Source organism: Polynucleobacter difficilis, from assembly GCF_003065365.1.
Taxonomy (GTDB): Bacteria; Pseudomonadota; Gammaproteobacteria; order Burkholderiales; family Burkholderiaceae; genus Polynucleobacter; species Polynucleobacter difficilis.
On the sequence record NZ_CP023276.1, the window covers coordinates 1,376,604 to 1,490,328 of the forward strand.

Sequence of the window (113,725 nt, forward strand, 5' to 3'; positions counted from 1 at the left end):
AAGTTAGCTGCAGACAAAAACAATACAAAATGAATCTCGAACAGCGCAGCGCTTTTTTTGCCCAACTGAAAGCAAACAATCCCAATCCAGAGACGGAGCTTGAGTACAGCTCACCCTTTGAATTGCTGGTTGCGGTCTTGCTTTCGGCGCAGGCGACCGACATATCGGTCAATAAAGGAACGCGTCAGTTATTCAAGATAGCCAACACACCTGCCGCCTTACTGGCTTTAGGCGAAGAGGGTGTTCGGCCCTTCATCGAGCACATCGGCCTCTTTCGTACAAAAGGTAAGCATTTACAAGAAACCTGCCGCCTTTTACTGGAGCGGCATGGCGGTGAAGTTCCTCGCACCCGCGAAGCACTCGAAGCCCTGCCCGGAGTAGGTCGTAAAACAGCCAATGTTATTTTGAATACCGCGTTTGGAGAGCCTACCATGGCGGTAGACACCCATATTTTCAGGGTATCAAATCGTACCGGCCTCGCCCCTGGAAAAGATGTGCTGAAAGTCGAGCAGCAGCTACTTAAACGCGTTCCAAAAGAATACTTACTGGATGCGCATCACTGGCTTATCTTGCATGGACGTTATGTGTGTAAGGCACGATCACCTGAATGCGCCCAATGCATTGTCGAGCCGCTGTGCGGCTACCGTCAAAAAACAGGAAAAGGACAAATTCGTGGCGCTATTTAATCCAAGCCGAGAGGAAGTCCGGCGTTTCTTTTGCGATACGTGGCAAAAGAAGCAAGCCAACACCATTTTGACGCCGCTTGAAACGCTGGCCGGCCAGTGGATGGAACAGCACCCGGAGTACCATGCCTTGCTCGGCGATAGCGAAGCCGCATTAAGCCAAGATTACACGCCTGAGCGCGGTGAAACGAATCCCTTCCTACACCTGTCGATGCACCTATCGATTAGCGAACAGATCTCGATCGATCAGCCGCCCGGTATTCGGCACGTCGCCAGTGTTCTTGCGCAGCGACTCGATTCTGAGCACGAAGCACAGCACCGCATCATGGAGTGCCTGGGTCAGGTCTTATGGGAATCCCAACGGGATGGTGGGCAACTGAGCCCTGAAAAATACCTGCTGGCTTTAAAGCAACTAATTTAGGACAGCGTTGCAATCGCGGCGCGAATAGCCTGGGGTAACTCTAATGCCTGCTGACGGCGAATTTTCAAAATAGCATCTGGTGTATCTCGCAGGCGATTAGACCAAGCCGATCCTGGAAAAAACGCATCATCCTCAAATCGTGGAATCACATGCCAGTGGATGTGGGGCACTTGATTGCCGAGCGCTGCTAGATTAATTTTGTTTGGGCGCATGACTGCGCGCACTGCACCTTCAACCGCAAACACCAAGTGCATTAATAGGTCACGCTCGCCGTAGCTGAGTTGGGTCATCTCGGCGACATGCCGATTCCAGATCACACGGCAAAAACCGGGCAAATCTGGGTCATCCACCAAGACGACGCGGCAATCATCGCCACGCCAAATTAGCGTGCCACCTTCTTCCGAACATAAAACACAATTGACCATGGCGCCAATGTAAACGAAAACAGCGCCAAAGTCACCCTTCTGAGGCAATCTTGGCGCTGCGATACTGCTGCTACTGGTGTGTTACGAATGCTTAGTGGAACTGCTCTTCTTCGGTTGAGCCGGTCAATGCGGTTACAGATGACTTACCACCTTGAATCACGGTAGTGATGTCATCAAAGTAACCCGTACCCACTTCTTGCTGATGCGATACAAAGGTGTAACCGCGATCGCGTGCTGCAAACTCAGGCTCTTGAACCTTCTCGACATAAGCCGTCATGCCGCGCTTGGAGTAGTCTTGCGCCAAATCGAACATGTTGTACCACATCGAGTGAATACCAGCTAATGTAATAAATTGATACTTGTAACCCATGGCACCCAACTCACGTTGGAATTTAGCAATGGTTGCATCGTCGAGGTTTTTCTTCCAATTGAACGATGGCGAGCAGTTGTATGCCAACATCTTGCCGGGGAACTTGGCACGAATCGCTTCCGCAAACTTACGCGCAAAATCCAAGTCTGGCGTGCCCGTCTCACACCACACCATGTCAGCGTAAGCAGCGTACGCTAGGCCGCGTGAGATCGCTTGATCGAGGCCCTTGCGCGTTTTATAGAATCCTTCTGGTGTACGTTCACCCGTCAAGAATGGCTTGTCGTTTTCATCGTAGTCGGACGTCAACAAGTCCGCCGCCTCAGCATCGGTACGCGCCAAAATAATCGTCGGTACGCCCATGACGTCGGCTGCTAAGCGTGCAGATATGAGCTTTTGTACTGACTCGGTTGTAGGTAAGAGAACCTTACCACCCAAGTGACCGCATTTTTTTACGGACGACAATTGATCCTCAAAGTGAACGCCAGCAGCGCCCTGCTTAATTAATGCTTTACTGAGTTCGTAGGCATTCAACACACCGCCAAAGCCGGCTTCCGCATCAGCAACAATGGGTGCGTAGTAGTCAATGTAATCCTTATCGCCAGGGTTAACACCTTTTGCCCACTGGATTTGGTCCGCGCGCTCAAACGAATTATTGATGCGCTCCACCATCTTTGGAACCGAGTCAACTGGATACAAGGATTGATCGGGATACATCGCCGCATAGGAATTACCATCGGCGGCCACTTGCCAGCCCGATAAGTAAATCGCCTTGATGCCTGCTTTGACCTGTTGCATTGCTTGCCCACCAGTCAGAGCGCCCAAGCAATTGACGTAGGCTTCATTATTCACTTGATTCCACAACTTCTCTGCGCCAGCCTTCGCTAAGGAATACTCAATGCGCAGCGAACCACGTAAACGCACTACGTCCTCTGCGGTATAGCCACGCTTGATGCCTTGCCAGCGTGGATTGGTATCCCAGTCTTTCTGAATCTTTGCTGCTTCTTCTTTGCGCTTGTCCATATTGCTCTCCTTAGATATAAAACAATTGACCAAAAAAATCGTTGAACTGGACTAGGTCACTTGAACTAAAAGCCGTGACTAAGTCTTATGTCTTATATAAGAGTATAGGGAGATTTACAGCCCAGACAATACCAATTAAATGACAGAATAAATAAATAATATTGATTAAATTCAATTACTTAAATTATATTTATTGCAATGTGAAATGATCTGCCACCGCTTGAAAGCCTAGGGAACGTGATCAATAGGGACTGATTTTGCCTATGAAAACAGCTTTTCGTATTGTGAAAAGCGAGTAACTACTGGATTTTTGGCATCGCCGCATTGGCATTGGAGGCTACCACTTTGACTGCGGTCAGAATTAATAGCAACTGCAAAAAGGCAACGCCAAGGAAGAGTGAATTGGGTTTTCCAGCATCGAGCAATATGCCGAACAACAAAGGCCCCACTGCCGCACCAAGATCAATACCGGAGTAAACAATGCCATACACACTGCCCGATACACCTTGCGGGGTTGCTGAACGAATCATCATGTCGCGCGATGGCGCTGCAATGCCAAGGCCGCAGCCGATCATAAAAAAGAGTCCGGGCACCAATGCAGCGGTCACAAACTCCGCTCCAATCAAGAGGCCAATGACAGCACAAGCAAATAAGCAAGTACCGACAATGCGCTCGGGCATTTTGAGTTTGGCTGCCATGATGCCACCAACAATCATGCCTGCCGCACTTCCTAAGGCCATCAAGGTAATTGAAAAATTACCGGTAGTAACAGGTATAGCGTAGAGCTGATTAAGTGCACTCGGCGCAAAAGATTGGATACCTGCCATGGCAATCATGCTGAAGAAAAAGAAGAGCCAACACAACCAAACCGAAGTTAACTTTAAAAAGGCAAATGCACTTTGTGGTGCGCGCCCAGGGTTCGCCTCTTCTGCAGCCTTGATGGCACTGGCGCGGCGATGCTGCGCATCGTCGATTAAGTCGTTGCGATTAAACCAAAGTATTAATAGGATAAGGGCCTCTAAGACCGCTGCGCACAGCAGTGCAATGCGCCAATCCGCAAGCGCGGCTATTCCAGCCATAAAGACCGGGGCTACTGCCCAGCCTAGATAACCTGTAACGCCGTGCGCTGAATAGGCATAGGGCAAACGCGGAACCGATACCTTGTGATTAATGAGGGTGTAATCCACCGGATGAAAGACGCCATTGCCGCAGCCCGCAATCACCGCACCTAGCATTAACAGGGCGTAACCATTACTTTGCGAGAGCACGATTGCGGATAGGGCTAATAGACCAACGCCAACGAAGAGGACTGGCCGAGCCCCAATGCGGTCAACTAAAAATCCGGAAGCTGCCTGCACAATGCAAGAGACTACAAAGAAAACCGACATGAGGAGACCGAGCTCTGCGTAGCTGAGCGCGAACTCTGCCTTTAGCCACGGAAAGAGTGGCGGCAAAATCAGGTGAAAGAAATGCGAACTGCCGTGTGCCAAGCTTAATAAACTAATCACTCGGACATCACTGGCGCGCGCACTGGCATGCGTCACAGTCATGACCCGAGTTTACTCGCTCCAGAGCCCTGCCGGCATGGCTTTAATGCACTAAGCGGGTAAAGCTGAAATCGCCTTCCTTATTAATGTCTACCGGCACAACATCATTGGGGCCAAATTTCCCTTCCAAAATCATCTTAGAAACGGGATTTTCGATGTAGTGCTGTATCGCCCGCTTGAGCGGTCTTGCCCCAAATACCGGATCAAAGCCCACTTCGGCAATTTTGTTCAGTGCAGCATCGCTTACTTCCAGCTGCATATCCACCTTCGCTAAACGCGTGGCAAGGTTTTTCAGCAGGATCGAGGCAATCGATGCAATATTCGCTTTATCGAGGCCATGGAACACCACAATCTCATCAACGCGGTTTAAAAACTCCGGACGGAAGTGGGTCTTGAGTTCACCAAACACCGCCTCCTTAATCTCGGCTTGATTTTTATCCGTCATCGACTGAATCAGGTGTGAACCAATATTACTGGTCATCACAATCACCGTATTTTTAAAATCGACTGTACGTCCTTGGCCATCGGTTAAGCGGCCATCATCCAGTACTTGCAGCAGAACGTTAAATACGTCTGGATGGGCTTTTTCGATCTCGTCAAACAGAATCACACTATACGGTTTGCGGCGCACCTGCTCGGTAAGGTAGCCACCCTCTTCGTAACCTACATAGCCTGGGGGCGCGCCGATCAAACGGGCAACGCTGTGCTTTTCCATAAACTCACTCATATCGATGCGAATTAATCGATCATCGCTATCAAACAAGAATGCGGCTAGGGCTTTGCATAATTCCGTCTTACCAACGCCCGTAGGGCCTAGGAACATAAATGAGCCATAGGGCTTGTTTTCTTCGGAAAGCCCGGCACGTGAGCGGCGGATTGCATCGGATACCGCCCGAATGGCTTCCTCTTGGCCGACCACACGCTGATGCAAGTGGTCTTCCATCTTGAGGAGCTTATCGCGTTCACCCTGCATCATTTTGGATACCGGAATACCCGTTGCGCGTGAAACGACCTCGGCAATTTCTTCTGCGCCCACTTGGGTACGGAGTAATTTGTTTTTAGTTACGCCGGCTTTACTATCCTTTGCTTCAGCAGCAGCTGCCGATTTGAGTTTTTGTTCCAACTCAGGCAATTTACCGTACTGCAACTCAGCAACCTGCTCGAGTTTGCCGTCGCGTTGCAACTTCACGATTTCGGCCTTCACTTTTTCGATCTCTTCTTTGAGCTGAGCGGCACCCAAGGCAGCGCCCTTCTCCGTCTTCCAAATTTCTTCGAGATCAGCGTACTCCGCGCCCAGGCGCTTGATTTCATCTTCGATTAATTGCAAGCGCTTTTTAGAAGCATCGTCTTTCTCCTTTTTGACAGCCTCCCGCTCGATCTTGAGCTGAATCAATCGGCGATCGAGCTTATCCATGACCTCTGGTTTGGAGTCAAGCTCCATCTTGATGCGAGCACCCGCCTCATCAATTAGGTCAATCGCCTTGTCTGGCAAGAATCGATCCGTAATGTAGCGATGCGATAACTCAGCAGCTGCCACAATCGCTGGGTCGGTAATCTCAATGCCATGGTGGAGCTCATAACGCTCCTGTAGACCACGCAAGATCGCGATGGTGGCCTCAACACTGGGCTCATCCACCATGACCTTCTGAAAGCGGCGCTCCAAAGCGGCATCTTTTTCAATGTACTTGCGATATTCCTCTAAGGTGGTCGCGCCAATGCAATGCAATTCACCGCGCGCTAAGGCGGGCTTGAGCATATTGCCGGCATCCATGGCACCTTCGCCCTTACCAGCACCAACCATGGTGTGGATTTCATCGATAAAGACAATCGTTTGGCCTTCGTCTTTAGCAACGTCACTCAAAACCGATTTCAGGCGCTCCTCAAATTCACCGCGGTACTTTGCCCCAGCCAACAATAAGGCCATATCCAATACCAGTACGCGCTTGTTCTTGAGGGTCTCTGGTACCTCACCATTAACAATGCGCTGCGCTAAACCTTCGACAATCGCCGTCTTACCGACACCAGGCTCGCCAATCAATACCGGGTTGTTTTTGCCACGCCGCTGCAAAATCTGAATGGTGCGGCGAATTTCATCATCGCGACCAATCACCGGATCCAGCTTGCCCATACGGGCACGCTCGGTCAAATCAAGGGTGTATTTTTTCAGAGCCTCTCGCTGTCCTTCTGCATCGGCACTATTGACGGACTCCCCGCCCCGCACCAAATCAATCGCCGCCTCGAGTGCTTTGCGGGTGAGACCACATTCTCTCGCCAGCTTACCGAGCTCCCCTTTATCGTCTGCCACGACGAGTAAAAACAGTTCGCCCGCGATAAATTGATCGCCCCGTTTATTGGCCTCTTTTTCAGTTAAATTCAGCCAATTGGCCAGATCGCGGCCAACTTGAACTTCGCCGCTACCCTGCACTTCTGGCAGAGCAGAAATCATCTTCTCCGCACCTTTTTCGAGGCTCGCTACATTGACTCCCGCACGCGTCAATAGACTGCGTACGCCGCTGTCTTGCTGCTTGAGCATCGCCAGCAATAAATGGGCTGGCTCAATGTACTGGTTGTCTTTACCAACGGCCAAGCTTTGGGCATCGCTCAAGGCCTCTTGAAATTTAGTCGTTAATTTATCGATTCTCATTTTGCGTCCTATTGAATGGGATTGCGCCAAGCCGAACTGCATTAGGTGTTCGTTATGGCTTTCTTCATTAGAATATTAGGGCAATATCCCCAATTTCAAGCGTTTCTGAATGGAAAAATCCAATTTGACCTGGCTTGTTTATCTCTTAGAGTGCGCTGATGGCAGTTTGTATGCCGGCATTACCAATCGGCTTGAGCATCGCCTGAACGCACACAATGCGGGTACGGGGGCACGCTATACCCGCTCTAGGCTCCCTGTCACCCTGCTGGCCACCCAGGAACACCCTGACCGATCGGAAGCATCCAAAGCAGAAATGAAACTAAAAAGCTTGCCCCGAGCTAAGAAGCGGGCTTTTTTTGATTCCAGCGCATAGCAGCTGCATCATCGGTAACGCGGGCATCGACCCAGCGCCCGCCTTCAGGGGTATCTTCTTTCTTCCAGAATGGCGCTGCGGTTTTGAGGTAGTCCATGATGAACTCGCAGGCCAAAAAAGACTCGCCGCGGTGCGCACTGGTCACCGCTACTAAGACAATTTGGTCTGCTGGCATCAAGGGTCCAATGCGGTGAATCACGAGCGCATCCCGAATATCCCAACGCGCTTTTGCTTGATTGACAATGTCTTCTAGCGCTTTTTCCGTCATGCCCGGATAGTGCTCGAGGGTCATGGCCTTCACTGTACTGCCCTCGTTCATATCCCGCACTGTCCCTACAAACGAGGTAATCGCACCCACCTGTAAATCGCCCTGGCGCAGGTTGGCAATCTCGGTAGTGAGATCAAAGTCCGCCTGCTGAATGCGAATGGCCATCTAACCTCCCGTCACCGGCGGAAAGAAAGCCACTTCAGCACCGTCCACCAATTCGGTCGACGCATTAACCATCTGGTGATTGAGAGCGCAGCGCAATACTTTGCCCTCACCCAAGACCTCAGACCAAATACCGCCGCGTAATCGCAGATGGACACGCAAATCATCCATCGTACGCACAGACACAGGCAATTCGATTGACTCCTGCTCTAAGCCGAGGCTTTCCCGTATCGAAGCAAAGTAGCGCAGTTGTAATTTCATAGCTAAATCGTAATCCGATTAGTTGAGAAGTGCATCAAATGGGATGTACTTTACTAAATCACCGGCTTTGATTGGCTGGTTTGGCGGGCAATCTACTAGGCCATCACCCCAAGAGGCGCTGGTGAGTACACCGGAGCTTTGATTGGGGAATAAATCCAGGCCGCCATTGTTATTGAGTTTGACGCGCAAAAACTCATTGCGGCGATCAGCTTTTAGCCAATCAAAGTCTGCACGCATCAAATACGATTGCGTTTGTTTTGCCGCGCGGCCCTGCAACTTCAAAATAAATGGTCTTACGAATAAGAGGAATGTTACAAAGCTCGAAACGGGGTTGCCAGGCAAGCCGATGAACCAAGCCTCGCCATCGTTTGCTTGCTCCGATTTACGAACCGCACCAAATGCTAAAGGCTTACCGGGCTTAATCGCAATCTGCCAAAGATCCAATCTTCCTTCAGCAGTTACAGCCGGCTTGATGTGGTCTTCTTCGCCAACCGATACCCCGCCAGAGGTAATGATCAAATCGTGATCTTGACTTGCTTGACGCAGAGCAGCGCGCGTCGCATCAAGCCGATCTGGCACGATACCTAAATCCGTGGCATCACAGCCCAAGGCTTTAATACAGGCCAGTAAGGTATCGCGATTCGAGTTGTAGATACCGCCCGGCTTTAATGGCTCGCCCGGAAGCGATAACTCATCCCCGGTGAAGAACGCTGCAACCTTGACTCTGCGTTTCACGTTGAGGTGGGTTAAGCCGGCAGAGGCAGCAACACCCAGCTCCTGTGGACGCAAGAAAGTGCCCGCAGTGAGCGCTGTTTTACCGGCTGTTAAATCTTCGCCCCGACGACGAATCCACTGGCCAAAGCTAGGCGCAATATTGACTTGTACTTGATCAGCCGAACCCTCAGGAGTAGCGCAATCCTCTTGCATGACTACCGCATCTGCACCCAGAGGAACGGGTGCGCCCGTAAAAATACGAGCAGCAGTTCCTGCTTGGAGTTCTGTACCAACGGAACCCGCCGGAATACGCTGCGCAATTTTTAAGACGCTTCCAGGATTTTGGGTATCCGCAGTGCGGACTGCATAACCATCCATTGAGGTGTTATCCAGCGGCGGCACATCAACTAGGCTATTCACATTTTCAGCAAGTACACGACCTAATGTAGCCTGCATTGGAACGCGTTCAATTTCAGCAACAGGCTGTGCATGCGAAAGCAAATGGTCCAAGGCCTGCTGTGCAGTCAACATCGGTGGCTTTGTCATGGCAGACTTAAGAAACGTGCTGAGTAATAAATTGCTTCACCACGCCAACGTCTGCTGGAATGGATTCCACCCGCTGTGGCAATGTTTTGATGTCTTTAAATGCTGGCGGGCAATCGGCGGGGCGGCCAAGCGCCTCTTGAATTGTTTCTTCGAACTTAATCGGTAAGGCGGTCTCCAGCACCAGCATTGGAATATCCTTCTGCAAATACTCACGCGCTACTTTCACGCCGTCTGCCGTGTGGGTATCAATCATCACACCATACTTGCCATCGATATCCCGAATGGTCTTCAAGCGATCAGTATGGGTGCTTCGGCCCGAGGTAAAACCAAACTGCCGCATCGTCGCATATGCAGGATCCTTCGATAAATCAAAACCGCCCGTCTCTTCAACTTGCTTAAAGAGGGCAGCTGTACGCTTGCCGTCTTGCGCGAGCAAATCAAAAACAAAGCGCTCAAAGTTACTAGCCTTCGAAATGTCCATCGACGGACTCGAGGTATGCAAGGTTTCAGCAGACTTGCGCGCGCGGTATATTCCTGTTCGAAAGAATTCATCGAGCACATCGTTTTCATTGGTGGCAACCACCAAGCGCTCGATCGGCAAACCCATCATGCGGGCAATGTGCCCCGCACAAACATTGCCGAAGTTGCCCGAGGGAACAGTGAAGGATACTTTTTCAGAACTGGATTGGGTTGCCAGCAAATAACCTTGAAAGTAATACACCACCTGCGCAAGGACGCGCCCCCAATTAATCGAGTTAACTGTACCAATCTGGTGTTTGGCTTTGTATGCCAAATCATTACTGACTGCTTTGACGATGTCTTGGCAATCATCAAAGACGCCATCTACGGCGAGATTAAAAATATTCGGATCTTGTAGGGAATACATTTGCGCCGACTGAAAGGCGCTCATCTTCCCTTTGGGGGAAAGCATAAATACACGAACCCCTGCTTTACCGCGCATGGCATATTCAGCGGCGCTACCCGTATCACCCGAGGTAGCACCCAAGATATTGAGATGCTGACCCGCACGTTGCAACGCATATTCAAATAAATTACCCAGCAACTGCATGGCCATGTCTTTGAATGCCAAGGTAGGGCCATTCGATAAACTCAACAGCCCAATGCGCGTACCGCTCTCTTCGCCCAGCCAGTGAAGCGGCGTAATGTCGCTCGCTTTGTCTTCGGGGCGGCCATTGCTATAAACAGCGGCAGTATAGGTTTTACGCACCAATGCGCGCAAATCACCCTCTGGAATATCAGGGCAATACAAGCTCAATACTTCAAACGCCAAATCAGCGTAAGAAAGGCCTCGCCACGAATCCAATTGCGCTGGCGTCACTTTCGGGTATTGCACCGGCAAATAAAGCCCACCATCAGGAGCAAGTCCTCCCAACAGAATTTCGAGAAAGGATTGCTCTGGGCTATTGCCGCGGGTCGACTGATAACGCATGGTGATTTAGGATAAATTTTCGAGGCGAATTTTAACGATCTCGCCAACGACGGTTTTTAGGCCTTGCATATCGGCAATCGCAGCCAACATGTTCTTTTCCTTGGTTTCGTGCGTCAGCATGACAAGGTCAGTTTGACTCTCGCCCTCATTCGCCTCTTTTTGCAAGAGTGCGTCGATCGAAACGCCATGGGATGCCAGTATTTTCGTAATGTCCGCCAATACCCCGGCTTGATCCGCAACGCGCAAGCGTAAGTAGTAACTGGTGGTAATTTCGCCGATGGGCAAAACGACGGTGTCGCGCACGGCATCGGGCTGGAATGCCAAATGAGGTACTCGATTTTCGGGATCGGCCGTCATTAAACGGGTGACATCCACCAAGTCAGCGATCACAGCAGACGCAGTTGGCTCCGAGCCAGCACCTTTGCCGTAGTAAAGCGTAGTACCAACCGCATCACCGAACACTTGAACCGCATTCATGGCACCTTCCACATTGGCAATCAAGCGCTTGCTTGGTATCAAGGTTGGATGAACTCGCAGCTCAATTCCTGTACTTGTTTTCTTGGTGATGCCGAGCAACTTAATGCGATAACCGAGTTGTTCCGCGTACTTAATGTCGGTTGCTGCTAAGTTTGTGATGCCTTCTACATATGCCTTATCAAATTGCATCGGAATACCAAATGCAATCGCGCTCATGATGCTGACTTTATGCGCAGCATCAATGCCTTCAATATCAAACGTCGGATCGGCTTCGGCATAACCCAAGCGCTGGGCTTCCTTTAGCACCGTTGCAAAATCAGAGCCCTTGTCGCGCATCTCCGACAAAATGAAATTAGTCGTGCCATTAATGATGCCGGCAATCCATTCGATTCGATTGGCAGTTAAGCCCTCACGCAAGGCCTTAATAATCGGAATGCCGCCTGCAACCGCAGCCTCAAACGCCACCATCACGCCCTTCACATGCGCTGCTTTGAAGATTTCATTGCCGTGCACGGCAATCAAGGCCTTATTGGCTGTAACAACATGCTTACCTGCAGCGATCGCCTCAAGTACCAAATCCTTGGCAATGCCATAACCGCCAATCAGCTCAACCACGATATCGATCTCGGGGTTTGCAATGACTGCACGGGCATCGCTAACGACTTGTGCGCGATCACCCACTAGTTCCTTGGCACGCTCCACATTGAGATCGGCGACGGTGTGAATGCGAATGCCGCGGCCAGCACGGCGCAGAATCTCATCTTGATTGCGTTCGAGGACCGTGAAAACGCCTCCACCAACAGTTCCAATACCTAATAGACCAACTTGAATCGGCTTCATGATGCCTTTGTAGCGAGTGATGCAGTGGCTGTCTTGCCATGCTTTTGACGATAACGCTCCAGAAAACGCGCAAAGCGACCAATGGCATCTTTAAGCACATCTTCGTGGGGTAAGAAAACAACGCGGAAGTGATCTGGCTTAACCCAGTTAAACCCCGATCCCTGAACCATTAATACCTTCTCTTCGCGCAGCAAGTCAGCAATGAATTCTTGATCGTTCTCAATCGGGTACATCTCTGGGTCTAATTTAGGAAAGAGGTACAGCGCCGATTTTGGCTTCACGCAACTCACACCAGGAATAGCGGTAATCAATTCCCAAGCAAGGTCACGTTGCCGAGCCAGACGCCCTCCTTTGGCAACCAGATCATCAATGCTTTGATAGCCGCCGAGCGCCGTTTGAATGGCGTATTGTCCAGGAACGTTGGCGCACAGGCGCATCGAGGACAACATATTTAATCCCTCGATGTAATCCTTAATACGCGACTTATCCCCCGAAACCACCATCCAGCCCGAGCGGTAGCCGCAGGAACGGTAATTCTTAGACAGGCCATTAAAGGTAATGATGACGACATCGCTGGAAAGCGAGGCGAGCGATACGTGCTTTTCCTCGTCGTACAGCATCTTGTCGTAGATCTCGTCAGCAAACAAAATAAGTCCATGCTCGCGCGCGATTTGTGTGAGCTCGGTCAGTACTGCTTTGGAATAAATTGCCCCCGTTGGATTGTTTGGATTAATCATCACAATCGCTTTGGTGCGCGGGGTAATTTTGGAGCGCAAGTCGGCTAAGTCTGGGGCCCATTCTTTCGATTCGTCGCACAAATAATGGATGGGGGTGCCGCCGGATAAACTAACAGCAGCTGTCCACAAGGGATAGTCTGGTGCGGGAACTAAGACTTCATCGCCATTGTTCAGCAATGCATTCATTGCCAGTACGATTAATTCCGAGACGCCGTTGCCGGTGTAAATGTCATCTAGGGTGACGCCTTGAATCCCTTTTTCTTGGCAGTACTGCATGATTGCTTTGCGGGCCGCGAAAATGCCTTTGGAATCGGAATAAGCAGAGGCATTACTTAAATTTCGAATCATGTCGAGCTGAATTTCTTCAGGGGGATCAAATCCAAACACACCCACATTACCGATGTTTAATTTGATGATTTTGTGACCCTCTTCCTCCATGCGCTGAGCAAGCTCAAGGACGGGTCCACGAATGTCATAACAAACGTGATTTAGCTTTTCAGACTTCAGGATCGGTTTCACGGTGGTTTTTGTAAATGCTGATAAATTGGTAAGGGTTAAGTACTTGAAAACTAGGCAAAAAAGCGACTAGTTATAATTTACTCAATTATGACAGAGCGCACACGTGAAACTCCATTCTGATACCCCCCTTGGCATCAATACGATAACCGGCTACGGCAAGGACTACATAGAGGTCAACCGGGTGCCCTACCGCCATGCGGTCTTAGTTGGGCCGAGCGGCGAAATTAGCCAATGGGGAGCATCTTCCTTTGCCGCCCTTGACCCCAGTCACTTTGCCCAAATAGCCGATCTCAAGCCAGAACTGGTGATTTTTGGTAGCGGGGCCCTCCAGCGCTTTCCGCGCCCTGATTTGTTGAGAGCCCTCATAAATGCCAAAATTGGCTTTGAAATTATGGACACCCAGGCCGCCTGCCGAACGTACAACATTTTAGTGGGTGAGGGTCGCCAGGCGATGGCCGCCTTATTACTGGACCCACAATAACCATGTTCGGACCAATCAATAAAACACCCGCTTTATTAACTCCGGTTGGGATTTTGATCATGGGGGCGCTCTATGCCCTCTTGTGGTTTGGCAGCCTCGATTACCGCCACCTCATCCCATCCGACGAGGGCCGGTATGCCGAGATTGCCCGTGAAATGCTGGTAAGCGGCGACTGGGTCACTCCGCGCTATCACGACTACAAGTATTTTTTTAAACCGCCACTACAGCTCTGGGCCACCGTCATTGCATTTGATTGGTTTGGGGTAGGTGAATGGCAGGCGCGCCTGTGGGGAGCCCTAACTGGCTTTTTTACCATTCTTTTTGTTGGCTACACCAGCACTCGGCTTGATGGCCCACGCGCTGGCTGGATTGCAGCAGTAGCCTTGGCCGCTAGCCCTATGTGGATTATCAGTGGTCACATCAACTCTCTGGACATGGCATTATCCGCATTTTTAGCCTCCGCCTTGTGTGCACTGCTCCTGGCTCAGCACAGCAAAACAACCGCCAGTACCCGTGGCTGGATGTTGCTCTGCTGGACATTCATGGCACTTGCAACGCTATCCAAAGGCTTAATTGGAGCCGCACTGCCCACCCTAGTATTGATTGCGTATTCATTGAGCGCTTGGGATTGGCGGATTTGGAAGCGACTTCACATCGTCAGTGGCTTATTACTTTTTTTCGCTATTACTGCGCCCTGGTTCATCCTGATGTCGATACGACATCCCGAATTTTTTGAGTTCTTCTTTATCCATGAGCATTTCGAGCGATTTACCCAAAACACGCACCGTCGCCCCGGACCCATTTACTTTTTTGTCCCGCTATTGGTAGCTGGATTTTTACCTTTTTTATTTCAATTGCCGGGTGCGGTCGCGCAAGCATGGAAATCACGGCAAGGGCATTTTTCTGCAGGCTGGATGCTCGTTTGCTGGTTCGTCATCATCTTTGCTTTTTTTAGTGTGTCGCGCTCTAAATTACCGGGCTACATCATTCCGATTTTTCCAGCCCTAGCCATGTTGGTAGGTCGCTATTTGGATCGCCAGTTAGGCCAGACCAATACCTTGCCAATAACGTGGATCCTGCAAACCATATGCTTTGCCCTTGTAGGTTTTGTTGGCTTCTTCTTTTTGTCTTTTGTTGGGGTGCAAGCGCAGCCCGACGAGATTACGGCCTATGCGGAATACACCCAATGGATTGCTGTTGCTTTAGTCGTCTTGATTTTCTTTAGCAGCGTGGCAGCGTGGCAAGCAAGGCGTAATGGCATCACCAGCATTGCTAGCTTAGCGATTGGCTTTTATCTCACCAGCATGGTTGCGGGCACCGGCCACGAAACACTGGGCCGTGCCGTATCGGGGGTTGATTTAGCCAGCCGGGTGCGTAATGTGATCCCAGCAGATGCGCCAATCTATTCGGTCCGGATTTTGGATCACACCCTGCCCTTTTACTTAGGCCGTACCATGATCATGGTGGAGTTCCCGGATGAACTGCAGTTCGGTGTAGATCAAGAACCTGAGCGCTGGGCGCCCACCCTAAATGATTTTATTGAGCGCTGGAAAGCCCAGCCCAATGCCTATGCACTCATGGTGCCATCCCAATACGCTGAACTTGAACGCCTAGGTCTACCCATGGAAATTGTGGACCGGGATTCACGGCGCATGATCGTCAAACACCCAAGCGATCCGGCAAATCCCACCCCATCACGCGCGACCAATCGATAGGCAAAGACCCCTCATGTCAGACTCCACTCCATTGCCGTTTATTCCATTTACACGCCCCAGCTTTGATGAGGCGACCATTGCGGCCGTTGCTGAGGTATTACGATCTGGTTGGGTCACTTCAGGTCCTAAGTTAGCGGAATTTGAAGCGGCGCTCAGTGCCTACTTTGGCAATCGGCCAGTGCGCTGTTTTGCCAACGGTACCGCCACCATGAAAATTGCCCTGCAAGTGGCAGGCATCGGTCCGGGTGAAGAAGTGATTACTACGCCAATCTCCTGGGTTGCGACAGCCAACGTGATTCTCTCGGTTGGCGCTACGCCTGTCTTTGTTGACATTGATCCCCGCACTCGCAATATCGACCTTGATAAAGTGCCCGCAGCAATTACTGCCAAAACCCGCGCCATCATGCCCGTCTATTTGGCTGGACTCCCCGTCAATATGGACGAGCTGTATGCTCTCGCGAAAGAGAATGGATTGCGGGTGATTGAAGATGCAGCCCAAGCTTTTGGCTCCGAGTGGAAAGGGCAACGCATTGGCAGCATTGGTGATCTGGTGAGCTTTAGTTTTCAGGCGAATAAAAATCTGTCGACTGTTGAAGGCGGTTGTTTAGTTTTAAATAATGCGGATGAAGCGCGTCTTGCAGAAAAGTTACGGCTACAAGGAGTCACTCGCACCGGCATGGACGGCATGGATGTCGACACGCTAGGCGGAAAAGATAACTTAACGGATGTGAACGCGGTCATTGGTTTGCATCAACTCAAACACATCGGCCAGTTTCAGGGAAAACGGACCGCATTAGCAGCGCACTACTTTACGGCCCTTCACTCCGGCCTGAAAGCGGCCAATTTGCAGGGCCTGGACCTGGGGCTTCCGGTTCAATCGGATGGCGATTGCAAAACCAACTGGCATATGTTTCAGGTTGTATTGCCCCTTGAGCAACTCACCGTCGACCGCGCCCACATCATGGGCGATTTAAAAGAACAGGGCATTGGTACCGGCGTTCACTACCCAGCCATTCCTGGCTTTAGTCTTTACCAGCAAAAGGGCTACCGGCCCAGCGATACACCGATTGCAGCACGCATCGGCAAATCCATTCTGACCTTGCCACTCTTTCCAGGGATGAGTAACGCGGATGTGGAGCGCATTGTGAATGCATTGCTGGGTCTTTTGACACAGTACCGCAAAAGCTAGCTTGGGCGAGCCGATCTAGGCTGGCTCAATTGCTGCTATTGACTTAAATTCGACCCCTGGGTCGACATCAGGCAAAATTGCGGTATGACTGCAAACCCCACACAGCCAGCACCCCAACTGAGTATCGTTATTCCGGTTTACAACGAGGAAGAGGGACTCCAAGCCCTGTTTGATCGTCTGTATCCCGCAATGGATCAATTGCAAGCGAAATTGAATCTGCGCTACGAAATTATTTTTGTGAACGATGGCAGCAAGGATCGCTCTGCAGGGATGTTGGCAGCCCAATTTGATTTGCGGCCAGACACCACTCGGGTTGTTTTATTTCAGAATAATTTTGGCCAGCACATGGCCATCATGGCTGGTTTTGAATACGCCCGCGGCGAATCCATTATTACGCTCGATGCGGACTTGCAAAATCCACCCGAGGAAATCGCTTTACTTGCAGCGGAATTAATCAAGGGCCACGATTACGTGGGCACAATTCGCGCCAACCGACAAGACAGCTGGTTTCGTAAAACAGCATCGCGTGCCATGAATCATTTACGGCAGCGCATTACGCGCATCACCATGACCGATCAAGGCTGCATGCTGCGTGGTTACAGTCGCCGCATTGTGAATCTAGTGCGCCAATGCAATGAAAGCAATACCTTCATTCCAGCACTCGCCTATACCTTTGCAGCAAACCCAACGGAAATTGAGGTGAAACACGAGGAGCGCTTTGCTGGTGAATCCAAGTACAGCCTGTACCAACTGATCCGCCTGAACTTTGACTTGGTCACTGGGTTTTCGGTAATGCCCCTACAACTCTTTTCTATTTTTGGCATGCTGCTCGCACTCGGATCGGGCACTCTCTTCGCCCTTCTCTTGGTGCGTCGCTTTGTTCTGGGTTCGGAGGTTGAAGGTGTGTTTACCCTGTTTGCCTTGACCTTCTTCTTGATTGGCGTGATGCTCTTTGGTCTCGGTCTGTTAGGCGAATACATTGGCCGCATCTATCAGCAAGTGCGTGAACGTCCGCGCTATGTGATTCAAACTGTTTTAGAACGGCCGTAGTCGTTGAATACAGCCAAGGCACCAATTCGGGCGCTTGTATTTGCGTACCATGATGTGGGTGTTGGTTGCATCACGGCTCTTTTAGATGCCGGCGTTCAGATTGAGTTAGTAGTAACCCATGCCGATGACCCGCATGAAAATATTTGGTTTGGCAGTGTTGCTGCCCTATGCCAAGAGCGCGGTATACCGTATATCCAACCCGAAGCAAGCGATCTCTTCAAGTTACTGCCGCAGTTTCAAAAGATCGCGCCGGATTATATTTTTTCGTTTTACTACCGCCATCTAATTTCCTCAGACATTCTTGCGACCGCCCGTATCGCCGCACTCAATATGCACGGCTCCTTACTGCCCAAATACCGTGGTCGCGCGCCCGTAAACTGGGCGATTCTGCATGGAGAAACGGAAACGGGTGCAAGCTTGCACATCATGGAAGCCAAACCCGATGCCGGCGATATTGTTGGTCAAGTGGCAGTGCCCATCGGCCCCGATGAAGATGCTACTGCTGTGTTTGCCAAGGTGAGCAATGCTGCAATTGAGGTGATGCAGGCCGCCCTGCCAGAGCTTTTGCAAGGCCGCGTTCCAAGAACCCCGAACCTACTCGCCAACGGGAGCTATTTTGGCGGGCGCAAACCCGAGGATGGCCGCATTCAATGGTCTCAGGACGCACTACAGGTGCATAACCTAATCCGCGCGGTAGCCCCACCCTATCCCGGCGCGTTTACCGATTGGCAAGGTGCCCGGATGGTTATCGCCAAGTCCAAGCTCAATCCGGCGCTTCCAAGCTCCCTAGATCTTGGCCGACCCGGCATCCAGGTAGTTGATAATCGAGTATTCGGCATTTGCGGGAATCACCAGGCCATTGAAATCATGGCATGGCAACCGGCAAGTGCAAATTAGTTGGCATGTATTTAAAACACGGGTAACTGGGTCGCATTATGAAAAAAGTTCTGATTTTGGGTGTGAATGGATTTATTGGTCACCACCTCTCGAAACGCATTTTAGAAACCACCGACTGGCATGTCTATGGCATGGACATGCAAAACGATCGCCTGGGTGATTTAGTCTCGCATCCCCGCATGCATTTCTTTGAGGGCGACATTACGATTAATCGCGAGTGGGTTGAGTACCATATTCGTAAATGCGATGTGATCCTGCCGCTCGTAGCGATCGCGACACCAGCCACCTACGTACAGCAGCCTTTGCGTGTGTTTGAGCTCGACTTCGAAGCCAATTTACCGATCGTTCGCTCGGCGGTTAAATATAAAAAGCATTTAGTCTTTCCGTCGACCTCAGAAGTCTATGGCATGTGCGAAGACGCTGAGTTTGATCCAGCCCAGTCCAATATGGTCTACGGCCCAATCAATAAACCACGCTGGATTTATGCCTGCTCCAAGCAATTAATGGATCGGGTGATTTGGGGTTACGGCATGGAAGGCTTGCGCTTTACCTTGTTTAGACCGTTTAACTGGATCGGCCCTGGACTGGATAGCATCTACACACCCAAAGAAGGCTCTTCCCGCGTAGTAACCCAGTTCTTGGGGCACATTGTGCGCGGCGAACCGATTAACTTAGTTGATGGCGGCGAGCAAAAACGCGCCTTTACTTACATCGATGATGGGATTGATGCACTCATGCGCATCATTGCCAATGAAGGCGACATCGCCAATGGCAAAATCTATAACATCGGCAACCCAGCCAACAACCATTCTGTACGCGATCTTGCCAATCAAATGCTGGCAATTGCCCGTAGCATTCCGGAATACGCCAAGACTGCAGATCAGGTCAAAATTGTCGAAACGACCTCGGGTGCTTACTACGGCGTGGGCTACCAAGACGTGCAAAACCGCGTGCCCGCGATTGATAACACCATGAGTGAGCTGGGCTGGAAGCCCTCCACCACCATGGGTGATGCCTTAAAGAATATTTTTGAGGCATATCGCCACGACGTTGAAAAAGCGCGCCACTTAATGGACCAAGAGTAAAAGGGCATGGCCAAAATTGCCCTGAAGGTCGATGTCGATACCTTAAGAGGAACGCGCGAAGGGACGCCCAATTTAGGCCGTACCTTTGATCGCCTTGGTATCAAAGCTACCTTTTTGTTTAGCATGGGGCCAGACCATACTGGCTGGGCTTTAAAGCGGGTCTTTCGGCCTGGCTTTCTGAAAAAAGTGAGTAGGACGTCCGTGGTGGAGCATTACGGCATCAAGACCCTTCTCTATGGCGTATTGTTACCTGGGCCGGATATAGGACGCGAAGCTGCAAGCGAAATGCAAGCGATTGATCGTGCCGGACATGAGACGGGTATTCATACATGGGATCACGTTGACTGGCAAGACGGCGTTCGCCAACGCGATAGTGCTTGGACAAAGGCGCAGATGCAAAAGAGCATGGACCGCTTTATGGACGTATTTGGTCATGCACCAATTACCTATGGCGCTGCTGGCTGGCAAATGAATGAGGCCGCTTTAGAGCAGCTCGATGCCTGGGGTATTCAGTACTCTTCCGATGGTAGAGCTCTGCCAAATCTAGTTCCCTACCGTATTGCGTTTGACCATGGGAAAAGCAAGCACGTTCAATACCCTACCACTTTGCCCACCTTCGATGAGTTAATCGGCGTGGACGGCATGGATGCGCTGGGTGCAGTCCGCAAGATCCTGTCTCTAACCCAAAGCAATCCCAATGACCAAGTTTTTACCCTACATGCCGAGTTAGAGGGGCAAAAACTCCTGCCTGCCTTTGAATGCCTACTGGCTGGCTGGCTAGATCAAGGTCATGACCTCGTTACGATGGGTGAACTACACCGATCTTGGGCGGCCACCAAACAACTCGATAAAATAGCGGTATTGCCGTTGACTTGGGGTGAAATACCCAATCGCAGCGGCGAGCTGATGATTCAGCCTGCAAACTGATTTAATAAAAGGAAAATCCATGTCAATTGTTATCGGCCAACCCATTCCACCGTGCGAAGTGCCGGCAACGTCCCAGCTGACTTTTTCACCATTGGCTGCCAAAGGCAAGAAGTTGGTGCTGTACTTTTATCCTAAGGACATGACGCCAGGCTGTACTGCGGAGTCCGGCGAGTTTCGTGATCGCATTGAGGCATTTACTAAGGCCAATACTTTGGTGATTGGCGTCTCGCGCGACACCCTCAAATCCCATGATAATTTCCGGCAAAAGTTAGAGCTTCCATTTGAGCTCGTTGCCGATACGGAAGAAGTACTCTGCCAATTGTTCGGCGTCATGAAAATGAAGAACATGTATGGCAAACAGGTTCGCGGCGTTGAGCGCAGCACTTTCTTATTTGATGCCAACGGCAAACTGGCCAAAGAATGGCGCGGTATTAAGGTAACGGGCCACGTGGATGAGGTCTTGAAGGCAGCCCAAGCTTTGTAATAAATATGCCTTAATTCCATCTAGGGAATTGCCCTGATAAAAAGCCCCAATCTGGGGCTTTTTTTTTCGTCAAAGGCACTTGCTTTGATCCAAATTTACGGTAAAGTGAAGTATATGCAGCGTTGGCGACGAGACAGATTCTCGATCCGTGTCACTCCCCTGCTTGACCTGATTATGGCAAGCACGATGAACGCCCTTCACCGCTTTTACACCCGTTGTGCCGATCTAAACCGCCGAATCCCGCATGGCGGTTTTTTAATTAGGAGAGTCTGAATGCCTTTGCCCCCAAGCCCAACCCAAATTGCTGATCAGGTTAAATTGGACCGCAAGGATACGCCGGACTTAAAGAAACGGCCCGCACCCATGAAGGTAGTTGAGGTCGACAGTCTAATCAATGAAATTACCGCCGTTCCGAGCGAGTCCGCCGAGTGGACCGAAGAAGCGCCGGCAGATTTATCTGCGGCAGAAGTAGCGCTCGAGCGCATCAAAGCCGATCACCGTACTCGGCAAGGCGATAAAAAAGCATTACTTGAGCCCAAGGCAAAACGCATTACCCGCACCGGCCCACCCTCACTCTTTGTCCTAGATACCAATGTATTAATGCACGATCCAGCATCCCTCTTCCGCTTTGCGGAGCATGATCTGTATTTGCCGATGACGACCTTAGAAGAGCTCGACAACCACAAAAAGGGTATGAGTGAAGTTGCGCGCAATGCGCGTACTGTGAGCCGCTCATTGGATCAATTGATTGCTGGAACCAGTGGCACCTTAGATGACGGCATCCCTTTGGATAAGCTGGGCCACCAGGATGTTTCTGGAAAGTTGTATTTTCAAACCCACCTCACTACTGCCACCCTTCCCGAAGGACTGCCTGAGGGCAAAGGGGACAACCTCATCTTGGCGGTGGTCAGCGAGCTACAACAAAAGCATGCGGACAAGGAAGTGGTGTTGGTATCAAAAGACATCAATATGCGCATCAAGGCCAGAGCGTTAGGTCTGCCTGCCGAAGATTACTTTAATGACCAGGTCTTAGAAGACCGCGATTTAATGTACTCCGGGGTTATGACATTGCCTGCTGATTTTTGGCCCAAGCATGGTAAATCGATGGAGAGCTGGGCTGACACCAAAAGTGGCACGATGTTCTACCGGGTATCCGGTCCGCTTGTGCCCAGCATGCTGGTGAACCAATTTGTTTATCAAGAAAATCCCGATGGCTCTACTCCTTTTTATGCGCAAGTACGCGAAGTGAATGGAAAGTCTGCACTATTGCAAACCCTTCGCGATTTTTCACATCAAAAAAATAATGTCTGGAGCGTTACCGCCCGCAATCGTGAGCAGAACTTTGCTATGAATCTACTGATGAACCCAGAGGTTGATTTTGTGACCTTATTGGGCCAAGCAGGTACCGGCAAAACCCTCTTGGCATTGGCGGCAGGTCTTGAGCAGGTGCTCGATAGCAAGCGCTACAACGAAATTATTATTACGCGTGCGACCGTACCGGTGGGAGAAGATATTGGCTTTTTACCCGGCACCGAAGAAGAGAAAATGCAGCCGTGGATGGGCGCATTTGATGACAACCTAGAGGTGCTCCAGCGCAATGAAGACGGCGCTGGTGAATGGGGTCGTGCCGCTACGCAGGAATTAATTCGCTCCCGCATTAAAGTCAAGAGCATGAACTTCATGCGCGGTAGAACCTTTGTTAGTAAGTTTGTCATCATCGATGAGGCGCAGAACTTAACCCCCAAGCAAATGAAAACCTTGGTGACGCGTGCGGGTCCTGGAACCAAAATTATTTGCCTGGGCAATATTGCGCAGATTGACACTCCCTATCTGACAGAAGGCTCCTCTGGTCTTACCTACGTAGTCGACCGCTTCAAAGGCTGGCGTCATGGCGGGCATATCACCTTAGCCCGTGGTGAGCGCTCGCGTTTAGCAGACCATGCGGCAGAAGCCCTCTAGCATTGGCCAACATAGGGGCGTTGATACTGCATCAAGACGCGCCTATCTTGGCAGCCTTGCGCTACTTCTGTCTAGCCTTATCCTCGCAGGGTGCAGCACTCCTGCCCGCAAACCAACGCCTCCAAGCAAGATTACCAAATTCAAAGAAGATACCAGCGTAGGCACAGAAGGAATTTCGATTGCTGCTGTTGGCCTAGTCGGAGTGCCCTACCGCTTTGGCGGCAACACTCCTGCAGGCGGTTTTGATTGCAGCGGCCTGATTGTCTATGTCTACAACAACGCTGCGGGTCTTAAGCTACCACGCACAGTTCAAGAAATGAGCCGTGCTGGCCAAAGCATTCAGAATGATGCTCCCGCCCCCGGTGATTTGGTGTTTTTCAATACAACTGGAGAGCGCTATTCCCATGCTGGAATCTATGTAGGGCAGGGTCGTTTCGTGCATGCCCCAAGCAAAGGAGGCACGGTACGCTTAGATCAAATGACGAGCCCCTATTGGGCAGCCCGCTATACCGAAGCGCGCAGAATTGCCAACACAAAACCGTAATGAATTAGCTCAAGCCAAGTTCGAAACGAGCACGTTATTCAGAACAGCATTGGTATCAAAATACACTTGCCAGTAGTGTTCATTGCTGCAGTATGGACGAACCGCTAAGACGGGTCCGGCTGGAGTCACCTCCAAGATGCTCACTTCGACCGCAGGAGTAGCTAGGACATTTGGCAAAGCACCAATGCGTTGCTTCAATAAAGCAATAGCAGCATCATGATTTGCCGTATTGGGCAGTAGGCACTTCAAGTCCACCCTACGATAGGAAGTGTTACTAAAGTTTTGGATCGTATCGCCTAATATTTTGCTATTACCAACCATGGTTGATACGTTATCCGGCGTACTAATGGTCGATGAAAAAAGGCCGATTTCTTTTACAGTGCCATTCACACCGCCAGCAACAACAAAGTCGCCCACTTTAAACGGTCTAAGCACAATCAAAAAAACGCCCGCCGCAAAATTGGACAAAAGTCCTGCCCAAGCAGCGCCAATCGCAATACCTGCGGTAGCAAATAAAGCCGCAAAGGTCGTGGTCTGGATTCCGAAGTAACCCAAAATACCAACTACCAATAAGATGTTTAAGGTCACACTGACAATCGAGCCAACGTAGCGCACTACCGTTGGATCAATATGCTGGCGCTCGAGACCGCCTCGAACCATACGCTGGACAATGCCGATTAACCAGCGCCCAATAACCCACAGCGCAATGGCGCCCAGCACTTTGATACCTACATCCGTCGCTGTATGAATAATGAGATCTTGGATTTTGACTAAATCAATGGTGGACATAATCTTTTAAGTAATAAAAGGCTAAATTAAAACGGCTCGTAACCACCAGAAGAAAAGCCCGGGGAACCCATCGCTAAGTTATCAAACTTCGTATATGGACCTTGCCAGCTCAGCCGAATCGTTCCAATTGGGCCATTACGCTGCTTACCGATAATGATCTCGGCAATGCCTTTGTCGGTAGTGGTATCAGCGTGATAGACCTCATCACGGTAGATGAACATAATTAAATCGGCATCTTGCTCGATCGCGCCGGATTCACGCAGGTCGGACATGATCGGGCGCTTATTGGGGCGCTGCTCCAGGCCGCGGTTTAACTGTGACAATGCAACTACCGGGCACTGCAACTCTTTCGCAAGCGACTTCAATGAGCGCGAGATCTCGGAGATTTCGGTAGCGCGGTTTTCAGAGCTGGATCCGCCGCTACCACTCATGAGCTGCAAGTAATCAATCACCACCAAACCCAGTGTGCCGCCAAAATTACGGGCAATGCGCCGTGCTCGTGCACGTAACTCTAAACTGGATAGTGATCCCGTCTCGTCAATCAAAATTTGGGTATTACTGAGGCGTGCAATCGCATCCGTTACGCGTGGCCACTCATCGTCATTGAGTTTGCCGGTACGCATTCTGGATTGATCAACGCGTCCGACCGAACCCAATAAACGCGATGCCAATTGGGAGCCCGACATCTCCATCGAGAACACGACGACTGGTAGCCCTTCAGCAAGCGCCACGTTCTCAGCGATGTTTAATGCAAAGGCCGTATTGTGTGTCACAACGTACTCATTGGTGACATAGGTTCGAGAGGGGTGACTCACCGATATGCATTGCGCTTGTGCAACTCGGGATGGCTTAATCGATTGAAACGTAAGCCTGCGTTGCCGATCCCAACTGCTTCTCAGTCGCACTTTTTTCTCAGGCAATGTAAAAGCTTCAAAGCCTGCTGCAAAGCTCATATTTAAAACGTATGCCAAGCGACCCTGCTTTTGTTCACCTTTGTAGGTGTACTTACTTTGTTTAGTTGCAATCGAACAAAACCCACCCAAGGATCGAGCCAATGCGGTGACATCATCAGCCAATTGCTTGCTTACAGTACAGAAACGAATGGAGCCCCACTTCTCGATCCAGCCATCGGTATCCATTAGGCCCTGAAATAAAGCAAGGCGCGCTGATTTATTAGCCTCCAAATACACGGCAGGAATACTCTTATCAAAACTTCGAGAGCCTAAAACACCAAGGTCATTGAGGGCCGATCTGAAGTAATTGGTCTTGACGGCAACTCGCTCGCCATTCACTGCAATCCGCTCTTTTGAAACGAGGCGCCAGTCGTACGCATTCGCATGAACGAGTTCCATCTCGTAACCTGCAAGCGCATTGATACGCTCAACTAGCTCAGGGGATTTCGTCGAGAACATAACGCTGCTATGAGACAAGGCTAAAGTACCGTCACCCAAAAAGGCGCCTAGCACCCAAGGATGAATCGGTAACTCTTCCGAGTGGCCAAAGTCACCCGACACTGGCTCAATCCATAGGCGATTGCGATAACGTACGCAAGCAAGCATTTCAATTAAACGTGCCGTGCTAATGACGCGAGGTTCTGCCCAATCGCGGTACATCACGCGCCACAGATGTTCGTCACAGCATTCCGCTTGACGACCATCTGAAAACGTCACTTGGTAAATTTGTTTTTGACCTTGCGGATATACGCCAGTCACAAATGAACTCAAACCATCAATCGATGCAAGTTTGTCACCAAAGCGCAGCTCGCCCATGGACTTCCAGCCATCTGGGGTCTTAATTTTTGCATCCAGGGGCTGAGCCTTACCCATCGAGGGTCTTCCAGCCACAATGACTAAATCACCCTTTTGCAAGCCACTCGTTTGCTTATCAAGATCAATAAAGCCGGTTGCGATACCGGTGATATCACTACCGCCTTGGCGGTTGTAGAGCTCATCAATGCGCGCAACGACTTCGCGCAGCAAGGGTTCGATTTCCAAATAATCGGCTTTGCGATTGCCCTCTTCACCGATTTGCAAAATACGGGACTCCGCCTCATCGAGCAGCGTTCGCACAGAACGACCCTCAGGGACAAAAGCAGAGTTAACAATGTTGTCTGAAACTTCAATTAAGCGGCGCAGAATGCTGCGGTCGCGCACAATCTCGGCATAGCCTTTGATATTGGCGGCGCTAGGGGTGCTTTGTGCCAATGAGTTCAGGTAATCAATGCCAACTAGATCGCCACCCTGCTCGGATTTAATGGCTTCATGAACGGTAATGACATCGGCTGGGTGGTTATCACCAACCAGGCGCTGAATAACTTTGTAAATTAAGGCGTGCTCAGGACGGTAAAAGTCTTTGTCCGATAGCGCTGCGCCTAGGCGATCCCAGGCGGTGTTATCCAGTAGTAATCCGCCAAGTAGGGATTGCTCGGCCTCTACTGAATGGGGAGGAACTTTGAGGGCCTGCACGGCTGCATCCCCAGATCCCGCCATGCCAGGATTTAGCGTAACGGAACGGGGACGTTGATCAGCCATGAGGCGACTCGATTAAAACTTAGGCCTGCTCACCAACAACACGAATGTTGATATCGACGACGACATCGGTGTGCACTGCGACTGCAACGGGATGATCGCCAACCATTTTCAGTGGGCCGGTTGGCATGCGTACAGACGCTTTCTCAATCACAAAGCCTTTGGCTTTCATGGCATCCGCGATGTCGTGGTTGGTTACAGAACCAAACAAACGGCCATCAACACCGGCCTTTTGACCGATTTCCAATACCAAACCAGCCAACTTTTGACCAATTGCTTGGGCAGCAGCTAATTTTTCAGCAGCCACTTTCTCGAGCTCAGCACGGCGTGTAGCAAAGTCAGCAATTGCTGCTTCAGTAGCGCGACGGGCTTTACGTTGTGGAATTAAGAAGTTGCGAGCGTAACCGTCTTTAACGCGAACAACATCGCCGAGGTTGCCCAGATTAATAACTTTTTCTAAAAGGATAATTTGCATTGAGGGCTCCTAATTATTTCTTGTGTTGATCGGAGAATGGCAATAAAGCCAAATAGCGCGCACGCTTGATCGCGGTATCCAGCTGACGCTGAAATTTCGCTTTCGTGCCAGTCAAACGCGCTGGCGTGATCTTGGCATTCTCGCCAATGAAGTCTTTTAATGTATCCACGTCTTTGTAGTCAATCTGCTCAACTCCGCCAACGGTGAAACGGCAATAACGCTTACGCTTAAACAATGGGTTTTGCGCGGGCTTCTTTTTGAAATCGGGTTTCTTTCCAAACGCCATGATGATTTCCTCTTTTAACTTTGTAATTGAATGTGGTTTATATGAAAGACCAAGCGCTGATTGCGTATCGTTTTGGGGGCCATGAATCCGGTAAATACTGCCTGGGCTCCTAAGTCCATTTGCGCCAGCACCTGGTGTACAGGGCCAATTGCAATGGCTTCCACGCTCATTTGGATTTTCCTGGGCCGCTCTACTTCCATCACTTCGCCAACATAATCAAGCTGGCAATAAACAACGGGTAAACCGGCTGGGGTAAATCGAATTGCGTCTTTGGATACCAAGGCAGCAGTTAGGGTGAATTGATTCAACGCCATTCCGCCACTGGTTTACGCTCTATCGCCTCCGAGTCTCTCTTCAAAAATGCTTAGGCCGTTGCAACAGGTGCGTCGGTTTGAGCTTGCTTGCGGGCTTCTTCGCGCTGCACTTCTTTCATCATGATCGATGGCTCAGACTCGGCCTTCTTCATCTTGATGATGAGGTGACGCAAAACAGCATCGTTAAATTTGAACGCATGCTCAAGCTCTTCCAGAGTCTTCTGGTCACACTCGATATTCATGCAAACGTAGTGGGCTTTGGCCAACTTGTCGATCATGTAAGCCATCTGACGACGACCCCAATCTTCAATGCGATGGACTTTTCCGCCACTGGTAGCCAATACGGCTTTGTAACGATCAATCATCGCGGGCACTTGCTCGCTTTGGTCCGGATGGACGATAAAAACGATTTCATAATGACGCATCTAACACTCCTTAAGGGTAAAGCTACCTGGGCGTCATCCAAATCAGATGGTGTTGATTTGGAAACCAGTGCAGCAAGGGTGAAAACAAATTGTAAAAACAGGAATTACGTACTCTTGCTTTATTCAGGCAAGACTGCGATTCTAGCAAAAAAATCCTGCCAAGTCATGGATTTACCGCCCAGCTTGGCTTCTGCGGCGGCATATAAGGCCAATTGCAAGGCAATTCTGGCTTTGGGGGCGGTTAGGCTGCCTGCGGCCACCCAGCCCGCGGGATCCGTTTCTGGCAAATGAAGGTGAACATGCCCTGCGCCCACGCGAGAGGCTTTGGCAATCGCCACCCCCTTCTCCGCCAGGGTATGCAGAGGCTTAAGCCAAGCGGCATGCACACCGCCCATGCCGGTTCCCGCAATCACCAGCCCCTGAATTGCTTGGTTTTGCCAATGCAACACTGTTTCTGGTCTGGCGCCAGCATGGCTAGTCAGGATTTCAACCCAAGGCCAAGCGTCCTCCGCTGGAATCGGCATATCCGGGCCCGAATCTATCTGTATGCGCCGAATACGCGCTAACCACGAAGGGTTGATCAAATGAATCGGGCTGCTAAGTGCATCGCGCAGCGGTGCGTTGAGATCGCTGGTATGGCGCTTAGCCAGGTCGCGAGCCAAGCAGACCCGGCCAGCAAAGATGCCAAAGACACCGGCTGGGCAAGTTTGAAGATCCATTTGAGCCCAATGCAGGGCGGCTTGCAGATTGAGTGGGCCATCCGCTTGCGGGTGGTTTGACGGCAGCATTGCCCCGGTCAAAACAACCCGCTTACCTAGGCGCTCGGCCTGCTTACTGCAAACAGCATCCAGAAACAGTCCGGTCTCTTCAATGGTGTCGGTACCGTGGGTGACCACCACCCCAAGAACCAGGGGATTATCCAGTGCTGCCCGCACTGCAAGGCCTAGCTGGGTTAGTAGAGCATCACTCAAGTCCCGGCTATCGATGCTGGCAAGCTGCTGTGTCCGGATTTCGCCCTGCGCGACTCGATTGCTGGACTGCAGGGTCACAATAAGGGCTTCAAGGGCTACTTGGCCCGCACGGTAGGCGGATGGATTTTTTGGATTCTGGGCAAGACCGGCAATCGTGCCACCCATGCCAATAACCAAAACATGCTGATTGGGGGATTTCATGAGCCCATTATCCATTTAACAAAACCTCTTGAAATAACAAAAATACTGTATACAATCACAGCATGGACATAAACACAGCTGAATTGCTCGATTTACCCAAATTAACACCCCGCCAGGCAGAAATCCTGGCCTTGATCACTTCCGCGATACAGGAAAGCGGTTTACCGCCCACCCGCGCTGAAATCGCCACTTGCCTTGGCTTCGCATCGGCCAATGCGGCGGAAGAACATTTGCGCGCCCTAGCTCGCAAAGGCTATATCGAACTCACACCAGGCACCTCGCGCGGCATCCGCATAGCGCAGCAGCACAGCCACCCTTTTCAATTCGGCCGATCGCAGCAAATGTCCCTACCGTCGGGGGCGCTTCAGCAACTCACGCTGCCATTGATTGGACGCGTTGCAGCGGGCTCGCCCATCATGGCAGTGGAGCACATTGAAAAGTATGTGCCGATTGACCCTAGCTTATTTAGCAAAGGGGCGGATTACTTGCTGAAAGTAAAAGGTATGAGCATGCGCGACGCCGGTATTTTGGATGGCGATTATTTGGCCGTACACAAAACAACCGAGGTGCGCAACGGGGATATTGTGGTGGCCCGCATTGATGATGAAGTCACGGTTAAACGCTGGCTGCAGAAAAAAGGCAGCAATGGGCTTGTGATTGAATTGCAGGCTGAGAATCCCGACTTTAAAAACATCACTGTAGATGCAAGGCAGCCCAATTTCGCGATTGAAGGCCAAGCCGTTGGCCTGATTCGGGCAAACGGCCTTTAATACAAAGCCTTACCCCTTAGCGCTTAGTTGGCGCAATGACATTGGCATTTTTAGGCGAAGCCGTAATGGTGATGATCGATTTAGGTCCTGTTAAAGAGCCTTCATTAATCTCAACCGTCGAGGTTCGCTCGCCTTTGGTGAACACCAAAATACTAGTCTTCGATTTAACGGCTGTAACGGTAGTCCATCCTGACTTGGGATACTCCGCCTGGAAAAAAGCATAAATATCGGTCGGGCTTTGCAAGCCATTGAGAACAACGCGACCAACCCAATTATCACCACGGCCAATAATTAAAGAGTCAGTACCCATGATGCGCGCTCCAGCAGGAAGTGGCATATCACCCAAGAGCTGAGCCTGAATTTGATTGACCTCGTCTGGCGTACCGGTTGGAGAGTCGCCTGAAGAGGCACAACCGCTCAGCAAAAGTGCTGTGCAAAGCATCGGCGCTAGGCAGGTATTTAGCTTTAGAGAGGTCATGGGCACATCCGGTTGTGATTGAACAGTAACATTGTAAGTATTGTGGGCGAATCAATCAATCGCCTAAAAAGCCCTTAAAACCGGTATAGATCGATATGCCTGTAGTAACGAGTGCAACTGCAGTACTTCCAAAGTTATGCAGCCTCTTCATAATGATTTCGACAGATTGGGGTGATAACTTTCCTTCGGCAAAACCCTTCACGAGCGAATCCAAGATGGCAGGGGCAACTTTGGCGCGACGGCGCTGCATTTTTTTAGTGAACGCGATACCACCGAACAGCATACCCGTCAGAAAGCTAAACGAAATACTCGCTGCATACTCAACTACTTCACGCCATTCAAACGCATTCTGAGGCAGTATCGGCGTGCGGTCGACTATGCTGGTGATCCAGCTCATGCCAATGACTGAAGCTAGTGCAAGAATGGCCACACCTATAAACCAAGCCAGCACCGAACGCTTACGCGAACTAAATAAAAAGTATCCGAACGGCAATGGCAAGACAATCGAAATGAGTCTTAGGTAAACAATATTCGTGTCATAGACAATGGTGATTACGGCATGCGCTACTAACAATAAAATCAAGGGCAAGACGATAAAGCCAGCAATGTCTAGCAATAACCAGGCAAGGCTGCGTTTCTCTGACTGCGCTGACTGCTGGTCGAGCAGCTGCTCTAGCTCTCGAATCCGATCTTCATAGGCAAGGTGATCGGGGATCTCGGACAAACGCATTTCCAAGTCGGATACTTTTGCCATCATCGGCTTAAAGAGATACAGATCTCGCGTGCAGGTCTTACACACCGACGCCTCCGCTTGAACTTCTGAGAGGCAATAAGGGCACTGCATTACTTCGTCACCACAATAGTAACCACGCTATTCGTCTCACGTCCCTCTGTGTCTTTGGCGGTAATGCGAATGGTGTGGGTTCCAGGGGGCACCTCTGCCTTGCTGAATTGAATGCCAGAAGCGGTAATGGATGATTTCAAGCGGGGCGTAAGATCGACAAAGGGGGATTTCATATAAACAACTTTGACCGAATTGGGGTCAATTTTTTCACCGCCGCGCGCCTCTAAGCTCACCTTAAAATCAAATGGCGATTGCACGGGCGTATCTGCCTCTGGTGAAATCAACTTTACGGCTGGACCACGGGAAATACCGCGCGTTGCTAAGGCTCCTGCCGCAGGCGGTAAAGCAGCTTCTTTTGCACTGATTAACGGAGCGGCTGACAAGGGCGCGCACATCGCTGCTGCAAGCCCCACAAAAAATACATACTTAATTGCTTTCATATCGTTCCCCTAGATATTTGAAATCATAATCAATTAGTCGCCCACCACGACAAACGGAGCCCAAAACAGTGGATGCGCATAGCTGTATTTCATTGCCTTACCTTCGCCCATGCCGCCTTGGTCTATTTGACCCAGCATAGCCTGCCTCAGCGCTTCTGATTTAGCCAAAGTTTTGTCACTTTGCTGCCGCTTAAATAGATCGGTCATCAAGCCGCGCGAGGCAGCGGAATCAACCGGCCAATTTGAGACGAGCAGCGCCTTTGCTCCGGCAAAGAAAAACGCCCTGCCCAAACCGGATACCGCCTCAGAGCCAGCACCCTCACCCGAAGCAGTATTGCATGCAGACAGAACAACCCAATCCGCATTTAACTTTAGAGTTAAAACCATATCCATGGTCAATAGCCCATCATCCGCATCGCCTGTGACTTCTGGCGAAGATAGCGCTAGTGCTGGTTGCGTTAAACCGTTTAGCTCACCAGGAACGAGGCCGTGGGTAGAAAACATCACCACTTTTCGATCAGATAGATCCATACCCATTACCTGTTTAACGCTCGCCTGTTTATGCAGATAGATATCCCCTGATGTAGCGCCAACGGCCCTCGCAATATCCTGAATCTCATCACTCGTATCCGGCAACCTGGGCAATAGGGCCAACTCCGCAGAACTGACGCCTGCTGTTTTTGGGGCGTTTCTTAACTTCAAAGGAACGCCCCGCGTTGCTAGCTGAGTGGGTTTCATTGCCTTATCCGCTGACTTTTGCTGCGCGGCACTGAAATACGGATCACCAAAACCGACAAAGCTTTTCCGATTGGCATCGCCCTCAGGCAAATTTCTGAGAGCCGTGAGTGCGGTGACCGATGGAATTTGACCAATTGCAATATCACGGGCTAGCCATGGAATCGATTTATATCCGGCAAATGGAACTCCAGCTTTAGCGGGTTGTGCTGAAGCCTTAGTCACCAAGACGGACAGTGGTAGCTGGCCTAACTCAGCATGAGGCACAACCAACAACACCTTTTTGCCTTGAAGGCTTGCGGCAACGGGCTCTAAAATTTGCTGGTACAACTGATGCGCGGCCGCAATGTCAAAGGGCGGTATTTCATCAATGGTCGATACACCCGGATCAAGTGATTTTCTAAGTTGAGTTACCTGCTTTGCCATTTGGGCACGGCCAATCGGAATCTGAATAAATTGAGCGGGGCCCTGTTTGCTAATTGACCAAACATAACCAACCTGATCGCCAAAATACCAAGACACCAATACTTCGTCGCTGCGTAACAACTTTTGGGTACGCTCAACACTTGCTGGCTTTGGCTCGACTAACTCAGCATAGTCGGGAAATTTCTTTTCAATTTCTTTTTTAATCTTCTCTCGCTCGGCTTTAAACGCAACGATATCGCTTCGAATCTTCGCTTGAACTGCAGGCAACTGCTGATCGGGTGATGCGGACAATAGTCCCGTCAACAACTCCGAGAGTGTATTGATGCGGCGCTGTAAATCTTGCTCGTTGCGCGCTAGACTAGCCAATTGAGGATCTTTAATATTGGCACGGGCAGCACTAGCCGTTAAAGCACGCTGAACCCCGCTTCCCCTTGCTAGATCAGCAATGGCGAAAGACTCCGCTGCTGCAGCTCCAGCTTGCGTCGGCTCAGACTGCGCCGTCTTAGCCAACACAGCCAAATAACTCTCCAACAAATACGTCATGCGTTGCTGTTGCTTTACGCTACTCGTATCGTTTTCAGCATCATTACGAGCCTGATCTATCAATATGGGAATAGATTGCTTATAGGCGCTACCTGCTTCCTGCCACTTACCCTGAGCTTGCATTGCGGATGCCTCAAAGGCCCTGACCATTGCCAAGCGGGGAGAGTTTTTATCAGCTGACTTTTCCAGTCGGGATAGCATTTGATTTGCCATTAACTCAGCTTGATCTGCTTTATTCGTTTTAAGCATCGCCAAAACCCAATCAAGATCTCCAGCTAAGAAAGTTTTCGCTAGCTCAGGGTCACCTTGAATACCTGCTTGCATCTCTTCAAATGCCGTATTGGCTGTAGCATATTTTGCGTCTGCAACCAATGCAGTGCCTAGCGCGCGCCGCGCTTGCGCCATCACAAGAGAATCGTTAGGTGCGCCACCATCGGTTGCGGATTTTTTGGCTGCTTCTGCAAGTAACACTGCCTCAGCATGTCTACCCTGCTCATTCACAATTCTTGCCAACATATTGAGTGACCTTCCTACATCAGTCGAGCCACTGCCAAAACTATCGAGAGACAATTGCAAGGCCTTACGTGCATAGTATTCTGCATCCATGAGGCGACGCTGTTGCAACAATACAAAAGCAAGATTTTGCTCTCTGCTGATAATTTGCGTAACATAAACTCGGGGATTATTAGTGGAGTCCGCAGCCACCCTAGGACCATCGCCCAATGCATCTACTTTTGATGCTGAGTTTTTAACTTTCTCGTAACCCTGCTCCAATAAATGAATTGCCTTTCTAAACGCCCTTTCACTTTCGATCCACTTCCCTTGGGAACTAAAGTAAATACCGCGTGCACTTTCATAACCCGATTCCCAGGCAGAGCCGTAAGTTGTATAGGCATTAACCCTTCTCAAATTAAATAGAGTGGCTTCTGTGTTGTCGAGGGCATTTTTTGCGGCCTCAAAATTTCCGGCATTTGCATATGCGGTTGTTAGCAGTCGCCCAATGCTAATTTGAATCCCACCAGATCTGGGTAGATTACTAATTTGAAATGCTTTAGCGCGCTCATATGCCTTAATAGCATTCGTGTTTTTGCCTCCTAGGCCTTCATAGACGCCTAACTGAATAAGGTCCTCTAAATGCAGGCGAGGCTCTTTGGATGGATACTTTTCTACGGTTAACGTTGTGTCAGCAATGGCTTCAGCCATCTTCCCCAGATCTTGATAGGCCTTCGCGCGTTTGTAATAGAAGGTATTCAGTACTTCTTTATCTTCAGTAATGGGAACTGGTGTGGCAACGATCGCCTTGGCTTTATCAACCTCTGTGACATTAGGCTTGCTTTGCTGTAAGACCTTCAAAATATCTTTGATGTCCCGAGGTGGCGGCTTTACTTTTTCAAGATCAATTGCAGTCTCTTGCTTACTGGAAGATGCTCCTTGAGCAAACGCGGTAGGGACGGCAAAAACAATAGCCGCAAGCAAAGTTGCAGATAAATAGGCGCTGGAAAGTATTTTTTGAGCCATACACTTGTCCCCTCAAAAGGCGTTTTTCAATGCCCTTATAAATTATAGGACTATTGATGGTAACTCAAACGATGGGGGGCGCAGAAATGTATTTGGAGGCGCGTGAGGGAATCGAACCCCCGTACGAAGCTTTGCAGGCTCCTGCCTAACCACTCGGCCAACGCGCCACATACTTTGAAACAAAATGGGAAGCTTTTCAGGGCTTCCCATCGAACTTGGAGCGGGAAAGGAGGTTCGAACTCCCGACCTATACCTTGGCAAGGTATCGCTCTACCAGCTGAGCTATTCCCGCGTAACAGGGCAACAGTTTAGCAAACTATTGAGCTCTGCGCCGTATTTAATGCCCATTCGTAAATTTAAGACCCCGGAGTCTTATGTAATCAAGCCCCTACTCCGACTTACCCAGCAATTGGGGCAGCGCTTTTTGCAAATAATAGAACATGGACCATAGGGTTAAAAACGCCGCTACCCAGATTAGCCATGTGCCGATTAATGCAGCGCTCAACCAACCAAACAGTGTTCCGTCAAATAACAGAAAAGGAATTGCTACCAGCTGCGCGGTGGTTTTCAATTTACCCACCATATGCACTGCCACACTTTTACTGGCACCCACTTGCGCCATCCACTCCCGGAGTGCAGAGATGGTAATTTCGCGACCAATAATGACCAGGGCCACCCACACTTGAACGCGGTCCATATTTAACAGCACAAGCAAGGCAGCAGCTACGATCAATTTATCGGCGACGGGATCTAAAAATTGTCCAAAAGCCGATTCTTGTTTCATGCGGCGGGCTAAATAACCGTCGAGCCAATCGGTCACCGCAGCAAAGATAAAAAGGGCGGTAGCCAATGCATTTTTTTCCGGCATGCTGAGCCAGCTCGCAGGCAGATAAAAAATCGTGACCAAGAGCGGTATCGCTGCGACGCGCAGCCACGTTAAGGCGATGGGAAGATTAAACGGCATGGCGCTAGGATAACCGAAGGCAGCGGCATTCCTTAATGTAATTGCTGGTAAATCTGCTCCGCCAAGGTCAAGGAAATACCGTCTACCGTAGCCAGCTCTTCCATGCTGGCATTGGAGACGCCACGCAGCCCTCCAAAACGAGCCAGCAAGGCCTGCCGTCGTTTTGCGCCGATGCCTTCAATCTCTTCGAGGCGCGAGACGGTCCGTGCCTTTGCCCGCTTTGCCCGCATTCCGGTAATGGCGAAACGGTGTGCCTCATCCCGTATTTGCGCAATCAGCATCAGTGCCGCACTCTCCCGCCCCAGATCGAGTGATGGGCGGCCGTCGGCAAAGATCAGGGATTCAAGGCCAACCTTCCGAGCCTCTCCTTTGGCAACGCCCACAATCAATCCCAGATCCATGCCCAACTCAGCAAAGACTTGGCGAGCCATTTCTACTTGGCCTTTGCCACCATCGATGAGAATGAGTTGCGGCATTTTGTCTGGCGGAATTTCTTGGTAACTGGCATATCGGCGCTGCAATACCTGCCGCATGGCTGCGTAATCATCACCCGGTGTAATGTCGTTGATATTGAAGCGACGGTACTCGCTCGATTGCATTTCATTTTTTGCGTACACCACGCACGAGGCTTGGGTTGCTTCGCCGGAGGTATGGCTAATATCAAAACACTCGACGCGCAATTGCTCCACACCCTCTACATCTAAACCAAGGACATCCAGCAAGGCACGCGCCTTAGCCAGTTGGCCACCGGTCTCCACTAAGCGCTTAGCCAAGGCTATCTTGGCATTGCCTTCTGCCATACCAAGCCAGTGGCGGCGTTGGCCTTGAGGCTGGTGCAAAAAAGTAATCTTTTTTCCTGCTTGCGCATTTAAGCTGTCTTGCAACAGCGATTGCTCTTCGCCAGAGGAAATGGCATGGCTCAAAACAATGACGCTGGGCATTAACTTAGTGTCACTCGCTTCGCCATCTAAATAATGCTGCTGAATAAATGCTTCTAAAATTTCAACGGAGCTGGGTAGCTCGCCCGCTGCCGAACGCAGATTTTTAGGAAAGTAGGTGCGATCGCCTAAATGCCGGCCACCGCGCACCATTGCCAGATTGACGCAAATCATGCCTTCCAGTTCAGCTGCCGCCAAAATATCAACGTCGCCCTCGCCATCGGCAACGGTATCCATCGATTGCTGCTGCAGCACGCTGGAGAGATCAGCAATCCGATCCCGAATCACTGCAGCCATCTCAAAATCCAATGCATCGCTATGGAGCAGCATTTCACGCTCGAGTTCCGATAGAACTTGGCCGTGATCCCCTTCTAAAAATCGGGTTGCTTGATTCACATCACTGGCATATTGTCCGGCAGTCAGCATGCCAACGCATGGGGCACTGCAACGGTGAATTTGGTGCAAGAGGCAGGGTCGTGTGCGATTTTTAAAAACCGTATCTTCACAAGTACGTAAGCGAAATACTTTTTGCAAAATCTGGACACTGTTGCGCACCGCCGATGAATTCGGGAAAGGTCCAAAATAACGGTTACGCCGATCCACTTTGCCGCGGTAGGACGACAAGCGCGGGAATTGATGCCCTGTCAGCATCACATAGGGGTAAGACTTATCGTCACGAAACAAAATATTGAAGGGGGGCGCTAATTCCTTGATGAGGTTGTTCTCCAAAATCAACGCCTCGGACTCCGTCCGCGTCACCGTGGTTTCGTAGCGCGCAATTCGGCCCACCATGCGCTCAATGCGCGGCGATAATGCAGTTCGTTGAAAATAGCTGGATACTCGCTTTTTTAGGTCGCGGGCCTTACCCACGTACAGTATCTGATCTGCTTCGTCAAAAAAGCGATATACCCCCGGCAATCCGGGAAGCCGTTTAATGTCTTGCTTGAGGGTTTCAAAAAGCGAATTACGCATGCGTTGGGATATATTCTGCCAAATCGTTGATAACTACGGTGATGCCGGCGTCTGTTGGCGCCTTGCCCGCAGCTTAGCCACGCGCCACCAGCAACAGGTCCACCTGTTTTGCGATGATCTACCGACCCTTAATTTACTCGCATCCGACGCCCCGCGTACGCCACAGGTCCAGATTCTGCCGTGGGAGGCCAGTTTTGAAAATGCACGTCACCCGCTGGATGCACCCGATGTGGTGATTGAGGCCTTTGGCTGCCACCTGCCAGAGCGATATCAAACTGGTTTATTGGTTGCCACTAAAAAACCCATCATTCTCAATTTAGAGTACCTCAGCGCAGAGCCCTGGATTGGTGATTACCACGCTAAAGCGTCTCCGCAATCCAGCGGCTTATTGAAGTATTTTTTCTTTCCCGGGTTCGGACCGAATACGGGCGGACTATCGCTCGACCCTATTCCAGCGCAAGGCAGTCAGACTAGCGCCACTATACCTGCTAGCCTAGCCCCAAGCTGGGAGCTGCTCCGCCCTGACGCAGAGCGCATCAGCCTCTTTTGTTATCCAGGAGCGCCACTGCGGCAATGGCTTGAGGATCTTGGCAATACACAGGCGAAGATTGATGTACTCCTCACCTTTGGTCATGCTGAAATGATGGGCCATAGCATTGGAAGGCCATTAGACCTGCCCCCATCCATTCGGCTGATCTCTCTACCGTTTGTGCCGCAAGATGACTACGACTGGCTCCTATCGCAATGCGATTTCAATATTGTCCGGGGCGAAGATTCCTTTATCCGAGCGCAACTCGCTGAAAAGCCATTTATTTGGCATATTTACCCGCAAGACGATATGGCCCATACGGTTAAATTGCAGGCCTTTTTGGATCTGTACCTTGAAAAAGCCAGCCCATCGACCCAAGAATCCTGCCGACTGGCCATGGATTGGCAGATGCCGTCTCGTTGGTGGAATCAGCGCGCAGAGTGGCAGGCCCATGCCCGAAGATGGCGTGAAACGGTGCTGGAAGCCAATCAAGACGGGGGGCTTGCAGCCAGAATGTTGCATTTTGTGACCTAACTCCCCCTAGAGCAAGTCCGGCTGAGGCGGTTACAATGTCACCTTTATTAAATACTGCAGAATTTAGTTCTGCCTCCAGGAACACCACAGATGAAAACAGCACAAGAACTCCGCGTAGGCAACGTAGTGATGATTGGCGCCGATGCCATGGTTGTACTCAAAGCAGAATATAGCCGCTCCGGCCGTAACTCATCGGTCGTCAAAATGAAGTTTAAGAATCTTTTAACTGGCGCCCCAAACGAGGGTGTTTACAAAGCCGACGACAAATTTGATATCGTCATTTTGGACAAAAAAGAATGTACCTACTCTTATTTTGCCGACCCAATGTATTGCTTTATGGATGGCGATTACAACCAATATGAAGTTGAAGCTGAGTTTATGGGCGACGCCCTGAACTACCTGGAAGAGGCAATGCCGGTTGAGGTGGTGTTCTACGAAGGCAAGGCGCTTTCTGTCTCAATGCCAACTTCTTTGGTTCGTGAAATTATTTACACCGAGCCTGCAGTCAAAGGCGATACCAGCTCCGGCAAAGTATTAAAGACTGCGAAGCTCGCTACCGGCTACGAATTGCAAGTTCCCCTCTTTTGCAATACCGGCGACAAGATTGAGATTGATACCCGCACTGGCGAGTACCGCAGTCGCGCGAACTAAGCTGTAATAGGTTTTACTAAAAGCCGGGATCTAAACAGTCCCGGCTTTTTTATGACTAAATTAAGCCATGCCTTTTCAGCAAGGCTTGGGCATGCTGGTATTCGGCGTGGGCCTGCAGTTCAGCCCAACTCATAAATGAAGCAGATGGCATTAACTTCGTTTGACGCTGCGCCGACTCTGCTTTTTTCGCATTAGACACTCGCAGCTCAGAAAGCAAGCGATCGGCTAAGTCGGGGCGATTGCAAATCAATACTGCATCGCAGCCTGCTGATAAGGCTAACTCTGCACCCTTAACGACGTCACCAGCAACGCTGGCACCCTCCATCGATAAATCATCACTGAAGATCACACCCTCAAACGCCAGTTGTTGGCGCAAGATGGTTTGCAACCAAATCTTAGAAAATCCAGCAGGAAGACTATCTACTTTGGGGTAAATCACATGGGCCGGCATCACCGCAGCCAGGCTTAAGTCAAGCCACTCATAGGGCTTTGCATCGCATTGCAGAATGGCATTCAGGGAGCGCTCGTCCACTGGAATCGCCACGTGCGAATCTGCTTCTGCCCAGCCGTGTCCCGGAAAATGCTTACCGCAGTTAGCCATTCCAGCCAGTTGCAGTCCAGAGTTCAGGGCCTTGGCAAGCGCGTACACAATCTGTGGGTCCGAACTAAATGAACGATCGCCAATCACTCCACTGCGACCAAAATCAAGATCGAGTACCGGGGTAAAACTAAAGTCGACGCCGCAGGCACGTAGCTCTGCTGCCAGAATATAACCACAGGCAGTTGTTGCAGCCATTGCGGTAATCGCAGGCTCCGAGGCATAGGTGGTCTTGCTTTTCTTGGGGGCTTGCATCCACAGTTCGCCTAATTTGCGCATGGCAGGTAAATGCGTAAATCCATCCGCCTTACAGCGCTGCACGCGACCGCCCTCATGATCAATCGATATCAACACATCTGGTCGTATCGCTTTAATGCTGCGCGTCAGCGCAGTAAGCTGCTTGCGACTGCTAAAGTTTCTGCCAAACAAAATGACTCCCCCGGTAGAGGGATGCTCAATACGGCGGCGGTCCTCTGGAGTGAGTTCTAAGCCAACGACATCTAAGGTAATGGGGCCAGGTTGATGAGTGGATGCCACCGTTGATTTCCTTTAGGTATTAGGGAGGGGACTAACGTGATTTCTAAATTGATACCAACAAAATTATCTCTATTCACTAGCCAATGTAATTACTAGGATCATGCGTAGTAACGATCGGCGTACCGTGGCTCACCACCACAAACGCAATGGCCATATCTTGCTCATCACTGACAGTCACTTCAGCATGCCAGTTGCGCTCGAGCATAAAGTCAGCGAGAGCCCCGGAATAGTAGGTAACTGGCTTACCGCTGGATTCATTTAAGGTTTGCAGTGAGCGCCAGGTCATCGGCATGCGCATACCTAAACCAATCGCTTTTGAAAATGCTTCTTTGGCAGCAAAGCGCGTAGCCAAATAAGCCATGCCCCGCTTTTGATTGCGCGCTAAACGCTGATGAAACACTACCAATTCTTCTTTGCCTAAAATGCGCTCAGCCAAGCGGCCTTGCGTTCGTTCATATGCAGCGATCAAACGCTCCATTTGCAAAATATCCGTACCGATACCAATGATCATAGTACTAACCTAGGTCGAAGAAAGGCTACTGCGAGCATCCGACATTAAGGCCTTCATATCCCGGATGGCTTTTTGCCAACCTTTAAAGAGCGCCTCGGCGACAATCGCGTGTCCAATGTTGAGCTCAGATAACTCGGCAATCATGGCAATTGGAGTAACGTTACTTTCATTCAGGCCATGGCCGGCATTAACGCGTAAGCCGAGCTGTGTTCCGTATTGCGCAGCTCTTCGAATACGTTCTAATTCTTGCACTTGCCCATCACCAACTAAGTCAGCATAGCGCCCCGTATGCAATTCAATCACGGTAGCGCCCGCTTTGCTCGCGGCCAGTATTTGCTTCTCTTCCGGATCGATAAAGAGTGATACCTGAATGCCCGCATCGACGAGCTGGGCAGTAGCCTGTTTGACCGCCTCAAAATGACCGACAACATCGAGGCCTCCCTCGGTAGTGACCTCTTCGCGCTTTTCGGGCACGAGGCAAACATCATGCGGCTTGATTTGGCATGCAATCGCAATCATCTCGGAGGTAACAGCGCACTCCAGATTCATACGCGTTGTAATCAAGGGACGCAGCGCGAATAAATCGGCATCCTTAATGTGACGTCGATCCTCACGCAAATGTAATGTAATCAAGTCTGCGCCTGCTTCTTCTGCTAGGCGCGCAGCTCGAATTGGATCCGGATAGGTAGTACCTCGAGCATTGCGCAGGGTTGCGACGTGATCAATGTTGATGCCGAGCTCAAGGGTATTCATGGGTATAGGGTACTAGATTTTCTTGAGATCAATGAGGATTTGACGGGTTGTCAAAACTTGATCTTGTAAATGCAGGCCAAGTAAAAAGCGCATCAGCTGCTTGCTTTCCAGGAGGGTGTCGGTCTCGGAAAAGTTACCGGCAGCCATTTCCAGTAAGGCACGGCCACTTAAGATAGGCCAATGCCCAGGATCATCCGCTTGCCATGGGCGAATGCCCCGCTCTGGCTGATACACGTATTTCTCAGCCTCGATGGGAGATGCATTGCTTTCAACGCAATAATCCAGGGCGGCGGCATAGCCCGTCTCCTGCAACAAAGCCAATTCAAAAGGCCTTAGGATCTGCTCCAGACGACTGCTACCGGTATCCATCTCCGATAAGGCTGAAATAGTAGCCATGTAATGGTCGTAAAGGGTCTCGTATTCATCTTCACGCGCCAAAAATTTGACTAGTAACTCATTAAGATAAAAGCCGCAGAGAAGTGCATCACCCACCAGCGCAGGAGTGCCGCCCACCCACTCGGACTTAGTTAAGGTGCGCAGCTCAGACTTGCCGCTCCATGAAACCAGGAGCGGCTGAAAGCGCTGCAAAACGGGTCTTAATACGGAATGAGGCCGCTTGGCACCCTTGGCAATGAGGGCCATCCGCCCATACTGCCGAGTAAATACATCCAGTATCAGGCTGGTTTCTTTATATGGAATGCTGTGCAAAACAAAAGCAGGCTCATCGGCTACGCGAATGGATGCCATTTATTCCAAGCCTTGCGCCCGCAATTCGGCGCGATCATCTGCCCAGCCCCGTTTGACTTTGACCCAAGTCTCTAGAAAGACTTTGCCATCAAACAGCTTTTCCATATCCAGACGTGCTTCAGTAGAAATCTTTTTCAGGCGCTCACCCTTATCGCCGATGATCATGGCCTTGTGATTATCGCGGTCCACCAAAATGGTCGCCGCAATCCGTCGCATAGTGCCATCCATCTTGAACTGATCAATCACTACCGAGCTTGCATAGGGCAATTCTTCACCGGTAAAGCGAAAGACCTTCTCGCGCAGAATTTCAGCGGCGAGAAAACGTTCACTGCGATCGGTCAGGGTGTCCGCATCGTAGCGTGCCTCACCCTCTGGCAAGTATTCTTCAAGAACATCAAGTAAACGCTGCACATCCGTTGGATTCTTACCGCTCATCGGAATGATTTCTGCAAAGTGCTGCTCGGATTGATCGGGTCTTCCGCCAATCTCGCTCCAAGCCTGACCCATTTTTTTCATGAAATCCAATAAAGCGACATCGCGATCAGCCGGCAACTCAAAGCGGCTGGCAAACAAATCCAATTTATTCAGAACCAGGATGACGGGAAGGCCTTTGGGCAAAAGACGCAACACCTTGGCATCGTCCTCACCAAAATAGCCAGCTTCGACAATAAAACAGGCGACATCGACATCCTGCAGGGCGCTGGTTACTGAGCGATTTAAAGCCTGATTCAGGGTATTCATTTTGCGCGTCTGAAATCCAGGCGTATCGCTAAAAATAAACTGCGCGTGTTCGCGCGTCTGAATCCCCAAAATACGATGACGGGTTGTCTGTGCTTTGCGGGATGTGATGCTGATCTTTTGGCCAACCAAGGCATTGAGTAGGGTTGATTTGCCCATATTGGGCCTGCCTACAATGGCAATCGTTCCACACCGAAACGGCGTACCTGTTTCCACGCTTATGCCTTTAGCTTTAAATTCAGTTGTTCATCTGCGACATCCGACTTTGCTGCTTTTTTCTTGGCAGAGCGGGTCTTTTTCGGCTTGCGCGTCTCTTGTGGCAAGGCCTTGGTAATGGCTAGCAAGGCTAACTTGGCAGCGCCTTGTTCAGCAGCCCGGCGCGATGCCCCAAATCCCTTTACCTTAATTTTTAGGCTTTGGATCACGCACTCGACCTCAAACTGCTGATTGTGCGCCGCGCCTGTTGTCGCAGTAACGGTATAGCCAGGCAAGGGCATCTGAAAACCTTGCAAGTACTCTTGCAGTAAGGTCTTATCGTCTTTACCTAAGGTCTTGGGATCGACTTGCGCCAAAATCACCGAATAGAGTTTTCGTAAACTGGACTTAGCTGCATCAAAGCCGCCATCGAGGAAAACCGCTCCGGCAACCGCTTCTAATGTGTCAGCCAAAATCGATGGGCGCCGAAAGCCACCACTTTTGAGTTCGCCCTCACCCAAGCGCAAGTAATCCGATAAGGATAGAAGCTGGGCTATCTCATACAAAGCCTGCTGCTTTACTAAATTAGCGCGTACGCGGGATAAATCGCCCTCGTCCAAATCAGCGTAACGCTCGTACAGCAATTCGGCTACTACGCAATTTAAAATAGAGTCGCCTAAAAACTCCAGGCGCTCATTGTTTTTCTTACTATGGCTACGATGCGTTAAGGCTTGCTGCAACAGCTCTGGCTTTTTAAACACATAACCCAGGCGCTCTTGAAGCGGCTCTAGGTCAATAGCAGCGCGCGCATTCATGCTTATTGAAATCCACCAATACGACTCAGAGAGCCCAGATTGAGCCACACGAAGAAAGCCCGGCCCACAATATTTTGATCGGGCACAAAACCCCAAAATCGGGAATCAGCACTGTTATCGCGGTTATCGCCCATGGTGAAGTAATGCCCAGCCGGTACCTTACAGGTCATACTGTTGGGTAAGAATTGGCAGTTCTCAATCCCGGGAAAGCGCTCCGGCATAAACATGCCAGACGGGCGATCAGGATCATTCAAAATGCCATGGCGGTTACCGCCCAAATCAGCCGGAAAGGTTTCGGTATAGAGCTTGGCGTAGCGCATGCTCTCTTGATCTAAATAGTTCTCTCCACCGGTATATTCCAAAGGCTGGCCATTTACCGTAATGCGCTTATCTTGGTAGGTAATCGTATCGCCAGGAATCGCAACCACGCGCTTGATGTAGTCGACTGACTGATCCAGCGGATAGCGAAATACAACCACGTCACCACGCTTGGGGTCCCCCAAGTCGACGATCTTTTTGTTGATCACCGGCAAACGAATACCGTAAGTGTATTTGTTCACCAAAATAAAATCGCCGATTTGCAGCGTTGGGATCATTGATCCCGATGGAATCTTAAATGGCTCGATCAAAAATGAGCGTAGAAAAAATACGGCGCAAATGACTGGGAAAAAACTGGCTGAATATTCAAGCCACAGCGGCATACGGGTAATGCCTGCTGCTTTGCGTTGTGGCGCAAATAGGAGCTTGTCTGCAACCCAAGCGACGCCAGTAACCACCACCAGGATGAATAATATGAGAGCGAAGTTCATTTATCGTCTACCTGCAAAATGGCTAAGAAGGCTTCCTGCGGAATTTCAACGTTGCCGACTTGCTTCATGCGCTTCTTACCTTCTTTTTGCTTTTCAAGTAACTTGCGCTTACGCGATATATCGCCACCGTAGCATTTAGCCAATACGTTTTTACGCAAGGCTTTGACGTTTTCGCGCGCGACAATGCCGCTGCCGATTGCCGCCTGAATCGCTACATCAAACATTTGCCGCGGAATAATGCCGCGCATCTTGGAAACTACCTCACGGCCACGCGATTGGCTATTACTGCGGTGCACGATCACGGATAAGGCATCGACCTTTTCACTGTTAATCAAAATATCAACTTTGACGACATCGGCTATGCGGTACTCTTTAAACTCGTAGTCCATTGACGCATAACCGCGCGAGACTGACTTCAAACGGTCAAAGAAATCGAGCACGATTTCTGCCATCGGAATTTCATAGGTCAATTGCACCTGCCTACCCAAGTAGTTCATATTGGTTTGCACTCCGCGCTTGCCGGTACAGAGGGTAATGACCGATCCAACATACTCTTGTGGCATGTATAAATTAACCGTCACGATCGGCTCTAGGATGGCCTCGATCTTCGAAGGGTCTGGCATCTTCGATGGGTTATCCACCACCAATAGGGTGCCATCCCGTTGCTGCACTTGATAGACCACCGTAGGTGCAGTGGTAATCAAGTTCATATCGTATTGGCGCTCTAAGCGCTCTTGCACAATTTCCATGTGCAGCAAACCTAAAAATCCGCAGCGGAATCCAAACCCCAAGGCTTGCGATACCTCAGGCTCATAGAGCAGCGATGCATCATTTAGCTTGAGCTTTTCAAGCGACTCGCGCAGCTGATCGTATTCATTTGCCTCGACGGGATAAAGGCCCGCGAACACTTGGGACTTCACTTCTTTAAATCCAGGCAAGGGTGCACTTGCGGGGGTACGACCCTGCTGCCCTGTTGCATGCGTTACGGTGTCGCCAACCTTGGCGGCCTTCAACTCCTTGATGCCGGCAATAATAAAACCCACCTGACCTGCGCTTAATTCAGGGCGATCAACTGACTTCGGACTAAAGACGCCCACATGCTCAACCAAATGGGTTGAGCCATTGGCCATCAATGTAATCTTGTCTTTGGGCTTGAGAACGCCGTTGACAACGCGTACTAGCATGACGACACCAACGTAGTTATCAAACCAGGAATCAATGATCAAGGCCTGCAAGGGTTCGGTAACACTGCCCTTGGGCGGAGGCACGCGGCGGATCATTTCTTCCAGCACATCTGCAACACCAAGACCGGTTTTGGCAGAGCAGGTCAATGCATCGGTCGCATCAATGCCAATCACATCTTCAATCTCTTGTTTGGCGCGATCTGGATCAGCCTGTGGCAAATCAATTTTGTTCAAAACGGGAACAACCTCCACACCCAATTCGATGGCGGTGTAGCAATTGGCGACGGTTTGCGCTTCAACGCCTTGACTGGCATCGACGACCAGCAATGCGCCCTCACATGCCGAAAGTGAGCGACTCACCTCATAGGAAAAGTCAACGTGTCCTGGGGTATCAATCAGATTCAGGTTATAGGTTTTGCCATCCTTGGCTTTGTAACTGAGGGCTGCGGTTTGGGCTTTAATGGTGATTCCGCGCTCCCGCTCAATGTCCATTGAGTCCAGGACCTGGGCTTCCATCTCGCGATCGGATAAGCCGCCACAGAGCTGAATAATTCGATCCGCAAGGGTCGATTTACCATGGTCAATATGGGCGATGATAGAAAAGTTGCGGATTAAATCCATGGTGTTTTATCTAGATTGGCAAAAACACCTTGTCGCAGCGCACAGGATGATGCGCTGCAATAAGTTGTCTTGGATTAATTGTACTGGCTGAGCCTAAAACCCATTGGTTTTAGGCTTTTTTTGGGGATTGACCTCAAATTAGGGGGCTTTGGGCCTCAGCGGGACAATTAAGGTGCTATCTGCGCGGCGAACAAACAGGGCAACCGCCCGATTAGCATCCAAACCTTTAGTTAGCCCCTCAAACTGCTTTACGCTCGTCACATCGCTATCGCCAAGCCTGACAATCACATCCCCAACCCGAATTCCGGACCGGGCAGCAGCCCCTTCCCCTAGGCTTGCAATCTCAACCCCTGACTTGACGTTTAACTCCCGTTTTTTGGCGTCAGACAATTCGGTTACACCCAGTCCAAAGGGGTTATTGCTGGTTGCTGCGGATGCTGGGCTATCTGGCTTTTTTGCCGCAGCGGTTTTTGTGCTGGCTTCCGCATCAGCCACTACTACAGAAAGATCGCGCGCCGAGCCTTTACGCCAAACCTGAACGGTTGCCTTTGTGCCTGGCTTGGTTTCGCCAACGATGCGTGGGAGGTCGCTTGATTTACTGATGTCGCGCCCACCAAATGCCAAAATCACATCGCCTGCTTCAATTCCGCCGGTCGCTGCCGGGCCATTGGGTTCAACATTGCGTACGTACGCACCGCGTGGCCGTCCAAGACCCAAGGTCTCGGCCATCTCTTTACTTAAGTCGCCTAAAGCAACACCAATCCGGCCGCGCACCAACTTACCTGTCGAGCGCAATTGATCAGCTACGCGCATCGCCTCATCAATCGGAATGGCAAATGAAATTCCCATATAGCCGCCCGAGCGACTAAAGATTTGCGAATTAATGCCAATGACCTGCCCAGCAGTATTAATTAGAGGGCCGCCCGAATTACCTGGGTTAACGGCCACATCGGTTTGGATAAAGGGCAAGTAGTCGCCGGTATCGCGGCTTTTAGCCGACACAATTCCAGCGGTCACGGTGTTCTCAAGGCCAAAGGGAGAGCCAATCGCCAACACCCACTCACCAACCCGCAACTTAGAGGAGTCGCCCAATGGAAGTTTCGGTAAACCTGTGGCCTCAATCTTGAGCACGGCAACATCGGTACGCTTGTCTGCGCCCAGTAGCTTGGCTGTAAATTCCCGCTTGTCTGTCAGAGTGACATAAATCTTATCGGCGCCTTCGACTACGTGGGCATTGGTCAAAATTAAGCCATTGGAATCAATGATGAAGCCAGAACCAACACCGCGCTCAGCCTCACGAGGCTGACCTGGTTGAGATGGACCCGACTTAGGAGTGCCCGGCGGCGGTACGCCAAAGAAGCGTCGAAAGAACTCTGCCTGCTCTTCCGGAATACCAGGAGGAAGTGCGCCTTGCGCCTGTTGTGCGGCAGCCCGCTGCTCGGTTGTTCGAATATTGACCACGGCAGGACTAGCCTTTTCGACTAAATCGGCAAAATCCGGTGCCACTACCCTTGCCGACTGCGCCACAGAGGCAGGCATAAACACAAGCTGGCCCAAGCTAAGGGCAGTCAATACCGCTAAAAAAGTCTTTTTCATATTGTGTGCAGCCCTGCGGGCCTTAAAAAGGATAGATGACTAGATATTAGGTCAACTTACCAAAAATCAAGGTACCGTTAGTACCCCCAAAGCCAAAGTTGTTTTTGATGGCATGGTCGATTTTGACGTCGCGCGCTGTATTTGCGCAGTAATCCAAGTCGCACTCTGGATCTTGGTTAAAAATATTAATCGTCGGCGGTGATTTCTGGTGGTGCAGAGCCAAAATGGTGAAGACGGATTCAAGGCCGCCAGCGCCACCTAATAAATGACCCGTCATGGACTTGGTTGAATTGACCACAACCTTTTTGGCGTGATCACCCAAAGCTGCTTTAATTGCCTCAGTCTCATTCTTATCGCCCAGTGGCGTTGAGGTGCCATGCGCATTCACGTACTGGATTTGATCTGCATTGAGGCCCGCATCGCGCATCGCATTTTGCATGCAGCGCTTCGGTCCATCCATATTCGGGGCGGTCATGTGATACGCATCTCCACTCATGCCAAAACCGAGCAATTCACAGTAAATGGTGGCGCCACGCGCACGCGCATGCTCATACTCTTCGAGTACGACAACGCCAGCGCCCTCACCCAATACAAAACCATCGCGGTCTTTATCCCAAGGACGGGAAGCGGTGGCCGGATCATCGTTGCGGGTCGATAAGGCTCTAGCAGCAGCAAAGCCACCAACGCCCAATGCCGAAATAGTCGACTCTGCACCGCCAGCAACCATCATGTCGGCATCGCCATATTGGATTAAGCGTGCAGCGAGGCCAATGCTGTGCAAACCGGTTGTGCAAGCAGTCACCGCAGCTACGTTCGGGCCTTTGAGATTAAACAAAATACTCAAATGCCCCGAAATCATATTAATGATCGAGCCGGGCACAAAGAAGGGGGAGATTCGGCGTGGGCCGCGCGCAAGCAATTCGGCACCAGTGTCTTCGATCATTGGCAGACCGCCAATGCCAGAACCCACTAGAACACCAATACGCTCCGCATTTTCTTCGGTGATTTCAATACCGCTGTCTCGAATCGCCTGTGTGCCAGCCGCGATACCGTAATGGATAAAGGTATCCATGTGGCGCGCTTCTTTGGCCGAGACGTACTCTTCCACATTGAAGTCTTTTACTTCGCCGGCAAAATGAACGCTGAGCGGAGTGTGGTCAAACTTAGTAATGGTGGCAATACCGCTTTTGCCACTCATCACGGTAGCCCATGCAGTATCAACTGAATTGCCTACTGGGGAAATAATCCCCAGGCCGGTGACAACCACACGGCGCTGGTTTTTCATTGCGGACACAGCCTTGGGCCTAGCTCAGGAATTAACCCTGGGCTTTTGATTTAGCAAAATCGATTGCGAGTTGAACGGTCGTAATTTTTTCAGCTTCTTCGTCTGGAATTTCAATACCAAACTCATCTTCCAAAGCCATAACCAATTCAACTGTGTCAAGTGAGTCAGCGCCTAAGTCATTAACGAAGGATGACTCATTCTTGATGTCTCCTTCAGCTACGCCTAATTGTTCAGCGACGATCTTCTTAACGCGTTGTTCGATGTTATCCATTAAGTCCCCCAGGGGTTGTAAAAAATGATTACAGGATTTTAGCAGTTTGGCACAAACAGTGGCAGAACTGCGTCTTTCCGGATCGGTAAAATTAGGCTAAGTACAGGCCACCATTGACGTGGAGGGTATTTCCGGTGATGTAGGCCGCTGCGGGGGAGGCTAAAAAAGCCACCGCCTGCGCCACATCTTCCGGGGTGCCCAAACGGGCCAATGGGATATTAGCCTTGAGTGCATTTTGCTGCTCTTCGCTCAAAGCGCGGGTCATATCGGTATCAATAAAGCCAGGGGCAACGCAATTGACGGTAATGTTGCGACTACCAATCTCGCGAGCCAAAGCCCGGGTCATGCCTGATACCCCAGCCTTTGCAGCTGCATAGTTCGCCTGACCTGGATTTCCCATATGCCCAACAATCGACGTGATGTTAATAATACGACCGGAGCGAGCCTTCATCATTGGACGCAACACGGCCTGCGACAAACGAAACACGGCACTTAAATTGGTATCGATCACATCGGTCCATTCTTCAGACTTCATGCGCATCGCTAACTGGTCGCGCGTGATGCCGGCATTGTTGACCAAAATCTGAATGCCGCCAAAGTCCTTCACAATCAAATCAATAATGTCCTCGCATGCCTTTGGGTCCGTCACGTTCAGCGCGATTCCACGACCGCCATTGGCCTTTAAGCGCGCATCAATCGCAGCAGCACCCTCTGCAGTGGTTGCGGTACCAATGACCTTGGCGCCCGATTGCATCAAGGCATCCGCAATGGCTTGCCCAATACCACGGGAGGCACCAGTCACCAGTGCGATTTGTCCTGTTAGATCCAGATTCATCTTTCTTCCTTGTACTTATTGTTGCTTGACTGCCTCTAGGGCCTCATTCAAGCTCACTGCATCAAAAATTGGTAGGCCGATGACGCCCTCATGAATGCGCTTCGTTAATCCTGCCAGCACCTTGCCGGGACCACATTCATATACCTGCGTAACGCCCTGACCTGCCATCGCATGAATAATTTCTTGCCAGCGCACGGGTTTGGCAGCCTGGCGCACCAGCGATTCTTTAATCTCGGCCGGCGTACTGAGGATGGTGACATCCACATTGTTAATCACTGGAATTTCTGGAGTAACGATGGTCAGGTTTTCAAAATACGTTTTTAGTTTTTCTGAGGCTGGCTGCAACAGCGATGAATGGAATGGCGCTGACACTGGTAGGGGTAAGGCGCGCTTCGCGCCCGCCTCTTTCAGTAACTCACAGGCCTTGCTCACTGCAGAATTAGCGCCGGCAATGACCACCTGCCCGGGAGCATTGAAATTCACCGCCTCTACTACTCCGCCTGCAGCTTGACTGGCGGCGCGGCAAACTTCAACTACAGTCGCATCATCCAAACCCAAGATCGCCGCCATACCACCCGTACCAACGGGGACAGCACTTTGCATCGCTTCTGCACGAAAGCGCACCAACGGCACCGCATCTTTGAATGCCAATGCATTGGATGCCACTAAGGCAGAGTACTCACCTAAGCTATGCCCAGCCATCACTGCGGGCTTGGGTCCGCCGGCAGCCAACCAAGCGCGATAAAAGGCGACTCCGGCCGTGAGCATCACGGGTTGTGTATTGGTAGTGAGCGATAAGGCTTCGGCAGGTCCTTCAGCAATTAACTTACCAATGTCCTCACCCAAGGCGTCGGACGCTTCTTGAATGGTAGCGCGCACTTCAGGGCGATCCGCAATGGTGTTGAGCATTCCTACTGACTGGGAGCCTTGACCCGGAAAAACAAATGCAAATGTCATATGAAAAATTCCAAAGAATCGCTGAATTAATATTTTAGGACGACCGCGCCCCAAGCAAAACCGCCGCCCACACCTTCAAGTAAAAGGTGCTGACCGCGCTGAATTTGCCCGGATCGCACACCCGTATCAAGCGCGAGTGGAATTGATGCGGCCGATGTATTGCCGTGCTCTGAAACCGTCACGATCACTTTGTCCATCGACATACCCATCTTGCGGGCCGTGCCCTCCATGATGCGAATATTGGCTTGGTGTGGCACGAGCCAATCAATTTGTTCGGGTTTTAGATTTGCACGATCGAGTACTTCATGCGCAACTTGTTCTAGTACTTTGACGGCAAGCTTAAATACAGCCTGACCATCCATGGTCATAAACGGCGATCCTGTAATGCCGCCACTGACAGCTCGGCCAGGTACGCACAAAATATCGCGCTGGCTGCCGTCGGCATGCAAGGCACTAGCCAAGATACCTGGCTCACTGCTGGCCTCCAAAACAACTGCGCCTGCGCCATCACCAAACAAGACACAGGTGGTGCGGTCTTGAAAATCCAAAATGCGGGAAAACACTTCTGCGCCAATCACCAAGACCTTGCGATAGTTTCCTGTTCGAATCATGGCATCGGCAACCGTCATGGCATACATGAAGCCAGCGCATACGGCTTGCACATCAAAAGCGGCGCAGCCATGGTGGGCGCCCAACTTATCTTGAATCACGCATGCTGTACTCGGAAAGCCGCCCAAATGGTCTGGCGTGGATGTGGCCAAAATAATCAGATCGATATCGGCAGCCGTGCAATTGGCGCTTGCCATTGCGGCTTGAGCTGCTTTCATACCAAGGTCGCTAGTGAGCTCGCTATCGCTTGCAAAGTGGCGCGCCTCAATACCGCTGCGCGTCTTAATCCACTCATCACTGGTCTCAAGGCCTGACTTTGCCAGGCGTGCTACTAGATCATCATTGCTCAGGCGCAGCGCCGGCAAATAGCTGCCAGTGCCGGCAATACGGGAATGGATTGTCATGTTGGCGCCCTCATTGCAAATGCGTCGGCAATGCGTTCCACCATATTGCCTTTTGCTGCTTCATATGCCCGCTCCAGTGCAAAGCCAAAACTGAAACTATCCGCAGAGCCGTGGCTTTTAATCACACATCCCCGCAGACCCAATAAAACCGCTCCGTTGTAACGCCGGTGGTCCACCCGCTTACGCACACGCAGCAGTGGCAGCATGGCGCACATCGCCATTATTTTCGTTAACCACGACCGATTGAATTCCTGACGAATCAAGCCGCTCATCATCTTTGCCAATCCCTCACTGGCCTTCAACACCACATTACCCACAAAACCATCGCACACCACAATGTCCGTTGTGCCCTTAAAAATGTCGTTGCCTTCAACATTGCCATAAAAGTTGAGATTGCTAGCACGCAATAACTCACCTGTGAGCTTGACAACTTCATTGCCTTTAATCACTTCCTCACCAATGTTGAGTAAGCCGATCGTGGGGCTTGGCTTCCCTTCAACGACGCGCACCATGACGTCCGCCATCTGTGCAAATTGCATCAAGTGCAGGGGCTCACAGTCGGCGTTAGCACCCAGATCCAAAACGGTGGTAGCTCCACCGAGTTCATTGGGCATGCCTGTTGCAATCGCTGGACGATCAATGCCATCGAGGGTTTTGAGGATATATCGCGAGATGGCCATCAAGGCGCCAGTGTTGCCAGAAGAAATAATGGCATCGGCTTTTTGATCCTTGACTTGCTCAATTGCAACCCGCATCGATGAATCTTTTTTGCGACGCAAGGCGACTTCGATGGGATCGTCCATCAAGACCTCTTCGGAGGCTGCAACAAGTTGAATTCGATCACGCGGAACATCGCTGAGCTCGCTCAAGGCAAGTTCAATCGCTTCGATATTTCCTACTAGGGTGATCTTGGCATCCGCATGGCTAGCTAAAAAAGCACAACTCGCAGGAACAGTGATCGAGATACCGTAGTCTCCGCCCATGGCATCGACTGCGAGAGTCACACTCTTGGGTTCGGTCATTGCAGCAAATCGGTTTTAAGAAAAAAGCGGCTTAATTAAATTAGAGCCGCTTCGATCAGGTGATTTGAGGAATTAATCGTTCTTGGTTTTAACTACTTTGCGACCACGGTAGTAGCCGTTTGGGGAAATATGGTGACGCAGGTGCGCCTCACCAGTAGTTGCCTCAACAGCAGTAGCGGGTGCAGTTAAAAAGTCGTGCGCACGGTGCATGCCACGCTTGGAAGGGGATTTTTTATTTTGTTGGACGGCCATGTTGAACTCCTAAGCAATGCGAGATTCTAACATAGAAACAGCCCAAAACCAGGCTTCCTGAGTGGAATTAAACCAGTTAAAGGGTCGATCTGGCGCTTCGATCTACTCTTTTTTCTTCATATTTTTCAATATGTTAAAGGGATTATCTGGTTTTTTTGTAGTTTCGTCCTGATTCATAGAATCATCTGCCCCAGACCTTAGGGCAGCCGGCTCACATGCGCCCTCAGGGTGCTTTGGAATCAATGGTAGGGAGAGCAAAATCTCATCTTCGATCGTCCCTAACAGATCAAACTGCGAATCCATTACCAGGGGCTCGAGCGCATCATCCTCCATGGGAAAGGCGTCTGCCAGCGCCTCATTTGCCAAAAACACGAACTGCGGCGACTCTTCTACCTCAACCAGGCAGGGTTGCATGCACCGCTGGCAGATGAGGTGCATCTGGCCCTTCAGGTTTAAATTCATTTTGAGTCGGGGCTCACCGCCTACGATCCCATCAAAAAAGGTCTCCACCGCCCAGTCAAATCCATCGTCTGGGGAGCGTGTGGCAGCCTCTAAAGCGACCCGCGGCAATGCATCCAGCGCGAGAAATCCATGCCCAGTGTAGGTTTGCGAGACCATTAGATCAATAGAGCGCAAGGCCTTAGGCTCGGTGGGCAGGGTCAGGGAAGGCAAAACGGGATTACGATTCATGGTCTTAGTCTAAATGAAGGTACGCTTGCTGCATGGGTAACTTACAAACACAGCCGCTCATTTTGGCATCGAGCTCCATTTACCGTCGCGATCTTTTGGCGCGCTTGGGTTTGCCTTTTGAAGCCATTTCGCCCGAGGTGGATGAACACCCCCTTCCAAATGAAGGGGTTGCCGCTATGGCACTGCGTCTGGCCATTGCAAAAGCAGCAGCTATCGCAAAGATCCATCCCAATGCTTGGGTTATCGGCTCGGATCAGGCGGCTGATCTCCACGGTGAAGCGATTGGCAAGCCAGGCAACTTTGACAAGGCGCTTTTGCAGTTGCAACGCATGCGTGGCCAGACTGTCCACTTTCATACCGCCGTCTGCGTAATGCACGCAGACTATTCTGCTGCAATAAATGTCGCCACTGAGGTTCGGTTTCGGGACTTGCCCGATGCCACTCTGATCGATTATTTAAAGTTCGAGCAGCCCTATGACTGTGCCGGAAGCGCCAAATGCGAAGGCATGGGCATTGCCTTACTGGAATCGATTCGCTCAGATGATCCTACTGCGCTCATTGGTCTACCCTTGATTGCGTTGAGTGGACTGCTGCGGGATGCCGGTTTTGAAATTCCCCCCTCACGAAATGATCTGCAATGAAGACTGCATCGAAGCTAGGAACTCTCTATTTAGTGCCCAATACGTTAGGCGATGATGATCGCTCCGCACAGCTTCCCCACATCATGCCAATCGAAACGATGCGCTGCGCATCGCAACTCACGCATTGGATTGTCGAAGACGCGAAAACAGCACGCGCCCTATTAAAGTCAATGGATAGCCTCGCACCTTTAGTGTGCTCCATACAAGAAATGCAGATGACTGAATGGCGCGGCGCTGCGCGTAATGCCAAGTACGGCGATAAGATCAAACCAGAAACGCTCCTTGAGCCACTGCTGCGGGGCATTGATATCGGCCTAATGTCTGAGGCGGGCGTGCCTGGAGTTGCCGATCCTGGAGCAGAGTTGGTGTGGGCGGCGCACCGCCTAGGTGCTTGCGTAAAACCACTGGTTGGCCCCAGCTCCCTACTATTGGCTTTAATGGCGAGCGGACTAAATGGGCAGCGTTTCGCGTTTCAGGGTTACCTGCCTCAGGATGGCGGCGAACGCACTGCACGCCTTAAGCAATTGGAGTCTGAATCACGTAAGTTGCAGCAAACCCAACTCTGGATTGAAACACCTTATCGCAACGCAGCCATGATGGCGAGTTGCTTACAAGCCCTCGCGCCCCAAACGCATCTATGCCTTGCGCTTGATTTAAGTCTACCGACCGAAGAGATTAGAAGCATGGCACTTGCAGACTGGAAGAAAATATTTTCCAGCGAGGCAGCTTGTGCCGCCTTGCAAAATCGGCCCTGCGTGTTTTTACTGCTGGCGCACTAAAGCTTATTTGATATCGCCCGACCGCACCAATGCTTTGCCAGCGGCCGAACCTACCTCAGCACCAAAGCGTTTCGCAACCCGTTCGGCAAAATTTTCTTTCATGGTGTAGTCAAGAATATTAGGCGCCTTAAAGACATCGCGCGCCACGGTATCGACCGTACCAAAACCATCGGCCAGCCCCATTTTTACGGCTTGCTCGCCATTCCATACGCGACCAGAAAATAAATCGGGGGTTTCTTTCAAGCGATCGCCGCGCCCTGCTTTCACCACCGTAATAAATTGCTGGTGAATTTCATTGAGCATGGTTTGCACCATTTCAACTTGCTTTGGATCTTCCTTGCTAAAGGGATCGAGCATGCCCTTATTTGAGCCCGCTGTAATCATGCGGCGCGAGATACCGAGCTTGTCCATTAATCCAGTAAAGCCAAAGCTATCCATCACTACCCCAATCGAACCCACAATGCTGGCTTTGTCGACCAGAATTTGATCGCCCGCAACCGCAATGTAATAACCACCGGAGGCGCAGATGTCTTCCACCACCACATGCAGGGGCTTGTTCGGATACAGCGCGCGCAGGCGCCGAATCTCATCATTAATAATCCCCGATTGCACTGGCGATCCACCTGGACTGTTAATGCGCAAAATTACACCCACGCTGTTGTCGTTCTCAAAGGCAGCTTGTAGGGCCGATCCAACATCCAAGGCATTGGCGATGGCACTCGAGCTAATCTCACCTTCGATACTAACCATCGCCGTATGGCGCTCGGTACCAAAGCTATCGCCAAAAGGACGTAGATCCAATACTTGCAAAATGAAACCCACAATCAGGATGAGGGACAGAACGCGCAATACGGTTTTCCAACGCCGGGCCTTGCGAGTCTCTTTTAGATTCTCTAAAAGTAGGTGCTCCAGCGCTTGACGCTCCCAATTTTTTTCTTGTTCCATGTCTAATCCTTAAGCGGGTTTTGCAGCAGCTAAATCAATGTAGGTATTCTGTTTAAGCCAGTTACTCAGCTCCGGTACGCTGTGCACATAGCCCAGCGAATCGGTGGTTTGCAAGGTATCGAGTGGATGGGCGCCATAGGTTACCGCAACCCCGTCCACTCCAGCGTTGATCGCCATTTGTAAATCATGGGTGGTATCCCCCACCATCAACATTCGACGTACTGGCACTTGCAGCACATCAGAGAGTTCAAGCAACATGCCGGGATGTGGCTTTGAAAAGGATTCGTCTGCAGTGCGCGTTTCGTCAAACAGATGACCAAGACCATGGTGAGTCAATGAACGATCCAAACCAACACGCGATTTACCAGTTGCTACGCCCAGGCGAAAACCGGCAGCACGAAGTTCCTCTAGCAGCTCACGAATGCCGCCAAATAAATGCAGATCATGATCACGCGCTAAATAATGGTGGCGAAAACGATCCACTAATTTGGGGAAATGCACCGGCTCAATCCATGGCACAGCCCTACGCAATGAATCCTGAATGCCCAATCCGATCACCGAACTTGCCAAAGAGTCATCTGGCTCCGGAAAGCCAAGATCGCGGCAAGCCTGCTGAATGCAAAACACGATCGTCGGAGTGGAATCGATAACGGTGCCATCCCAGTCCCACACAATCAGCTCATAGCGTCGCTCCTGGTCTTTGCCGTGGCTTGCGTAGAGGGGTGAATGGACTTGCGGCATTGCTAAGGACCTTGCTGAATAGTGAGAAACCACTATACCGTTTCTGGCTTAATGGGGTGAAAGCCCTTCAGAAAAGCGGTGAAGTCCGGCGGCAAGGGCGACTCAATCCGCATCTTTTCTCCACTACGCGGATGAATAAATCCGGCAAGATGGGCATGCAATAAAAGGCGTTTGGGCTTTAACCGGCGATCCTCATCATCAATGCCGTATTTATCGTCCCCCAAAATCGGATGCCCTATTTTTTGCAAGTGCACTCGAATTTGGTGGGTGCGGCCTGTTTTTAATTGGGCCTCTGCCATGCTTACTCGATCCTCACCCCGCTCGTAGACTTCGGTAACGCGTAGGGAGGTATGACTAGGCAATCCCTGTGGATCCACTTTCACTCGACGTTCGCCATTGGCTAACAGGTATTTATGCAGGGGGAACTTCAATTGCACCGTTGGAGTTGCGAGTGCGATCTGGCCATGCGTGACTAAGTAATAACGTTTATCAGTCAGACCCTCTCGAATCTGCCGATGCAACTCAACGAGAGCGCTACGCTTTTTCGCTAGCATCAGCACACCCGAGGTATCTCGATCGAGCCGGTGCACGAGCTCCAGGAAGTGCAACTCGGGTCGCGTCATGCGTAAGGTCTCAATCACGCCCAGGGAAATGCCAGAGCCACCATGGACTGCCAGACCGGATGGCTTATCCACAATGAGCAACGCTTCATCTTCGAACAAAATCGGCATTTTGGCGGAATACAACTGCGCGCGCGATTGGTCTTTGAAGGCATTTTCAGCCGGTCCACGATCAGGAGCAGCCAAGCGCACTGGCGGAATGCGAATGAGGTCCCCCTCCATCAGGCGGGTAGTCGGCTCTGCGCGTTTTTTGTTGACCCGAACCTCGCCCGAGCGAATGATGCGATAAAGGTGGCTCTTGGGAACCCCTTTGGCCCATTTCAGGAGGTAATTATCCAGGCGCTGCCCAGCCTCTTCCGGCCCAATTGTCTGAAATAGGACTTGTGCAGCGGCTTTTGGCGCGCTTGGGCTAGGGCTTGGGCTATGAGTAGGGTCGGATTTCATAAAGGGGGGATTTCTTCGCCAAAATAGCAAAGAAACTAAGAATACCCTTATTGTCAAACTACTTCTACCGTATAATCAAGGCACTAGCCAATTAATTGGCCCGATGCAGAAATTCATCGTGGAGCTTGGAGTCGCCCTTAAAAAGACTCCCGGGGTTGCCCCTCTCCCGTTTTAATGAGGCGCAGGGTTGGTGTGCCGTTTGCCGCGACCCGCGATTAGAAGACAGTTTTCAGGCACGCGCCTGCATTGATGGCCTTAAGGAGGTCGCTGCGGCGAGTGTCCAGTGTGGCACCGACCTTCATACCCTTTAGATCGGTTAAAGCCCAGCTCAGCGCTAGGCAAAAGCTTGCTCCACACTCGTAAAGCCACTTGGGAATACATCCCCATGACGGCGCCAATCTGTCCCCTACCGCACCGCGCAACGACATCCTCCCCCATAGGAGAGTGTTATGAAACGCATGTTATTTAATGCAACTCAACAGGAAGAGTTGAGAGTCGCCATCGTTGATGGTCAAAAATTAATCGATATTGATATTGAAGCTGCCGGTCGCGAACAACGCAAAGGCAATATTTACAAAGGCGTTATTACGCGCATTGAGCCTTCGCTCGAAGCCTGTTTTGTCAATTACGGTGAAGAGCGCCACGGCTTCCTGCCATTTAAAGAAGTAGCCAGAACCTACTTTAAAGACGGTGTGGATGTTCGCAATGCCACCATTAAAGAGGCCTTACGCGAAGGCCAAGAAATCATTGTTCAGGTAGAAAAAGAAGAGCGCGGCCAAAAAGGCGCTGCACTCACCTCGTTTGTCTCCCTGGCTGGTCGCTACTTAGTATTAATGCCAAATAACCCCCGCGGCGGTGGCGTATCGCGCCGCATTGAGGGTGAAGATCGTCAGGAATTACGCGAGGCCATGGCTCAGCTTGAAATACCTGACGGCATGAGCATCATTGCTCGCACTGCCGGTATTGGACGCGATGCCGTCGAATTGCAGTGGGACTTAAGTTACCTGATGCAGCTGTGGAAGGCAATTGATGAAGCAGCCCAAGGCAATTCAGCACCACTCTTGATTTATTTAGAGTCCAGCCTAGTTATTCGTGCGATTCGGGACTACTTCCAGCCCGATATTGGCGAAATCCTAATCGACACCGACGACATTTTTGAGCAGGCACAAGCCTTTATGTCGGTCGTCATGCCGGATAACTTGCCACGCGTCAAACGCTATCAAGACGACGTTCCGCTCTTTTCGCGTTTCCAGATTGAGCACCAAATTGAGACGGCATACTCGCGTACCGTTCCACTGCCTTCTGGCGGTGCGATTGTGATTGACCATACCGAAGCCCTGGTTTCGGTCGACGTCAACTCCGCACGCGCTACCCGCGGATCCGATATTGAAGAGACCGCTACCCGTACCAACCTTGAGGCAGCCGATGAGATTGCACGCCAAGCTCGCTTACGTGACCTTGGTGGCCTGATTGTGATTGACTTCATTGATATGGAGTCGAGCAAGAGTCAAAAGGATGTTGAAAATCGCCTGCGCGATGCATTGCGTCATGATCGTGCTCGGGTTCAGATGGGCAAGATTTCTAAATTTGGCCTGATGGAAATGTCACGCCAACGTTTGCGCCCTGCTTTATCCGAGGGTAGCCACGTTGCCTGCCCACGCTGTAATGGCACCGGGCATATTCGTGATACCGAATCATCTGCATTGCAAGTCTTGCGGATTATTCAAGAAGAGGCCATGAAAGAAAATACGGCTGCGATTCATACGCAAGTTCCCGTTGAAGTTGCTGCTTTCCTCTTGAATGAAAAGCGCGCTGAAGTGATTAAGATCGAAAGCCGCTTCAAAGTCAATGTCTTGATGATTCCAAACAAGCATTTGGAAACACCGCATTACAAACTCGAGCGCTTGCGCCATGATGATGTTCGCCTCGACGATCAAAAAGCCAGTTATGTCATGGCCGAAGAAGCCGCGCGTGAACTCGAAGCCGATACGGTAGTAAGCCGCAAAGAGGGTGATGTAAAAGCCCGCCCTGAGGCTGCTGTCAAAGGCATTACTCCAAGCCAACCTGCACCGGTTACCCAGCCGCGTCCAGCTCGCACTGCGAGTGCAGATACGCAATCCAGCTCAGGCGGTCTCTTTGGTTTCATCAAAAAACTGTTCTCCTCTAGCGAGCCAGAAGTTAAGCCAGCAGCTCCTGCTCCACGCGGCCGCAATGCCCAGGGCCGCGACGGTAATCGCAATGGCGGTGACCGTGGTGGACGCAATCGTGGACGTCGCGGCGAACGCAGCGAACGCGGTGAGCGGCCAGCAGGTGCAACTCCCGATGCCGCCTCGAACTCAGAAGGCGCTCGTGAAGCAAAACCCCGCCAAGAAGGCCGTGGTCGCAATCGCAATGGCCGCACCGAGCGCCCAGAAGTAGCGCGCACCGATACAGACGCATCTAGTGCAAAGCCAAGTGATGCTCCATCCACAGTTGATAGCAATTCAGCAGCGGAGGGCAGTGATGAACGCCGGGGTCGCGGTCGCAATCGACGCGGTCGTGGTCGTGGGCAACGCACCGAGCGTAGTGAGGGCGCTCCAGAAGCGAATGCAACAGTGATCACTAGCTACACTGCTGGTGGCGCATGGCCTCCATCGGGCATGGCCGGATCATCGGCAACCATTCCTACAGGTGAACTGACTGCCAGCTTTACTGCTCGCAAAGCAAGCCCACAATCGGGTGGTCGCGGATCTCGCCCACCACGCTCCAATAACAGCGAGCGTAATCAGGGTGAGCGTAATAACGGAGCAGCTCAGCAATCCTCGGAATCGGCTTCGGCCAGTTTCGTGCCCGCTGCTAGTGCACCCGCACCAGCGCCTGCGAAGCCGGTAGCAGTAGCGCCGGTCATGTCAGCTCCAGCGCCGGAGCTACCCAAAGTGGCTTTCACCCCACTCGAAGAAAAGCCTTTGCAGCAGGTCATCGAATCAGCAGGCATGGTTTGGGTTGGTACAGACACAGCTAAATTAGCTGAGGTCCAAACCCAGATCCAAGCAGAGCCAGCCCCAATGCGGGTTGCACGCGAACCCAAGCCACCAGCAACACTTCCTCAGGGCCCCATGGTCCTGATCGAAACCGGTGGTCAGGAAAAATCGGTACCGAAAGAAATCTAAACCCACAAAACCCCTTTATTGGGGTTTTGTTTAATTAAGCGCCCCATTTAAATCACCGCCATAATTGAGTCATGGTTGAACGCGTTATCCCCATCCGCATTGATGAAGGCAAGGGCCTTGCCCCTGTAATGCCATCCAGTCTGACCGCTCCCACGAGCCGGTCGGTGGATTTGCGTGGACGTCCTTTGCGTGATTTACGCATTTCAGTAACGGACCGGTGCAACTTCCGGTGCACCTACTGCATGCCTAAGGAAGTGTTTGATCAGGACTATCCCTACCTGTCACAAAGTGCCCTGCTGAGCTTCGAAGAGATGACACGTCTCACAGTCATTTTTGCATCGCTTGGCGTTGAAAAAATTCGCTTGACGGGTGGCGAGCCATTGCTTCGCAAGAATGTCGAGACCTTAATCGCGATGCTGGCGGAGATTAAAAAACCGGACGGCAATCCCCTTGAATTAACCCTCACCACCAACGGTAGCCTGTTGCGAAAAAAGGCAGCGCAACTCAAGGCGGCTGGTTTACATCGCCTCACCATTAGCTTAGATGGCTTGAATGATGCTGTCTTTAAAAAAATGAATGATGTGGATTTTCCGGTTAGCGATGTGCTGGACGGCATTACTGCAGCTCAAGAAGCCGGCTTTGAGTCGATTAAAGTCAATATGGTGGTCAAAAAAGGCACCAATGATCAGGAGATCATTGCGATGGCGAGTCACTTTCGGAATACCGGTGTCACCTTGCGCTTCATCGAGTTTATGGATGTCGGAAGTTCGAATGGCTGGGATATGAAAGAAGTGCTGCCATCCAAAGAAGTAATTGAGCGGATTCATGCGATGTATCCGCTAGAGCCAATCGAGGCCAACTATGCCGGTGAAGTGGCACAGCGCTGGCGCTACGTCGATGGCGCCGGTGAAATCGGTGTTATCTCCAGCGTGACCCAAACCTTTTGCCACGAGTGCAGTCGCGCCCGCATCTCGACGGACGGTCAACTCTACCTCTGTTTATTTGCTAGTCAAGGTTATGACTTCAAGACCATGTTGCGTTCTGGCAGCAGCGATTTAGAGATCGCCAATGCCATCATGAGCACCTGGTCTATGCGCAATGATAACTACTCTGAAATCCGTGGCCAAGCAACAGCAGAGCTTGGGCGCTCGGCACACAAAGTAGAGATGTCCTACATTGGTGGTTAATCACTGTGCACGCTGAGATTACCGGCCTCATTTTGGCGGGCGGCCGCGCCCAGCGAATGGGCGGCATCGACAAAGGTTTAATTCCTTTCATGGGAAAGCCCTTGATCGAGCAAGCCATTGCCAGGTTGAGCCCGCAAGTCACAACTATCCTGATTAATGCCAATCGCAACCACGATCGTTATGCGGAATACGGTCATGCTGTCATAGCCGACAAGCACCCGGACTTTGCCGGTCCACTTGCTGGGTTTGCAGCTGGCCTCGAGCACTGCAAAACCGAATACCTTCTGTCGGTGCCCTGCGACTCGCCGGTCTTTCCGCTCAATTTAAGTGAGCGACTACTGGATGAAATGATCTCCACGCAATCCGATCTCGTGTATGCCTCTAGCATAGATCCAGCGGGCATAAGCTGGACGCAGCCCGTTTTTTGCCTGATGCGCCGCAGCGTGCAGCAATCACTTCAAGCATTTTTAGATCAAGGTGGACGGAAAATTGACCGCTGGTTCGAAGCGCTGCCCTCGAGCACCATTGTCTTTGCCGATGACGCCGCGTTTGCCAACACCAATACGCCAGAAGAATTGCAGGCCTTAGAGCAGGTCTTGCAAGCCTCAAACTAAATTCTATTTTAGGATCGTCCACGATGAGCGCTACATCCCTCTCACCCAATGCTCCACATTTACTAAACACTGGACTCACGGTCGAAGAAACCCGTGCAGCCATTTCTGATCTCGTAGATCAATTGCTCGCCTCAGACGCATTCGCTGAAACCGAATCGGTTGCACTCGATCAAGGCCTCAATCGCGTTTTGGCGAGTGATGTGTTGTCGCCGATTGATGTACCGGCTGCTGACAATTCAGCGATGGATGGCTTTGCCTTTCGGGGAGCAGAACTTAGTAGTGGTCCCCTTACTCAACTGATGGTTGTGGGCACCGTTTTTGCTGGTGCTCCGTTTACCGGCTCACTCGCAGCAGGTCAATGCCTCAAGATCATGACGGGGGCATTGATGCCCAGCCAATGCGATACCGTCATACCTCAGGAAATGACGCAAAAACTTCCCCTTGCCGGCGATAGCATTGAGCGCATTCAATTTGAATCGAATGCGGTTTCAAGTGGGGAGAATCGCCGCTTGCGCGGCGAGGATCTGGCACAAGGCTCGGTGGCCATTGCGGCAGGACGCATTTTGCGGCCATCGGATTTGGGTTTGGCTGCATCGCTCGGCATTAATACACTGACGGTAAAACGCAAATTACGGGTAGCCATCCTCTCGTCGGGCAATGAGCTGCGACCCCTGGGAGTGGCCCTAGACTCAGGCAGTATTTATGACAGCAATCGCTATAGCCTGATGGGGCTTCTCAATCGCCTGAGCCTGGATGTGCTTGATTGCGGAATCATTCAAGACGATCCGCTAGCATTAAAGAGCGCCTTTACAAAAGCAGCATTAAAGGCGGATGTGATCATTTCCTCGGGCGGGGTCTCGGTTGGTGAGGCTGACTTCACTAAACAGGTTATGCAGGAATTAGGGGATGTGGGCTTTTGGAAAATTGCCATGCGCCCTGGACGGCCAATGGCATTTGGCATTCTCAAACCGGTTCCCAATCAAACTCCTCCGCGCACCACTTTATTTTTTGGTTTGCCCGGTAATCCCGTGGCAGTCATGGTCACCTTCTATCAATTTGTTCAATCAGCACTCTTGCAGCTAAGCGGCGCAACGCAGCTCAGACCGCCACTGACCCAGGCAATTGCATCGGCAGCGATTCGTAAAAAGCCCGGCAGAACCGAATACCAACGGGGCATTTTAGAAATCGGCCCTGATGGCAAGACGCTGGTTCGAGTCACTGGCAGCCAAGGTGCAGGCATCTTGCGGTCGATGAGTGAGGCCAACTGCTTTATTGTTTTGGGCCACGAGCAAGGCAATATTGCGGCAGGCGACCTAGTAAATGTGGTGCTTTTTGAGGGACTGCTTTAAGATTGCAGCAATTATGAAATTCACGAAAAAAGAAATTGTCTATTTAGACCCCCTGCATACCGCCAAAACCTTGGTTTTGGTCTACCTCTGCTTCTCGGTTCCGATCGTTTTATTGGCCTTGTTTGTGGCATTTGTTCGCGACGGGTCGATTCCAGGATTTACCGTAGTATCGGCTTTAATTCTGAATGCCCTACTCGGCTTTGGCTTGCTGTGGATTGCCTGCAAAGTCTACAACTGGGTGGCCGACAAGTTCGGTGGAATTGAGCTCGCCCTGCGCGAATTACCCGACGAAATCGAAACCGATTAATCCTTGCTAGGACTTTACTAGCAAGGACCTAACAACGGCGTCGTTTACTTCGCAAATACCTCTGCATTAATCAGGCTTGGTGGTTTATCGCCAGCAAGCGCTGCCCGAACGTTTCGAGCGGCTAGCGCAATCATGGCCCTACGGGTTTTTTCGCTTGCACTGGCGATATGCGGAGCCAGCACGACATTCGAGCAGGCTAATAAATCCGGATGCACTTTGGGCTCGCCCTCAAATACATCGAGGCCCGCCGCAAAGATAGTCTTGGCTTTGAGTGCTGCAGCCAAAGCAACGTCGTCCACAATTCCGCCGCGGGCAATATTCACCAGCGTTGCGGTGGGTTTCATGAGTGCAATTTCTTTTGCGCCAATCGTGTGATGACTCTCAGCCGAATAAGGCAGCACCAAAATAACGTGATCTGCTTCCTTGAGCAGGGTTTCTTTATCAACATAGCGTGCTTGGCAGGCTTTTTCATCCGCCTCGGGCAAGCGACTGCGATTGTGATAAATCACATTCATACCAAAGCCCAAGGCGCGCTTCGCAATGCCTTGGCCGATGCGGCCCATGCCAATAATGCCAAGCGTGGTGTGGTGGATATCCATTCCTAATGGATTGGTAACAATCGACCACTGATTCCAATTGCCGTCCCGAATCCAGCGCTCGGACTCAGTTACGCGGCGCGCGGTTGCCATTAGTAAGGCAAAGCCAAAGTCTGCGGTTGTATCCGTGAGCACATCAGGGGTATTCGTTGCCATCACGCCAGCAGCCGTCATCGCCGGCACATCAAAATTGTTATACCCCACCGAAATGTTAGCCACAATCTTCAGGCCTTTGGCCTGCGCAAGGGCCTTGGCATCGATGCGTTCGCTACCCGTTACCAATGCAGCAGATACGCCAGCCAACTGAGAGGCAAGGGCTTCCGGGGTCATCACCACATCGGCCTGATTGGAAATAACGTCAAAGGATTGTTCTAGCTCAGCCAGCGCCTCAGGGAAAATAGCTCTGGAGACAAGGATTTTGGGTTTTGAGGTGGTATTCATCCTTGGCACTTTACACCAAGCCAAATCGGTCTTTCTTGGAAAAAGAGGCAATTCGGCTAAAATGGACTAGTACGCTGGTTGCTACGCCATCCTCTGTTGGCTACTAGCTTCTGGTCCCTTTCGCTATTCAACTCGTTAAATGCCATGACCTACGTTGTTACTGAAGCCTGTATTCGCTGCAAATATACCGACTGCGTTGATGTCTGTCCGGTTGATTGCTTTCGCGAAGGACCTAACTTTTTAGTGATTGATCCCGATGAGTGCATCGATTGCGCTGTATGCGTTCCGGAATGCCCCGTCAATGCGATTTATGCAGAAGACGATGTGCCGGGCGATCAGCAAGCATTCATCAAAATGAATTTGGATCTGGCGCAGGGCTGGCCATCGATTACCAAGTCCAAGGGCGCCCTTCCCGACGCAGACGAATGGAAAGACGTTACTGCCAAACTAGATCAACTCGTCAAGTAAAGCGAACGTAATGGATTGCATTCAATCCAAGCAGAGCTACTGTGCAAGCAATTGAAACCGATGCGGTCATTATTGGCGCGGGCCCAGTTGGTTTATTTCAAGCATTTGAACTCGGTTTACTGGAAATTCAGGCGCACATTATTGATGCATTGCCACAAGCCGGCGGCCAGTGCATGGCGCTCTACCCCAATAAACCCATTTACGATATTCCAGGCATACCGGTCTGCACCGGTCGCGAGCTAACCGATAATCTCCTACGGCAGATTGCCCCCTTTAAGCCGCCGATGCATTTGGGTCAGGCGGTAATGGAGTTAAAGCAAGAAGACGATTCGCGTTTTTTGATACGCACTACCGCAGGCCAATCCTTTATCAGCAAAACCATTTTTATTGCCGCTGGCGTTGGGGCGTTTCAAGCCCGTACCTTAGCGCTCGATGGCATTGCTGCGTTTGAGAACAAGCAACTCTTCTATTTCGTTGAAGAGCCCGAGCAATTTAATCAGCGCACCATCGTCATTTGCGGTGGCGATGAAACTGCTGTGGAATGGGCCATTCATTTTGCGTCTACTGCCAAGCACGTCACCCTGGTACACCGTCGCAGTGAATTGAAAGCAGACAAACACATCCTGGATCAATTTCATAATCTGCGCGCCGCTGGAAAAATTACTCTTTGCGTTGGGCAGGCCACTGGCTATGCAAGTAATGATGGTCAGCTAACGGCGCTTGAAGTTGAGGATCCAGATGGCCATCAGCAAACCATCCCGCTTGATGCCCTGCTCGTCTTTTTTGGCCTCTCCCCCAAATTGGGGCCCATTGTCGATTGGGGCCTCGCACTCAGTCGCAAGCAAATTGAAGTGGATACCGCCCACTTTGAAAGCAGCATCCCAGGGATTTTTGCGGTTGGCGATATCAATACCTATCCCGGTAAGAAAAAACTGATCCTATCGGGCTTTCATGAGGCGGCATTGGCGGCTTTTGCGGCCGCCCAGGTCATTTTTCCGGATCGACCGGTGCAGTTGCAATACACCACTACCTCACCCAAATTGCAGCAATTGCTGGGCTTACAGAAGCCTGCGTAATATTGGGTTAATCTCTACCTATTCCCATTTGATCGAACAGTTAAACGAATGCATCAATACCACCAACTTATGCAGCATGTCCTAAACCAGGGCGTTCAAAAATCCGATCGAACCGGCACCGGCACCGTCTCTGTTTTTGGCTATCAAATGCGCTTTAATCTGGCCGACGGTTTTCCGATGGTAACGACCAAAAAGTTACACCTCAAATCCATCATCTATGAATTACTGTGGTTTCTGAATGGCAGCACCGACAATAATTGGTTAAAAGAGCGCGGCGTTTCGATTTGGAATGAATGGGCAGCGCCCGATGGTGAATTAGGCCCGATCTACGGTTACCAATGGCGTTCATGGCCCGCACCCAATGGCCAGCACATCGATCAAATCAGCGAAGTCGTCAACAGCATCAAAACCAATCCCGACTCGCGCCGTCTGATTGTCTCGGCATGGAATGTGGCTGACATACCGCGCATGGCCCTGGCGCCATGCCATGCTTTTTTCCAGTTCTATGTCGCCGATGGCAAATTATCGTGCCAGCTATATCAACGCAGTGCCGATATCTTTTTGGGAGTGCCATTCAATATTGCCAGCTACGCCCTGCTAACGCACATGGTTGCGCAGCAGTGCGACTTAGAGCCGGGTGAGTTTATTTGGACGGGGGGCGATTGCCACCTCTACAGCAATCACCTCGAGCAGGTTGAGCTGCAACTCTCACGTAAGCCCTTCCCACTGCCACAACTGAAGATCGGGCGTAAGCCTGCATCACTCTTTGACTATGCCTTTGAAGACTTTGAAATTGTGGGTTATGAATGCCATCCCCACATCAAAGCGCCCGTTGCCATTTAATTAATTCGATTAACTATGACTCAACCTGCTATCTCTATGATTGTTGCTCGCGCTCACGGCAATGTTATCGGTCGCGACAATCAAATGCCCTGGAAAATATCTGCTGACCTGCAATTTTTTAAGCGCGTCACCATGGGCTACCCCGTCATCATGGGTCGTAAGACTTGGGAATCGATTGGCCGCCCTTTACCTGGCAGGCGCAATATTGTCGTAAGCCGCAATGCCGACTTGCAGCTCACTGGCGCGGAAGTCGCTAGCTCCTTGGGTGATGCGCTACAGCGCTTGAGCGATCTTGAACGGGTATTTGTGATTGGCGGTGAGCAACTCTTTACCCAGGCCTTTGATTTAGCTGACCGCCTTTATATTACCGAAATTGATATTGAGGTTGACGGCGGCGATACCTTTTTTACCGTCCCCCACCCAGAACAATGGCGCGAACAAGAGCGCACCCCTGCACACGAAGGTGACATCCACTTTGACTTTGTCACCTTGGAGCGCAAGCCGGGTTAAAACGTAGTTTCGATTCGCTGTTACAGTTTTTTATTGAAGCTGTATTGCGCAAATGCCTGTTCGGCCACATTAAACCACTGCGCCTCCATATTCCGAAAGCGCCGATAATCCTCATAAATGGCTTTGAAGCGGGGATTTTTTGCAGACTCCTCGGCGTAGGCTTCTTGGGTTGCCGTAAAACAGGCGTCGAGTATTTGCGTATTGAACTTCCGCAGCACGGCACCGTTTTGCAGTAAGCGCTGCAATGCTGGGGGATTTAGGGCATCGTACTTTGCACACATCTCGGTATGCGCCTGAAAGCAGGCGCCCTCCCACGCAGCTTGATATGCAGGAGGCAGTTCGTCCCACTTCTTTTTATTCACCAGAAAAGACAGTGACGCGCCACCCTCCCACCACGCAGGGTAGTAGTAATTTTTGGCTACCTTGGCTAGCCCCAATTTTTCGTCATCGTAGGGACCGACAAATTCGGCGGCATCGATTGTGCCTTTTTCTAAGGCGGAATAAATCTCACCGGCAGGCAGCTGTTGTGGCACAACCCCTAATTTGGAAAGAATGTTGCCAGCAAACCCGGCAATCCGAAACTTTAGGCCCTTGAGATCGGCAACCGTTTTAATTTCTTTCCGAAACCAGCCGCCCATTTGGGTTCCTGTTTGGCCGCCCATGAAGTTCACGATATTGTAGGAAGCATAGAGCTCACGCATTAACTTCATACCGTTGCCATGGAGCATCCACGCAGTTTGCTGGCGTGCAGTCATACCAAACGGCGCTGCAGTGTCAAAGATAAAGGCACTGTCTTTGCCTAAGGAGTAATAGCCCGCGGTATGGCCTACCTCAACCGTGCCATTTTGTACTGCATCCTGCACTTGCAGGGGCGGGACGATTTCGCCGGCAGCAAACACCTTGATGTTGAACTTGCCATCGGTTGCTTTGCGCAGCGCATTGGCAAAAATCTCGGATGTGCCATACAAATTATCCAATGACTTCGGAAAGCTCGAAACAAGCCGCCAATTCAGGCTGGGCTGTGATTGCGCAATCGCTGGTGCCGCCAAAGTGGCTCCGCCAACACCGGTTGCAATCGTTGCTTTTTTTAAAAATGATCTGCGCTCCACAAAGACTCCCTTCTTGTGTTCGATGTATTTAGCAATCTAAACCGTATTTTTATTTTCCACCAATGGTCATCGATCCAATCAGAATCGAGCCCACTTCTTTGGTGCCGCGAACCAAAACATCACTACCAATCAGTTCGATGTCCATCAGCATGTCCCGCACGTTTCCAGCAATGGTAATTTCTTCAACGGGGTACTGTATCTCCCCGCCTTCAACCCAGTAACCAAAAGCACCGCGAGAGTAATCACCGGTGACATAATTAACGCCCTGACCCATCAGCTCGGTAACGAGTAAGCCCGTACCCATTTCCTTCAACAAGGCAGGCAAACCGCCTTTAGGCGTTCTTGAGCTACTGAGCGTGAGGTGATGTGATCCCCCTGCATTGCCGGTGGTTTTCATGCCAAGCTTACGAGCAGAGTAGCTTGAGAGGAAGTAGCCCTCTAAAACCCCCTTGGATACTACGCTGCGCGCGCGGGTCTTAACACCCTCCTCATCGAATGGCGAGCTGCCAGTTAAGCCTTTGAGGTGCGGGTTCTCGATCAAGTCAACGTGGCTTGGCAATACTGGCTTACCGAGGCTGTCTAACAAGAAGCTTGAACGGCGATACAAAGCACCGCCCGAAACGGCCTGCACCAAGGTGCCTAATAAGCCTGCAGCCAGCGGAGCTTCAAAGATAACGGGGCAGCGGCGGGTGCTGAGTGATTTGGCATTCAGGCGCGACAAGGCGCGCTGCGCTGCATAACGACCAATATCCGCTGGCTTGGCTAGGTCTTGTGCCATGCGCGAACTGGAATACCAATCGTCGCGCTGCATGGCCGATTTTTTTCTGCCACCGCTAGCAATCGGCGCACAGGAAATAAAGTGCCGCGAGTATGGGTAACCGCCCATAAAGCCGTTGCTGGTACCCATCATGAAATGAGCGTGGTGTGCCGATACCGAGGCGCCGTCGCTATTCGTGATTTGCGGACTGACTGCAAATGCAGCAGCCTCTGCACGCTGAGCTAAGGCAATGGCCTCTTCTGATTCAATCATCCACGGATGAAATAGGTCTAAGTTTTTAGGCTTTTTTTCCAAGAGATCTGGATCGGGCAGGCCAGCACAATCGTCTTCCGCGGTATGGCGCGCAATATGAAATGCAGCCTCTACGGTTTTACGCAAGGAATCCGGTGAAAAATCACTGGTGCTGGCATTGCCCCGGCGCTGACCAAGGTATACGCTGAGGCCAATTTGCTTATCCAGACTTTGCTCAATGGTTTCTACCGCTCCTTTACGTACGGTGACCGAGAGGCCTTGACCCTCGGAAACCTCGACCGCGGCATCAGAGGCGCCCAACTTGCGGGCCTCGGAAAGCATAAATTCGACAATGACTTTGAATTGATTGGGGGTATATGTAAACATTCCTCAATGATAGCTAGAATAGAGCCATGAAGCATACAGAAAATCCCGAACGCAGCCATCCTGATGAAGTGCGGATTGGTCTGGTTTCGATCTCCGATCGAGCCAGTGCAGGCACTTACCAGGACGAAGGCATACCCGCCCTCAAAAACTGGCTTGGCCTTGCCATCACCTCGCCCCTCAGCACCCATGAACGCCTCATCCCAGACGATGCTGAGACCATTACCGAGACCCTGATTGAGCTTGTCGATGAGTTGGGCTGTGACCTGGTCCTCACTACCGGCGGAACCGGTCCTGGGCGACGGGACGTCACGCCAGAGGCAACCCTAGAGGCGGGGACGCGAGAAATGCCTGGCTTTGGGGAACAGATGCGTCAAATTAGCCTGCGTTTTGTGCCGACTGCGATTTTGTCTCGGCAAGTTGCTGTATTACGTGAAATTGAAGGGCATGCAGCATTGATTATCAATCTGCCTGGACAGCCAAAATCCATCCGGGAAATTCTGGAAGGACTGAAAGATGCGGACGGGGAAATTCTGGCCGCCGGCATCTTTGCCTCTGTACCTTACTGCATTGATTTAATTGGTGGCCCCTACATTGAGGCCAATCCCGACATCATTTCGGTCTTTAGGCCAAAAAGCGCAATCAAACCACGTCCTTAGTCAGCGGCAGTCGGTAGTGACGATGCAGTTGTGCTGGGAATAAAAAAGGTTTTGCGGTAATAGCGCAGTTCTTCAATCGATTCTTCAATATCGGCTAAGGCAGTGTGCGCCTGCTTTTTAACAAAGCCCTTCATGATCTCAGGCTGCCAGCGGCGAGCCAGCTCCTTAATGGTGGACACATCCACATTGCGGTAATGAAAATATGCCTCTAACTTCGGCATGTAGCGCGCCATAAAGCGGCGGTCCTGGCAAATGGAATTGCCACACATCGGTGAAATGCCCGCCTTCACGTACTGCTTTAAAAAAGCAATGCAAGCTTGTTCTACATCTTCTTCATTCAGCGTTGAGGCCTTCACCCGATCAATCAGACCCGATTTGCCATGGGTGCCTTTGTTCCACGCATCCATGCCATCGAGAACAGCATCGTCTTGATGCACCACCCAGACTGGGGCCGTGGCAATGGCATTGAGATTGGCATCGGTCACAATCAAGGCAATCTCTAAAATACGGTCGCTATCCGGCTTGAGTCCAGACATCTCCATATCCAGCCAAACCAAACGCTCACTGGCTGGGGCAGTATTTGCTACAGGGGCATCATTTTTTTCGCTCATATCTATAATGATCTCATGACATTTACTTTTATCTTCTTAGCCGCATTCATCCTCAGTTTTGGCCTGCGCCACTGGCTTGCCCAGCGGCAAATTCGCCATGTAGCCGCCCACCGCAAAACGGTTCCGGCGGAGTTTGCACAGCGTATCACTTTAGGCGAGCATCAAAAGGCTGCCGACTACACCATTGCTAAACTAAAACTGGGCTTGCTCGAAAACGCCTTCAGTGCACTCGTGCTCATCGCCTTTACCTTGTTAGGCGGCCTAGAGTATCTCAATCAAGTACTAACCGATCTCATGGGTAACGGCATTGCCCAGCAAATGGCATTGCTTTGCTCGATCTTTTTGATTTCTGGAATTTTGGATCTGCCCTTCACCTGGCATAAGCAGTTTGGGATTGAAGCAGCGTATGGATTTAATCGCATGACGCCAAAACTGTTTGTGTTGGATATGGTCAAGGGCGTAGCCCTTGGAGCGGCGCTAGGCTTACCACTGCTGTGGGTAGTGCTGAGCCTGATGGCAGAAGCAGGTAGCCTTTGGTGGCTATGGGCTTGGGCGGTATGGACTGTGTTTAATGCCCTGCTGCTTTGGCTCTTTCCTACGTTCATTGCGCCCTTGTTTAATAAATTTAAAGCCCTGGAAGAGGGTCCGCTGAAAACCCAAATCGAAGGTCTGCTCAAGCGCTGTGACTTTGCTAGCCAGGGCTTATTTGTGATGGATGGCAGTAAACGCAGCGCCCATGGCAACGCCTACTTCACCGGCATCGGCAAAGCCAAGCGCATTGTCTTCTTTGATACCTTGATTGAGAAACTGAACCCAGGGGAAGTAGAGGCAGTACTGGCACACGAACTCGGGCACTACAAACGCAATCACATTCGCAAGCGTTTATTGGTTTCATTTGCAATGAGCTTTGTGATGCTCGCGCTGCTCGGCTGGATTAGTACACAAGCCTGGTTTTATATTGACCTGGGAGTCACGCCCAGCTTAGAGGGATATAACGGCGGCTTAGCACTGGCGCTCTTTATGTTGGTCTCGCCGGTATTTGGTTTTTTCTTTACACCCATCAGCAGCCTTGCCTCACGTAAGCATGAATACGAAGCCGATGGTTTTGCTGCGGAGAAGGCATCGGCGCGCGATTTAATCTCGGCCCTCGTGAAGCTCTACCAAGATAATGCGTCGACCCTGACCCCCGATCCGATTTATACGGCGTTCTATAGCTCCCATCCGCCTGCACCCCTGCGCATCGCAAATCTGCAGCGCCTAAGTCAAGCCTAAACGGACTGCATGGAGCAATTTCGTGCCCTGCTCATCGCCTCCTATGGCCGGCATTACCTCGCCGAACGAATAGCCGCCGATGGCTCGCATAGCGGCCCCTTCATTCAGGTCAGCACCCCAGCCAAGCAGCACGTTGGCGCGGTCGGCGACCGCCTGCTTTTAGAAAGCACCTCACCCGATCAGGCACGCATCATTCAGATTGAAGAGCGGCGCAACCTGCTTTACCGTTCGGATGCCTTCAAAAGCAAATTAATTGCATCCAACGTCGATCAAATCTTAGTCGTACTGGCAACGCAGCCGGCATTCTCGCCCGACCTGCTTGGCCGTGCCGTGGTTGCCGCTGAAGCCCACGACATTGGGCTCCACATCATCCTCAATAAATGCGATCTGCAGGACAGCCTGCCGATGGCGCGCAAACTCGTTGAACCCTATGCGCGCATGGGTTACCCCGTTACCGAGGTCTCAGCCAAATTTGATCCGGTGTCGATGGCATCCTTGCAATCCGCCCTATGTGGAAAAGTTTCGGCATTGGTTGGTCAATCCGGCATGGGCAAATCGACTTTACTCAATGCCTGGGTACCTGATGCGGCTGCAGTCACGCAAGAGTATTCGGTTCGACTCGATACTGGAAAGCACACCACCACAGCATGCCGTTACTACGATTTACCAGAATGGGGGCGTGATCAACAAGGCCAATTAGGCGCGCTGATTGACTCGCCGGGCTTTCAAGAGTTTGGTTTGGCCCACCTATCGGTGAGTGAGTTGCAGCATGCGTTTCGTGAATTCAAAAGCGTACTAGGTCAATGCCGCTTTCATAACTGCGCGCACCTGAGTGAGCCTGACTGTGCGATTCGGGATGCGGTCGAAAAAAATCAGATTACTGCTGAGCGCCTCAATTTATTTCGTCAGTTGCGCTCGGATTCCAAGACTGCGGATGTACAGCTCCAGGGAATTACCCAAGCCAAAGAGCGATGGTCAACATCGCCAACAAAATCAAGCAAAAAATAACGGTGCGCCACACTAAGCCAATGGCAGAACGCATAGAACGTTCGCTGGGCTCTAGCCCTATCTCATAGACTGCTGCTTCGCCTGCTTCAGCCATGCGCAGCGCTTCATCGCTGTCTGGCTCGCTTAATGGCTCACCTAAGCGGACACCCAAAGCGCCGCTTCCAGCTGCGAGGATCAGTCCATTTAACGAATCACTCCACTTTTGCGAGAGGTAGCGCCAAGAGTACACCGCGCCCTCAAAATTACCCACAATGGCAAAGGTCATCGCCGTCATACGCGCTGGAACCCAATCCAACACATAAAAGAAATGGCGTGCTGCCTGGCTCAGATGAAAGTCACCTAACTGCGTCCAGCGCTGCGATGCGGTATCAGCAAAGCGATACAGCACAACCCCAGCAGGGCCGATCGGCACCAGGAACCAAAAGAGCACACCAAGCACGTGGCGATGGGCGCCAATAATGGCTTTTTCCAATGCCAAGGAAATCACCTCAACCTCGCTCAAATGGCTAGCATCCAGCTCAGGTCCATACCACTGCGCTAAGGCCTCACGCGCGGCTGGTAAGTCATGGTTCTGAATCGCAATGTGAACAGCCGTAAACGAATGGCTAAATTGCCGAAAGCCAAAGAAGAGGTAGACGATGGCTACGTTCAGCACGAATGCCAAAATGGGGTAGGTCAGCATGAATGCCACATGCAATACGAAAATAATCACCGTAGGCAATATGAAGGCAATCAAGCATGCCATGCGCGCCCCTACTGCAGACGCACCTTCCTCACGCTTGGCCCCAAACTCCTTGGCAACCCAATCCAGCCAGCCAGCGCTCATCCGCCGAACCCAATGGTTAGGAGTCACTGGCCGATATTGTTCAGCAATTAGGGCGAGGAGAATGGATAAAAAACTCATAATTTTAAGAAATGATATAGGTTTCTGAGCATGCCGGCCGTAGCGCCCCAAATAAATCGATCCTGGTAGGGCATGGCATAGAAGCGGCGGCGCTCCTCGCCATTACTCCAAACCCGAACTTGATGGTTGGCGGGGTCCATTAAAAAGGGAAGCGGGACATCAAATACATCAGCTACCTCAAAGGCATCGACCGGATAGTGGGGCTGTGGATCAACCAAAGCAACCACTGGTGTGACACGATAGCCCGATACCGTCAAATACTCCGGCAAAGTGCCAATAATCTCTACGCGCCCGGATTCAAGGCCGATTTCTTCTTGGCTTTCGCGCAGCGCAGTCGCCCGTAAATCTATATCCCCAGCATCCATACGGCCACCCGGGAAGCTAATTTGGCCAGCATGGTCATGCAAATGATCCGTGCGCTGGGTTAACAAAATGGATAAACCCTCGGGCTTTTTCAAAACCGGCACCAATACTGCCGCATCGGTTGTCATGCCTTTAGCCGATCGGGTGCTAATAATGTCCGCAGCCAAGGCATAGCGATTTTCATCGGTGATTTCAGGGGACCACTCTAGCGTTTGCAAAAAACGCTTACGCAAGGCATCAGCTAGTAGGGCATTCTCCGCAATGCGTGGATCGGCATCACAACAACGCTCAATAGGCACGATCTTAGGATCAAAGCGGGATGGGGATGCACTAGCAGAAGACATGGTTTATTTTAGGTGATCCAGAAGGGTAATGCGCTTAAGAAAAAAGGCGACCAAGGCCGCCTTTTCTTCAATGCAGAAAACCGCTTACTCTGCAGCCGCCTGAGCGCTAGGCTTAACACGCGCTTGCAACTTTTCTTTAATACGCGCTGACTTGCCTGAACGATCACGCAAGTAGTAGAGTTTGGCGCGACGCACATCACCGCGACGCTTCACCTCAATGCTAGCAATTAATGGTGAGTAAGTTTGGAAGGTACGCTCTACGCCCTCACCAGAAGAAATCTTACGCACGATGAAACTGGAGTTCAGTCCGCGATTGCGTTTGGCAATCACTACACCTTCGAATGCTTGGGTCCGCTTGCGTGTGCCTTCAACCACATTCACACCCACAATCACGGTATCGCCAGGAGCAAAACTTGGAATTGTTTTGTTGGCGGTGAGACGAGCAATTTCTTCTTGCTCAATTTTTTCAATCAAATTCATTTTTTATCCTTAAACATCATGTCAGCGTTTATCCCGTTGCCAAAGCAATCGGACCAGACAGAGGATGCAGTTATTTCATTTTGTTTAGTTCAGAAGTATTTTTTATTTCAACAACAACAATAAAAAACGTTCATCTTCTTCACTAAGCAACCCATTCTTACGCGCATCCTCAATGAGGTCTGGGCGCAATCTTGATGTCAGCTTTAACGACTCTTGCCGACGCCAATCCATTATTTTAGCGTGATGTCCGCCTAAAAGCACGTCCGGCACTGGTATTTCTGCATATATTTCAGGCCGGGTGTAGTGCGGATGGTCCAAAAGGCCATTAATAAAGCTATCCTGGGCCGCAGAATCCTCATCCCCCAGCACCCCTGGGATCAGCCGAATAACCGCATCCATCATGGTCATGGCGGGTAATTCACCACCAGAAACCACAAAATCCCCGATAGAGAGCTGCAAATCAACCGTGCGATCAACAAAACGTTGGTCTACCGCCTCATATCTACCGCAAATCAAGGTTAAATTACCGTAACTGAGTATATCTTTCGCTATCTTCTGGGAAAAACGCTCACCTTGGGGTGCCAGCAGGCAAATCGGGCCGGTTTGGACACCGCTCGATTGGTGCTCGGCTTTGATGGCCTCTACCGTATCTTCCAGGGGCTTTGCCATCATGACCATCCCAGGGCCGCCGCCGTAAGCACGGTCATCAACGGTTTTGCGGGGGTCATGGGCATAGTCCCGAGGATTCCAAAGGCGCAGAGAGGTAAGGCCGCGCTGATAGGCTCGGCCAGTGACGCCCCACTCCGTTAAAGCAGAGAACATCTCCGGAAAAAGACTTACAACATCAAAGCGCACAGGTGGTCCAAAAAAAATACATCACCATTCAGCATCCCAGAGAACGGTTATTTGTTTTTGAGTCAAATCCACATCCTGAACAATCTCGGGAACAAAGGGAATTAAATGAATGCGGTCACTACCTTGCACCGTCATGATGGCATGCGCGCCGTTCTCGGTTATTTCAGTGACAAGCCCAAGCGGCAATTGCCCGTGCCCAATGACCTCGCAACCCACCAAATCAACCCAGTAGTACGTGCTTGATTCTGCTTGCGGAAATGCTGCGCGACTTAGCAAAAGCCTTGCGCCTTTAACAGCCAAGGCCTGATCACGATCAACAATGCCCTCGAGGCTCATCACAACAAACCCACTATGGAGCTTGGCACTGTTCACTGCATGCTGCCTTGGCGCTTCCGGAATGCGAGCGCCACGACTAAGCTGTGGACTTAAGAGGGAAAGCCAGATGGATTTAGTAGATAGCAGCGCTACAGGATCAGATGAAAAGGGCCTAACCTTAATCTGGCCCCGCAGGCCTTGTGCATCTTGAATGAGACCTAGCTCGACTAAGTCTGATGGGAGAGCTGAAGTCATTCAACACCCTCCCTTAAAAAAACAATACTGTGTAAAAACTGTCCTAACGCAACATGCGCAGCAGTTTAGGCGGCAGGATGATCTTTAATCAAGCGTTTCACGGTTGGTGAAATTTGTGCACCGACGCCAGTCCAATAGGTCAAGCGATCTTGTGCAACCCGCATTGCCTGCTCAGACTCAGCAGCGGATGGGTTGAAATAACCAATGCGCTCAATAAAATTGGAGTCGCGACGGTTGCGCTTATCGGTTGCAACAATGCTGTAAAAAGGGCGTTTTTTTGAACCGCCGCGTGCCAGTCGAATGACGACCATACTTATTCCTTAAAATCGGTAGTTAAAACAGGTTGAATACAACCCAATGAAATCGGTGCTAAATCGTGAACTCTTACTGACACAATGATCAGCAGGAAACCATATATTCTAGACGAAAAGCGGGTCTTGATCCACCCCTTACTAGATGAATTAAAGCAAGCGCAGCAGTAAATTGTATAAAATATCAATAAAAACAATGGGTTAAATGAAAATAATGGCACAAATACGGAATTTACATTATTCACGCTTAGCCCGTTTTTCTGCGCTCGGAATCCTCGGCCTCCTGATCGGCTGCGCCCAGGTATTGCCGCCCTGCAATGCCAGAACCAGCCCGCCGGCAATCGAACTGAGTGGCGCCTGGGCTCTGGAGCGCTGGAGTTTGGCGCCCAATAGCAAAGGCGAGGTTCGACCACGCCCCCTACCTTCAGACGGCGGGATGCCAGCAATTTCGATTCAATTCGATGCCCGCACGAATACAGTAAGTGGCTTTTCTGGATGCAATCGTTTTACAGCACAGCTAACAGAAGATCAGCGTGGCATCAGCATTGACAAGATTGCCAGCACCCGCATGGCCTGTTCAGCTGATCGCATGGAATTAGAGAGTGCATTTCTATATCAACTCAATGACTACCAACGCCTAGTGCGTGATGATGATCGCCTGCTCCTCATTGGACGCGATCAGAATGTACTGCGTTTTGTGCAAAGTGGTAAATTGAAATGAGCATAAGGATGCAACACCATGATTCGGTCTAAATTATTATTTTGCGCATTGGGTTTCTTTTTCCCTGGGGCTGGCTTTAATTGCCTTTACTTACAGGGGCTGAAATCCTATTGGGGCTGGCTGCAATTCGCTGCCATCATTGGCGGTATCAGCGGCTGGATCATCTTAAGCACAACCGAACTCGGCTCATTTGCCGGCTGGTTTTTATTAACCCTGGGCTTTATTTCAATTGAAGCCAGCTTCTTAACCACCATTGCATATGGTCTTCGCAGTGGCGAGCGCTGGGATGCTGAATTCAATCCTGGTATTTCGCCGGAACAGGCAACGCAAACTGGCTGGTCGACTATTCTGCTGGTGATTTTTTGTTTGGTGTTTGGCGCCGCCTTAATGATGAGCTTTTTTGCAATTGCATTTGAGCAATTCTTTATCTCTCAACTCATTGAAGCGCGCAAGTTATCGCAATAAAAAATGGGGCTAATAAGCAGCCCCACTGAAATCGGATTTACTTTTCCAAGGCCTTCGTTAGTTCCGGCACCGCTGTAAACAAATCCGCAACCAAGCCGTAATCAGCGACACCAAAAATCGGTGCCTCAGAATCTTTATTGATCGCCACGATAACTTTCGAGTCTTTCATGCCAGCCAAGTGCTGAATCGCACCCGAGATTCCGACTGCGACATACAGGTCAGGCGCCACAATCTTGCCGGTTTGACCCACTTGATAGTCGTTAGGAACATAGCCGGCATCCACTGCAGCGCGCGATGCGCCCAAGGCGGCTCCGAGTGTATCGGCCAGCGGCGCTATTAACTCTTGGTACTTTTCGCCTGATCCCAAACCCCGTCCGCCCGATACGATGATCTTTGCAGCAGTTAACTCTGGGCGATCCGATTTACTTAAATCACGGCCCACAAAAGTAGCGCCGCTCGCACATGGGGCAGCATTGCGCTTTTCAACCGGTGCATTTCCTCCGGTTGCGCTAGCCGCTTCAAAGCCCGTGCTTCGCACCGTCAGTACTTTAGTGGCATCCAGCGACTGCACCGTAGCGATCGCATTACCAGCGTAGATGGGCCGAGCAAAGGTATCAGCGCTAATGACATGCGTGATATCGGATACCTGAGCCACGTCTAGTTTGGCAGCAACCCGCGGCATCACATTCTTGCCATGGGCAGTAGCCGCTGCTAAGAGATGCTCGTACCCGCTGGCCAGCGCCAAAATTTGCGCCGCTACCGGCTCAGCCAGTTGATCCAGCAATGCAGCATCATCAATCAAAATCACTTTCCGAATGCCTGGAATCGCCGCTGCTGCAGTTGCCACGGTATCGGCATGGCTCCCAGCCACCAAAATATCGACTTCTGGGCTACACGCAAGGGCCGCTGTTACGGTGTTTAAGGTAGCCGCCTTGAGGATCTGGTTATCGTGCTCTGCTAATACAAGTGCGGCCATTTAAATCACCTTCGCTTCATTTTTTAATTTATCCACCAGCGCAGCAACGTCTGCGACGAGGATGCCCGCCGTCCGTTTTGGGGGCTCTTCGACTTTGATGGTTTTCAAATGCGGAGTCACGTCAACCCCTAATGCATCGGGCTTAATGATTTCCAATTCTTTTTTCTTTGCCTTCATGATGTTGGGCAAGGTAACGTAGCGGGGCTCATTCAGGCGCAAATCGGTGGTAATCACTGCCGGTAGAGTCATCGAAATAGTTTCTAGACCACCATCGACTTCGCGGGTCACGTTAAGCGTGCCATCTACAAAAGCCACTTTCGATGCGAAGGTGGCTTGCGGAATATCCATGAGGGCCGCCAACATTTGACCGGTCTGATTGCTGTCGTCGTCAATGGCCTGTTTGCCCAAAATAATCAATTGGGGCTGCTCTTTGGCGCACACGGCTTGCAATAACTTTGCTACCGCTAAAGGCTGTAAATCAACGTCGGTTTCAACCAAGATGGCGCGATCGGCACCAATGGCCAATGCGGTTCGGAGCGTCTCTTGGCACTGCTGACTCCCTGCCGAGAAAACCACGATCTCGCTTGCAATGCCGGCCTCTTTTAAACGAATGGCCTCTTCCACTGCAATTTCATCGAATGGATTCATGCTCATCTTCACATTCGCAGTATCAACACCGGACTGGTCAGACTTGACTCGAATCTTGACGTTGTAATCAACAACGCGCTTCACCGCAACCAGAATTTTCATGGCACTTACTTAGTCTCTTCTATGGAATAAACAACGTCGATTTTACTCGCCCCTGGGGTATTGAGCTTGGACCGCCTATAAGTCTGCCAAGGCCTTCACGTGGGCTACCACGCTACGTCCCAAAGCAGACAGGTTATAGCCCCCCTCAAGGCAGCTCACAATGCGGCCGCCAGCGGATTCCTTGGCAATCTCTTTGAGGCGCTGAGTCATCCAAACGTAATCATCTTCTACCAAGCCCATTTGACCCAAATCATCCTCGCGATGGGCATCAAAGCCTGCGGAGATCAAGATTAATTCAGGCTGAAAGGCCCTTAAACGTGGCAGCCAGGTTTCAGTAATCATCTTACGTACCACATCCCCTTTGGTCGAGGCGGGCATCGGCATGTTCACCATGTTGTCGGAATGCTCTAAACCGCTATAGGGATAGAAAGGATGTTGAAAAAAACTGCACATCAGAATTTTAGGGTCATCATAAAATGCCGCCTCAGTGCCATTGCCGTGGTGGACATCAAAATCAATAATGGCCACCCGTTCAAGGCCGTATGCACTGATTGCGTAGCGTGCCGCAATCGCGATGTTGTTAAAAACACAGAAACCCATTGAGCGTGTTGGCTCAGCATGGTGGCCAGGGGGGCGGATTGCACAAAATGCGTTTTCGACTTCGCCCTTCATGACCGCATCGACGCCAGCAATCGCTGCGCCAGCGGCACGCAATGACACAGTCAAGGTCGCTGGGTTCATGATGGTGTCGCCATCAAGCATAAAGTAACCCGATGTTGGTGAATGGCCAGTGACATACTCCACGTGGTCAGCACTATGGACGAGCTCGACTTGCTCGGTTGTGGCTAGTGGGGGCTCAATCCGCTTTAGAAAGCTATCGACGCGGCTCAAAATGAGTTGATCTTCAATTGCCTGAATGCGCTCTGGGCACTCCGGGTGATGACTGCCCATTTCATGCCTTAAAAAATCACTGTGGCTTATATATGCTGTTGTCATTCTTCTCGCCTCTTTATATCGTCCATCCCATCGAATTTATCTATAAAATTAATTGGTGAACCTTATTTTAATTATTCCCCGCATTGGCTCTTGCATTAGTAATAGGGGAATCTGCCTCCTACTCGCCAGTATCGCCATTGCCATCCTATCCGCGTGCGCCTCGGCTCCACCTAACTCCGAAGCGACGCTACCCAGCAAAACCGTTCCCGACACTTCTATCGTAAACCAAGTGGGCGGAGAAACAGCAGAGCAGCAATCCAGCCAAAACCTTCAGATCATGCTGGCGCAGATTAGTCAATCTGAGGGCATCCCACTTAGCACCCTAGAGACTGCCTTTGCAGACAGCAAAAATCTAGCCCAAGTTCGTAAATTGGTCATGCCGGGGCCGCCTGGATTTAAGAAAAACTGGACTGCCTATCGTGGGCGCTTTATCGAGCCCGCTCGAACAAAGGCAGGGATGGCTTTTATTGAACAAAATCGTACCTATCTGGATCGGGTTGAGCGTGAAACCGGCGTCCCTGGAACAGTTATTGCCTCGATCATTGGCGTAGAGACCATCTATGGCCGAAACATGGGTAGCTTCAAGGTCAAGGATGTTTTATCCACCCTTGCATTTAATTACCCCGATACGCCGAATCGCGCCAGCCGTGAAGCCCTGTTTCAAGATCAGCTCAAGCAACTGATTCTGCTTTGTTGGGCCGAATCCGGCGGTAATTCAACACGGAATACTAAATCAGCCTCGATCAAAACCAATGCATTTGACCGCTGCCTCAATCAGAGTAGCTCCTATGCAGGCGCGATTGGGCTGCCGCAGTTTATGCCGGGTAGCATCCGCAATTTCGCAAAAGATGGTGATGGCGATGGTGTGATTGATTTACGGCAAAGCCGTCCGGATGCGATTGCTAGCGTAGCGCGTTTTTTACGCATGCATGGCTGGCAGCCCGGGATGCCGATTTACTTTCCGATCACAGAGACAGAGCAGAACCAGGCCGCCATTCGGCGCTTAGCCGATGGCCTTCCAGACGCAAAGCACACCGTACAAGAATTCATTGATTTAGGAATCTTGGATAGCCGCTACGGTGACCTACAAACCGGTGGCGTAGCGCCGCAAAGCAAAGCCCTCATTATCGATCTGCCATTCATCAACGCGCAAGGCAATGATGAAGTGCGCTATGTTGTTGGCCTAGAGAACTTTCTCAGCATTGTTCAATACAACCGCAGCTATTTTTATGCGCAGAGTGTCGCTGAGTTTGCCGAAGCCCTCGGTTACGACAACCAAAGCGTAGTCCCTAAAACCCCAGCTACACCGACCACCAAAACCAAGAAGTCTGCTGCAAAAAAGACGCAGAAGCCTAAAAAGCCAAAAGCTAACTAGGCTGGAAATACACCCGTGGAAAGATAGCGGTCACCGCGATCACACACAATAAACACAATCGTGGCATTTTCTACTTCCCGCGCAATACGTAAGGCAATGACGAGGGCTCCTGCTGCCGAGATGCCGCAAAAAATACCTTCCTCTGCTGCCATACGGCGAGCCATTTCCTCAGCTTCACCTTGGCTGACATACTCAATGCGATCCACTCGGTCTGCCTGATAAATTTTAGGTAGGTACTCCGGGGCCCATTTCCGAATTCCCGGAATCTGCGAGCCCTCGGATGGCTGTGCGCCAATAATCTGAATTGCTGGATTCATGGACTTTAAATACGTCGAGACCCCGGTGATCGTGCCGGTAGTACCCATCGAAGAAACAAAGTGCGTAATCTGCCCATGGGTATCACGCCAAATTTCAGGGCCGGTTGTCTCGAGGTGCGCACGGGGATTATCTAAATTTGAAAACTGATCCAGTAAGCGGCCACGTCCTTCTTTTTGTAATTGCAGGGCATAGTCACGCGCTAGCTCCATGCCTCCGGTGGCGGCCGTCAGAATCAGCTCTGCCCCATAGGCCGCCATACTTTGGCGACGCTCTAAACTTTGATTCTCAGGCATTACCAGCACCATCTTGTAACCCAACATAGCAGCAGCCATAGCCAACGCAATGCCCGTATTACCGCTGGTCGCTTCAATTAAGGTATCGCCCGGCTGAATCTCGCCGCGCTCTTGTGCGCGCACAATCATTGACAGCGCGGGCCGATCTTTAACCGACCCCGCCGGATTATTGCCTTCAAGCTTGCCTAAAACAACATTGCCACGCGCAATGATGTCCGCACCTGGTATCCGCTGTAAACGCACTAACGGTGTGTTACCAACCGTTTGGGAGATGGTCATGTAGGAGGAATGGAGATTGGCAGGCGAGTTCATCAAACTATTTTAGCCACAAGCCCGCCAATCCGGTGAATTGAACTGCTATTACGCTATTTCACATTGGGGCGGCGTTTATTCCCAGTTTTTTTGCCCTTTCCCCCTCTTGGATGCGGGGTACTGATCAAGCGTCTCACGCGAGCGCCCTTGCGATCGACTCGCGCGCGAAGTCGGCTCGCCTTGTACGCGTGAATTTGCTCTGGAGCCATTGCGGGTTTCGCGGTAAGCGCTAGGGGATTCAATGGTTAAGCCGTTATCAACCATCTTTTCAACTGACTTCATCCCGATGCCCCGTACCCGCTGCTGTAAGTCATTGGCATCGCGGTAGAAGCCGCCATCCTCTCGCTCTGAAATAATGGCACGCGCTTTTGAAGGGCCCAAGCCTTTGATGCTTTCAAGCTCAGACTGACTAGCACTATTGACATTCACAGGCGATGCGATTGCATCCGATAAACCCACACCAATAACAGGCACCAACAAGGACATCAACGCCACTTGAAATGCATATTGACGCACATACGAACGAAACTTTTGAATCATATCAACCCCTTTTGATCGTTAAAAAATCCTTGGGCTAAATGAATAGCGCGCAAGGACTTCTCATAACGGTCAAAAGATAGGGTGGTTGACTGAAACTGGACCCCTGACAGAGTGACTACGCTGAAATGCGTAATCACCTGCAGTGGATGTAAATCTAGATTACGCCTTTGTCTGCTTAGGCGCTTGGCTGACTCAGAAAATCAGCATTGGCAGAAAGCCAATCAATATATCGTCCAACACCCTGCTCTACATTGAGGAAGGCATCTGCATAGCCAGCTTGCCTGAGTTTGGTTTGGTCTGCTTGTGTAAAGCATTGGTATTTGCCACGCAAGGCATCCGGAAAGGGAATGTATTCAATCAAGCCTTGCTTGACCAATTCCGATAGGCTAGCTGGAGATTGCCCCGCAATGCGCCGCATCGAGTTGACAACGGTGTGCGCCACATCATTAAAGGGTTGGGCTTTACCGCTACCCAAATTAAAGATGCCGCTCTTTTCAGGGTGGTCATAAAAAAACAAATTGACCTTAACAACATCCTCAACGGACACAAAATCACGGCTCTGCTCACCTGCAGCATAGCCACCATATTCGCCAAAAAGCTTAACCACACCGTGGTTTTTAAACTGATGGTATTGGTGAAACGCAACCGATGCCATCCGACCCTTGTGTGACTCGCGCGGACCATACACATTGAAGTAGCGGAAGCCAACCACCTGGGCTGTATTTGCTTTCTCAGCAAAGCGCTTGCGCATCACTTGATCAAATAAAAATTTCGAGTAGCCATAAATATTGAGCGGCTTCTCATGCTCTCGGCTTTCGACAAAGGTGTCGGATCCGCCATAAGTGGCTGCGGAGGAGGCATATAAAAATGGCACACTTTCTTCGGTGCAAATATCCAGTAAATCCATGGAGTAGCGGTAGTTATTCGCCATCATGAAAATACCGTCGGTTTCCATCGTATCGGAGCACGCCCCTTCATGAAAAACCGCCTTGACTTTGCCAAGCCTTCCACTCGCAAAAGCCTCAAGGAACTCATCCTTATCCAAGTAATCAATGATGTCGAGGTCAGCTAAGTTGCGGTATTTATCCGCTGGGCGTAAATCATCTACCGCAATGATGTTTTTTTCACCTCTAGCATTGAGGGCTTGCACTAAATTGGCGCCGATAAATCCAGCGGCGCCTGTCACAATAATCGTCACTGCAATTCCTCCGAAGTTACGGTTGCGGTACCTAGCTTACCCACCACAATACCGCCGGCGCGATTGGCTAATGCCATAGCCCGGTCGAGCGGCCACTGCGCTGCAAGCGCAACCGCTAACGTTGCAATCACGGTATCACCCGCACCAGACACATCAAATACCTCTCGCGCCTGTGCACGCACATGCGAAACGCCTTGGTCTGTGAACAAGCTCATCCCCTCTTCCGAGCGGGTGAGCAGTAATGCCTGAATCCCAAGTGAATGCCTGAGGTCTTGCGCACGCTGTGTCAGGTCATCCTCGTCCGCCCATCGCCCTACTACCTGACGTAACTCACTGCGATTGGGGGTTATAACGGTTGCGCCACGGTATTTTTCGTAGTCCTCGCCCTTAGGGTCAACCAAGATAACTTTGTTTTGAGCCCGCGCGCATTCAATCATTGCGGCAACCTGACTCAAAGCTCCTTTACCGTAATCGGACAACACAAGTACATCCGCAGTGCCTAGCGCTTTTTCAAACCGCGCCAGCTTTTGCTCCAAGGCGGTTTGGCTGGGAGTCTCTTCAAAATCCAAACGGATCAATTGTTGTTGGCGTGCAATCACCCGCAACTTCACTGTAGTTGGAACCTTGGGATCGACTTCTAGCTGGCTATTGACGCCACTCTGCTTGAGCAATTCATGAATGCGATTACCTGCCTCATCCTCGCCCACAACGCCAAGGATCGTTGTATTGGCTCCAAGTGCGGCAACGTTGCGGGCCACATTGGCAGCGCCACCCAAGCGTTCATCGACTTTGGAAACTTGCACCACTGGAACCGGTGCCTCAGGGGAAATTCGATCCGAATCGCCAAACCAATAGCGATCAAGCATCACGTCGCCAACCACCAGTAAGTTGGTCTTAGCAAATTGCGCGCGGTTCGCTTTTTCTACGGTCATGATCGTGGTCAGTTGTGGCGGCCAATACCTTGGTATTCAAAACCCAATTCTTGCATAGCTTGGGGCTCATAGAGGTTTCGGCCATCAAAAATGATAGGGGATTTGAGTTTTTGCTTGAGTAAATCAAAATCAGGGCTACGGAATGCCTTCCACTCGGTAACGATGACTAAGGCATCGCAGCCATCCAAGGCCTCCATCGACTGATCGACCATCGAGACGCGCTTGCGCCCCTCTGGATTATTTGCAAAATCGACCTCAAAGCAATGGGCCGCTTCAGGCATAGAAACGGGATCATAAGCCACTACAGACGCGCCGCGCTTGACCAGCTCAGCAATGATGACGCGACTGGGGGCTTCACGCATATCGTCGGTGTTGGGCTTAAATGCTAAACCCCAAATGGCAAACTTCCTATTCTTTAGATCTGAACCAAAACGCTTCTCGATCTTTTCAACCAAGATGGTTTTCTGCGCTTCGTTTACGGCCTCAACCGCTTGTAATATTTTTAAGTCGCGCCCGTGCTCGAGTGCTGTTTTACTTAGTGCTGACACATCCTTCGGAAAGCAGGATCCGCCATAGCCGGTTCCGGAGTACAAAAAGCCATATCCAATTCGAGAATCCGAACCAATCCCTTGCCTTACTGCCTCAATATCGGCGCCGACCACATCTGCCAGATTAGCTAACTCATTCATAAAGGAAATGCGTGTTGCTAACATCGCATTTGCCGCGTACTTAGTCAGCTCTGCACTCTTTACGTCCATGTAATAGGTACGCTCATGGTGGCGATTAAATGGCGCATACAGTTTACGCATCTGCTCTCTTGCTCGCAATCCAGGCGGATTACTATCTGTCCCAATCACAATGCGATCAGGGCGCATAAAGTCCTCCACCGCAGCGCCCTCTTTCAAAAACTCCGGATTGGATACAACCGAACACAGCTCTGGCGACAGGCTGCGCTTATTTAATTCTTCAGCAATGGCTGCAGTCACCTTTTCAGCTGTGCCAACAGGAACCGTTGATTTATCGACCACCACTTTAGGCGTGGTCATGTGGCGCCCAATATTACGAGCAGCCGCAACCACATACTGCAAGTCGGCAGAGCCATCCTCATCAGGCGGTGTGCCCACGGCAATAAATTGAATATCACCATGCGCCACCGATGCGGCGATATCGGTCGAGAATTGCAAACGCCCTGCTGCGCGGTTGCGCTCAATCATTTCTTTAAGGCCGGGCTCATAAATAGGCACACCACCAGAATTTAGAATGGCGATTTTCTTGGGGTCTAAATCCAAGCAAAATATATCGTTGCCTTGCTCTGCTAAACAAGCGCCAGTGACTAAACCGACATATCCACTGCCAATGATGGTGACTTTCATAAGGTATCAACCGTTCTTAAAAAAATGATTTACATGGATGGGCCACTTGCTGCGGCCCCTTCGCTACGTCTTGGGGAGTATGCCTCCCAATGATTACATCCTGGACATTGCCAGTAAAAGCGCCTCGCTCTAAAGCCGCAGTTACCACAGGTATAGCGTGCCAATGCAGTCGTACGCTGCTTTAAAAGGCCCAAAGTCGCTTGTAAATCGGCAACGCGCTCAGGGCTGCCACTCACCTCAGCCAAGGCCAAGCGCGTTTCCGCCAACTTCGAGAGCGCTGTCAGGCTAGGCGTATGTTGCATCACCCCAACCAACATCACCTCGGCTGCAGCAGGCCCACGAATTAACATCATGTGCTTATGGACGATATCCAATAGCTCACCAGCCGATTGAGTGGTTAACAGGGCAATCAGGTGGTCTAGCCCGGCATTGGTTTTATCAACCGCGGCATGGGCTGCCATCCAGCGATCCGCCACCAAGTGCATGTAGGCAGGGTGTTTTTCTGCTACTTGACTCCACACCTCAATGGCTTGGCCTGGGCGATCCATCGCAACCAAATAGTCGCCCTGCAAAATCAATGCCCTGGCCTGCGCTGGGACCGCCTGCAAGGCCCGATCAATCGACTGTTCGGAGTCAAGCATGTCTTTGCGTCGCAAAGCCTCTTGCGCCAATTCACAATAAAACTGGGCAATCTCCGTTTGGTGACTCTTGTCTTGCAATGCCTCTAGTTCGGTGGCTGCAACGATGGCTTTTTTCCAATCGCGCTCCACTTGGTACATTTCTAAAAGACTCTCTTTGGCTGGAACGCTATATTTGCCTTCGCCCACTTGATTCAAGGAGGCTTCCGCACGGTCCAGTAAGCCTGCACGCAAAAAGTCACGGCCTAATTCATAGGCTGCATGGTCACGGTCACGGGGCTTCAGATCAGCACGGCCGGCCAAATGCTGATGAATACGGATCGCACGCTCGGTCTCGCCGCGGCGACGAAATAAATTTCCCAATGAAAAGTGAAGATCAACCGTTTCAGGGTCGAGCTGGGCCACCTTAACCAGCGCTTCAATCGCTTGATCCGGCTGCTCGTTTAATAAAAGACTGAGCCCCTTAAAAGTGGAGCGCTGCTGTAGCATGCGCTCGCGCTCGTCCATTCGACTCTCCAGCCGCAAATCCCAACGCGACGCGAGCCATCCCAGTCCAAACAGAACGGGGAGTAGCAATAGCCACGCGGTTTCAATTTGAATCATGGGGTTCGTTTACGTAAGGCAGTTTGGTATCAAACTAAGGTCGGTATTGACCTACAGGCTTTTGCTCGCAAGCGAGGCAAATTAGCCTTCCTTCTTGCCAGACTGAATCTGGTTGTGTGCCTGATTGAGGGGCTTATAGTCAACCCGCTCGCGCAACTCTTTGCCCGGCTTGAAATGCGGCACCCGCTTTTCTGGAATCATCACTTTTTCACCCGATTTCGGGTTACGGCCAGTTCGTGCTGGTCGGTGATGCAATACAAAACTACCAACACCGCGTAACTCAATGCGCTTGCCTTCAGCAAGTGCTTGCGTCATTGTGTCGAGCAATGTTTTGACTGCCAACTCAACGTCTCGTGGCAATAACTGCGGAAATTGCTCCGCTAAGCTCTCCACTAACTCAGAGCGTGTAATCGCTTGTTGATCGTGTTCTGTCATGGTCTATCAATGCAAACCGCCACCCCTGAAAACCAGGAGTGGCGATATTGATTTAGCCCTGATTATCCATTTTCGCTTTGAGTAAAGCGCCCAAATTGGTAGTGCCAGACTGCGCATCACCTTGGAGCTTGCTCATTGCGTCATGTTGATCAGCGCTGTCCTTAGCTTTGATCGAGAGGTTGATATTGCGTGACTTGCGATCAATATTAATGATCATGGCTGTCACGGTATCGCCTTCTTTCAAGACATTGCGTGCATCTTCAACGCGATCGGTTGAGATTTCAGAGGCGCGCAGATATGCCTCTACCTCATCAGCCAAGTGAATGGTTGCACCCTTCGCATCCACACTCTTCACTGTGCCGGTTACAAGGCTACCCTTGTCGCTAGTGGAGGTGTAGTTGTTGAATGGGTCACCAGACAATTGCTTGATACCAAGCGAGATGCGCTCTTTCTCAACATCAATGGCCAATACGGTGGCTTCGATTTCATCACCCTTCTTGTATTTCTTAACCGCTTCTTCACCTGGCTCATTCCATGAGAGGTCGGAGAGGTGAACGAGGCCATCAATGCCGCCAGGCAAGCCAATGAAAACACCAAAGTCAGTAATCGACTTGATTGCGCCTGTGAGCTTATCGCCCTTCTGCTGTCCACGCGAGAACTCTTCCCATGGATTGGCTTTGCATTGCTTGATACCAAGGCTAATGCGGCGCTTGTCTTCATCAATGTCGAGGACCATTACTTCAACTTCAGTGCCTAGGGCAACTGCTTTGCTTGGAGCAACGTTCTTATTAGTCCAGTCCATCTCGGATACGTGTACCAAGCCCTCAATGCCGCTTTCGATTTCAACGAATGCGCCGTAGTCAGTCAGGTTGGTTACTTTGCCGAATAAACGGGTGTTCGGTGGGTAGCGGCGTGCGATGCCAACCCATGGGTCGTCACCAAGCTGCTTCACACCAAGGGATACGCGGTTCTTCTCTTGATCAAACTTCAAAATCTTCGCGGTTACTTCTTGGCCAACCGTCAGCATCTCGCTGGGGTGACGTACACGACGCCATGCCAAGTCGGTGATGTGCAAGAGGCCATCGATACCACCGAGATCAACGAATGCACCGTAGTCGGTAATGTTCTTAACGAGGCCCTGAACAATGCTGCCCTCTTTGAGGTTCACCATTAACTTCGCGCGCTCTTCACCTTGGCTGGCTTCAACCACAGCACGGCGGGAAAGAACTACGTTATTGCGCTTACGATCGAGCTTGATGACCTTGAACTCCATGGTCTTGCCTTCGTATGGGCTGGTGTCTTTAATTGGACGGGTATCAACCAGCGAGCCAGGCAAGAATGCGCGGATGCCATTGACCATCACCGTTAAGCCGCCTTTGACTTTGCCAGTCACTGTACCGGTCACGATCTCAGCTTGCTCAAGGGCTTTTTCCAGATTCATCCACGATGCCAAGCGCTTCGCTTTGTCACGGGAGAGAATGGTATCGCCGTAGCCGTTTTCAAGGGCATCAATGGCAACAGAAACGAAATCGCCTGGATTGACTTCAATCTCACCGGCGTCGTTATGGAATTCTTCAACGGGAATAAACGCTTCGGACTTCAAGCCGGCGTTCACCACCACGAAATTATGATCAATGCGAAGGACTTCAGCCGAGATAACTTGGCCGGTCTTCATATTCGATCGGGTTAGGGATTCTTCAAATAATTCTGCAAAAGATTCAGACATGTATATTCACTTTGTGCCGCCAGAAGGCCTGACGGGTTAGATTAAACACGTTCGACGAAACACGCATGATTAGAAATTGCGTTGTAGCGTTTCGCGAACACCAATACAGCAACTGCGTACTACTTTTACGACTGGCTGGATACCGAAGACCGATACCAGCTTAATACCTGGCTTACTGCTTGATCAATCGATAACTCCGACGTATCGAGCACTATTGCCCCTTCAGCCACCATTAATGGTGCGCTCCCACGACTACTGTCCCGTGCATCGCGCGCCGTTAAATCCTGCAATAAGTCGGACATATTAGCAGAAATTCCCTTAGCGATCAATTGCTTATATCGCCGTTCTGCACGTGCAGCAACGCTAGCCGTGAGAAATACCTTCAGCCCAGCATCCGGGAAAATAACGCTCGCCATGTCCCTACCATCGGCTACTAGGCCTGGATTTTGGCGAAAACCGTGCTGTAAGCGTACCAATGCCTGGCGAACCTCGGGGTGAACGGCCAATTCAGAGGCCCTACGGCCGATCTTTTCCGCCCGAATGAGCTCAGAAACATCCTCATCCCCGAGCATAATCTGCCCGTCTTGAAAGGAAATTGGCATGGAGGCGGCTATTTTGCTTAAAAAAGAGGCATTTTCAGTGGAAACGCCCTCCCGCTCACTAGCCAAAGCCACTAGGCGATAGAGGGCGCCACTATCTAAATAATGAAATCCCAATGCTTTTGCCACCAAAGCCGCAACCGTGCCCTTGCCTGAGGCGGTAGGACCATCGATTGCAATGACGGGCGGCTTGCTGGACTCAGTCATGCGTTCTTAAGCAGAAATCCGAGCAATCTGCGCAAACTCAGCAAAGTAGTGCGGGAAGGTTTTAGCAACGCAATTGGGATCATTAATCAAGATCGGATTAGGGCCAAAAGCAGCTAAGGAAAAACACATGGCCATGCGGTGATCATCGTAGGTATCAATGCCATCGGCTGGGGTTTGCCACACCGGGGGTGGACGAATTACTAAATAGTCTGAGCCCGCTTCAATACTGGCGCCCACTTTTTGCAGCTCGGTTGCCATTGCCGCAATCCGGTCAGTCTCTTTGACGCGCCAACTTGCAATCCCATTTAAACGGGTCTCACCGGTCGCAAAAAGCGCAACGACTGCCAATGTCATCGCTGCATCGGGAATGGCTGTGCAATCGATAGTGATACCGCGCAAGGTTCCGCTCACTGGAATGGATGCCTCGATCCAATCATCGCCTTTGGTAATGGTCGCACCCATTTGCGCCAAAGCATCAGCAAAAGCAACATCACCCTGAATGCTATCGCGCCCAACACCCAAGACGCGAACAGGGCCTGCACCAATTGCTCCCGCGGCTAAGAAATAAGAGGCAGATGAAGCATCGCCCTCCACCAATAGGCTTTGAGGACTGCGATAGACAGACTCGCCCTTTTGCAATGCAGGCTGCGCTGGAATCACAAAGCTATGTGCGTCGGGGCTATCAACATGAACACCAAAACGTGCCATCAGTTTGAGTGTGATTTCAATGTAAGGTCTTGAAATCAATTCCCCAATGACTTCAATCCGAATCGCTTCTTTCGCAAGCAAAGGCAAGGCCATCAGCAGAGCCGTCAAAAATTGGCTCGATACATCACCTCGAATACGAACGACTTCTGGAATCGATATGGTCGATGCATGGATTTGAATGGGTGGATACCCCTCTTCTCCAAGATAACTGATCACGGCGCCGATTTGACGCAAACCATCGACCAAATCCCGAATGGGTCTTTCGTGCATGCGCGCTACACCCGATAGGCGGTAATCGCCTTGCTGCATCACTAGTGCAGCGGTCAGCGGACGAATCGCAGTACCGGCGTTGCCCATAAATAAATCCGCTTCGCGAATCGGAAAACGGCCGCCACTTCCCGTAACCAAGCAGGTGGTCTCATCCTGGTCTTCAACCGTTAAACCCAGCTGGCGCAGTGCAGCGCGCATGATTTGGGTATCGTCCGCGTCCAATAAATTACTGAGCGTGGTTTGACCAGAAGCAAGGGCAGCTAGCAACAAGCTGCGATTGGAAATACTCTTTGAGCCAGGTAGCGTTATTTGCCCATGCGCCCGCTTAAATGGGCCAATCGTAATTTGCTCTACTCGGCTGCCCTGCTGACTCATTTAGAGCCATCCCATTCTTGGCGCGCCTTGCTGGCTTTTGCAAATGCTTTTTCTAAACCAGCAGCATCTTCTTTTGCAATCAGTTCGCGCAAGTGTCCTGCTACCGATAAGTACTGATCCAGCTCTTTTAAAATTGCAGTGCGATTAGCTAGGCAAATATCACGCCACATCTCTGGGCTAGAAGCAGCAATGCGGGTGAAGTCCCGAAACCCTGCACCAGCATGCTGTAGCTTTTCTTGTGCGTCTTCTGAATTCAGAACGCTGACCATCAGCGCATACGAGAGTACATGTGGCAGGTGTGACACGGCCGCAAAAATCGCATCGTGCTGAACGGCGCCGATCTTGCGCACCCGAGCCCCGGTTGATTCCCAAAACTGGGTCATGAGTTCGACATCGACCTTGGCGTTTTCTTGCAGCTGGCAAATGATGGTTTGCTTACCATCAAATAAATCGGCCTTGGCTGCTGCAGCGCCATGCTGTGCACCGCCTGCAATCGGATGGGCCGGTACAAATTGACAGGCTTTTTTTCCTAACACTTTTTTGGCCGCCAGAATCACATCGCCCTTGGTGCTGCCCGCATCCGTCATCAAGGTATGTGGCTCTAAAAGAGGCTCGAGGACAGTAAATGTGGCGCGCATTTGTGCCACCGGCACGCAGAGCACAATCACCTGGGATTGCTTAGCGGCATCCTCCAGACTAATCACCGCATCGATTGCACCCATGGCAATGGCTTGATCCAAATTGGCTTTACTGCGGCCTACGCCGTATACGGCATCGACTACGCCTGCACGCTTTAGGGCAAGGCCGAGCGAGGCGCCAATGAGGCCAACACCCACAATAGTGACCTTACCAAAGTGGGTCGATTTAGATTGAGTCATGAATAAATAATGTACTTAATGTGTGCTTATTGTGAATGTGGTGCTTACTTAAAATTTAGGCCGACTTTAGAATCTCGCGCAAAGCGTGAATGAAGGCATCATTCTCTTCGGGCAGGCCAATCGAGATGCGCAGCCACTCCGGCAAGCCGTAATTACCAACGGGGCGAACGATGATGCCGCGCTTGAGTAGCTCTAAGTTGATGCGCGCACCCGCGCCGCTATCGTCACCCACCTTGACCAGCACAAAGTTGCCGGAAGATGGCAAGAATCGCAGTCCAAGCTCTTTAAATGCATCGGTTAATTGAATGTATCCGGCTTGATTTAATTCATAGCCAGCTTGTAAAAAAGCGTCGTCCTGAAAGGCAGCAATGGCTGCTGCCTGAGCAAGGCTATTGACATTAAACGGCTGCCGAATGCGATTGAGTAAATCGGTCAATCCAGGCTGAGCTACACCGTAACCAATCCGCAGACCTGCCAAACCGTAGGCCTTAGAAAAACTACGCGAGAGAATCATATTGGGATAGCGCTTGACCCAGGCAATTGCATCGTAGCGCTGCTCTGGCGTTAAATACTCGTTGTACGCCTCATCTAGCACCACAACCACATTGCTTGGTACTTGAGATAAAAACGCTTCGATTTCTTTAGGCTCTAAGTAGCTACCAGTAGGATTATTCGGGTTGGCCACAAACACGAGCTTGGCTTTATTACCGGCTTGCTTGATCGCTTCCAGCATCACCGGCAAATCATGGCCGAATTGCGGTGTTGGCGCTACCTCAACCGCCACAGCACCCACTACCTGAGTAGCAAGCGGATAAACCGCAAATGCATGCTTTGAAAAAATAATCTCATCGCCCGCTTGTGCAACGGCTCTAGCGGCCAACTCCAAAATATCATTACTACCGTTACCTAAGGTGATCCAGTCGGCAGGAACACCCAGGCGATCTGATAACACCTTCTTGAGTTCGAAGCCATTGGAATCCGGATAGCGGCCAAGGTCACTTGCAGCACGCAGCATTGCTTCTTGCGCTGACTTCGGCATACCGAGGGGGTTTTCATTCGAGGCAAGTTTCACAATCTTGCTCTCATCCAGGCCGTATTCGCGCGCTACTTCACTGATCGGCCTACCACCAACATAGGGTGCAATCGCTTGAATGTGTTTAAGACCGAGTGGCGTGCTCATCATTAACCCAATGCGCGTGGGTAGGAGCCCAGTTTTTTGTAAAAGGCAGCGGTGTCTTGCAGCTCCACCAATGCTTTAGCCACATTGACATCCTCTGCATGACCAGCAACATCAATATAGAAGTGGTATTCCCAGGTGCCTTTGCGCGCTGGGCGCGACTCAAAGCGCGTCATCGAAACACCATGCTTAGCCAAGGGCGCCAATAAAGAATAGACCGCACCTGGCTTATTCGCCACCGATAGGACCAGTGCAGTTTGATCATTGCCGGTGGGTTGGCATTGGTAATTTCCCACCACCACAAAACGCGTGCGATTGTGTGGGTCATCCTGAATCTGGCTAGCCACCGCTTGTAAACCATATGCCACTTGCGCTGGATCACCTGCAATAGCTGCAATCGAGGGATCGGCAGCCGCCATGCGGGCCGCTTCTGCATTACTGCTAACCGCTTGGCGCTGCAACTGCGGAGCATGCACGCTGAGCCACTGTTGGCATTGAGCCAAGGCCTGCGCATGTGCGCATACCGTTGTTACACCATCCAAGCTTCCTGATTTTGTTAACAGGTGATGGCGAATCGATAAAACCACTTCACCGCTAATGTGCAATGGGGAGTCGAGTAATAAATCGAGCGTGCGTGAGATCGCGCCCTCGCTGGAGTTTTCGACCGGCACAATACCAAATTGCGCAGCGCCTTTTTCCACCGATTTGAATACCTCATCTAAACTCGCGCACGGCAATCCGCTAATCGATTGGCCAAAATAGCTTTGTGCTGCTAATTCAGAAAAGGTGCCGACGGGCCCTAGATAAGCGATGGTTTGCCTAGCCTCTAAAGCGCGGCAAGCCGACATCACTTCCCGCCAAATGGCTGCAATGCCATCGTTTTGCAAAGGGCCTTGATTGAGTTTGATTAAATTGGCGACGACCTGACGCTCGCGCTCAGGACGAAAGACCGGCGATACAAAATCACCTTTGACATGGCCTACCTCTTGCGCCGCTTTTGCGCGCTTGGATAAGAGTTCCAGTATTTCGGCATCGAGGGCATCGATGCGCGCCCGCAAAGGAGCTAAACGCTGATCTTCGGTCGTCATTACGCTCGCCTTTCAAATTCACGCATAAATTCCACCAAGGCTTGAACGCCTTCGAGTGGCATCGCATTGTAAATACTCGCACGCATTCCGCCAGCCGCTTTATGACCGCGCAATGCAGCCAAGCCAGCACTACTGGATTGCGCTAAAAATGCCGCATTTAAACTTTCGTCTTTTAGGAAGAAGGTCACGTTGGTACGCGAACGGTAACGTGGATCCACCCGATTCTCATACAGCCCACTTTGATCAATGTAGTTGTAAAGCAAGGTCGATTTTTCAAGGTTGATGCGCTCCATCTCCGCAACCCCGCCTCGTTTTAATAGCCACTTAAATACCAACCCAGACAAATAGATGGCAAATGTGGGAGGCGTATTGAACATTGACTGCGTTGCCTCTTCTTTAGCCCAATCCCAAATCGATGGGGTGATTGCCATTTGATGGCCCATTAAATCCCTGCGCACAATCACGAAGGTAACGCCGGCGGGGCCAATGTTTTTTTGTGCCCCAGCAAACCAGACGCCGCATTGCGTCACATCCATTTTGCGCGACAAAATATTGCTGGAAATATCGGCTACTAAAACACGATCGCCAACATCGGGCACCTCTTGAAACTCGACACCGCCAATTGTTTCATTCGCGCAGTAATGCAAGTAGGCAGCATCATCCGATAAATGCCAAGTGTTGCTTGCTGGTATGGTCGTAAATTGCTGGTCTTTTGAACTGGCAACCAAATGGGCTTGTCCGTATTTTTGTGCCTCTAAGAATGATTTCTCCGACCAAATCCCAGTAACCAAAAAATCCGCTTTAGGTCCGTTTTTGGCGAGCGGCATCAAGTTCATCGGCACCGCGGCATTTTGACCAATGCCACCGCCTTGCAACATCAAAATCGCATAGCTATCGGGTATGCCCATGAGCACGCGCATATCGTGCAGGGCTTCCTCATAAAGGGCCATGAACTCAGGACCGCGATGACTAATCTCCATGACACTGCAACCCAAACCCCGCCAGTTGAGCATCTCTTCTGATGCCTGCTGAAGAACCTCGGCTGGCAAGGTGGCAGGGCCCGCTGCGAAATTAAAAATGCGGCGGTCGAAAGTCATAATGGAGTTAAGGGGTACAGGATCAAATAACTACATTACGCATCGGGTGTGGATTCACCACTAGCGGCATCAACCTCATCTTCAAGCCCATCCGTATCGTCATCGGAATCGCTCTCTGCAATCCGCTGCAATCCAGATAAACGGGTACCCTCGTCGACGCTAATTAAAGTAACGCCTTGTGTTGCTCGGCCCATCTCGCGAATCTCAGAAACCCGGGTGCGGACCAAGACTCCGCCCGTCGTAATCAACATAATTTGATCTTCTGGAGAGACAAGGGATGCGGCAACTACTTTTCCGTTACGCTCGCTCGTCTGGATTGCAATCATGCCTTTTGTACCGCGACCATGACGGGTGTATTCCGCAATCGGGGTACGCTTACCAAAACCATTTTCCGTGGCGGTTAATACGCTACTCGGAGCAGCCGCACCATCTTCTGCCGGCGCTGTGCCATCAGAAGCCTCTGCAGGAGCAACCAGCATCGCAATCACGTTTTGTGCAGTAGCTAAATTCATGCCGCGCACGCCACGCGCCGTTCTACCCATCGGACGCACATCGTTTTCATCAAAGCGCACTGCCTTACCTGCATCCGAGAACAACATCACATCGTGTTTGCCATCGGTAATCGCAGCCCCGACCAAGAAGTCGTTCTCATTCAAGTCAACCGCAATGATGCCGGCCTTCCGTGGATTAGAGAAATCCGAGAGGCGGGTCTTTTTGACGGTACCGAGGCTGGTTGCCATAAAGACATATTGATCGTCTTGGTAGCCTTTGATCGGCAAGATTACTGTGATTTTTTCACCGTCGATCAGCGGGAACATATTCACGATCGGCTTGCCGCGCGATGTACGACTGCCTTGCGGCACTTCCCAGACCTTAAGCCAATACATACGGCCACGATCGGAGAAGCACAAAATCGTGTCATGGGTGTTCGCCACAAACAGCGTATCAATCCAATCTTCATCCTTGGTTGCAGCGGCTTGCTTGCCACGACCACCACGCTTCTGCGCGCGGTATTCACTCAGAGGCTGGCTCTTCATATAGCCGGAGTGCGACAAGGTCACCACCATGTCTTGCGGCGTAATCAGATCTTCCGTAAAGAGTTCGGTGGCATTCATCTCAATAAATGAGCGGCGGCCGGTATCACCACCTTCTTTGCCGTAATCGGCTTGCACCTCTTTCAACTCTGACTCAATGACTTGCGTTACTCGCTCAGGCTTAGCAAGGAGGTCAAGTAAGTCTGAAATCTCATTCATGACTTCTTTGTATTCAGAAACAATCTTGTCTTGCTCAAGTCCAGTCAAGCGCTGCAAACGCATCTGCAGAATTTCTTGTGCCTGGCTATCGGAGAGGCGATAGAGGCCAGTTGCTTGCATGCCGTATTCAGGCAACAACCCTTCTGGACGATAGGCATTGCGCCCGCCCGGCGTATCGGTCTCGGCGCGCGCCAACATTTCACGCACCATGGATGAGTCCCAAGACTTGCCCATCAACTCTTGTTTTGCAACCACTGGATTGGCAGCTGCCTTGATGATGGCAATGAACTCATCAATGTTGGCCAGCGCAACAGCTAGGCCTTCTAATACGTGACCGCGGTCACGGGCTTTGCGTAATTCAAAAATAGTGCGGCGTGTGACGACTTCGCGGCGATGCTGCAAGAAATACTCCAGCATCTGCTTGAGGTTCAAGAGGCGCGGCTGATTGTCTACCAGCGCCACCATATTCATACCAAAGTTGTCTTGAAGCTGAGTGCTCTTGTACAGATTATTCAGCACCACCTCAGGCACTTCACCGCGCTTGAGCTCGATGACGACGCGCATTCCAGATTTATCGGACTCATCCCGCAAATCAGAAATACCTTCGATCTTTTTCTCGTTCACCAGCTCGGCAATGCGCTCAAGCAGGTTTTTCTTATTCACCTGGTACGGCAACTCATCGACGATGATGGACTGGCGTGAGCCTTTATCCAAATCCTCAAAATGCGTCTTGGCTCGCATGACCACGCGACCACGGCCAGTGCGATAGCCTTCGCGCACCCCTTGTACGCCATAAATGATTCCGGCAGTTGGGAAATCCGGTGCCGGAATAATCTCAATTAACTCATCAATCGTGCATTCTGGATTGTGCAGAACATGCAGACAGGCCAACACCACCTCATCAAGATTATGCGGAGGAATATTAGTGGCCATGCCCACCGCGATGCCGGATGAGCCATTAATCAGCAAATTCGGCACTTTGGCCGGGAGAATTAAGGGTTCCTTTTCGCTGCCGTCGTAGTTCGGCCCAAAATCCACGGTTTCCTTGTCCAAATCGGCCAAAAGATCGTGGGCAATTTTGCGTAGACGAATTTCCGTGTACCGCATAGCCGCCGCGTTATCGCCGTCAACCGAGCCAAAGTTACCCTGTCCGTCCACTAACATATAGCGCAAAGAGAAGTCCTGGGCCATCCGGACAATGGTGTCATATACCGCCGAATCCCCGTGGGGATGGTATTTACCGATAACATCGCCAACTATACGGGCAGATTTTTTGTAAGGCCGGTTCCAATCGTTGTTTAATTCATACATCGCGAAAAGAACCCGCCTGTGGACCGGCTTTAGGCCATCGCGCACGTCTGGTAGGGCTCTGCCGACGATAACGCTCATGGCGTAGTCCAAATAGGACCGCCGCATTTCGTCTTCGAGGGATATTGGTAGTGTTTCTTTAGCGGCTTGTTCCATCTCGAAATAATATCATTTTGATGGCAGACAAGCCCTGTGCTAATATTCTGTCAGTTTGTACGAATTGAGAAGTATCGCTTTGCGCTTTTTGCAGTTATGTGGGGCGACATACATACAAGTTTGAATTTAATTAAAAAAGTGAATTTGAGGACTAAAAATGAATAAAACCCTAAAACTGGTACTCGCTGGTGTTGTTACTGTTGCTGCCGGCGCTACTTCCGCTCAATCCGTTGACAACTGGGTCAACTCAACCGGTACTCCATGGAGAAACGGCGACGGCACATTGTGCTGGCGTGATGCTAGCTGGACCCCAGCTACAGCAGCTAAGGGTTGCGACGGCTTTTTAGCCCCAAAAGCAGCTGCAGCTGCTAAGCCAAAAGTAACTCAAACCAAAATTACCCTGCAAGCTGATACCTTGTATGACTTTGACAAAGCAACCCTCAAGCCAGAAGGCAAAGCGACTTTAGACAAAGTTGCTGCTGACCTGAAGAAGATCCGTTTAGAAGTCATTATTGCTGTTGGTAACACCGACAGCGTAGGCTCAGATGCATACAACCAGGCATTGGGTCAGCGTCGTGCCCAGTCTGTAAAAGCATATTTGATCAGCAAAGGTGTTGACGGTGGCCGTATTTACACCGAAAGCAAAGGCAAGAGCAATCCAGTAGCTACAAACGCTACTGCTGAAGGCCGCGCTAAGAACCGCCGTACCGATATCGAAGTAGTTGGTACAGTTGCTCTCAAGTAATCCTTAGCATTCTCGAAAAAGCCCGGTTCTGCCGGGCTTTTTTATTTCCATTACAGTCTTAGTATGAATACATCCAGCAACGTTGACCCCTCTGAAATCAGCAAATTTAGCGCCCTAGCGCACCGCTGGTGGGACCCGAATAGCGAATTCAAGCCCTTGCATGCGATTAATCCCCTGCGTTTGGGCTGGATTCAGACCTTTGTCCCCCTTAAAGGTAAAAAGACCGTTGATATTGGCTGTGGTGGCGGCATTCTGGCCGAATCAATGTCGAACCTGGGTGCCGATACCCTGGGAATTGATTTATCCGACAAAGCCCTCAAAGTCGCCGAATTGCATGCCCTCGAGACTGGCGCCAGTGTGCGCTACCGCTCCATTTCTGCCGAGTCCTTAGCCTCAGAACAGGCGGCCCAATTCGATGTAGTGACCTGTATGGAAATGCTCGAGCACGTGCCTGATCCAGCATCCGTAGTACAGGCCTGTGCCGACCTAGCGAAACCAGGCGCCACGCTCTTTTTTAGCACGCTCAATCGCAACCTGAAATCCTACGTATTCGCCATTGTTGGCGCCGAATATATCCTGCGTTTATTGCCCAAAGGGACGCACCAATACGCCAAATTTATTAAGCCGTCTGAGCTCGCACGCTACATCCGTCAAGCGAATTTAGAAGTGATCGGCATGAAGGGATTGACCTACAACCCAATCACCCAAGTCTATCGTTTAAGCGATGATACTGACGTCAATTACATGATTGCCGTCCGCAAACCTTTGGAATAAACGGATGTCCTTGCGCAGCCCTTACCATGGCGTTTTTTTTGATCTCGATGGCACGCTAGCCGATACCGCGCCAGACTTGGTGGCAGCGGCAAACCAGCTGCTAACAAAACGCAATCTCAGTCCAAAGCCCTATGAAGAGCTAAGACCAAGGGCATCCGCTGGAGCGCGTGGCTTGATTCAGGGGGCATTTGGCTACGGCACCGATCACCCTGAATTCATTCCCTTGCGCGATGAATTTTTTTCCTATTATGAGAACGCGCTGCTGGTGCACAGTACCTTGTTTGATGGCGTCGATTCTCTGCTCGATCAATTGGACTTGGCAAAGCTACCTTGGGGAATTGTGACCAATAAGAGTGAGCGCTTCACTCATCCCCTTACAGAACAAATGGGATTGCGACAACGCGCAATCTCCACTGTCTCCGGTGACACAACGCCTTTCTCTAAACCGCATCCGGAACCCATTTTGCATGCAGCCAGAGTGGCTAATATTGATCCTGCGTTTTCACTCTATGTGGGCGATGATATTCGTGACGTGCTTGCTGGCAAAGCAGCCGGCATGAAAACCGTGGCTGCAGCCTATGGCTATTGCGGCTGCGCAGAGCCGCCGCAAGAATGGGGCGCTGACTACCTCATCCACTCCCCTCTAGAGCTATTGGAAATCATCTTTCCACGATAGTCCTGCGTTATCTGGCAATCCGCCGTAAAATAGGGGTTCTTTAATGCAATGCATCTGGGGTCGACATGGTTTCGACGTGGATTACAAAGCATCAAGGGCATACCGAGGACCCGTTATCTCGTAAATCAATGGGAATGTAATAACTGCTAACGACGAACGTTACGCACTAGCCGCTTAATTGCGGTTGCCCCTGAACTGATTCTCTCTTGGGTCAGGTAGCGAAAGCTACATCAGGGTCATTTACAAGAGATAAGGCAGTTTCGTGTCACGAGGAACAGCTCGAAAATTAAGTGAATCGCCAGCGTGGAACGTGTCAATCCGTGACTAGCCGGCTAAATTAAATGATATGACTAAGTATGTAGAACTTGTTGTAGAGGATTTGCGGACGCGGGTTCGATTCCCGCCGACTCCACCAATCAGTAGGACGTAATAAACAAAACGCCACCCCTTCGGTGGCGTTTTGCTTTGATGCTGCAGTGGCTATTAACTATTGCGTAAGGCTGCAATACGTTCGTCGAGCGGAGGGTGGCTCATAAACAAACGCTTCAATCCATCGGCCATGCCGCCCGAGATACCAAATGCCTCTAACTGCTCTGGCAGATGGGGTTGATTGACTGACTTTTGCAGGCGCTCTAAAGCAGCAATCATCTTATGTTTACCCTCTAAGTAGGCAGCTCCTGCATCGGCACGGTACTCGCGCTGGCGACTAAACCACATCACGATCGCGCTCGCCAAAATGCCGAGGACAAGTTGCGCGATGATCGTAGTGACCCAATACGCCGGTCCGTGGCCCCGCTCTGTCTTAAAGACGGTACGGTCAATAATATGACCGATCACCCTCGATAAGAAGAATACAAAGGTATTTACGACACCCTGAATCAACGCCAAGGTAACCATATCGCCGTTGGCAACGTGACTGACTTCGTGCGCCAAGACTGCCTCTGCTTCATCACGGGTCATGCCATAAAGCAGACCGGTACTAACCGCAACGAGAGAGTCGTTTCGGAACATCCCAGTGGCAAACGCATTGATATCAGGTGCGTCATAAATCGCGACTTCGGGCATCCCAATGCCTGCTGCAGTAGCTTGACGCTCGACCGTACTGAGCAGCCATCGCTCTTGGTCGTTCTGTGGCTCCTGAATAACATAGGCGCCCACGGAGTGCTTGGCCATCGATTTAGACATGGCAAGGGAAATAAATGAGCCTGTCATACCCACTACCGCAGACAGCATCAGTAAGGACATCAGATCAATGTGCACACCATTCTGATCTAGGATTTGGCCCAGACCAAACACACTGATGACGATCGAAATCACCAACATGATGGCGATGTTGGTCAGCAAAAATAGAAAGATCCGTTTCATATTCATAACTCCTTAAGGCGAGGCACAAGCCAGCTCGATAAGTAATACGCTATCAGGAAAGCCCTCGTTTTGCTGGGCTTATATTTATCGGTATTTTATAGGGTATTTGGCTCTCGACTTGCCCTCGGAAAAACCAACGGAGGCAAGCCATCACGCTCAATTACATCGAGCTGAATCTGGTACAAATCAGCCAGATCTGAAATTGCACCCATGCCCGAGAGGTGATCGCCAACCAGGCATCCCTCTTTTACTAAGATCAATCGTTCAAAGTGGTGCATTGCCTGGTTGATGTCATGCAAGATTGCCACAATGGCGTGATTACGCGCATCGGCATACCGCTTCATACTTTCCAATAACTCGATTTGCAAGCCTGGATCCAAGGAAGCCAATGGTTCATCCACCAAGATCAGGCTATTCTGCTCATCCCATAACTGCGCAAATACCCTGGCAAGATGAATGCGTGCCTTTTCGCCACCAGATAGGGTGTCAAAACTCCGATGGAGCAAATGCTCGCAGGAACTCAGGCGCGCCGCATGGAGAGTAATGTCATTGCGTTTTAAATCACCCTCAATTGCGATTCTTCCCAAACCAATGACCAAGTGAGCCATTAAGCTAAATGCGACCTCACTCGATTGCGGCAGTACTGCCCGGGCCCTACTCAGTGAGCGCAAGGACCACGTTTCTATTGCTGCGCCTTTAAACGCATACGATCCAGAATGGGATCTCAGTTCGCCGGATATCAGTTTAAGTAGCGTCGTTTTTCCGGCGCCACTGGGACCGAGTATGGCAATGCGCTCACCCGGAGCAATAGTGCATGAAAAGGGACCGAATGCATTTTCACCCAGCGTGATCTGCAAATCCCGAAGGCGGCATAGCGTATTCATCAGGCCAGTTGACGGCGTGACGACCGCAATAGCAGGATGAAAAATGGCGCCCCTAAGAGGGCAGTAAAAATTCCCACGGGAACTTCTGCTGGGATTGCGATCGTGCGTGCACACGTATCCGCTAGCAACAACAAAATACCGCCGAGCAGCATTGAGGCCGGGACTACCACCCTCTGATCCCCTCCGAGCCAAGCACGAGCAAAATTGGGTGCAATTAAGCCAACAAAGCCAATCATTCCACACCACGCAACCGCAAACCCAGAGAGTAAGGCTACCCAAAAAATGATTTCCATACGAATTCGGCCAATTTCAATGCCAACGTGGGCTGCGACCGATTCGCCAAGGGAAAACACATTCATTACTGGAGTCAATGCGCGCAAACGCCACCAGGCGCATGCAAAGAGTACGGCAGCCGCAATCACTAAAATCCAACTCGAACCAGAAAGCGAGCCCATAGTCCAAAACGTCAAGTTGCGTAACTGCTCATCCGTCGCTAAATAAGTACATAAACCAATAATGGCGGCGGCAAGCGCATTTAAAGCAATGCCCGTTAAAAGTAGGCCTGCAATGGAGCCGGGCGTAATCCAGCGCGCAATGCGATCCAAAGCAAAACACACTAGGATCGCCCCTGAAAACGCCAAAGCCGGTATCGTGAAAAATCGCCACTCCGGTAAGAGTGGAATACTTAGATCATTGAATAGAACAATTCCTAAAGCCACAGCACACGCCGCTCCGGCAGACACGCCCAGCAATCCAGGGTCGGCAAGCGGATTGCGAAAGAGTCCTTGAGTCAAGGCGCCGGAGAGGCCGAGCGCGGCACCAATCAAAAGAGCAAACCCAATTCTCGGTAAACGTAAGTGCCACAAAACATAGCCGCTACCGGATTGAGCATCCCCGCCTTGATTGATCAGTGAGACCCAATCATTCAGGCTAATAGCGACTGCGCCCCACTGGGAGGCCAATACTATTAGTGCAATAAGAACTAGACAGACGAGTATCCAGGGAAGAAATGCATTGGCCCTTACCGCAGGGGAAATTAAAACCATCCTGTGCAGCCTACGATTTAAGCCATTGCGTGCTGCAAGAGTAGATTGAGCTCAGCCACCGCCGATGGCATGCGCGGCCCAAACCCCAATAGATACATCGCCTCAAGCGAAACAATGTTCTGTTCTTTTCCGGCTCGTGTTTGGCTTACTCCTGGAAACCGCAGCACCCCGCCAATCCCGCCAACGGCTCTCATGCCTTGATCCGTCAGCAATAGGACATCGGGATTGGCTGCAATGACTGCTTCCGGAGTAAGCGGCTTAAATCCACTGAATCCCGAAATAGCATTGCGCCCACCCGCATACGTAATCATGGCATCCGCACTGGTTTTTTCACCGCCCACCATGAGCTGGCTTGGATTTTGCGACAAGATAAATAAAACGCGCGTGTTGTTGAGTTTCGAATACGTAACCTTTTCTTGAGTGTTGCTCCACTCCAAAACCAATCGACTTGCAAGCGCTTGGGCAGAATCTGTTTTATATACAAGCCTGCCGATGCTGCTCACCCGATCAGTTAGGTCTTTAAATTGATGGCCAGACGGCAAAATGGTCAAAGGTATCTGGGCATCAATGATCTGTTTTATGACCACGGGCGGCCCTGCATCTTCGGTGGCAATCAGTTGAGTAGGACGAAGAGCTAAGATACCTTCGGCAGAAAGGCTACGGGCATATCCCACATTGGGTAAGCGGGTAGCTGCGGCGGGATATATCGAGGTCGTATCTACCCCAACTAATTGAGAATTGGCTTTGAGTAAATAAACAATCTCGGTTAATGCCCCGCCAATAATGATCAAGCGCATTGCACCGGCAGATGTGGCAGTGGGCTGTTGCGAAAATGCATCTAAACCAAAGGTCATCCATCCAGCGGCTGATGCAGATTTAAGCAAGATGTTCCGGCGACCATGATTCATCTCAAGCCTCTATAGCCGTTGAACGCGCAAGCAAGTCGTCGGCTAAGGCCCGCCAAGTGCTTAACTCCGGTTTACCCGGTTTTCGCTCTCCGAAGAACATCGCAATTGCCTCGCCGTCATCATTAAACAACTCCACTGAGGTCACAATGCCGTCCACTGTTGGTTTACGTACAAGCCAAGCCTGGGCTACGGAATCGCTGCGTAAATGGAGATTAAAGCGGGGGTCCATGACATTAATCCAGGATCCAACCGACATCACCTTATGAATTGACCCACTGTGAATCTGCAGCATCCCTGGATTGCCCACAAACACCATCAGCGGAGTGGCGGTACTCGCAGCAATCTCTAATAGGTCTTTTACGCAACTCACCGGCAGTGCCTGCACAAAGGCAGGTTCAGCAAGGCGCAATCCTTGCGTCCTTGTCACTTTAAACTGCCTTAGTAAGACAAAAAAGTCGTGTGTATCCTTCATCGCACGCCAAGATTGACGCCAGGCTGTCACATCGATTTCTTGATCTGGTAATTCGGTAGCGGGTTTATCCGGCGTAGTTACTTGCATTCCTGGCGCCTGATCATGGCTCTGAAATTGATTGAGCAGTTCATCGTATTTAGCAATACAACTTTGCGCCCTCAAATAAATTTTATGAATGGCGACGCCCGCCTTGTCAAAGAATTGCAAGCTCCTCTGCAAGCCATCCTTAGTCAATTCGCGAACTGCAAATCCATGCGCCCAGGCGTGATAAAAAATGCGCAAGTCGATTTCACCGACTAAAAGCCCCACGGGCCCATCTTGAGAGGCATTTTTATAAACGCCGACTTTTTCATGCACGCAGGATGCATTGCGGGTCAGAGCCATCACCTCCCCTAGAGACCCGATGGATGCCATGATTTCAGTCCATTTTGGATACAGTCGAATTACTTGCATTTGGCCAGCCTCCGAGGGAATGGTGTTGTTGCCTGTAAATGCAGCAATCAACTCCCCCTCGGACATCCCGATCTCTTTTGCAATATCACGATGGCGCATCTTTTCAATGGAACGAAGGGTCTGAAACGATTGATGGATAGAGCGAATGGAATGGATCATGTTTTCTCCTTAGAAATCGTAGCGCAGTGAAATTTGCGCATTGCGTGGAGCTGCAGTAGCTGATTGCTGTGCCGCTGCAGCGTTATACATTGGCGAACTAACAGTGGTGACTGAGCCCTGCACTCCCGCCCAATTCCAGTAAGTGCTATTGAATACGTTGTTTAAATTGAAATTGACCGTTATTTGTTTGGCGGGTTTCCAATAGCCCGTCAGATTCAAGATGGTCGATGCCGGAGTCAAAAACTGATTGGCTGTTCCGCCCGTATTGGAATTGAAATTGACATTGCTTACTGCCTTACCTTGATTCCAAACGAGATTCGCAAATGCACCCCACTCGATTGCGTCATAGCGCATCCCCAACACTGCGCGTAGTGGCTGAATCGTGTTTAAGGGTGCTGTAATGCCATTTTGCGTCTGCTGGCCATAGCTATATGCCATAGCCGCATTGGCTTGCCAGCGCTCTGCAAATGCCCAATCCGTCCTGATATCCCAACCTCGAATTGAGACCTTGGTTAAATTTTGGTATTGCAGAATGGCTGGATCAAGTGGGCTTAACGTGGATCCTTGTGTTGTCACTTGAGCAATAAAATTATCGTAATTGTTCGCATAGGCGGATGCCTGATATCGCCATGCACCCGCCCGGCCGCGAGATCCCAGCTCGATGCCATTACCGGTTTGTGGTTTTAAATTGGGATTGGCAACTAGGCGGTAATTCTGACCAGGACCGCTATTGGCATGGCTTGATAAGGCCTGATCTGGCGTAGGCGCACCAAATGCTTGGCCCCAATTGATAAACGGCCTAAATACGGGCGCCCAATTCCATATCGCTCCAAGCGCAGGCGAAACTGCAGAACCACTATTCGCTGTAGATGTACCTGTTTGCGGCTTTATTGAATACGCATCAAATCGAATGGCCGGTATCAGCGTAAGTTCGCCAAATGCCATTTCACTTTGAAAGAACGCACCGCCCAAGTCATATTTCGATGGCGGGGCAGGCGTAATCGATGCGCCATTGCCGGCAGCATTGATTTGGCTGGATATATCAGCAGAACTCCAATCCAGCCCATAGCTTAAGCGTTGGTTAATCAGGGTTGTGGTGTTGCTTTCTAAACTGGCGTTGATGCCTTTTGTGTTTTGACTGTATGTATTTGTTCTTGATCGCCACGGATAAGACCTGCCGCCCGCGGCGGCTGATTCTTGATACGATTTTTGGGTTACCGAGGCGTCCTGCAGGTAAAGCATGACCTTCGCCGCCTGAATCACCTCGTTTGCAAAATCCCGATAGTGATATTCGCCGGATATCCGATCTCGGGATGTCGTGTCGGATGCAGTTGATGTAGCTACAGCCCTTGAGAGATCTGAAAGATTATTGACGTTTTGAATCACATTCTGGGATTCATATGTTATTCCCAGCTTATTGACAGAATCAATTCTTAAGAATGCTTTTGAAAGCACGTACCAATTACGATAGTCCGCTGGATTCGGTGCAGTTCGATTCATCCCCGTGGAGTAGTTAGATCCTTGATTTTCAAGCTGATGCCCGGATTGAATGTTGCCAAGTACCATGCCCTGCACATCCTGCGTTTTTCCAGCATAGGCAAATGTGGTGTTTGAGGAGTTATCGACACTCGAGTAGCCAGTCCGAGCAAAGCCACCCTTATCCATGCCCTGCTCTATCAAGTCGCTTGGATTAAACGTTTGAAAATGAACAATGCCAGCAAGGCCATCACTGCCGTATTGGGTTGATGATGGTCCGCGGACGACTTCTATTTTTCGAAAGCCGCCCACATCCAAAAAATTGCCTCGTCCTGAAGATAGGCTGCCGAATGAAAATTGATTCGGTACGCGTATGCCATCGACCAGAAGCAATACATTGTTTCCCTGCAGGCCCCGGATATTGATACTTTCCTGACCGCCCCGACCTTGCGAGCCGATGGCCAAACTAAATCGTTCTGTTTGTTGGGGTACCGTTATATCCGGGGAATCTTTAAATACATCCCCCACATTTCGAGCGCCCAACTCCTGAATTTCCTCGGCCGTCGTAACCGTAACAATTCGCGGCACGTTATCCGTTTTACGCTCAGACCGCGTAGCCGATACGGTGACTTCTTTTAGATTTATTCCCCTTCCAACGTCTTCAGGAGCAATTTGCGCCTTGACAGTTAGCGCGGCCATAGAGAATGGCATTAGCAATACAACTGAACATACCTTAAACCCGCTTTTCATAGATCCCCTAGTTCGTTAAAACACTAGCTAGCGGCGGCGGGCTGTGGCATTGATGCAGTAAAAATTAACTGCGTTGACTCATATTAATGATAATGATTCTTATTTAGAATGTCAAATTTTTTCCGAAATCCTCCTGAATCAAAAATACGAAACTGGAAGAGTGGATGAGGACAAGAGAAAACGGATGGGTAGGCGATAGCACATCGGAATTGATTTGCCACTCTCTTGCGCAGGACGAAAGCTCCATTGGCGAATAGTATTTAATGCAGAGCGGTCCAAAGCGGGATACCCCGAACTTTGGGCCAAGTCCACTCGCTCTACTTTGCCATGATCCGTAATGCAGGCATACAGCATCACTGCTCCCTGCTCGCCATTTTCTCTGCTCGAAATCGGATAAGGTGGCTTCGGGTTTAGTGGCGCGTATGCATCGGCGGAAGGTGGTGCGATCTGCGCGGGCACTAACTCAGAAGCATTAGTATGTTCCACGATGGATGGGGCATCACCACTAACCGATGGGTGATGAACGACGCCCTTTGCCATCGGAAGGCTTGGCATCCCAATAGTGCGACTGGTCACTTTATTCTCAGGGGAGGCAGACCTCAGCTCGACAAATTGGGCAATTATCAAGGATTGGGCGCCGTAATCCAGTGGCCGCAACCCAAGGTGTGCAATTGCAATAAACAAGACGATGTGCAACGCAGAAACAACTGTAGCTAGTTTCCAGTGGGTGAATTGCATCCAGAAACTGCCCTTACTTGGTTAATATGAGCTTGCCAAGCTGGGTGATTCTTAAGGTGTAGCAAATGCCGTGATGATTAATGATGACGGAGTTGCTTGTACCAAATAAATCTAAACTGGAATAGATTTTGGCTTGGCCACCACCTGAGATATCACCCCATTCGGCATTGATTTTTGGATCGTTTTTATTCATCGTTAGAATCTGCTTCCGTTAACTGGGCGAATCCAGCTACGTGGTCATTGCCACGCGATACTCGATACCAAGCGCCCTCAGGTATTTTTACTTATAGCCAACGCGGTCCAGAATCTTCTGGGCTGCAATTTGATTTAAACCAATCGAGGCAACCGATACTTTCTCTGCCTGATAAGGCCCAA

The 113,725-nt window shown here is 50.8% G+C and carries 116 protein-coding genes, 2 tRNA genes, 1 other RNA gene and 1 pseudogene (2 of these 120 only partly in view); 38 read left to right on the forward strand and 82 right to left on the reverse strand.

Annotated features, from left to right (window positions below; translation table 11 throughout):
• The 3 genes in view from rsxB to AOC34_RS06990 are tightly spaced (each overlapping or abutting the next) and all read left to right on the forward strand, a layout consistent with a single transcriptional unit that may run on beyond the window.
• Positions 1 to 33: the 3' end of an electron transport complex subunit RsxB gene (gene rsxB, locus AOC34_RS06980; protein WP_108469390.1), read on the forward strand. 672 nt of this gene lie to the left of the window's left edge; the window shows 33 of its 705 coding nt (coding positions 673-705); its start codon lies beyond the left edge, outside the window; its stop codon occupies positions 31 to 33.
• Complete coding sequence (gene nth / locus AOC34_RS06985; RefSeq protein ID WP_108469391.1) at positions 30 to 686, forward strand: endonuclease III; 657 nt, start codon at positions 30 to 32, stop codon at positions 684 to 686. The genes rsxB and nth overlap by 4 nt, the downstream gene beginning before the upstream one ends.
• Positions 673 to 1,104 carry a DUF1841 family protein gene (locus AOC34_RS06990; RefSeq protein WP_234408066.1) on the forward strand — a complete coding sequence of 144 codons (432 nt, stop codon included), beginning with the start codon at positions 673 to 675 and terminating at the stop codon, positions 1,102 to 1,104. Before nth ends, AOC34_RS06990 begins: the two co-directional genes overlap by 14 nt.
• Here AOC34_RS06990 and AOC34_RS06995 read toward each other — a convergent pair.
• From AOC34_RS06995 to clpB, 4 genes are all read right to left on the reverse strand, one after another.
• Positions 1,101 to 1,529 (reverse strand): HIT family protein, encoded by a 429-nt coding sequence (locus AOC34_RS06995; RefSeq protein WP_108469393.1) that lies wholly within the window; start codon positions 1,527 to 1,529, stop codon positions 1,101 to 1,103. The two genes, AOC34_RS06990 and AOC34_RS06995, sit on opposite strands and share 4 nt — an antisense overlap.
• 91 nt (positions 1,530 to 1,620) lie before the next feature.
• Positions 1,621 to 2,919: an isocitrate lyase gene (gene aceA / locus AOC34_RS07000; protein WP_108469394.1), complete on the reverse strand. Its 1,299-nt coding sequence runs from the start codon at positions 2,917 to 2,919 to the stop codon at positions 1,621 to 1,623.
• Between the two features lie 299 nt (positions 2,920 to 3,218).
• Entirely contained in the window at positions 3,219 to 4,469 is a 1,251-nt protein-coding gene (locus AOC34_RS07005) for an MFS transporter (RefSeq protein WP_108469395.1), read from the reverse strand.
• A gap of 40 nt (positions 4,470 to 4,509) precedes the next feature.
• On the reverse strand, positions 4,510 to 7,110 hold the full coding sequence (gene clpB, locus AOC34_RS07010; protein WP_108470104.1) for an ATP-dependent chaperone ClpB: 2,601 nt from the start codon (positions 7,108 to 7,110) through the stop codon (positions 4,510 to 4,512).
• A gap of 109 nt (positions 7,111 to 7,219) precedes the next feature.
• Between clpB and AOC34_RS07015 the strand changes: the two genes are divergently transcribed.
• On the forward strand, positions 7,220 to 7,483 hold the full coding sequence (locus AOC34_RS07015; protein ID WP_108469396.1) for a GIY-YIG nuclease family protein: 264 nt from the start codon (positions 7,220 to 7,222) through the stop codon (positions 7,481 to 7,483).
• On the opposite strand, the gene moaE is transcribed toward AOC34_RS07015, so the two are convergent.
• Genes moaE through AOC34_RS07045 form a run of 6 tightly spaced genes read right to left on the reverse strand, consistent with a single transcriptional unit; the run spans position 7,449 to position 13,457 of the window.
• On the reverse strand, positions 7,449 to 7,916 hold the full coding sequence (gene moaE / locus AOC34_RS07020; RefSeq protein ID WP_108469397.1) for a molybdopterin synthase catalytic subunit MoaE: 468 nt from the start codon (positions 7,914 to 7,916) through the stop codon (positions 7,449 to 7,451). The two genes, AOC34_RS07015 and moaE, sit on opposite strands and share 35 nt — an antisense overlap.
• A complete protein-coding gene (moaD, locus tag AOC34_RS07025; protein WP_108469398.1) occupies positions 7,917 to 8,174 on the reverse strand; it encodes a molybdopterin converting factor subunit 1 in 258 nt (85 codons plus the stop codon).
• 18 nt (positions 8,175 to 8,192) lie between these two features.
• The gene (locus tag AOC34_RS07030; protein WP_108470105.1) at positions 8,193 to 9,419 is read right to left on the reverse strand and encodes a molybdopterin molybdotransferase MoeA; all 1,227 of its coding nucleotides are present in this window, start codon (positions 9,417 to 9,419) and stop codon (positions 8,193 to 8,195) included.
• Positions 9,420 to 9,441: 22 nt separating this feature from the next.
• On the reverse strand, positions 9,442 to 10,884 hold the full coding sequence (thrC, locus tag AOC34_RS07035; RefSeq protein ID WP_108469399.1) for a threonine synthase: 1,443 nt from the start codon (positions 10,882 to 10,884) through the stop codon (positions 9,442 to 9,444).
• A 6-nt stretch (positions 10,885 to 10,890) separates the two neighbouring features.
• On the reverse strand, positions 10,891 to 12,201 hold the full coding sequence (locus AOC34_RS07040; RefSeq protein ID WP_108469400.1) for a homoserine dehydrogenase: 1,311 nt from the start codon (positions 12,199 to 12,201) through the stop codon (positions 10,891 to 10,893).
• Entirely contained in the window at positions 12,198 to 13,457 is a 1,260-nt protein-coding gene (locus AOC34_RS07045) for a pyridoxal phosphate-dependent aminotransferase (RefSeq protein ID WP_108469401.1), read from the reverse strand. The genes AOC34_RS07040 and AOC34_RS07045 overlap by 4 nt, the downstream gene beginning before the upstream one ends.
• A 103-nt stretch (positions 13,458 to 13,560) precedes the next feature.
• On the opposite strand from AOC34_RS07045, the gene AOC34_RS07050 reads away from it, so the two are divergent.
• From AOC34_RS07050 to AOC34_RS07095, 10 genes are all read left to right on the forward strand, one after another.
• Positions 13,561 to 13,938 (forward strand): Mth938-like domain-containing protein, encoded by a 378-nt coding sequence (locus AOC34_RS07050; RefSeq protein WP_108469402.1) that lies wholly within the window; start codon positions 13,561 to 13,563, stop codon positions 13,936 to 13,938.
• Between the two features lie 2 nt (positions 13,939 to 13,940).
• Positions 13,941 to 15,653, forward strand: a complete 1,713-nt coding sequence (locus AOC34_RS07055; protein ID WP_108469403.1) for a glycosyltransferase family 39 protein — start codon at positions 13,941 to 13,943, stop codon at positions 15,651 to 15,653.
• A gap of 13 nt (positions 15,654 to 15,666) precedes the next feature.
• Positions 15,667 to 16,842 carry a DegT/DnrJ/EryC1/StrS family aminotransferase gene (locus tag AOC34_RS07060; protein WP_108469404.1) on the forward strand — a complete coding sequence of 392 codons (1,176 nt, stop codon included), beginning with the start codon at positions 15,667 to 15,669 and terminating at the stop codon, positions 16,840 to 16,842.
• A gap of 84 nt (positions 16,843 to 16,926) precedes the next feature.
• Positions 16,927 to 17,892 (forward strand): glycosyltransferase, encoded by a 966-nt coding sequence (locus tag AOC34_RS07065; RefSeq protein WP_108469405.1) that lies wholly within the window; start codon positions 16,927 to 16,929, stop codon positions 17,890 to 17,892.
• Positions 17,893 to 17,895: 3 nt separating this feature from the next.
• A complete protein-coding gene (locus AOC34_RS07070) occupies positions 17,896 to 18,789 on the forward strand; it encodes a formyltransferase (RefSeq protein WP_234408067.1) in 894 nt (297 codons plus the stop codon).
• Between the two features lie 38 nt (positions 18,790 to 18,827).
• Positions 18,828 to 19,874 carry a bifunctional UDP-4-keto-pentose/UDP-xylose synthase gene (locus AOC34_RS07075; RefSeq protein WP_108469406.1) on the forward strand — a complete coding sequence of 349 codons (1,047 nt, stop codon included), beginning with the start codon at positions 18,828 to 18,830 and terminating at the stop codon, positions 19,872 to 19,874.
• A 6-nt stretch (positions 19,875 to 19,880) separates the two neighbouring features.
• Complete coding sequence (locus tag AOC34_RS07080; protein ID WP_108469407.1) at positions 19,881 to 20,801, forward strand: polysaccharide deacetylase family protein; 921 nt, start codon at positions 19,881 to 19,883, stop codon at positions 20,799 to 20,801.
• 19 nt (positions 20,802 to 20,820) lie between these two features.
• Positions 20,821 to 21,285 (forward strand): peroxiredoxin, encoded by a 465-nt coding sequence (locus tag AOC34_RS07085; RefSeq protein WP_108469408.1) that lies wholly within the window; start codon positions 20,821 to 20,823, stop codon positions 21,283 to 21,285.
• 273 nt (positions 21,286 to 21,558) lie between these two features.
• A complete protein-coding gene (locus AOC34_RS07090) occupies positions 21,559 to 23,244 on the forward strand; it encodes a PhoH family protein (protein WP_108469409.1) in 1,686 nt (561 codons plus the stop codon).
• Complete coding sequence (locus tag AOC34_RS07095) at positions 23,225 to 23,788, forward strand: C40 family peptidase (RefSeq protein WP_108469410.1); 564 nt, start codon at positions 23,225 to 23,227, stop codon at positions 23,786 to 23,788. The genes AOC34_RS07090 and AOC34_RS07095 overlap by 20 nt, the downstream gene beginning before the upstream one ends.
• Positions 23,789 to 23,797: 9 nt before the next feature.
• On the opposite strand, the gene AOC34_RS07100 is transcribed toward AOC34_RS07095, so the two are convergent.
• The 7 genes from AOC34_RS07100 to AOC34_RS07130 all read right to left on the reverse strand — a co-directional run bounded on the left by AOC34_RS07100 (position 23,798) and on the right by AOC34_RS07130 (position 29,777).
• Positions 23,798 to 24,577: a mechanosensitive ion channel family protein gene (locus tag AOC34_RS07100; protein WP_108469411.1), complete on the reverse strand. Its 780-nt coding sequence runs from the start codon at positions 24,575 to 24,577 to the stop codon at positions 23,798 to 23,800.
• Between the two features lie 26 nt (positions 24,578 to 24,603).
• Positions 24,604 to 27,108, reverse strand: a complete 2,505-nt coding sequence (gene dnaB, locus AOC34_RS07105; protein ID WP_108469412.1) for a replicative DNA helicase — start codon at positions 27,106 to 27,108, stop codon at positions 24,604 to 24,606.
• A 19-nt stretch (positions 27,109 to 27,127) separates the two neighbouring features.
• Positions 27,128 to 27,580 (reverse strand): 50S ribosomal protein L9, encoded by a 453-nt coding sequence (rplI, locus tag AOC34_RS07110; RefSeq protein ID WP_108469413.1) that lies wholly within the window; start codon positions 27,578 to 27,580, stop codon positions 27,128 to 27,130.
• 13 nt (positions 27,581 to 27,593) lie between these two features.
• Positions 27,594 to 27,866 carry a 30S ribosomal protein S18 gene (gene rpsR, locus AOC34_RS07115; RefSeq protein WP_108469414.1) on the reverse strand — a complete coding sequence of 91 codons (273 nt, stop codon included), beginning with the start codon at positions 27,864 to 27,866 and terminating at the stop codon, positions 27,594 to 27,596.
• Between the two features lie 14 nt (positions 27,867 to 27,880).
• Positions 27,881 to 28,180 (reverse strand): primosomal replication protein N, encoded by a 300-nt coding sequence (priB, locus tag AOC34_RS07120; RefSeq protein WP_234408068.1) that lies wholly within the window; start codon positions 28,178 to 28,180, stop codon positions 27,881 to 27,883.
• Between the two features lie 50 nt (positions 28,181 to 28,230).
• A complete protein-coding gene (gene rpsF, locus AOC34_RS07125; RefSeq protein WP_108469415.1) occupies positions 28,231 to 28,605 on the reverse strand; it encodes a 30S ribosomal protein S6 in 375 nt (124 codons plus the stop codon).
• A gap of 119 nt (positions 28,606 to 28,724) precedes the next feature.
• Complete coding sequence (locus AOC34_RS07130; protein WP_199908279.1) at positions 28,725 to 29,777, reverse strand: asparaginase domain-containing protein; 1,053 nt, start codon at positions 29,775 to 29,777, stop codon at positions 28,725 to 28,727.
• A gap of 62 nt (positions 29,778 to 29,839) precedes the next feature.
• On the opposite strand from AOC34_RS07130, the gene lexA reads away from it, so the two are divergent.
• Positions 29,840 to 30,547 carry a transcriptional repressor LexA gene (gene lexA / locus AOC34_RS07135; protein ID WP_108469417.1) on the forward strand — a complete coding sequence of 236 codons (708 nt, stop codon included), beginning with the start codon at positions 29,840 to 29,842 and terminating at the stop codon, positions 30,545 to 30,547.
• Between the two features lie 16 nt (positions 30,548 to 30,563).
• On the opposite strand, the gene AOC34_RS07140 is transcribed toward lexA, so the two are convergent.
• The 8 genes from AOC34_RS07140 to uvrC form a co-directional block, all read right to left on the reverse strand.
• Positions 30,564 to 31,025, reverse strand: coding sequence for a hypothetical protein (locus AOC34_RS07140; RefSeq protein WP_108469418.1), 462 nt, complete (start codon positions 31,023 to 31,025; stop codon positions 30,564 to 30,566).
• Between the two features lie 55 nt (positions 31,026 to 31,080).
• Positions 31,081 to 31,869 (reverse strand): hypothetical protein, encoded by a 789-nt coding sequence (locus AOC34_RS07145; RefSeq protein ID WP_159074836.1) that lies wholly within the window; start codon positions 31,867 to 31,869, stop codon positions 31,081 to 31,083.
• Positions 31,869 to 32,309: a hypothetical protein gene (locus tag AOC34_RS07150; protein WP_108469420.1), complete on the reverse strand. Its 441-nt coding sequence runs from the start codon at positions 32,307 to 32,309 to the stop codon at positions 31,869 to 31,871. The genes AOC34_RS07145 and AOC34_RS07150 overlap by 1 nt, the downstream gene beginning before the upstream one ends.
• Before the next feature lie 33 nt (positions 32,310 to 32,342).
• Positions 32,343 to 35,531: a CHAT domain-containing protein gene (locus AOC34_RS07155; protein WP_108469421.1), complete on the reverse strand. Its 3,189-nt coding sequence runs from the start codon at positions 35,529 to 35,531 to the stop codon at positions 32,343 to 32,345.
• A 93-nt stretch (positions 35,532 to 35,624) separates the two neighbouring features.
• Positions 35,625 to 35,698: transfer RNA gene (locus AOC34_RS07160), tRNA-Cys, on the reverse strand.
• Positions 35,699 to 35,747: 49 nt separating this feature from the next.
• Positions 35,748 to 35,823: transfer RNA gene (locus AOC34_RS07165), tRNA-Gly, on the reverse strand.
• Between the two features lie 96 nt (positions 35,824 to 35,919).
• Complete coding sequence (pgsA, locus tag AOC34_RS07170) at positions 35,920 to 36,495, reverse strand: CDP-diacylglycerol--glycerol-3-phosphate 3-phosphatidyltransferase (RefSeq protein WP_108469422.1); 576 nt, start codon at positions 36,493 to 36,495, stop codon at positions 35,920 to 35,922.
• Positions 36,496 to 36,527: 32 nt separating this feature from the next.
• On the reverse strand, positions 36,528 to 38,405 hold the full coding sequence (gene uvrC, locus AOC34_RS07175) for an excinuclease ABC subunit UvrC (RefSeq protein ID WP_108469423.1): 1,878 nt from the start codon (positions 38,403 to 38,405) through the stop codon (positions 36,528 to 36,530).
• Between uvrC and earP the strand changes: the two genes are divergently transcribed.
• Positions 38,404 to 39,468 carry an elongation factor P maturation arginine rhamnosyltransferase EarP gene (gene earP, locus AOC34_RS07180; RefSeq protein ID WP_108469424.1) on the forward strand — a complete coding sequence of 355 codons (1,065 nt, stop codon included), beginning with the start codon at positions 38,404 to 38,406 and terminating at the stop codon, positions 39,466 to 39,468. The genes uvrC and earP overlap by 2 nt on opposite strands.
• A 90-nt stretch (positions 39,469 to 39,558) precedes the next feature.
• Positions 39,559 to 40,119, forward strand: a complete 561-nt coding sequence (gene efp / locus AOC34_RS07185) for an elongation factor P (protein WP_108469425.1) — start codon at positions 39,559 to 39,561, stop codon at positions 40,117 to 40,119.
• Positions 40,120 to 40,174: 55 nt separating this feature from the next.
• On the opposite strand, the gene nagZ is transcribed toward efp, so the two are convergent.
• From nagZ to AOC34_RS07270, 17 genes are all read right to left on the reverse strand, one after another.
• On the reverse strand, positions 40,175 to 41,254 hold the full coding sequence (nagZ, locus tag AOC34_RS07190; protein ID WP_108469426.1) for a beta-N-acetylhexosaminidase: 1,080 nt from the start codon (positions 41,252 to 41,254) through the stop codon (positions 40,175 to 40,177).
• A gap of 76 nt (positions 41,255 to 41,330) precedes the next feature.
• A complete protein-coding gene (gene acpS / locus AOC34_RS07195) occupies positions 41,331 to 41,765 on the reverse strand; it encodes a holo-ACP synthase (protein WP_108469427.1) in 435 nt (144 codons plus the stop codon).
• 9 nt (positions 41,766 to 41,774) lie between these two features.
• Positions 41,775 to 42,518: a pyridoxine 5'-phosphate synthase gene (gene pdxJ / locus AOC34_RS07200; protein WP_108469428.1), complete on the reverse strand. Its 744-nt coding sequence runs from the start codon at positions 42,516 to 42,518 to the stop codon at positions 41,775 to 41,777.
• 12 nt (positions 42,519 to 42,530) lie between these two features.
• The gene (gene recO / locus AOC34_RS07205) at positions 42,531 to 43,265 is read right to left on the reverse strand and encodes a DNA repair protein RecO (protein WP_108469429.1); all 735 of its coding nucleotides are present in this window, start codon (positions 43,263 to 43,265) and stop codon (positions 42,531 to 42,533) included.
• Complete coding sequence (gene era / locus AOC34_RS07210; RefSeq protein ID WP_234408181.1) at positions 43,266 to 44,162, reverse strand: GTPase Era; 897 nt, start codon at positions 44,160 to 44,162, stop codon at positions 43,266 to 43,268.
• A 59-nt stretch (positions 44,163 to 44,221) separates the two neighbouring features.
• A complete protein-coding gene (gene rnc, locus AOC34_RS07215) occupies positions 44,222 to 44,995 on the reverse strand; it encodes a ribonuclease III (protein WP_199908356.1) in 774 nt (257 codons plus the stop codon).
• A 20-nt stretch (positions 44,996 to 45,015) separates the two neighbouring features.
• Complete coding sequence (lepB, locus tag AOC34_RS07220; RefSeq protein ID WP_108469432.1) at positions 45,016 to 45,822, reverse strand: signal peptidase I; 807 nt, start codon at positions 45,820 to 45,822, stop codon at positions 45,016 to 45,018.
• The gene (gene lepA / locus AOC34_RS07225; protein WP_108469433.1) at positions 45,819 to 47,627 is read right to left on the reverse strand and encodes a translation elongation factor 4; all 1,809 of its coding nucleotides are present in this window, start codon (positions 47,625 to 47,627) and stop codon (positions 45,819 to 45,821) included. Before lepA ends, lepB begins: the two co-directional genes overlap by 4 nt.
• 138 nt (positions 47,628 to 47,765) lie before the next feature.
• A complete protein-coding gene (locus tag AOC34_RS07230) occupies positions 47,766 to 49,223 on the reverse strand; it encodes a DegQ family serine endoprotease (RefSeq protein ID WP_108469434.1) in 1,458 nt (485 codons plus the stop codon).
• A 46-nt stretch (positions 49,224 to 49,269) separates the two neighbouring features.
• Complete coding sequence (gene fabF, locus AOC34_RS07235) at positions 49,270 to 50,508, reverse strand: beta-ketoacyl-ACP synthase II (protein WP_199908280.1); 1,239 nt, start codon at positions 50,506 to 50,508, stop codon at positions 49,270 to 49,272.
• A 31-nt stretch (positions 50,509 to 50,539) separates the two neighbouring features.
• Positions 50,540 to 50,779: an acyl carrier protein gene (gene acpP, locus AOC34_RS07240; protein ID WP_028819177.1), complete on the reverse strand. Its 240-nt coding sequence runs from the start codon at positions 50,777 to 50,779 to the stop codon at positions 50,540 to 50,542.
• A gap of 91 nt (positions 50,780 to 50,870) precedes the next feature.
• A complete protein-coding gene (gene fabG, locus AOC34_RS07245) occupies positions 50,871 to 51,614 on the reverse strand; it encodes a 3-oxoacyl-ACP reductase FabG (RefSeq protein ID WP_108469436.1) in 744 nt (247 codons plus the stop codon).
• A gap of 15 nt (positions 51,615 to 51,629) precedes the next feature.
• Positions 51,630 to 52,571, reverse strand: a complete 942-nt coding sequence (gene fabD / locus AOC34_RS07250) for an ACP S-malonyltransferase (RefSeq protein WP_108469437.1) — start codon at positions 52,569 to 52,571, stop codon at positions 51,630 to 51,632.
• 26 nt (positions 52,572 to 52,597) lie between these two features.
• On the reverse strand, positions 52,598 to 53,584 hold the full coding sequence (locus AOC34_RS07255) for a beta-ketoacyl-ACP synthase III (protein WP_108469438.1): 987 nt from the start codon (positions 53,582 to 53,584) through the stop codon (positions 52,598 to 52,600).
• The gene (plsX, locus tag AOC34_RS07260; RefSeq protein ID WP_108469439.1) at positions 53,581 to 54,606 is read right to left on the reverse strand and encodes a phosphate acyltransferase PlsX; all 1,026 of its coding nucleotides are present in this window, start codon (positions 54,604 to 54,606) and stop codon (positions 53,581 to 53,583) included. Before plsX ends, AOC34_RS07255 begins: the two co-directional genes overlap by 4 nt.
• A gap of 72 nt (positions 54,607 to 54,678) precedes the next feature.
• Complete coding sequence (gene rpmF / locus AOC34_RS07265; protein ID WP_011902241.1) at positions 54,679 to 54,858, reverse strand: 50S ribosomal protein L32; 180 nt, start codon at positions 54,856 to 54,858, stop codon at positions 54,679 to 54,681.
• 102 nt (positions 54,859 to 54,960) lie between these two features.
• On the reverse strand, positions 54,961 to 55,548 hold the full coding sequence (locus AOC34_RS07270) for a YceD family protein (protein ID WP_108469440.1): 588 nt from the start codon (positions 55,546 to 55,548) through the stop codon (positions 54,961 to 54,963).
• Positions 55,549 to 55,580: 32 nt separating this feature from the next.
• On the opposite strand from AOC34_RS07270, the gene AOC34_RS07275 reads away from it, so the two are divergent.
• Complete coding sequence (locus AOC34_RS07275) at positions 55,581 to 56,189, forward strand: Maf family nucleotide pyrophosphatase (protein WP_108469441.1); 609 nt, start codon at positions 55,581 to 55,583, stop codon at positions 56,187 to 56,189.
• Positions 56,186 to 56,968: an SAM-dependent methyltransferase gene (locus AOC34_RS07280; RefSeq protein WP_108469442.1), complete on the forward strand. Its 783-nt coding sequence runs from the start codon at positions 56,186 to 56,188 to the stop codon at positions 56,966 to 56,968. Before AOC34_RS07275 ends, AOC34_RS07280 begins: the two co-directional genes overlap by 4 nt.
• Positions 56,969 to 56,971: 3 nt before the next feature.
• Here the strand turns inward: AOC34_RS07280 and AOC34_RS07285 are convergent, their stop codons facing one another.
• The 3 genes from AOC34_RS07285 to AOC34_RS07295 are packed head-to-tail and all read right to left on the reverse strand — an operon-like array spanning position 56,972 to position 59,718.
• Complete coding sequence (locus AOC34_RS07285) at positions 56,972 to 57,913, reverse strand: S49 family peptidase (protein WP_108469443.1); 942 nt, start codon at positions 57,911 to 57,913, stop codon at positions 56,972 to 56,974.
• A gap of 9 nt (positions 57,914 to 57,922) precedes the next feature.
• Complete coding sequence (locus tag AOC34_RS07290; RefSeq protein ID WP_108469444.1) at positions 57,923 to 58,654, reverse strand: HAD-IA family hydrolase; 732 nt, start codon at positions 58,652 to 58,654, stop codon at positions 57,923 to 57,925.
• A gap of 32 nt (positions 58,655 to 58,686) precedes the next feature.
• Positions 58,687 to 59,718 (reverse strand): RluA family pseudouridine synthase, encoded by a 1,032-nt coding sequence (locus tag AOC34_RS07295; RefSeq protein ID WP_108469445.1) that lies wholly within the window; start codon positions 59,716 to 59,718, stop codon positions 58,687 to 58,689.
• Positions 59,719 to 60,167: 449 nt separating this feature from the next.
• On the opposite strand from AOC34_RS07295, the gene AOC34_RS07305 reads away from it, so the two are divergent.
• The 5 genes from AOC34_RS07305 to AOC34_RS07325 all read left to right on the forward strand — a co-directional run bounded on the left by AOC34_RS07305 (position 60,168) and on the right by AOC34_RS07325 (position 66,324).
• The gene (locus tag AOC34_RS07305; RefSeq protein ID WP_108469447.1) at positions 60,168 to 62,867 is read left to right on the forward strand and encodes an Rne/Rng family ribonuclease; all 2,700 of its coding nucleotides are present in this window, start codon (positions 60,168 to 60,170) and stop codon (positions 62,865 to 62,867) included.
• Between the two features lie 71 nt (positions 62,868 to 62,938).
• A complete protein-coding gene (moaA, locus tag AOC34_RS07310) occupies positions 62,939 to 64,054 on the forward strand; it encodes a GTP 3',8-cyclase MoaA (RefSeq protein ID WP_108469448.1) in 1,116 nt (371 codons plus the stop codon).
• 56 nt (positions 64,055 to 64,110) lie between these two features.
• Positions 64,111 to 64,668, forward strand: coding sequence for a molybdenum cofactor guanylyltransferase MobA (gene mobA, locus AOC34_RS07315; protein ID WP_234408183.1), 558 nt, complete (start codon positions 64,111 to 64,113; stop codon positions 64,666 to 64,668).
• A gap of 23 nt (positions 64,669 to 64,691) precedes the next feature.
• A complete protein-coding gene (gene moeA, locus AOC34_RS07320; protein ID WP_108469450.1) occupies positions 64,692 to 66,017 on the forward strand; it encodes a molybdopterin molybdotransferase MoeA in 1,326 nt (441 codons plus the stop codon).
• A 13-nt stretch (positions 66,018 to 66,030) separates the two neighbouring features.
• A complete protein-coding gene (locus AOC34_RS07325; protein ID WP_108469451.1) occupies positions 66,031 to 66,324 on the forward strand; it encodes a hypothetical protein in 294 nt (97 codons plus the stop codon).
• Positions 66,325 to 66,368: 44 nt separating this feature from the next.
• On the opposite strand, the gene AOC34_RS07330 is transcribed toward AOC34_RS07325, so the two are convergent.
• Positions 66,369 to 67,361 carry a 2-hydroxyacid dehydrogenase gene (locus tag AOC34_RS07330; RefSeq protein ID WP_108469452.1) on the reverse strand — a complete coding sequence of 331 codons (993 nt, stop codon included), beginning with the start codon at positions 67,359 to 67,361 and terminating at the stop codon, positions 66,369 to 66,371.
• Positions 67,362 to 67,505: 144 nt separating this feature from the next.
• Here AOC34_RS07330 and fdxA point away from each other — a divergent pair, with 144 nt between their 5' ends.
• The 4 genes from fdxA to AOC34_RS07350 are packed head-to-tail and all read left to right on the forward strand — an operon-like array spanning position 67,506 to position 70,258.
• Positions 67,506 to 67,829 carry a ferredoxin FdxA gene (fdxA, locus tag AOC34_RS07335; protein WP_108469453.1) on the forward strand — a complete coding sequence of 108 codons (324 nt, stop codon included), beginning with the start codon at positions 67,506 to 67,508 and terminating at the stop codon, positions 67,827 to 67,829.
• A 41-nt stretch (positions 67,830 to 67,870) separates the two neighbouring features.
• Positions 67,871 to 68,905, forward strand: coding sequence for an NAD(P)/FAD-dependent oxidoreductase (locus tag AOC34_RS07340; protein WP_234408069.1), 1,035 nt, complete (start codon positions 67,871 to 67,873; stop codon positions 68,903 to 68,905).
• A 48-nt stretch (positions 68,906 to 68,953) separates the two neighbouring features.
• Complete coding sequence (locus AOC34_RS07345; protein WP_108469455.1) at positions 68,954 to 69,748, forward strand: thymidylate synthase; 795 nt, start codon at positions 68,954 to 68,956, stop codon at positions 69,746 to 69,748.
• Positions 69,749 to 69,763: 15 nt separating this feature from the next.
• Positions 69,764 to 70,258 carry a dihydrofolate reductase gene (locus AOC34_RS07350; RefSeq protein WP_108469456.1) on the forward strand — a complete coding sequence of 165 codons (495 nt, stop codon included), beginning with the start codon at positions 69,764 to 69,766 and terminating at the stop codon, positions 70,256 to 70,258.
• A 20-nt stretch (positions 70,259 to 70,278) separates the two neighbouring features.
• On the opposite strand, the gene AOC34_RS07355 is transcribed toward AOC34_RS07350, so the two are convergent.
• A complete protein-coding gene (locus AOC34_RS07355) occupies positions 70,279 to 71,367 on the reverse strand; it encodes a TRAP transporter substrate-binding protein (protein WP_108469457.1) in 1,089 nt (362 codons plus the stop codon).
• Positions 71,368 to 71,416: 49 nt separating this feature from the next.
• Positions 71,417 to 72,763 carry a metalloprotease PmbA gene (pmbA, locus tag AOC34_RS07360; protein WP_108469458.1) on the reverse strand — a complete coding sequence of 449 codons (1,347 nt, stop codon included), beginning with the start codon at positions 72,761 to 72,763 and terminating at the stop codon, positions 71,417 to 71,419.
• A 26-nt stretch (positions 72,764 to 72,789) separates the two neighbouring features.
• On the opposite strand from pmbA, the gene mog reads away from it, so the two are divergent.
• The gene (gene mog, locus AOC34_RS07365) at positions 72,790 to 73,419 is read left to right on the forward strand and encodes a molybdopterin adenylyltransferase (protein ID WP_108469459.1); all 630 of its coding nucleotides are present in this window, start codon (positions 72,790 to 72,792) and stop codon (positions 73,417 to 73,419) included.
• Here the strand turns inward: mog and orn are convergent.
• Positions 73,416 to 74,030 (reverse strand): oligoribonuclease, encoded by a 615-nt coding sequence (gene orn, locus AOC34_RS07370; RefSeq protein WP_108469460.1) that lies wholly within the window; start codon positions 74,028 to 74,030, stop codon positions 73,416 to 73,418. The two genes, mog and orn, sit on opposite strands and share 4 nt — an antisense overlap.
• 15 nt (positions 74,031 to 74,045) lie before the next feature.
• Between orn and AOC34_RS07375 the strand changes: the two genes are divergently transcribed.
• A complete protein-coding gene (locus AOC34_RS07375) occupies positions 74,046 to 75,302 on the forward strand; it encodes a M48 family metallopeptidase (protein WP_108469461.1) in 1,257 nt (418 codons plus the stop codon).
• Between the two features lie 9 nt (positions 75,303 to 75,311).
• Positions 75,312 to 76,310: a ribosome small subunit-dependent GTPase A gene (gene rsgA / locus AOC34_RS07380; RefSeq protein ID WP_108469462.1), complete on the forward strand. Its 999-nt coding sequence runs from the start codon at positions 75,312 to 75,314 to the stop codon at positions 76,308 to 76,310.
• Here the strand turns inward: rsgA and AOC34_RS07385 are convergent.
• From AOC34_RS07385 to rpsP, 6 genes are all read right to left on the reverse strand, one after another.
• Entirely contained in the window at positions 76,255 to 77,214 is a 960-nt protein-coding gene (locus AOC34_RS07385; RefSeq protein WP_108469463.1) for a CobD/CbiB family protein, read from the reverse strand. The genes rsgA and AOC34_RS07385 overlap by 56 nt on opposite strands.
• A complete protein-coding gene (locus AOC34_RS07390) occupies positions 77,211 to 77,921 on the reverse strand; it encodes a CoA pyrophosphatase (protein WP_108469464.1) in 711 nt (236 codons plus the stop codon). The genes AOC34_RS07385 and AOC34_RS07390 overlap by 4 nt, the downstream gene beginning before the upstream one ends.
• A gap of 84 nt (positions 77,922 to 78,005) precedes the next feature.
• Entirely contained in the window at positions 78,006 to 78,401 is a 396-nt protein-coding gene (gene rplS, locus AOC34_RS07395) for a 50S ribosomal protein L19 (RefSeq protein ID WP_108469465.1), read from the reverse strand.
• Positions 78,402 to 78,503: 102 nt separating this feature from the next.
• The gene (gene trmD / locus AOC34_RS07400; RefSeq protein ID WP_108469466.1) at positions 78,504 to 79,256 is read right to left on the reverse strand and encodes a tRNA (guanosine(37)-N1)-methyltransferase TrmD; all 753 of its coding nucleotides are present in this window, start codon (positions 79,254 to 79,256) and stop codon (positions 78,504 to 78,506) included.
• 21 nt (positions 79,257 to 79,277) lie between these two features.
• The gene (gene rimM, locus AOC34_RS07405; protein ID WP_108469467.1) at positions 79,278 to 79,826 is read right to left on the reverse strand and encodes a ribosome maturation factor RimM; all 549 of its coding nucleotides are present in this window, start codon (positions 79,824 to 79,826) and stop codon (positions 79,278 to 79,280) included.
• A 65-nt stretch (positions 79,827 to 79,891) separates the two neighbouring features.
• Positions 79,892 to 80,137 (reverse strand): 30S ribosomal protein S16, encoded by a 246-nt coding sequence (gene rpsP, locus AOC34_RS07410; protein ID WP_108469468.1) that lies wholly within the window; start codon positions 80,135 to 80,137, stop codon positions 79,892 to 79,894.
• Between the two features lie 214 nt (positions 80,138 to 80,351).
• Between rpsP and AOC34_RS07415 the strand changes: the two genes are divergently transcribed.
• Both AOC34_RS07415 and AOC34_RS07420 read left to right on the forward strand, forming a co-directional pair.
• The gene (locus AOC34_RS07415; protein ID WP_234408070.1) at positions 80,352 to 80,858 is read left to right on the forward strand and encodes an META domain-containing protein; all 507 of its coding nucleotides are present in this window, start codon (positions 80,352 to 80,354) and stop codon (positions 80,856 to 80,858) included.
• 18 nt (positions 80,859 to 80,876) lie between these two features.
• Positions 80,877 to 81,323 (forward strand): hypothetical protein, encoded by a 447-nt coding sequence (locus AOC34_RS07420; protein ID WP_108469470.1) that lies wholly within the window; start codon positions 80,877 to 80,879, stop codon positions 81,321 to 81,323.
• Positions 81,324 to 81,360: 37 nt separating this feature from the next.
• Here AOC34_RS07420 and AOC34_RS07425 read toward each other — a convergent pair whose 3' ends face one another.
• The 3 genes from AOC34_RS07425 to AOC34_RS07435 all read right to left on the reverse strand — a co-directional run bounded on the left by AOC34_RS07425 (position 81,361) and on the right by AOC34_RS07435 (position 84,045).
• A complete protein-coding gene (locus AOC34_RS07425) occupies positions 81,361 to 82,299 on the reverse strand; it encodes an electron transfer flavoprotein subunit alpha/FixB family protein (protein WP_108469471.1) in 939 nt (312 codons plus the stop codon).
• Entirely contained in the window at positions 82,300 to 83,049 is a 750-nt protein-coding gene (locus tag AOC34_RS07430) for an electron transfer flavoprotein subunit beta/FixA family protein (protein ID WP_108469472.1), read from the reverse strand.
• Between the two features lie 75 nt (positions 83,050 to 83,124).
• On the reverse strand, positions 83,125 to 84,045 hold the full coding sequence (locus tag AOC34_RS07435) for a histone deacetylase family protein (protein ID WP_108469473.1): 921 nt from the start codon (positions 84,043 to 84,045) through the stop codon (positions 83,125 to 83,127).
• Positions 84,046 to 84,100: 55 nt separating this feature from the next.
• Here AOC34_RS07435 and AOC34_RS07440 point away from each other — a divergent pair, with 55 nt between their 5' ends.
• Complete coding sequence (locus tag AOC34_RS07440) at positions 84,101 to 85,420, forward strand: lytic murein transglycosylase (protein WP_234408071.1); 1,320 nt, start codon at positions 84,101 to 84,103, stop codon at positions 85,418 to 85,420.
• On the opposite strand, the gene cysM is transcribed toward AOC34_RS07440, so the two are convergent.
• The 15 genes and pseudogenes from cysM to gyrA form a co-directional block, all read right to left on the reverse strand.
• Positions 85,417 to 86,343: a cysteine synthase CysM gene (cysM, locus tag AOC34_RS07445; protein ID WP_108469474.1), complete on the reverse strand. Its 927-nt coding sequence runs from the start codon at positions 86,341 to 86,343 to the stop codon at positions 85,417 to 85,419. The genes AOC34_RS07440 and cysM overlap by 4 nt on opposite strands.
• A gap of 75 nt (positions 86,344 to 86,418) precedes the next feature.
• Positions 86,419 to 86,883 (reverse strand): ComEA family DNA-binding protein, encoded by a 465-nt coding sequence (locus tag AOC34_RS07450; RefSeq protein ID WP_234408072.1) that lies wholly within the window; start codon positions 86,881 to 86,883, stop codon positions 86,419 to 86,421.
• 175 nt (positions 86,884 to 87,058) lie between these two features.
• Positions 87,059 to 88,081 carry an ADP-glyceromanno-heptose 6-epimerase gene (gene rfaD / locus AOC34_RS07455; protein ID WP_108469475.1) on the reverse strand — a complete coding sequence of 341 codons (1,023 nt, stop codon included), beginning with the start codon at positions 88,079 to 88,081 and terminating at the stop codon, positions 87,059 to 87,061.
• Positions 88,078 to 89,013 carry a D-glycero-beta-D-manno-heptose-7-phosphate kinase gene (gene rfaE1 / locus AOC34_RS07460; protein ID WP_108469476.1) on the reverse strand — a complete coding sequence of 312 codons (936 nt, stop codon included), beginning with the start codon at positions 89,011 to 89,013 and terminating at the stop codon, positions 88,078 to 88,080. The genes rfaD and rfaE1 overlap by 4 nt, the downstream gene beginning before the upstream one ends.
• A gap of 8 nt (positions 89,014 to 89,021) precedes the next feature.
• Positions 89,022 to 90,386, reverse strand: a complete 1,365-nt coding sequence (locus AOC34_RS07465) for a UDP-glucose dehydrogenase family protein (protein WP_108469477.1) — start codon at positions 90,384 to 90,386, stop codon at positions 89,022 to 89,024.
• A 29-nt stretch (positions 90,387 to 90,415) separates the two neighbouring features.
• The gene (lapB, locus tag AOC34_RS07470; RefSeq protein ID WP_108469478.1) at positions 90,416 to 91,627 is read right to left on the reverse strand and encodes a lipopolysaccharide assembly protein LapB; all 1,212 of its coding nucleotides are present in this window, start codon (positions 91,625 to 91,627) and stop codon (positions 90,416 to 90,418) included.
• A 138-nt stretch (positions 91,628 to 91,765) separates the two neighbouring features.
• Positions 91,766 to 92,062: pseudogene (locus tag AOC34_RS07475) on the reverse strand (integration host factor subunit beta); the annotation flags it as partial.
• A gap of 52 nt (positions 92,063 to 92,114) precedes the next feature.
• Positions 92,115 to 93,788 (reverse strand): 30S ribosomal protein S1, encoded by a 1,674-nt coding sequence (gene rpsA, locus AOC34_RS07480; RefSeq protein ID WP_108469480.1) that lies wholly within the window; start codon positions 93,786 to 93,788, stop codon positions 92,115 to 92,117.
• A gap of 125 nt (positions 93,789 to 93,913) precedes the next feature.
• Positions 93,914 to 94,594 carry a (d)CMP kinase gene (cmk, locus tag AOC34_RS10295; RefSeq protein WP_108469481.1) on the reverse strand — a complete coding sequence of 227 codons (681 nt, stop codon included), beginning with the start codon at positions 94,592 to 94,594 and terminating at the stop codon, positions 93,914 to 93,916.
• A 6-nt stretch (positions 94,595 to 94,600) separates the two neighbouring features.
• Positions 94,601 to 95,947: a 3-phosphoshikimate 1-carboxyvinyltransferase gene (aroA, locus tag AOC34_RS07490; protein WP_108469482.1), complete on the reverse strand. Its 1,347-nt coding sequence runs from the start codon at positions 95,945 to 95,947 to the stop codon at positions 94,601 to 94,603.
• Complete coding sequence (locus AOC34_RS07495) at positions 95,944 to 96,825, reverse strand: prephenate dehydrogenase (protein ID WP_108469483.1); 882 nt, start codon at positions 96,823 to 96,825, stop codon at positions 95,944 to 95,946. Before AOC34_RS07495 ends, aroA begins: the two co-directional genes overlap by 4 nt.
• Positions 96,826 to 96,880: 55 nt before the next feature.
• Positions 96,881 to 98,005, reverse strand: a complete 1,125-nt coding sequence (gene hisC, locus AOC34_RS07500) for a histidinol-phosphate transaminase (RefSeq protein WP_108470110.1) — start codon at positions 98,003 to 98,005, stop codon at positions 96,881 to 96,883.
• Positions 98,006 to 98,007: 2 nt separating this feature from the next.
• Positions 98,008 to 99,090, reverse strand: coding sequence for a prephenate dehydratase (pheA, locus tag AOC34_RS07505; RefSeq protein WP_108469484.1), 1,083 nt, complete (start codon positions 99,088 to 99,090; stop codon positions 98,008 to 98,010).
• Entirely contained in the window at positions 99,090 to 100,187 is a 1,098-nt protein-coding gene (gene serC, locus AOC34_RS07510) for a 3-phosphoserine/phosphohydroxythreonine transaminase (protein WP_108469485.1), read from the reverse strand. The genes pheA and serC overlap by 1 nt, the downstream gene beginning before the upstream one ends.
• 35 nt (positions 100,188 to 100,222) lie before the next feature.
• Complete coding sequence (gyrA, locus tag AOC34_RS07515; RefSeq protein ID WP_108469486.1) at positions 100,223 to 102,904, reverse strand: DNA gyrase subunit A; 2,682 nt, start codon at positions 102,902 to 102,904, stop codon at positions 100,223 to 100,225.
• A gap of 157 nt (positions 102,905 to 103,061) precedes the next feature.
• Between gyrA and ompA the strand changes: the two genes are divergently transcribed.
• The 4 genes from ompA (at position 103,062) to ssrA (ending at position 105,514) form a co-directional block, all read left to right on the forward strand.
• Complete coding sequence (ompA, locus tag AOC34_RS07520) at positions 103,062 to 103,649, forward strand: outer membrane protein OmpA (protein ID WP_108469487.1); 588 nt, start codon at positions 103,062 to 103,064, stop codon at positions 103,647 to 103,649.
• Between the two features lie 63 nt (positions 103,650 to 103,712).
• Complete coding sequence (gene ubiG, locus AOC34_RS07525; protein ID WP_108469488.1) at positions 103,713 to 104,423, forward strand: bifunctional 2-polyprenyl-6-hydroxyphenol methylase/3-demethylubiquinol 3-O-methyltransferase UbiG; 711 nt, start codon at positions 103,713 to 103,715, stop codon at positions 104,421 to 104,423.
• Positions 104,424 to 104,427: 4 nt separating this feature from the next.
• Complete coding sequence (locus AOC34_RS07530) at positions 104,428 to 105,099, forward strand: HAD family hydrolase (protein WP_108469489.1); 672 nt, start codon at positions 104,428 to 104,430, stop codon at positions 105,097 to 105,099.
• 56 nt (positions 105,100 to 105,155) lie between these two features.
• Positions 105,156 to 105,514: a transfer-messenger RNA gene (ssrA, locus tag AOC34_RS07535) on the forward strand.
• Between the two features lie 68 nt (positions 105,515 to 105,582).
• On the opposite strand, the gene htpX is transcribed toward ssrA, so the two are convergent.
• From htpX to AOC34_RS07580, 9 genes are all read right to left on the reverse strand, one after another.
• Positions 105,583 to 106,464 (reverse strand): protease HtpX, encoded by an 882-nt coding sequence (gene htpX, locus AOC34_RS07540; RefSeq protein ID WP_108469490.1) that lies wholly within the window; start codon positions 106,462 to 106,464, stop codon positions 105,583 to 105,585.
• Positions 106,465 to 106,559: 95 nt separating this feature from the next.
• Positions 106,560 to 107,348 carry an ATP-binding cassette domain-containing protein gene (locus AOC34_RS07545; protein ID WP_108469491.1) on the reverse strand — a complete coding sequence of 263 codons (789 nt, stop codon included), beginning with the start codon at positions 107,346 to 107,348 and terminating at the stop codon, positions 106,560 to 106,562.
• On the reverse strand, positions 107,348 to 108,394 hold the full coding sequence (locus tag AOC34_RS07550; RefSeq protein WP_108469492.1) for a FecCD family ABC transporter permease: 1,047 nt from the start codon (positions 108,392 to 108,394) through the stop codon (positions 107,348 to 107,350). Before AOC34_RS07550 ends, AOC34_RS07545 begins: the two co-directional genes overlap by 1 nt.
• Positions 108,395 to 108,411: 17 nt before the next feature.
• Positions 108,412 to 109,302, reverse strand: coding sequence for a heme/hemin ABC transporter substrate-binding protein (locus AOC34_RS07555; protein ID WP_108469493.1), 891 nt, complete (start codon positions 109,300 to 109,302; stop codon positions 108,412 to 108,414).
• A gap of 1 nt (position 109,303) precedes the next feature.
• The gene (locus AOC34_RS07560; protein ID WP_199908281.1) at positions 109,304 to 110,386 is read right to left on the reverse strand and encodes a hemin-degrading factor; all 1,083 of its coding nucleotides are present in this window, start codon (positions 110,384 to 110,386) and stop codon (positions 109,304 to 109,306) included.
• 9 nt (positions 110,387 to 110,395) lie between these two features.
• Positions 110,396 to 112,561 carry a TonB-dependent hemoglobin/transferrin/lactoferrin family receptor gene (locus AOC34_RS07565; protein WP_159074837.1) on the reverse strand — a complete coding sequence of 722 codons (2,166 nt, stop codon included), beginning with the start codon at positions 112,559 to 112,561 and terminating at the stop codon, positions 110,396 to 110,398.
• A gap of 189 nt (positions 112,562 to 112,750) precedes the next feature.
• On the reverse strand, positions 112,751 to 113,350 hold the full coding sequence (locus tag AOC34_RS07570; protein ID WP_108469495.1) for an energy transducer TonB: 600 nt from the start codon (positions 113,348 to 113,350) through the stop codon (positions 112,751 to 112,753).
• A 13-nt stretch (positions 113,351 to 113,363) separates the two neighbouring features.
• Positions 113,364 to 113,543, reverse strand: coding sequence for a hemin uptake protein HemP (hemP, locus tag AOC34_RS07575; RefSeq protein ID WP_108469496.1), 180 nt, complete (start codon positions 113,541 to 113,543; stop codon positions 113,364 to 113,366).
• A gap of 87 nt (positions 113,544 to 113,630) precedes the next feature.
• On the reverse strand, positions 113,631 to 113,725 hold the final stretch of the coding sequence (locus AOC34_RS07580) for an extracellular solute-binding protein (RefSeq protein ID WP_407675576.1). 955 nt of this gene lie beyond the right edge of the window; the window shows 95 of its 1,050 coding nt (coding positions 956-1,050); the start codon falls outside the window, past its right edge; the stop codon is at positions 113,631 to 113,633.

Excerpts from the sequence above, each read along its gene's own strand:
- nth (WP_108469391.1), top strand. The coding sequence starts at position 30 with ATGAATCTCGAACAGCGCAGCGCTTTTTTTGCCCAACTGAAAGCAAAC.
- AOC34_RS06995 (WP_108469393.1), bottom strand. The coding sequence starts at position 1,529 with ATGGTCAATTGTGTTTTATGTTCGGAAGAAGGTGGCACGCTAATTTGG.
- aceA (WP_108469394.1), bottom strand. The coding sequence starts at position 2,919 with ATGGACAAGCGCAAAGAAGAAGCAGCAAAGATTCAGAAAGACTGGGAT.
- AOC34_RS07005 (WP_108469395.1), bottom strand. The coding sequence starts at position 4,469 with ATGACTGTGACGCATGCCAGTGCGCGCGCCAGTGATGTCCGAGTGATT.
- clpB (WP_108470104.1), bottom strand. The coding sequence starts at position 7,110 with ATGAGAATCGATAAATTAACGACTAAATTTCAAGAGGCCTTGAGCGAT.
- AOC34_RS07015 (WP_108469396.1), top strand. The coding sequence starts at position 7,220 with ATGGAAAAATCCAATTTGACCTGGCTTGTTTATCTCTTAGAGTGCGCT.
- moaE (WP_108469397.1), bottom strand. The coding sequence starts at position 7,916 with ATGGCCATTCGCATTCAGCAGGCGGACTTTGATCTCACTACCGAGATT.
- moaD (WP_108469398.1), bottom strand. The coding sequence starts at position 8,174 with ATGAAATTACAACTGCGCTACTTTGCTTCGATACGGGAAAGCCTCGGC.
- AOC34_RS07030 (WP_108470105.1), bottom strand. The coding sequence starts at position 9,419 with ATGTTGACTGCACAGCAGGCCTTGGACCATTTGCTTTCGCATGCACAG.
- thrC (WP_108469399.1), bottom strand. The coding sequence starts at position 10,884 with ATGCGTTATCAGTCGACCCGCGGCAATAGCCCAGAGCAATCCTTTCTC.
- AOC34_RS07040 (WP_108469400.1), bottom strand. The coding sequence starts at position 12,201 with ATGAAGCCGATTCAAGTTGGTCTATTAGGTATTGGAACTGTTGGTGGA.
- AOC34_RS07055 (WP_108469403.1), top strand. The coding sequence starts at position 13,941 with ATGTTCGGACCAATCAATAAAACACCCGCTTTATTAACTCCGGTTGGG.
- AOC34_RS07060 (WP_108469404.1), top strand. The coding sequence starts at position 15,667 with ATGTCAGACTCCACTCCATTGCCGTTTATTCCATTTACACGCCCCAGC.
- AOC34_RS07065 (WP_108469405.1), top strand. The coding sequence starts at position 16,927 with ATGACTGCAAACCCCACACAGCCAGCACCCCAACTGAGTATCGTTATT.
- AOC34_RS07075 (WP_108469406.1), top strand. The coding sequence starts at position 18,828 with ATGAAAAAAGTTCTGATTTTGGGTGTGAATGGATTTATTGGTCACCAC.
- AOC34_RS07080 (WP_108469407.1), top strand. The coding sequence starts at position 19,881 with ATGGCCAAAATTGCCCTGAAGGTCGATGTCGATACCTTAAGAGGAACG.
- AOC34_RS07085 (WP_108469408.1), top strand. The coding sequence starts at position 20,821 with ATGTCAATTGTTATCGGCCAACCCATTCCACCGTGCGAAGTGCCGGCA.
- AOC34_RS07090 (WP_108469409.1), top strand. The coding sequence starts at position 21,559 with ATGCCTTTGCCCCCAAGCCCAACCCAAATTGCTGATCAGGTTAAATTG.
- AOC34_RS07095 (WP_108469410.1), top strand. The coding sequence starts at position 23,225 with ATGCGGCAGAAGCCCTCTAGCATTGGCCAACATAGGGGCGTTGATACT.
- AOC34_RS07100 (WP_108469411.1), bottom strand. The coding sequence starts at position 24,577 with ATGTCCACCATTGATTTAGTCAAAATCCAAGATCTCATTATTCATACA.
- dnaB (WP_108469412.1), bottom strand. The coding sequence starts at position 27,108 with ATGGCTGATCAACGTCCCCGTTCCGTTACGCTAAATCCTGGCATGGCG.
- rplI (WP_108469413.1), bottom strand. The coding sequence starts at position 27,580 with ATGCAAATTATCCTTTTAGAAAAAGTTATTAATCTGGGCAACCTCGGC.
- rpsR (WP_108469414.1), bottom strand. The coding sequence starts at position 27,866 with ATGGCGTTTGGAAAGAAACCCGATTTCAAAAAGAAGCCCGCGCAAAAC.
- priB (WP_234408068.1), bottom strand. The coding sequence starts at position 28,180 with ATGGCGTTGAATCAATTCACCCTAACTGCTGCCTTGGTATCCAAAGAC.
- rpsF (WP_108469415.1), bottom strand. The coding sequence starts at position 28,605 with ATGCGTCATTATGAAATCGTTTTTATCGTCCATCCGGACCAAAGCGAG.
- AOC34_RS07130 (WP_199908279.1), bottom strand. The coding sequence starts at position 29,777 with ATGAAATCCCCCAATCAGCATGTTTTGGTTATTGGCATGGGTGGCACG.
- lexA (WP_108469417.1), top strand. The coding sequence starts at position 29,840 with ATGGACATAAACACAGCTGAATTGCTCGATTTACCCAAATTAACACCC.
- AOC34_RS07140 (WP_108469418.1), bottom strand. The coding sequence starts at position 31,025 with ATGACCTCTCTAAAGCTAAATACCTGCCTAGCGCCGATGCTTTGCACA.
- AOC34_RS07145 (WP_159074836.1), bottom strand. The coding sequence starts at position 31,869 with ATGCAGTGCCCTTATTGCCTCTCAGAAGTTCAAGCGGAGGCGTCGGTG.
- AOC34_RS07150 (WP_108469420.1), bottom strand. The coding sequence starts at position 32,309 with ATGAAAGCAATTAAGTATGTATTTTTTGTGGGGCTTGCAGCAGCGATG.
- AOC34_RS07155 (WP_108469421.1), bottom strand. The coding sequence starts at position 35,531 with ATGGCTCAAAAAATACTTTCCAGCGCCTATTTATCTGCAACTTTGCTT.
- pgsA (WP_108469422.1), bottom strand. The coding sequence starts at position 36,495 with ATGCCGTTTAATCTTCCCATCGCCTTAACGTGGCTGCGCGTCGCAGCG.
- earP (WP_108469424.1), top strand. The coding sequence starts at position 38,404 with ATGCGTTGGGATATATTCTGCCAAATCGTTGATAACTACGGTGATGCC.
- uvrC (WP_108469423.1), bottom strand. The coding sequence starts at position 38,405 with ATGCGTAATTCGCTTTTTGAAACCCTCAAGCAAGACATTAAACGGCTT.
- efp (WP_108469425.1), top strand. The coding sequence starts at position 39,559 with ATGAAAACAGCACAAGAACTCCGCGTAGGCAACGTAGTGATGATTGGC.
- acpS (WP_108469427.1), bottom strand. The coding sequence starts at position 41,765 with ATGATCATTGGTATCGGTACGGATATTTTGCAAATGGAGCGTTTGATC.
- pdxJ (WP_108469428.1), bottom strand. The coding sequence starts at position 42,518 with ATGAATACCCTTGAGCTCGGCATCAACATTGATCACGTCGCAACCCTG.
- recO (WP_108469429.1), bottom strand. The coding sequence starts at position 43,265 with ATGGCATCCATTCGCGTAGCCGATGAGCCTGCTTTTGTTTTGCACAGC.
- era (WP_234408181.1), bottom strand. The coding sequence starts at position 44,162 with ATGGGCAAATCAACCCTACTCAATGCCTTGGTTGGCCAAAAGATCAGC.
- lepB (WP_108469432.1), bottom strand. The coding sequence starts at position 45,822 with ATGAACTTCGCTCTCATATTATTCATCCTGGTGGTGGTTACTGGCGTC.
- lepA (WP_108469433.1), bottom strand. The coding sequence starts at position 47,627 with ATGGATTTAATCCGCAACTTTTCTATCATCGCCCATATTGACCATGGT.
- AOC34_RS07230 (WP_108469434.1), bottom strand. The coding sequence starts at position 49,223 with ATGAAAAAGACTTTTTTAGCGGTATTGACTGCCCTTAGCTTGGGCCAG.
- fabF (WP_199908280.1), bottom strand. The coding sequence starts at position 50,508 with ATGAAAAACCAGCGCCGTGTGGTTGTCACCGGCCTGGGGATTATTTCC.
- acpP (WP_028819177.1), bottom strand. The coding sequence starts at position 50,779 with ATGGATAACATCGAACAACGCGTTAAGAAGATCGTCGCTGAACAATTA.
- fabG (WP_108469436.1), bottom strand. The coding sequence starts at position 51,614 with ATGAATCTGGATCTAACAGGACAAATCGCACTGGTGACTGGTGCCTCC.
- fabD (WP_108469437.1), bottom strand. The coding sequence starts at position 52,571 with ATGACATTTGCATTTGTTTTTCCGGGTCAAGGCTCCCAGTCAGTAGGA.
- AOC34_RS07255 (WP_108469438.1), bottom strand. The coding sequence starts at position 53,584 with ATGACAATCCATTCCCGTATTGCCGGCACTGGCAGCTATTTGCCGGCG.
- plsX (WP_108469439.1), bottom strand. The coding sequence starts at position 54,606 with ATGACCGAACCCAAGAGTGTGACTCTCGCAGTCGATGCCATGGGCGGA.
- rpmF (WP_011902241.1), bottom strand. The coding sequence starts at position 54,858 with ATGGCCGTCCAACAAAATAAAAAATCCCCTTCCAAGCGTGGCATGCAC.
- AOC34_RS07270 (WP_108469440.1), bottom strand. The coding sequence starts at position 55,548 with ATGAATCGTAATCCCGTTTTGCCTTCCCTGACCCTGCCCACCGAGCCT.
- AOC34_RS07275 (WP_108469441.1), top strand. The coding sequence starts at position 55,581 with ATGGGTAACTTACAAACACAGCCGCTCATTTTGGCATCGAGCTCCATT.
- AOC34_RS07280 (WP_108469442.1), top strand. The coding sequence starts at position 56,186 with ATGAAGACTGCATCGAAGCTAGGAACTCTCTATTTAGTGCCCAATACG.
- AOC34_RS07285 (WP_108469443.1), bottom strand. The coding sequence starts at position 57,913 with ATGGAACAAGAAAAAAATTGGGAGCGTCAAGCGCTGGAGCACCTACTT.
- AOC34_RS07290 (WP_108469444.1), bottom strand. The coding sequence starts at position 58,654 with ATGCCGCAAGTCCATTCACCCCTCTACGCAAGCCACGGCAAAGACCAG.
- AOC34_RS07295 (WP_108469445.1), bottom strand. The coding sequence starts at position 59,718 with ATGAAATCCGACCCTACTCATAGCCCAAGCCCTAGCCCAAGCGCGCCA.
- AOC34_RS07305 (WP_108469447.1), top strand. The coding sequence starts at position 60,168 with ATGAAACGCATGTTATTTAATGCAACTCAACAGGAAGAGTTGAGAGTC.
- moaA (WP_108469448.1), top strand. The coding sequence starts at position 62,939 with ATGGTTGAACGCGTTATCCCCATCCGCATTGATGAAGGCAAGGGCCTT.
- mobA (WP_234408183.1), top strand. The coding sequence starts at position 64,111 with ATGGGCGGCATCGACAAAGGTTTAATTCCTTTCATGGGAAAGCCCTTG.
- moeA (WP_108469450.1), top strand. The coding sequence starts at position 64,692 with ATGAGCGCTACATCCCTCTCACCCAATGCTCCACATTTACTAAACACT.
- AOC34_RS07325 (WP_108469451.1), top strand. The coding sequence starts at position 66,031 with ATGAAATTCACGAAAAAAGAAATTGTCTATTTAGACCCCCTGCATACC.
- AOC34_RS07330 (WP_108469452.1), bottom strand. The coding sequence starts at position 67,361 with ATGAATACCACCTCAAAACCCAAAATCCTTGTCTCCAGAGCTATTTTC.
- fdxA (WP_108469453.1), top strand. The coding sequence starts at position 67,506 with ATGACCTACGTTGTTACTGAAGCCTGTATTCGCTGCAAATATACCGAC.
- AOC34_RS07345 (WP_108469455.1), top strand. The coding sequence starts at position 68,954 with ATGCATCAATACCACCAACTTATGCAGCATGTCCTAAACCAGGGCGTT.
- AOC34_RS07350 (WP_108469456.1), top strand. The coding sequence starts at position 69,764 with ATGACTCAACCTGCTATCTCTATGATTGTTGCTCGCGCTCACGGCAAT.
- pmbA (WP_108469458.1), bottom strand. The coding sequence starts at position 72,763 with ATGTTTACATATACCCCCAATCAATTCAAAGTCATTGTCGAATTTATG.
- mog (WP_108469459.1), top strand. The coding sequence starts at position 72,790 with ATGAAGCATACAGAAAATCCCGAACGCAGCCATCCTGATGAAGTGCGG.
- orn (WP_108469460.1), bottom strand. The coding sequence starts at position 74,030 with ATGAGCGAAAAAAATGATGCCCCTGTAGCAAATACTGCCCCAGCCAGT.
- AOC34_RS07375 (WP_108469461.1), top strand. The coding sequence starts at position 74,046 with ATGACATTTACTTTTATCTTCTTAGCCGCATTCATCCTCAGTTTTGGC.
- rsgA (WP_108469462.1), top strand. The coding sequence starts at position 75,312 with ATGGAGCAATTTCGTGCCCTGCTCATCGCCTCCTATGGCCGGCATTAC.
- AOC34_RS07385 (WP_108469463.1), bottom strand. The coding sequence starts at position 77,214 with ATGAGTTTTTTATCCATTCTCCTCGCCCTAATTGCTGAACAATATCGG.
- AOC34_RS07390 (WP_108469464.1), bottom strand. The coding sequence starts at position 77,921 with ATGTCTTCTGCTAGTGCATCCCCATCCCGCTTTGATCCTAAGATCGTG.
- rplS (WP_108469465.1), bottom strand. The coding sequence starts at position 78,401 with ATGAATTTGATTGAAAAAATTGAGCAAGAAGAAATTGCTCGTCTCACC.
- rimM (WP_108469467.1), bottom strand. The coding sequence starts at position 79,826 with ATGACTTCAGCTCTCCCATCAGACTTAGTCGAGCTAGGTCTCATTCAA.
- rpsP (WP_108469468.1), bottom strand. The coding sequence starts at position 80,137 with ATGGTCGTCATTCGACTGGCACGCGGCGGTTCAAAAAAACGCCCTTTT.
- AOC34_RS07415 (WP_234408070.1), top strand. The coding sequence starts at position 80,352 with ATGGCACAAATACGGAATTTACATTATTCACGCTTAGCCCGTTTTTCT.
- AOC34_RS07420 (WP_108469470.1), top strand. The coding sequence starts at position 80,877 with ATGATTCGGTCTAAATTATTATTTTGCGCATTGGGTTTCTTTTTCCCT.
- AOC34_RS07425 (WP_108469471.1), bottom strand. The coding sequence starts at position 82,299 with ATGGCCGCACTTGTATTAGCAGAGCACGATAACCAGATCCTCAAGGCG.
- AOC34_RS07430 (WP_108469472.1), bottom strand. The coding sequence starts at position 83,049 with ATGAAAATTCTGGTTGCGGTGAAGCGCGTTGTTGATTACAACGTCAAG.
- AOC34_RS07435 (WP_108469473.1), bottom strand. The coding sequence starts at position 84,045 with ATGACAACAGCATATATAAGCCACAGTGATTTTTTAAGGCATGAAATG.
- cysM (WP_108469474.1), bottom strand. The coding sequence starts at position 86,343 with ATGAACTCGCCTGCCAATCTCCATTCCTCCTACATGACCATCTCCCAA.
- AOC34_RS07450 (WP_234408072.1), bottom strand. The coding sequence starts at position 86,883 with ATGATTCAAAAGTTTCGTTCGTATGTGCGTCAATATGCATTTCAAGTG.
- rfaE1 (WP_108469476.1), bottom strand. The coding sequence starts at position 89,013 with ATGACCGTAGAAAAAGCGAACCGCGCGCAATTTGCTAAGACCAACTTA.
- AOC34_RS07465 (WP_108469477.1), bottom strand. The coding sequence starts at position 90,386 with ATGAAAGTCACCATCATTGGCAGTGGATATGTCGGTTTAGTCACTGGC.
- lapB (WP_108469478.1), bottom strand. The coding sequence starts at position 91,627 with ATGATTCAAATTGAAACCGCGTGGCTATTGCTACTCCCCGTTCTGTTT.
- rpsA (WP_108469480.1), bottom strand. The coding sequence starts at position 93,788 with ATGTCTGAATCTTTTGCAGAATTATTTGAAGAATCCCTAACCCGATCG.
- cmk (WP_108469481.1), bottom strand. The coding sequence starts at position 94,594 with ATGACTGAGTCCAGCAAGCCGCCCGTCATTGCAATCGATGGTCCTACC.
- aroA (WP_108469482.1), bottom strand. The coding sequence starts at position 95,947 with ATGAGTCAGCAGGGCAGCCGAGTAGAGCAAATTACGATTGGCCCATTT.
- AOC34_RS07495 (WP_108469483.1), bottom strand. The coding sequence starts at position 96,825 with ATGACTCAATCTAAATCGACCCACTTTGGTAAGGTCACTATTGTGGGT.
- hisC (WP_108470110.1), bottom strand. The coding sequence starts at position 98,005 with ATGAGCACGCCACTCGGTCTTAAACACATTCAAGCGATTGCACCCTAT.
- pheA (WP_108469484.1), bottom strand. The coding sequence starts at position 99,090 with ATGACGACCGAAGATCAGCGTTTAGCTCCTTTGCGGGCGCGCATCGAT.
- serC (WP_108469485.1), bottom strand. The coding sequence starts at position 100,187 with ATGACTTTCGACCGCCGCATTTTTAATTTCGCAGCGGGCCCTGCCACC.
- gyrA (WP_108469486.1), bottom strand. The coding sequence starts at position 102,904 with ATGGAACAAGCCGCTAAAGAAACACTACCAATATCCCTCGAAGACGAA.
- ompA (WP_108469487.1), top strand. The coding sequence starts at position 103,062 with ATGAATAAAACCCTAAAACTGGTACTCGCTGGTGTTGTTACTGTTGCT.
- ubiG (WP_108469488.1), top strand. The coding sequence starts at position 103,713 with ATGAATACATCCAGCAACGTTGACCCCTCTGAAATCAGCAAATTTAGC.
- AOC34_RS07530 (WP_108469489.1), top strand. The coding sequence starts at position 104,428 with ATGTCCTTGCGCAGCCCTTACCATGGCGTTTTTTTTGATCTCGATGGC.
- htpX (WP_108469490.1), bottom strand. The coding sequence starts at position 106,464 with ATGAAACGGATCTTTCTATTTTTGCTGACCAACATCGCCATCATGTTG.
- AOC34_RS07545 (WP_108469491.1), bottom strand. The coding sequence starts at position 107,348 with ATGAATACGCTATGCCGCCTTCGGGATTTGCAGATCACGCTGGGTGAA.
- AOC34_RS07550 (WP_108469492.1), bottom strand. The coding sequence starts at position 108,394 with ATGGTTTTAATTTCCCCTGCGGTAAGGGCCAATGCATTTCTTCCCTGG.
- AOC34_RS07555 (WP_108469493.1), bottom strand. The coding sequence starts at position 109,302 with ATGAATCATGGTCGCCGGAACATCTTGCTTAAATCTGCATCAGCCGCT.
- AOC34_RS07560 (WP_199908281.1), bottom strand. The coding sequence starts at position 110,386 with ATGATCCATTCCATTCGCTCTATCCATCAATCGTTTCAGACCCTTCGT.
- AOC34_RS07565 (WP_159074837.1), bottom strand. The coding sequence starts at position 112,561 with ATGGCCGCGCTAACTGTCAAGGCGCAAATTGCTCCTGAAGACGTTGGA.
- AOC34_RS07570 (WP_108469495.1), bottom strand. The coding sequence starts at position 113,350 with ATGCAATTCACCCACTGGAAACTAGCTACAGTTGTTTCTGCGTTGCAC.
- hemP (WP_108469496.1), bottom strand. The coding sequence starts at position 113,543 with ATGAATAAAAACGATCCAAAAATCAATGCCGAATGGGGTGATATCTCA.